Origin of the sequence: Specibacter sp. NPDC078709, assembly GCF_040686795.1 — a bacterium.
Taxonomy (GTDB): Bacteria; Actinomycetota; Actinomycetes; order Actinomycetales; family Micrococcaceae; genus Specibacter.
This window is the reverse complement of the sequence record NZ_JBFBLU010000002.1, coordinates 230,686-344,342: the sequence shown is the minus strand read 5'-3', so window position 1 is coordinate 344,342 and position 113,657 is coordinate 230,686. Positions and strand designations below refer to the sequence as shown.

108 protein-coding genes, 1 tRNA gene and 2 pseudogenes (2 of these 111 only partly in view) are annotated in these 113,657 nt (G+C 61.3%); 40 read left to right on the top strand and 71 right to left on the bottom strand.

Annotation, left to right across the window (positions count from 1 at the left end; translation table 11 throughout):
* On the bottom strand, positions 1–264 hold the 5' portion of the coding sequence (locus AB0P14_RS05645; RefSeq protein ID WP_363838857.1) for a MerR family transcriptional regulator. The gene continues 129 nt to the left of window position 1, outside the view; the window shows 264 of its 393 coding nt (coding positions 1–264); its start codon is at positions 262–264; its stop codon lies beyond the left edge, outside the window.
* A 190-nt stretch (positions 265–454) separates the two neighbouring features.
* On the opposite strand from AB0P14_RS05645, the gene AB0P14_RS05640 reads away from it, so the two are divergent.
* Positions 455–1,978 (top strand): SulP family inorganic anion transporter, encoded by a 1,524-nt coding sequence (locus tag AB0P14_RS05640; protein WP_363838855.1) that lies wholly within the window; start codon positions 455–457, stop codon positions 1,976–1,978.
* Between the two features lie 88 nt (positions 1,979–2,066).
* Positions 2,067–3,461, top strand: coding sequence for a Na+/H+ antiporter NhaA (gene nhaA / locus AB0P14_RS05635; RefSeq protein WP_363838852.1), 1,395 nt, complete (start codon positions 2,067–2,069; stop codon positions 3,459–3,461).
* A gap of 402 nt (positions 3,462–3,863) precedes the next feature.
* Here nhaA and AB0P14_RS05630 read toward each other — a convergent pair whose 3' ends face one another.
* The gene (locus AB0P14_RS05630; protein WP_363838849.1) at positions 3,864–5,216 is read right to left on the bottom strand and encodes a DUF222 domain-containing protein; all 1,353 of its coding nucleotides are present in this window, start codon (positions 5,214–5,216) and stop codon (positions 3,864–3,866) included.
* A gap of 441 nt (positions 5,217–5,657) precedes the next feature.
* Between AB0P14_RS05630 and AB0P14_RS05625 the strand changes: the two genes are divergently transcribed.
* Together AB0P14_RS05625 and AB0P14_RS05620 are read left to right on the top strand one after the other, a co-directional pair.
* Positions 5,658–6,218, top strand: coding sequence for a DUF6318 family protein (locus tag AB0P14_RS05625; RefSeq protein ID WP_363838847.1), 561 nt, complete (start codon positions 5,658–5,660; stop codon positions 6,216–6,218).
* A gap of 44 nt (positions 6,219–6,262) precedes the next feature.
* A complete protein-coding gene (locus AB0P14_RS05620) occupies positions 6,263–7,129 on the top strand; it encodes a hypothetical protein (RefSeq protein WP_363838844.1) in 867 nt (288 codons plus the stop codon).
* Here AB0P14_RS05620 and AB0P14_RS05615 read toward each other — a convergent pair.
* Positions 7,126–8,625, bottom strand: a complete 1,500-nt coding sequence (locus AB0P14_RS05615) for a M20/M25/M40 family metallo-hydrolase (protein WP_363838842.1) — start codon at positions 8,623–8,625, stop codon at positions 7,126–7,128. The two genes, AB0P14_RS05620 and AB0P14_RS05615, sit on opposite strands and share 4 nt — an antisense overlap.
* Before the next feature lie 191 nt (positions 8,626–8,816).
* Between AB0P14_RS05615 and AB0P14_RS05610 the strand changes: the two genes are divergently transcribed.
* The 9 genes from AB0P14_RS05610 to AB0P14_RS05570 all read left to right on the top strand — a co-directional run bounded on the left by AB0P14_RS05610 (position 8,817) and on the right by AB0P14_RS05570 (position 16,554).
* Complete coding sequence (locus AB0P14_RS05610) at positions 8,817–9,581, top strand: hydrolase (RefSeq protein ID WP_363838840.1); 765 nt, start codon at positions 8,817–8,819, stop codon at positions 9,579–9,581.
* Entirely contained in the window at positions 9,578–10,603 is a 1,026-nt protein-coding gene (gene phnD / locus AB0P14_RS05605) for a phosphate/phosphite/phosphonate ABC transporter substrate-binding protein (protein ID WP_363838837.1), read from the top strand. The genes AB0P14_RS05610 and phnD overlap by 4 nt, the downstream gene beginning before the upstream one ends.
* A gap of 111 nt (positions 10,604–10,714) precedes the next feature.
* Positions 10,715–11,524, top strand: a complete 810-nt coding sequence (gene phnC, locus AB0P14_RS05600) for a phosphonate ABC transporter ATP-binding protein (RefSeq protein ID WP_363838834.1) — start codon at positions 10,715–10,717, stop codon at positions 11,522–11,524.
* Positions 11,521–12,327, top strand: a complete 807-nt coding sequence (phnE, locus tag AB0P14_RS05595; protein WP_363838831.1) for a phosphonate ABC transporter, permease protein PhnE — start codon at positions 11,521–11,523, stop codon at positions 12,325–12,327. Before phnC ends, phnE (AB0P14_RS05595) begins: the two co-directional genes overlap by 4 nt.
* Positions 12,328–12,340: 13 nt before the next feature.
* Positions 12,341–13,180, top strand: coding sequence for a phosphonate ABC transporter, permease protein PhnE (gene phnE / locus AB0P14_RS05590; protein ID WP_363838829.1), 840 nt, complete (start codon positions 12,341–12,343; stop codon positions 13,178–13,180).
* The gene (locus AB0P14_RS05585; RefSeq protein WP_363838826.1) at positions 13,177–14,187 is read left to right on the top strand and encodes a metallophosphoesterase; all 1,011 of its coding nucleotides are present in this window, start codon (positions 13,177–13,179) and stop codon (positions 14,185–14,187) included. Before phnE (AB0P14_RS05590) ends, AB0P14_RS05585 begins: the two co-directional genes overlap by 4 nt.
* A 3-nt stretch (positions 14,188–14,190) precedes the next feature.
* Positions 14,191–15,045 (top strand): MurR/RpiR family transcriptional regulator, encoded by an 855-nt coding sequence (locus AB0P14_RS05580; RefSeq protein ID WP_363838823.1) that lies wholly within the window; start codon positions 14,191–14,193, stop codon positions 15,043–15,045.
* A gap of 64 nt (positions 15,046–15,109) precedes the next feature.
* A complete protein-coding gene (locus tag AB0P14_RS05575; protein ID WP_363838821.1) occupies positions 15,110–15,943 on the top strand; it encodes a fumarylacetoacetate hydrolase family protein in 834 nt (277 codons plus the stop codon).
* Positions 15,944–16,038: 95 nt separating this feature from the next.
* Positions 16,039–16,554: a GtrA family protein gene (locus AB0P14_RS05570; RefSeq protein ID WP_363838818.1), complete on the top strand. Its 516-nt coding sequence runs from the start codon at positions 16,039–16,041 to the stop codon at positions 16,552–16,554.
* A 135-nt stretch (positions 16,555–16,689) separates the two neighbouring features.
* On the opposite strand, the gene AB0P14_RS05565 is transcribed toward AB0P14_RS05570, so the two are convergent.
* Positions 16,690–16,983, bottom strand: coding sequence for a DUF1540 domain-containing protein (locus AB0P14_RS05565; protein ID WP_363838816.1), 294 nt, complete (start codon positions 16,981–16,983; stop codon positions 16,690–16,692).
* A gap of 187 nt (positions 16,984–17,170) precedes the next feature.
* Here AB0P14_RS05565 and AB0P14_RS05560 point away from each other — a divergent pair, with 187 nt between their 5' ends.
* From AB0P14_RS05560 to AB0P14_RS05540, 5 genes are all read left to right on the top strand, one after another.
* Complete coding sequence (locus AB0P14_RS05560) at positions 17,171–17,545, top strand: hypothetical protein (protein ID WP_363838813.1); 375 nt, start codon at positions 17,171–17,173, stop codon at positions 17,543–17,545.
* On the top strand, positions 17,538–19,043 hold the full coding sequence (locus AB0P14_RS05555) for an ATP-binding protein (RefSeq protein ID WP_363838810.1): 1,506 nt from the start codon (positions 17,538–17,540) through the stop codon (positions 19,041–19,043). Before AB0P14_RS05560 ends, AB0P14_RS05555 begins: the two co-directional genes overlap by 8 nt.
* The gene (locus AB0P14_RS05550; protein ID WP_363838807.1) at positions 19,040–19,702 is read left to right on the top strand and encodes a response regulator transcription factor; all 663 of its coding nucleotides are present in this window, start codon (positions 19,040–19,042) and stop codon (positions 19,700–19,702) included. The genes AB0P14_RS05555 and AB0P14_RS05550 overlap by 4 nt, the downstream gene beginning before the upstream one ends.
* 176 nt (positions 19,703–19,878) lie before the next feature.
* A complete protein-coding gene (locus AB0P14_RS05545; protein ID WP_363838805.1) occupies positions 19,879–20,595 on the top strand; it encodes a DUF4956 domain-containing protein in 717 nt (238 codons plus the stop codon).
* Positions 20,592–21,407 carry a polyphosphate polymerase domain-containing protein gene (locus tag AB0P14_RS05540; protein WP_363838803.1) on the top strand — a complete coding sequence of 272 codons (816 nt, stop codon included), beginning with the start codon at positions 20,592–20,594 and terminating at the stop codon, positions 21,405–21,407. Before AB0P14_RS05545 ends, AB0P14_RS05540 begins: the two co-directional genes overlap by 4 nt.
* Before the next feature lie 175 nt (positions 21,408–21,582).
* Here the strand turns inward: AB0P14_RS05540 and AB0P14_RS05535 are convergent, their stop codons facing one another.
* The 5 genes from AB0P14_RS05535 to AB0P14_RS05515 all read right to left on the bottom strand — a co-directional run bounded on the left by AB0P14_RS05535 (position 21,583) and on the right by AB0P14_RS05515 (position 27,872).
* Positions 21,583–22,821, bottom strand: coding sequence for a cysteine desulfurase family protein (locus AB0P14_RS05535; RefSeq protein ID WP_363838800.1), 1,239 nt, complete (start codon positions 22,819–22,821; stop codon positions 21,583–21,585).
* On the bottom strand, positions 22,818–23,717 hold the full coding sequence (gene nadC, locus AB0P14_RS05530) for a carboxylating nicotinate-nucleotide diphosphorylase (protein ID WP_363839360.1): 900 nt from the start codon (positions 23,715–23,717) through the stop codon (positions 22,818–22,820). Before nadC ends, AB0P14_RS05535 begins: the two co-directional genes overlap by 4 nt.
* 71 nt (positions 23,718–23,788) lie before the next feature.
* Positions 23,789–25,630 carry an L-aspartate oxidase gene (gene nadB, locus AB0P14_RS05525; RefSeq protein ID WP_363838797.1) on the bottom strand — a complete coding sequence of 614 codons (1,842 nt, stop codon included), beginning with the start codon at positions 25,628–25,630 and terminating at the stop codon, positions 23,789–23,791.
* Positions 25,627–27,039 (bottom strand): quinolinate synthase NadA, encoded by a 1,413-nt coding sequence (gene nadA / locus AB0P14_RS05520; RefSeq protein ID WP_363838794.1) that lies wholly within the window; start codon positions 27,037–27,039, stop codon positions 25,627–25,629. Before nadA ends, nadB begins: the two co-directional genes overlap by 4 nt.
* A gap of 80 nt (positions 27,040–27,119) precedes the next feature.
* Positions 27,120–27,872, bottom strand: a complete 753-nt coding sequence (locus tag AB0P14_RS05515) for an NUDIX domain-containing protein (RefSeq protein WP_363838791.1) — start codon at positions 27,870–27,872, stop codon at positions 27,120–27,122.
* A gap of 328 nt (positions 27,873–28,200) precedes the next feature.
* Here AB0P14_RS05515 and AB0P14_RS05510 point away from each other — a divergent pair, with 328 nt between their 5' ends.
* Together AB0P14_RS05510 and AB0P14_RS05505 are read left to right on the top strand one after the other, a co-directional pair.
* A complete protein-coding gene (locus tag AB0P14_RS05510) occupies positions 28,201–29,598 on the top strand; it encodes an amino acid permease (protein ID WP_363838789.1) in 1,398 nt (465 codons plus the stop codon).
* 99 nt (positions 29,599–29,697) lie between these two features.
* The gene (locus AB0P14_RS05505) at positions 29,698–30,516 is read left to right on the top strand and encodes an alpha/beta fold hydrolase (protein ID WP_363838786.1); all 819 of its coding nucleotides are present in this window, start codon (positions 29,698–29,700) and stop codon (positions 30,514–30,516) included.
* 33 nt (positions 30,517–30,549) lie between these two features.
* Here AB0P14_RS05505 and AB0P14_RS05500 read toward each other — a convergent pair whose 3' ends face one another.
* The 7 genes from AB0P14_RS05500 to AB0P14_RS05470 all read right to left on the bottom strand — a co-directional run bounded on the left by AB0P14_RS05500 (position 30,550) and on the right by AB0P14_RS05470 (position 38,674).
* A complete protein-coding gene (locus AB0P14_RS05500; protein WP_363838783.1) occupies positions 30,550–31,860 on the bottom strand; it encodes an MFS transporter in 1,311 nt (436 codons plus the stop codon).
* 75 nt (positions 31,861–31,935) lie between these two features.
* A complete protein-coding gene (locus tag AB0P14_RS05495; RefSeq protein ID WP_363838779.1) occupies positions 31,936–35,097 on the bottom strand; it encodes an SMC family ATPase in 3,162 nt (1,053 codons plus the stop codon).
* The gene (locus tag AB0P14_RS05490) at positions 35,094–36,260 is read right to left on the bottom strand and encodes an exonuclease SbcCD subunit D C-terminal domain-containing protein (RefSeq protein ID WP_363838777.1); all 1,167 of its coding nucleotides are present in this window, start codon (positions 36,258–36,260) and stop codon (positions 35,094–35,096) included. The genes AB0P14_RS05495 and AB0P14_RS05490 overlap by 4 nt, the downstream gene beginning before the upstream one ends.
* Before the next feature lie 115 nt (positions 36,261–36,375).
* The gene (locus tag AB0P14_RS05485; RefSeq protein ID WP_363838775.1) at positions 36,376–36,738 is read right to left on the bottom strand and encodes an SdpI family protein; all 363 of its coding nucleotides are present in this window, start codon (positions 36,736–36,738) and stop codon (positions 36,376–36,378) included.
* 128 nt (positions 36,739–36,866) lie between these two features.
* On the bottom strand, positions 36,867–37,793 hold the full coding sequence (locus AB0P14_RS05480) for an aquaporin (protein WP_363838772.1): 927 nt from the start codon (positions 37,791–37,793) through the stop codon (positions 36,867–36,869).
* 130 nt (positions 37,794–37,923) lie between these two features.
* Positions 37,924–38,316, bottom strand: coding sequence for a DUF202 domain-containing protein (locus tag AB0P14_RS05475; RefSeq protein ID WP_363838769.1), 393 nt, complete (start codon positions 38,314–38,316; stop codon positions 37,924–37,926).
* Position 38,317: 1 nt separating this feature from the next.
* Positions 38,318–38,674, bottom strand: coding sequence for a DUF202 domain-containing protein (locus tag AB0P14_RS05470; protein ID WP_363838766.1), 357 nt, complete (start codon positions 38,672–38,674; stop codon positions 38,318–38,320).
* Positions 38,675–38,877: 203 nt separating this feature from the next.
* Here AB0P14_RS05470 and AB0P14_RS05465 point away from each other — a divergent pair, with 203 nt between their 5' ends.
* The gene (locus tag AB0P14_RS05465; RefSeq protein WP_363838763.1) at positions 38,878–39,987 is read left to right on the top strand and encodes an ADP-ribosylglycohydrolase family protein; all 1,110 of its coding nucleotides are present in this window, start codon (positions 38,878–38,880) and stop codon (positions 39,985–39,987) included.
* A gap of 14 nt (positions 39,988–40,001) precedes the next feature.
* Here AB0P14_RS05465 and AB0P14_RS05460 read toward each other — a convergent pair whose 3' ends face one another.
* The 6 genes from AB0P14_RS05460 to AB0P14_RS05435 form a co-directional block, all read right to left on the bottom strand.
* The gene (locus tag AB0P14_RS05460; protein WP_363838759.1) at positions 40,002–40,574 is read right to left on the bottom strand and encodes a DUF4395 domain-containing protein; all 573 of its coding nucleotides are present in this window, start codon (positions 40,572–40,574) and stop codon (positions 40,002–40,004) included.
* A gap of 96 nt (positions 40,575–40,670) precedes the next feature.
* Entirely contained in the window at positions 40,671–41,078 is a 408-nt protein-coding gene (locus AB0P14_RS05455) for an MmcQ/YjbR family DNA-binding protein (RefSeq protein WP_363838756.1), read from the bottom strand.
* Positions 41,079–41,112: 34 nt separating this feature from the next.
* Positions 41,113–42,111, bottom strand: coding sequence for an exonuclease domain-containing protein (locus AB0P14_RS05450; RefSeq protein WP_363838753.1), 999 nt, complete (start codon positions 42,109–42,111; stop codon positions 41,113–41,115).
* Positions 42,112–42,273: 162 nt separating this feature from the next.
* A complete protein-coding gene (locus AB0P14_RS05445) occupies positions 42,274–42,999 on the bottom strand; it encodes a hypothetical protein (RefSeq protein WP_363838751.1) in 726 nt (241 codons plus the stop codon).
* An 8-nt stretch (positions 43,000–43,007) separates the two neighbouring features.
* Complete coding sequence (locus AB0P14_RS05440; RefSeq protein ID WP_363838748.1) at positions 43,008–43,961, bottom strand: ABC transporter ATP-binding protein; 954 nt, start codon at positions 43,959–43,961, stop codon at positions 43,008–43,010.
* Positions 43,958–44,332, bottom strand: a complete 375-nt coding sequence (locus AB0P14_RS05435) for a GntR family transcriptional regulator (RefSeq protein WP_363838745.1) — start codon at positions 44,330–44,332, stop codon at positions 43,958–43,960. The genes AB0P14_RS05440 and AB0P14_RS05435 overlap by 4 nt, the downstream gene beginning before the upstream one ends.
* A gap of 194 nt (positions 44,333–44,526) precedes the next feature.
* Between AB0P14_RS05435 and AB0P14_RS05430 the strand changes: the two genes are divergently transcribed.
* Positions 44,527–45,231 (top strand): VTT domain-containing protein, encoded by a 705-nt coding sequence (locus AB0P14_RS05430; protein WP_363838742.1) that lies wholly within the window; start codon positions 44,527–44,529, stop codon positions 45,229–45,231.
* 215 nt (positions 45,232–45,446) lie between these two features.
* On the opposite strand, the gene rdgB is transcribed toward AB0P14_RS05430, so the two are convergent.
* The 7 genes from rdgB to clpS form a co-directional block, all read right to left on the bottom strand.
* Complete coding sequence (gene rdgB / locus AB0P14_RS05425) at positions 45,447–46,067, bottom strand: RdgB/HAM1 family non-canonical purine NTP pyrophosphatase (RefSeq protein WP_363838739.1); 621 nt, start codon at positions 46,065–46,067, stop codon at positions 45,447–45,449.
* Complete coding sequence (rph, locus tag AB0P14_RS05420) at positions 46,067–46,807, bottom strand: ribonuclease PH (protein ID WP_363838737.1); 741 nt, start codon at positions 46,805–46,807, stop codon at positions 46,067–46,069. The genes rdgB and rph overlap by 1 nt, the downstream gene beginning before the upstream one ends.
* A gap of 65 nt (positions 46,808–46,872) precedes the next feature.
* Complete coding sequence (locus AB0P14_RS05415; protein ID WP_363838734.1) at positions 46,873–47,442, bottom strand: hypothetical protein; 570 nt, start codon at positions 47,440–47,442, stop codon at positions 46,873–46,875.
* Positions 47,443–47,496: 54 nt separating this feature from the next.
* On the bottom strand, positions 47,497–48,294 hold the full coding sequence (locus AB0P14_RS05410) for an MBL fold metallo-hydrolase (RefSeq protein WP_363838732.1): 798 nt from the start codon (positions 48,292–48,294) through the stop codon (positions 47,497–47,499).
* Positions 48,291–49,325, bottom strand: a complete 1,035-nt coding sequence (gene murI, locus AB0P14_RS05405) for a glutamate racemase (protein ID WP_363838729.1) — start codon at positions 49,323–49,325, stop codon at positions 48,291–48,293. Before murI ends, AB0P14_RS05410 begins: the two co-directional genes overlap by 4 nt.
* An 84-nt stretch (positions 49,326–49,409) precedes the next feature.
* Positions 49,410–49,976, bottom strand: a complete 567-nt coding sequence (locus tag AB0P14_RS05400; RefSeq protein WP_363838726.1) for a DUF2017 domain-containing protein — start codon at positions 49,974–49,976, stop codon at positions 49,410–49,412.
* A complete protein-coding gene (clpS, locus tag AB0P14_RS05395; RefSeq protein ID WP_363838724.1) occupies positions 49,969–50,274 on the bottom strand; it encodes an ATP-dependent Clp protease adapter ClpS in 306 nt (101 codons plus the stop codon). Before clpS ends, AB0P14_RS05400 begins: the two co-directional genes overlap by 8 nt.
* Positions 50,275–50,311: 37 nt before the next feature.
* On the opposite strand from clpS, the gene AB0P14_RS05390 reads away from it, so the two are divergent.
* Both AB0P14_RS05390 and AB0P14_RS05385 read left to right on the top strand, forming a co-directional pair.
* Positions 50,312–51,655 carry a nicotinate phosphoribosyltransferase gene (locus tag AB0P14_RS05390; protein ID WP_363838721.1) on the top strand — a complete coding sequence of 448 codons (1,344 nt, stop codon included), beginning with the start codon at positions 50,312–50,314 and terminating at the stop codon, positions 51,653–51,655.
* A gap of 10 nt (positions 51,656–51,665) precedes the next feature.
* Positions 51,666–52,283 carry an isochorismatase family protein gene (locus tag AB0P14_RS05385; protein WP_363838718.1) on the top strand — a complete coding sequence of 206 codons (618 nt, stop codon included), beginning with the start codon at positions 51,666–51,668 and terminating at the stop codon, positions 52,281–52,283.
* 114 nt (positions 52,284–52,397) lie between these two features.
* Here the strand turns inward: AB0P14_RS05385 and AB0P14_RS05380 are convergent, their stop codons facing one another.
* From AB0P14_RS05380 to AB0P14_RS05350, 7 genes are all read right to left on the bottom strand, one after another.
* Entirely contained in the window at positions 52,398–54,167 is a 1,770-nt protein-coding gene (locus AB0P14_RS05380; protein WP_363838716.1) for a DEAD/DEAH box helicase, read from the bottom strand.
* A gap of 110 nt (positions 54,168–54,277) precedes the next feature.
* The gene (locus AB0P14_RS05375; RefSeq protein ID WP_363838713.1) at positions 54,278–54,601 is read right to left on the bottom strand and encodes a DUF3039 domain-containing protein; all 324 of its coding nucleotides are present in this window, start codon (positions 54,599–54,601) and stop codon (positions 54,278–54,280) included.
* A 190-nt stretch (positions 54,602–54,791) separates the two neighbouring features.
* Positions 54,792–55,571 carry a glucosamine-6-phosphate deaminase gene (gene nagB / locus AB0P14_RS05370; RefSeq protein ID WP_363838710.1) on the bottom strand — a complete coding sequence of 260 codons (780 nt, stop codon included), beginning with the start codon at positions 55,569–55,571 and terminating at the stop codon, positions 54,792–54,794.
* A 156-nt stretch (positions 55,572–55,727) separates the two neighbouring features.
* The gene (locus tag AB0P14_RS05365; RefSeq protein WP_363838707.1) at positions 55,728–57,314 is read right to left on the bottom strand and encodes a transporter; all 1,587 of its coding nucleotides are present in this window, start codon (positions 57,312–57,314) and stop codon (positions 55,728–55,730) included.
* Entirely contained in the window at positions 57,296–58,087 is a 792-nt protein-coding gene (locus AB0P14_RS05360) for an ABC transporter ATP-binding protein (protein ID WP_363838704.1), read from the bottom strand. Before AB0P14_RS05360 ends, AB0P14_RS05365 begins: the two co-directional genes overlap by 19 nt.
* 85 nt (positions 58,088–58,172) lie before the next feature.
* A complete protein-coding gene (locus AB0P14_RS05355; protein WP_363838701.1) occupies positions 58,173–59,117 on the bottom strand; it encodes a tetratricopeptide repeat protein in 945 nt (314 codons plus the stop codon).
* Positions 59,118–59,264: 147 nt separating this feature from the next.
* Positions 59,265–61,652: a hypothetical protein gene (locus AB0P14_RS05350; RefSeq protein ID WP_363838698.1), complete on the bottom strand. Its 2,388-nt coding sequence runs from the start codon at positions 61,650–61,652 to the stop codon at positions 59,265–59,267.
* 412 nt (positions 61,653–62,064) lie between these two features.
* On the opposite strand from AB0P14_RS05350, the gene AB0P14_RS05345 reads away from it, so the two are divergent.
* Entirely contained in the window at positions 62,065–63,222 is a 1,158-nt protein-coding gene (locus AB0P14_RS05345; RefSeq protein WP_363839357.1) for an AI-2E family transporter, read from the top strand.
* A 40-nt stretch (positions 63,223–63,262) separates the two neighbouring features.
* Here AB0P14_RS05345 and AB0P14_RS05340 read toward each other — a convergent pair whose 3' ends face one another.
* Both AB0P14_RS05340 and AB0P14_RS05335 read right to left on the bottom strand, forming a co-directional pair.
* A complete protein-coding gene (locus AB0P14_RS05340) occupies positions 63,263–64,054 on the bottom strand; it encodes an alpha/beta hydrolase (RefSeq protein WP_363838696.1) in 792 nt (263 codons plus the stop codon).
* Between the two features lie 9 nt (positions 64,055–64,063).
* Complete coding sequence (locus AB0P14_RS05335) at positions 64,064–64,432, bottom strand: ATP/GTP-binding protein (RefSeq protein ID WP_363838693.1); 369 nt, start codon at positions 64,430–64,432, stop codon at positions 64,064–64,066.
* A gap of 105 nt (positions 64,433–64,537) precedes the next feature.
* Here AB0P14_RS05335 and nucS point away from each other — a divergent pair, with 105 nt between their 5' ends.
* The 3 genes from nucS (at position 64,538) to AB0P14_RS05320 (ending at position 66,885) form a co-directional block, all read left to right on the top strand.
* Entirely contained in the window at positions 64,538–65,233 is a 696-nt protein-coding gene (nucS, locus tag AB0P14_RS05330; RefSeq protein WP_363838691.1) for an endonuclease NucS, read from the top strand.
* 59 nt (positions 65,234–65,292) lie between these two features.
* On the top strand, positions 65,293–66,537 hold the full coding sequence (locus AB0P14_RS05325) for an N-acetylglucosamine-6-phosphate deacetylase (RefSeq protein ID WP_363838688.1): 1,245 nt from the start codon (positions 65,293–65,295) through the stop codon (positions 66,535–66,537).
* Between the two features lie 144 nt (positions 66,538–66,681).
* Positions 66,682–66,885 (top strand): cold-shock protein, encoded by a 204-nt coding sequence (locus tag AB0P14_RS05320; protein ID WP_363838685.1) that lies wholly within the window; start codon positions 66,682–66,684, stop codon positions 66,883–66,885.
* Between the two features lie 98 nt (positions 66,886–66,983).
* Here the strand turns inward: AB0P14_RS05320 and AB0P14_RS05315 are convergent, their stop codons facing one another.
* From AB0P14_RS05315 to AB0P14_RS05240, 16 genes are all read right to left on the bottom strand, one after another.
* On the bottom strand, positions 66,984–69,512 hold the full coding sequence (locus tag AB0P14_RS05315) for a DUF2156 domain-containing protein (RefSeq protein WP_363838682.1): 2,529 nt from the start codon (positions 69,510–69,512) through the stop codon (positions 66,984–66,986).
* Between the two features lie 44 nt (positions 69,513–69,556).
* The gene (locus tag AB0P14_RS05310; protein ID WP_363838681.1) at positions 69,557–70,393 is read right to left on the bottom strand and encodes an alpha/beta hydrolase-fold protein; all 837 of its coding nucleotides are present in this window, start codon (positions 70,391–70,393) and stop codon (positions 69,557–69,559) included.
* Positions 70,394–70,496: 103 nt separating this feature from the next.
* On the bottom strand, positions 70,497–70,964 hold the full coding sequence (locus AB0P14_RS05305; protein ID WP_363838678.1) for a hypothetical protein: 468 nt from the start codon (positions 70,962–70,964) through the stop codon (positions 70,497–70,499).
* 173 nt (positions 70,965–71,137) lie between these two features.
* The gene (locus AB0P14_RS05300) at positions 71,138–71,569 is read right to left on the bottom strand and encodes a DUF2550 domain-containing protein (RefSeq protein WP_363838675.1); all 432 of its coding nucleotides are present in this window, start codon (positions 71,567–71,569) and stop codon (positions 71,138–71,140) included.
* A 10-nt stretch (positions 71,570–71,579) separates the two neighbouring features.
* Complete coding sequence (locus tag AB0P14_RS05295) at positions 71,580–71,870, bottom strand: F0F1 ATP synthase subunit epsilon (RefSeq protein WP_110106640.1); 291 nt, start codon at positions 71,868–71,870, stop codon at positions 71,580–71,582.
* A gap of 2 nt (positions 71,871–71,872) precedes the next feature.
* Positions 71,873–73,330 carry a F0F1 ATP synthase subunit beta gene (gene atpD, locus AB0P14_RS05290; protein ID WP_363839354.1) on the bottom strand — a complete coding sequence of 486 codons (1,458 nt, stop codon included), beginning with the start codon at positions 73,328–73,330 and terminating at the stop codon, positions 71,873–71,875.
* A 51-nt stretch (positions 73,331–73,381) separates the two neighbouring features.
* The gene (locus AB0P14_RS05285; protein ID WP_363838673.1) at positions 73,382–74,275 is read right to left on the bottom strand and encodes a F0F1 ATP synthase subunit gamma; all 894 of its coding nucleotides are present in this window, start codon (positions 74,273–74,275) and stop codon (positions 73,382–73,384) included.
* Between the two features lie 70 nt (positions 74,276–74,345).
* On the bottom strand, positions 74,346–75,983 hold the full coding sequence (atpA, locus tag AB0P14_RS05280) for a F0F1 ATP synthase subunit alpha (RefSeq protein WP_363838670.1): 1,638 nt from the start codon (positions 75,981–75,983) through the stop codon (positions 74,346–74,348).
* Between the two features lie 119 nt (positions 75,984–76,102).
* Complete coding sequence (locus tag AB0P14_RS05275; protein ID WP_363838667.1) at positions 76,103–76,918, bottom strand: F0F1 ATP synthase subunit delta; 816 nt, start codon at positions 76,916–76,918, stop codon at positions 76,103–76,105.
* Positions 76,918–77,472 carry a F0F1 ATP synthase subunit B gene (locus AB0P14_RS05270; RefSeq protein WP_363838665.1) on the bottom strand — a complete coding sequence of 185 codons (555 nt, stop codon included), beginning with the start codon at positions 77,470–77,472 and terminating at the stop codon, positions 76,918–76,920. Before AB0P14_RS05270 ends, AB0P14_RS05275 begins: the two co-directional genes overlap by 1 nt.
* 75 nt (positions 77,473–77,547) lie before the next feature.
* The gene (locus tag AB0P14_RS05265) at positions 77,548–77,763 is read right to left on the bottom strand and encodes a F0F1 ATP synthase subunit C (RefSeq protein ID WP_363838662.1); all 216 of its coding nucleotides are present in this window, start codon (positions 77,761–77,763) and stop codon (positions 77,548–77,550) included.
* A gap of 89 nt (positions 77,764–77,852) precedes the next feature.
* On the bottom strand, positions 77,853–78,665 hold the full coding sequence (gene atpB, locus AB0P14_RS05260) for a F0F1 ATP synthase subunit A (protein WP_363838660.1): 813 nt from the start codon (positions 78,663–78,665) through the stop codon (positions 77,853–77,855).
* A gap of 91 nt (positions 78,666–78,756) precedes the next feature.
* Positions 78,757–79,011, bottom strand: a complete 255-nt coding sequence (locus AB0P14_RS05255) for a hypothetical protein (RefSeq protein ID WP_363838658.1) — start codon at positions 79,009–79,011, stop codon at positions 78,757–78,759.
* Positions 79,008–79,526: a hypothetical protein gene (locus AB0P14_RS05250; RefSeq protein ID WP_363838655.1), complete on the bottom strand. Its 519-nt coding sequence runs from the start codon at positions 79,524–79,526 to the stop codon at positions 79,008–79,010. Before AB0P14_RS05250 ends, AB0P14_RS05255 begins: the two co-directional genes overlap by 4 nt.
* A gap of 177 nt (positions 79,527–79,703) precedes the next feature.
* Entirely contained in the window at positions 79,704–80,738 is a 1,035-nt protein-coding gene (locus AB0P14_RS05245; RefSeq protein WP_363838653.1) for a glycosyltransferase family 4 protein, read from the bottom strand.
* Complete coding sequence (locus AB0P14_RS05240) at positions 80,738–82,525, bottom strand: nucleoside-diphosphate sugar epimerase/dehydratase (RefSeq protein ID WP_363838651.1); 1,788 nt, start codon at positions 82,523–82,525, stop codon at positions 80,738–80,740. The genes AB0P14_RS05245 and AB0P14_RS05240 overlap by 1 nt, the downstream gene beginning before the upstream one ends.
* Positions 82,526–82,819: 294 nt before the next feature.
* Between AB0P14_RS05240 and AB0P14_RS05235 the strand changes: the two genes are divergently transcribed.
* Genes AB0P14_RS05235 through AB0P14_RS05225 form a run of 3 tightly spaced genes read left to right on the top strand, consistent with a single transcriptional unit; the run spans position 82,820 to position 85,670 of the window.
* On the top strand, positions 82,820–83,719 hold the full coding sequence (locus AB0P14_RS05235; protein WP_363838648.1) for a glycosyltransferase family 2 protein: 900 nt from the start codon (positions 82,820–82,822) through the stop codon (positions 83,717–83,719).
* Positions 83,716–84,687 carry a glycosyltransferase gene (locus tag AB0P14_RS05230; protein WP_363838646.1) on the top strand — a complete coding sequence of 324 codons (972 nt, stop codon included), beginning with the start codon at positions 83,716–83,718 and terminating at the stop codon, positions 84,685–84,687. The genes AB0P14_RS05235 and AB0P14_RS05230 overlap by 4 nt, the downstream gene beginning before the upstream one ends.
* Positions 84,688–84,689: 2 nt before the next feature.
* Complete coding sequence (locus AB0P14_RS05225) at positions 84,690–85,670, top strand: NAD-dependent epimerase/dehydratase family protein (RefSeq protein WP_363838643.1); 981 nt, start codon at positions 84,690–84,692, stop codon at positions 85,668–85,670.
* A 47-nt stretch (positions 85,671–85,717) separates the two neighbouring features.
* Here the strand turns inward: AB0P14_RS05225 and AB0P14_RS05220 are convergent, their stop codons facing one another.
* The 10 genes from AB0P14_RS05220 to AB0P14_RS05175 form a co-directional block, all read right to left on the bottom strand.
* The gene (locus AB0P14_RS05220) at positions 85,718–86,587 is read right to left on the bottom strand and encodes an L-threonylcarbamoyladenylate synthase (RefSeq protein ID WP_363838640.1); all 870 of its coding nucleotides are present in this window, start codon (positions 86,585–86,587) and stop codon (positions 85,718–85,720) included.
* 74 nt (positions 86,588–86,661) lie between these two features.
* The gene (gene prmC, locus AB0P14_RS05215; protein WP_363838638.1) at positions 86,662–87,561 is read right to left on the bottom strand and encodes a peptide chain release factor N(5)-glutamine methyltransferase; all 900 of its coding nucleotides are present in this window, start codon (positions 87,559–87,561) and stop codon (positions 86,662–86,664) included.
* Positions 87,551–88,624, bottom strand: a complete 1,074-nt coding sequence (gene prfA, locus AB0P14_RS05210; RefSeq protein ID WP_363838635.1) for a peptide chain release factor 1 — start codon at positions 88,622–88,624, stop codon at positions 87,551–87,553. The genes prmC and prfA overlap by 11 nt, the downstream gene beginning before the upstream one ends.
* Positions 88,625–88,744: 120 nt before the next feature.
* Positions 88,745–91,051, bottom strand: a complete 2,307-nt coding sequence (gene rho / locus AB0P14_RS05205; protein ID WP_363838632.1) for a transcription termination factor Rho — start codon at positions 91,049–91,051, stop codon at positions 88,745–88,747.
* Positions 91,052–91,390: 339 nt separating this feature from the next.
* Positions 91,391–92,374, bottom strand: a complete 984-nt coding sequence (gene thrB, locus AB0P14_RS05200; protein WP_363838630.1) for a homoserine kinase — start codon at positions 92,372–92,374, stop codon at positions 91,391–91,393.
* Between the two features lie 42 nt (positions 92,375–92,416).
* Positions 92,417–93,520, bottom strand: coding sequence for a threonine synthase (thrC, locus tag AB0P14_RS05195; RefSeq protein ID WP_363838627.1), 1,104 nt, complete (start codon positions 93,518–93,520; stop codon positions 92,417–92,419).
* Positions 93,520–94,866, bottom strand: coding sequence for a homoserine dehydrogenase (locus AB0P14_RS05190; protein WP_363839351.1), 1,347 nt, complete (start codon positions 94,864–94,866; stop codon positions 93,520–93,522). The genes thrC and AB0P14_RS05190 overlap by 1 nt, the downstream gene beginning before the upstream one ends.
* A 48-nt stretch (positions 94,867–94,914) precedes the next feature.
* The gene (gene lysA / locus AB0P14_RS05185; RefSeq protein WP_363838624.1) at positions 94,915–96,366 is read right to left on the bottom strand and encodes a diaminopimelate decarboxylase; all 1,452 of its coding nucleotides are present in this window, start codon (positions 96,364–96,366) and stop codon (positions 94,915–94,917) included.
* 4 nt (positions 96,367–96,370) lie between these two features.
* Complete coding sequence (argS, locus tag AB0P14_RS05180) at positions 96,371–98,023, bottom strand: arginine--tRNA ligase (protein ID WP_363838622.1); 1,653 nt, start codon at positions 98,021–98,023, stop codon at positions 96,371–96,373.
* A 229-nt stretch (positions 98,024–98,252) separates the two neighbouring features.
* A complete protein-coding gene (locus AB0P14_RS05175; RefSeq protein ID WP_363838619.1) occupies positions 98,253–99,518 on the bottom strand; it encodes an MFS transporter in 1,266 nt (421 codons plus the stop codon).
* A gap of 119 nt (positions 99,519–99,637) precedes the next feature.
* Between AB0P14_RS05175 and AB0P14_RS05170 the strand changes: the two genes are divergently transcribed.
* Positions 99,638–99,710: transfer RNA gene (locus AB0P14_RS05170), tRNA-Arg, on the top strand.
* A 621-nt stretch (positions 99,711–100,331) separates the two neighbouring features.
* On the opposite strand, the pseudogene AB0P14_RS05165 reads toward AB0P14_RS05170, so the two are convergent.
* The 6 genes and pseudogenes from AB0P14_RS05165 to AB0P14_RS05140 form a co-directional block, all read right to left on the bottom strand.
* Positions 100,332–101,411 (bottom strand): annotated as a pseudogene (locus AB0P14_RS05165) (recombinase family protein); the annotation flags it as partial.
* A gap of 415 nt (positions 101,412–101,826) precedes the next feature.
* On the bottom strand, positions 101,827–102,477 hold the full coding sequence (locus AB0P14_RS05160; protein WP_363838616.1) for a hypothetical protein: 651 nt from the start codon (positions 102,475–102,477) through the stop codon (positions 101,827–101,829).
* Positions 102,478–102,587: 110 nt separating this feature from the next.
* Positions 102,588–103,079: a single-stranded DNA-binding protein gene (locus AB0P14_RS05155; RefSeq protein WP_183664354.1), complete on the bottom strand. Its 492-nt coding sequence runs from the start codon at positions 103,077–103,079 to the stop codon at positions 102,588–102,590.
* Positions 103,080–103,152: 73 nt separating this feature from the next.
* Positions 103,153–104,919 carry a TraM recognition domain-containing protein gene (locus AB0P14_RS05150; RefSeq protein WP_313276974.1) on the bottom strand — a complete coding sequence of 589 codons (1,767 nt, stop codon included), beginning with the start codon at positions 104,917–104,919 and terminating at the stop codon, positions 103,153–103,155.
* A 72-nt stretch (positions 104,920–104,991) separates the two neighbouring features.
* On the bottom strand, positions 104,992–105,552 hold the full coding sequence (locus tag AB0P14_RS05145) for a hypothetical protein (protein ID WP_313276972.1): 561 nt from the start codon (positions 105,550–105,552) through the stop codon (positions 104,992–104,994).
* A gap of 58 nt (positions 105,553–105,610) precedes the next feature.
* A complete protein-coding gene (locus AB0P14_RS05140; RefSeq protein ID WP_363838612.1) occupies positions 105,611–105,913 on the bottom strand; it encodes a hypothetical protein in 303 nt (100 codons plus the stop codon).
* A 27-nt stretch (positions 105,914–105,940) separates the two neighbouring features.
* Here AB0P14_RS05140 and AB0P14_RS05135 point away from each other — a divergent pair, with 27 nt between their 5' ends.
* From AB0P14_RS05135 to AB0P14_RS05100, 8 genes and pseudogenes are all read left to right on the top strand, one after another.
* Positions 105,941–106,177, top strand: coding sequence for a hypothetical protein (locus tag AB0P14_RS05135; RefSeq protein WP_363838610.1), 237 nt, complete (start codon positions 105,941–105,943; stop codon positions 106,175–106,177).
* A gap of 175 nt (positions 106,178–106,352) precedes the next feature.
* Positions 106,353–107,432 (top strand): tyrosine-type recombinase/integrase, encoded by a 1,080-nt coding sequence (locus AB0P14_RS05130; protein ID WP_026937607.1) that lies wholly within the window; start codon positions 106,353–106,355, stop codon positions 107,430–107,432.
* Positions 107,433–107,435: 3 nt separating this feature from the next.
* On the top strand, positions 107,436–107,765 hold the full coding sequence (locus AB0P14_RS05125) for a helix-turn-helix transcriptional regulator (protein WP_054683702.1): 330 nt from the start codon (positions 107,436–107,438) through the stop codon (positions 107,763–107,765).
* A 215-nt stretch (positions 107,766–107,980) separates the two neighbouring features.
* Positions 107,981–109,525: a hypothetical protein gene (locus tag AB0P14_RS05120; RefSeq protein WP_363838606.1), complete on the top strand. Its 1,545-nt coding sequence runs from the start codon at positions 107,981–107,983 to the stop codon at positions 109,523–109,525.
* A gap of 73 nt (positions 109,526–109,598) precedes the next feature.
* Positions 109,599–110,522: pseudogene (trxB, locus tag AB0P14_RS05115) on the top strand (thioredoxin-disulfide reductase); the annotation flags it as partial.
* Positions 110,523–110,567: 45 nt separating this feature from the next.
* Positions 110,568–110,894 carry a thioredoxin gene (trxA, locus tag AB0P14_RS05110; RefSeq protein WP_054683694.1) on the top strand — a complete coding sequence of 109 codons (327 nt, stop codon included), beginning with the start codon at positions 110,568–110,570 and terminating at the stop codon, positions 110,892–110,894.
* Positions 110,891–111,994 carry an ACR3 family arsenite efflux transporter gene (arsB, locus tag AB0P14_RS05105; protein WP_363838603.1) on the top strand — a complete coding sequence of 368 codons (1,104 nt, stop codon included), beginning with the start codon at positions 110,891–110,893 and terminating at the stop codon, positions 111,992–111,994. The genes trxA and arsB overlap by 4 nt, the downstream gene beginning before the upstream one ends.
* Positions 111,991–112,995, top strand: coding sequence for a metalloregulator ArsR/SmtB family transcription factor (locus tag AB0P14_RS05100; RefSeq protein ID WP_054683691.1), 1,005 nt, complete (start codon positions 111,991–111,993; stop codon positions 112,993–112,995). The genes arsB and AB0P14_RS05100 overlap by 4 nt, the downstream gene beginning before the upstream one ends.
* Before the next feature lie 107 nt (positions 112,996–113,102).
* Here AB0P14_RS05100 and AB0P14_RS05095 read toward each other — a convergent pair.
* The gene (locus AB0P14_RS05095; protein WP_363838600.1) for an IS3 family transposase occupies positions 113,103–113,657 on the bottom strand; it runs 620 nt beyond the window's last position. Within the gene, positions 113,103–113,657 belong to an annotated coding region that runs on past the window's edge; the region does not span the whole gene.

Here is a 113,657-nt window from a genome sequence, read left to right as displayed (position 1 = left end):
GGCCGTCAGGACGTCTACGGTATCCAGGAGTTCGCCCATTTCTTCGAGTGTGAAGCCCAATGGTTTCATGGACCGGATGACCAGCATGCGTTGCAAGTCTGATCCGGTGTAGATCCGAAAGCCCCCGTCACTGCGTGTTGTTGCGGGCAGTAACCCCACTTCGTCGTAGTGGCGGATAGTGCGTTGGGAGAGTCCTGTGGCGTCGGCCAAGTCCCCGATGTGCATAGTCTGCTCGGTGGCAGCGGGTGGTGGCGTATCGATCATAAACTTCTCCCTAAGTCCCTAAAATTCCAACTCTACCCTTACGTTAGGTTAGAGTTGGAATTGTTCGGTGTATCGCTCGGCCATTCCTAGCCGAGGTAGTTCATTGCCCAGCGCAAGGACGCGCCGACCCCCACGATTCTACGTAACTGAGCGCATGCGCGCTCTCATTCTTTTTTTGAACGGAGCCTTTATGGCCACGAAAACAACAGCAGGACACCCTGTTCTGACTCCTGAGGAACGGCAATCCGTCCTTCGCACTCTCAAATCTCCCCGCCTGCTCAAGACCGAGGTTCTTGCTGGGTTGGTGGTGGCTTTGGCTCTGATCCCGGAAGCCATTGCTTTTTCCATCATTGCCGGTGTTGATCCGCGCATTGGGCTATTTGCCTCGTTCACGATGGCCGTATCCATTGCATTCCTGGGCGGTCGGCCTGCCATGATTTCCGCAGCCACTGGCGCTATTGCCCTGGTTATTGCTCCCTTGGTCAAGAGCCACGGGGTGGACTACTTCATTGCCGCGGTCATCCTGGCCGGTGTTTTCCAGATACTTCTAGCCCTACTTGGTGTGGCTAAGCTGATGCGGTTCATTCCGCGTCAGGTCATGGTTGGCTTCGTCAACGCGCTGGCAATCCTGATCTTCATGTCCCAAGTCCCGGAACTGCTCGGTGTCCCGTGGCTGGTGTATCCGTTGACGGCCCTTGGCCTGTTGATTGTGTTTGGTCTGCCGAAGATCACCACCGTGGTTCCCGCGCCCCTGGTCGCCATCGTGGTCCTGACTCTCATCGCTGTCTTGGCGTCCCTGGCGGTCCCCACCGTGGGCGACAAGGGCGAGATGCCCGAGAGTCTTCCTTCCCTGTTCGTTCCCAACGTTCCGCTCAGCTTTGAAACCCTGCAGGTTCTTTTCCCCTACGCGCTGGCCATGGCCTTCGTCGGGTTGCTCGAATCGTTGATGACAGCCAAACTCGTCGATGACGTCACCGACACCCATTCCCACAAAACCCGCGAGAGCTGGGGCCAAGGAGTCGCCAACATCATCACGGGCTTCTTTGGCGGCATGGGCGGCTGCGCCATGATTGGCCAAACCATGATCAACGTCAAGGCCTCCGGGGCCCGTACCCGCATCTCCACGTTCCTAGCAGGAGTATTCCTGCTGATCCTGGTCGTAGCGCTGGGCGATATTGTTGCACTGATCCCCATGGCAGCCCTAGTAGCTGTGATGATCTTCGTCTCCGTCGCCACCTTCGACTGGCACAGCATCAAACCCGCAACCTTGCGCATGATGCCCAAGAGCGAAACAACCGTCATGCTCGCCACCGTAATCTTCACCGTGTGGACCCATAATTTGGCCATTGGTGTTGGTGTCGGCGTGCTGACAGCCATGGTCCTCTTCGCGAACCGCGTTGCTCGCCTGGTTACGGTGGAACGTCGCATCGAGGAACACTTTGGGGAGACAATTGCCAAGTACGAGGTCAACGGAGAACTCTTCTTCGCCTCATCTAACGACCTCTATACCCAATTCGAGTATGCCGAAGACCCCGAAAGGATCGTCATCGACCTCTACAACTCCCACCTGTGGGACGCCTCGACCATCGCCGCGGTGGATGCCATCACCGCCAAATACGCCAAATACGGCAAGACCGTCGAGATAGAAGGCTTGAATGCTGCCAGCCTCAAAATGCGCGAACGCATGGGCGGAAAACTCGGAGCCGGACACTAGCTACATGCCATAGAGTTGAAGACAGGTGCGCCGGGAAGTCTGGTCGGCAATGTAAAAGTTAACCCCAGATTAAAGGACCGTGCCCTCTATGAACACTCAAGAACTTCCCCGACGCCCTCTTCTGGGGCGCGGCAGCTATTTGGAAGCCCTGCGGATCGGTGAGATCCTGCGCAAGGAGACCATTGGTGGCATCCTTCTAGTAGTTGCCGCCGTCATTGCTCTGGTCTGGGCCAACTCACCGGCTTCCGACAGCTACTTCGCGCTCCGCGACTTCAAAATTGGTTATGAACCCTGGCATCTTGAATTGAGTTTGGGGGCGTGGGCGGCTGATGGGCTATTGGCCGTGTTCTTCTTCCTTGTAGGTCTGGAGCTGAAGAGGGAAATGGTTGCCGGGGACCTGCGCCAGATCAGTAAAGCTGTCGTTCCTGTGGCGGCTGCTGTGGGTGGGGTTGTTGTCCCGGCGTTGATCTACGCTGCGATCAACTGGGGAAACCCTGAAACTATCTCAGGTTGGGCGATTCCCACCGCTACTGACATTGCCTTCGCCGTCGCGGTCCTTGCCGTCATTGGCTCACACCTGCCCACACCACTGCGCATATTCCTGCTCACCCTCGCGGTGGTCGATGACCTCATGGCGATCACCATCATCGCGCTGTTTTACACCAGCGAAATCAACACCACAGCTCTGCTGTTGACCCTGATTCCGCTAGGACTCTATGCGTTTCTTGCGCAAAAGTACCGGCGCTTCTTTGGGTTGAACCCTTCCGCAGCGTGGTTCATTTTGCTGCCTCTTGGCTTCGCCGCTTGGGCCCTGCTTCACGCGTCAGGTATCCACGCGACTGTCGCCGGGGTAGCTCTCGCCTTCACCATCCCCGTCTTACACAGCAAGAAACACGGAAAACACAGCGAAGGACCAGGGCTGGCCGAAACCTTCGAGCACCGCTTCCGCCCCATCTCAGCGGGCTTTGCTGTACCCGTTTTCGCGTTCTTCTCCGCCGGTGTCTTCGTGGGCGGCATTGAGGGACTGCGTTCAGCCCTGACCGACCCCGTCGCCATTGGCATCATTGTCGCCTTGGTTCTTGGAAAACCAATCGGCATCCTGACAGCAACCTTCCTCACCTCCAAATTCACCAAGGCGACCCTGGACCCGGAGCTCAAATGGGTGGACCTGCTAGGTGTAAGTCTCTTAGCGGGCATCGGTTTCACCGTTTCGCTGCTCGTTGGTGAACTCAGCTTCGGACTCGGTAGCCCCGCCAACGACCACGCGAAAGTCGCCATTTTGACCGCTTCAATCCTGGCAGCAGTTTTGGCGTCGATTTTGCTCGGCAGCAGGAACAGGCAATACCGAAAAATTAATGCCCAAGAGAACGTCGATGACGACAATGACGGAATCCCCGATATCTACCAGCAGAAGCAGTATCACCTACGTCCACTGATCCTATTTGCAAACGAGAATGTAACACGGGGTGTCCCACTTCCTTAGAAGTGGAATGTACCGCGACGAACGAGGTGGGATGTACTGAAATGAGACCGCCACTATGGCAGCGCGCTACCGCTGCGGGCCGGACATGGAGCGCTTAAGAAGTTGCTCGGGATCTTGTGCAACTTTTTGTGTGTGCCTCTAGGCTGCGGTGGTTTCTATGGGGAGATATTTGGTGGACAGAGCGCGGGGCCGGGGTGACTTGGTGGTGTCAGGCGGTCAGGGAACCGTGCGCCGGGGTTACCTGGTTGTGGTCAAGGACTGAGACGGATCAGCTGATTGTCAGAGTGTCCTTGTAGTGTTTAGAACGAAGTGGCCAGCCGTCCCCCAATAGGCTGGCCACTTCATTTTTTATGCCCTTGAGCAGTAGCCGGCTACCGAGTTGGTTCCCTATGGCATGCCCGGTCAGCCCTTGACAGTTATAGAAGCATCCAAGACCCGCTGCCATGGAATGCCTAACTTTTCTTTTGTTCTCTGCCATTCCGGTCCCGGCTGTGCTGTTGGATCGTGCCCATTGGGTCCTTGAACTTGCTGCTCTGAAGGTTCGGCAGACTCTACCGGTTGTATCGGCTCTTCCGGCTGTAGCGGTTCTACCGCCTCCGCAGCGTTGAAGACGCCAATAATTCCGTTCAACTGCTCAAACAAGGTTCCCTGTGACTCGCAACCGGGGACTGGGTATCCCTCGCGACCGTCGCTAGCCTTCTCTTCTTGGTTCGATTGGTTCGCTTGGTTCGATTGACTTGTCTGGTTCGCCTGATTCGATTGGGTGTGGTCACTGCCGCATGACTCTGAATCTGCAGAGGAGTGCTGAGCATCAGCGCCTTGATCGTTGTTGATGCCGTTGATGTCTTTGTGCTTGTTGGGATTCGTGGCGGTGCCGATAGCGACCATGAGAGTCTCATACTGCTCAATGGTCATGTGCCCATCGAAGTGAATCAATCCACGGCGGGGCTTACGGAAAAACACACCCTGCTTCGCCAACAAGTCGCCGGGAGTCGGCTTGTGGCCATCAGGATCCAGCAACGACATAATCCGGTTTCCTGCATGTCTCAGAAAATCAGGGCCTTGCTCTTGCCCTGTCTTCACCAACGATTCCTCTACCTCATTACAAGTTTCTGCACTGATTCGATCTGCCTTGGACAGTCCACTGGCTTCTGCCACAAATTTGCCGATCATAGACGCTTGCTCAACTGATAGTTGACCCTTGAAGAATGCCTCGCCCAGTACCGGTTGAGTCGCATCAGGAACGATCTCGCCAGTGATCAGATCACGAGTGGGCAATAAAGTCTGGGACAACACAATCCTGCGTCTGGCATCGGCGGCACTTATTCGTACGGACTGAATGAGGAGGTCAACAGTACCGTGTACGCCCATGGCCGCATATCGGCCAGCGTCAACGCGTTGGGCAAGTTCACCAGTAACTTGCACAGACATGGCTTGCTGGAAACGACCCAGTTGCTCGAGGTCCTGCGCCCAACGTACACACTCAGCGTCCGTAAGCGACCCCAGATCTAAACCGAACGGCGTCTGCTCAGGGACCGAGACATCGCTGGCACCAGCGGATGAAGATGCAGAGAGGCCAGCGCTAAGATCCTCTACCACCACAGTCTCTGCGACATGACGATCATCTGTAGTAGCGACGGTAGCTGCTCGAACAAGGGCCGCAGCAAGATTGAGGAGTTGGTGAACATGATCGCCAACCCTTAAATCTCCTGAATCGGATACCGGTTTTACCGGCATCCTTGCCGCTGTGTCCATGTATCTATTCTAGAAGAAGGGACTGACATTTCGGCTGGGATAGTGCTGCATGTGAATCCACCGGTCGCGGAACCGACTGTGGGGGAATGGATGACCTAGCCGTGCTCCAAACACTGCATCGGAGGGCCCGCCGGCCCAGGATTATGCGTAGTTGTGGATAACTTCTGGCAGGTAACCTCTCCCGCGTGTACCTTGGTAGGAAGCCACAGAGCAGCCACCTCAATGACGAGGGCGCTGTCCACTCAGCACCACGGGTAGGGGCCGGGCATGCAAGATAGTCGCAGCAAAGATCCGCATCGGGATGCCGTGACAATGACAGCTAACTGCCATCGTCGCCGTTCAAGATTGCACACTTATGCCGTAGCTTTGTGTCTGGCCGCGATGCTGCCTCTCGTTGGCTGTACGTCGACGCCAACGGACCCAAGCACCAGCGCATCAGCTATGGAAACCAGCAGTCCCGCAACCACCACAGCCACATCTACGTCCACGGCCGAACAGCAAACTCCGCCGCCGACTAGTGCTGCCGTCTACAAACCAGCTACTGCGGATGGCCCGGCTCAAAACGTACCGATCCCAGTTCTCCCTGAAACTGCAAAGGAATTCAGCAAGGAAGGCCTCCTCGCTTTCGCTGAGCATTGGTACAGCACTCTGGGGTACGCCTTCGAAACAGGCGACTCGGGGCCCATGATGCAAATCAGTGAGCCTAGCTGTAAAACTTGCCTTTTCATCAAGGAACCAGTCGAGAATTGGTACAAAGAGGGCGGATGGGCAGTTGGCGGTCAGATGAACATTCTTCAAACGACTAGTCCATTCAGCGAAACCACAGACGGGGCCTATCAGGCAATGTTGCTGGTTCGCCAGACCAAAGTTAGCTACTACTCCGCTGATGGGAAACTCACCAAAGACCACCCTCAAGCCATTGCCAGAACCAATCTCGTCGAAGCCGTCTATACCAATGGCGGCTGGATCGCCATGACGGCAGAGATTCTAAAAAAGAGTTAGCTATGTCGGTGTATCGTCTACTTCTTTCAGCATCCTGCACGGCAGTGCTAATTACCACATTCTTAGTTCCGGCGCGGGCCTTGGCCGCTGTCGATACGCCCGATTGGGATGGCACCGGAATTATCGTGGATGGCCGTGATCAGACCGATGCAGGAAACTTCGAGCCGCTGGCGCCGTCTACTGAACCTGGAGAAACAACCCAGTACGAGTATCGGTTCGCTTGTACAGACGGTGACAGCCTTGTGTTTAGCGCCTGTACCGAACTAATGCTGGAATGCTCATCCGGTGCAAGTAGCCCTGAAGGTACGCCTGGAACGGCCATCTACTGGTACTACGCCGACACAGCTTTTGATCCACTTATCTGGACATTTCATTCAGGCCCGGTCTGTGTCTACGCTCAGCAACCCAGGGACCTCCTCGCTGAGATCGCAGGCCAAATCGCCCACGAATTCCAACGCACCCCCATCGCCGCCGCAGACTACGGCAGCCAACCCGGCCCTCACACCCTCCGCGGCAAAGAAACCAACGTCTGGGCCACAGCCACCACCCAAACCTTCAACCTCACCATGCTTGGCCAAAACGTCACCATCACCGCCACCCCAGTCGCCTACACCTGGAACTACGGCGACGGCACCATCTGGGGACCAACACCCATTCACGGCGCACCCCTGCACCAAGACCGGATCGGCGAACAAACCCAAACCAGCCACATCTACACCGAAACCGGCCGCCTCACCATCAGCGTCACCACCCACTTCGACGGCACCTACACCGTCAACGGCGGCCCCGAATTACCCATCCCCGGCCAAGGCAACATCCCCTCACCAGCCCAACCACTGACCGTCTGGCGCGCCGAAACCCACCTCTACGCCGACGACTGCATCGTCAACCCCAACGGCATCGGCTGCTAACCCAGGCCTTGGAGCAGTTCTCGGTAAAACACCACACCGGCCCCTAGGGAACTGATCCGCACTCGTTCGTTAACGGCATGCAGAGAGCCACGGTCCGATACGTCCATCAGCAACGGTGAAAATCTATAGACGGCTGAAGATATGGCGGTGAAGTATCGCGAATCGGTGGCCCCGGTTTGAATATAGGGCGTCACCACCGCATCGGGATAGGACACCGAAACCGCTCGGCTCAACAGTGCAAATTGTTCGTTGGAGAATGAAGAAATCGGCGAGGGATCGTGCCCAGAAACCACTGTCAACTCCACCTCTGGATCGTCAATGATGGCCTGAACCCGTTCAACCACCGATTCAACGCTCTCCCCGACAGCAATACGGATATTGGCATTCGCACGAGCGGTAGACGCGAGGACATTGGACGCCTTGCTCCCTTCAAGCATGGTCACGGCCACAGTGGTTCGGGTCAGGGCGCGAGTTTCATCGCCCACAACACCAAAGGCTTGAGTGAGCAGTCCTTTGAAGGCCCACAGATTTTCCGTCACCAAGCGCAGAACAAACCCGCTATTCGATCCAATGCGTCTCATCATCTCAGCAATGGGATCCGGCATAGAAGCAGGAAAAGGTGACTCTTCCAAGGCCACAATGGCCTGCGCCAAGCGCGCGGTAGCACCCATCCGAGGCGGTGTTGATGCATGCCCGCCAGCACCCCTAGTCAGGAGTTGCAAATCCAGGATGCCCTTTTCAGCCACACCGATAACGGCCGCCGGAGCCTTCAGCCCCGGAAACGCGTCAACCGCTACAGCACCACCTTCATCCAGCACCAACCAGGGCTTGATCCCCCGAGCGGCCAGCAGCTCAACGGCTGCTTGGGCGCTGTCACCAGCAGTCTCTTCATTGTTACCGAAAGACAGATAAACATCGTGCGCGGGCGAAAATCCCTCCGCCAGCAGAGACTCAATCGCATTCATAATCACTACCAGGGCACCCTTGTCATCAAGGGCGCCTCGACCCCAGACATACCCGTCTTGCTGGTGTCCTGAGAACCCCGGGTACGTCCAGTTGTCTCGGCTGTCCACAGGAACCACGTCATAGTGGGCCATCAACACGGTGGGCTGTGCCACCGCATTCGGACCGTTTCCCGCCCACCTGAACAACAGCGCATGGCCGTTGACAAATTCTCGGCTCAAGCGGGCATGAACCATCGGGTATAGCTTGACCAAAGCATCGATGAATCCGGTGAACTGCTCCAGTTCTATCTGGTCTCGCGCGCTGGAGAAAACTGTGCGGTAGGTGATCAGTTCACTGAGCTGATCCGCTGCGGACTGCGCGTACTCCACACCAATTTCGGCTGAGTTCAAGGTGGCACCAAAGCCGCCAGCAGGAGTAGCAACCCCAGCCCGGAAAGCACGGGCACCCATTACGGTCACGGCCCCAGCCAACCCCACGGACACGGCTGCTGTGACGGCACGACTGAGCGATTTCCCGGTTCCTCTAGGCATGCACGGAGTCTATGCCATAAGCCTGCGTGCGACCCGGGCACGCAGAATCTGTTCCGCTACCGTGACGGCGAGCGCCCAAATCCATCTGATCTGCACCGAAAATAAACCCTTGTGTAAACACTGCGTGAACAGTTGTTCCATAGAACCTATTTTCGTGGACATGGTGTTCATGGTCACGTACGCTAATTTTTGTGATCCTAACGACGCCAGCCCAACAGGCTGCAGAACAACCTCTTCCGCTACTGATTCTTGATTTTGACGGCACCGTCTGTCTAGGCGATGGCCCGGTTCTTGCGTATGCAGACGCCGTCGCTGAACAGATTCCAGAAGCATCCCGCCCAGCACTTCTGGAAGGACTGGATGCCTTTCTCGCCGAAGACCCCAACGCCCCCGCCTACAAGGACGGGTACGCAGCGGTGGCTGCCCTCGCTGAGGAAATGATCGATTCGGACGGGCTCAGCCGGGCCTACGCCGAAAGCCGAGAACGGCTGGCAGCAGGGACGGTGGCGATCACCGCACCAGAAGGGTTGGCCGAGTTTTTGGACAGCCTGGCTGGTGTTGCCTTCCGGGTTCTGCTGACCAACGCTCCACTGATTGGCGTAGCAGAATCACTGGCCACCCTGGGCCTGGCTGGCTCCATTGACTTGATCATGCCCGACGCCGGCAAACCAGCCGGGTTCTCTGGCCTTCTTCCCGTCCTGCTTGAAAACAAGGCCCCACACGAGTTGCTCAGTGTTGGCGATGTCTGGAGCAATGACATTGATCTGCCATCGCGCCATGGCTGTGTAACTGCCTTCATTGACCGCTTCAACCACCGTACGGGCGCGGCAACGCTGAGTGCCCCTCGGTTTGAACTGCTGTATGACGCAATCTTCGGCTGGGCCAGCGATCCAGCCGTTTTCAGCTCCACTCATCAAGGCACTTCCACCCCCTCTTCAGAAAAGGCACCTCTGTGATCAAGAACCGTTCCAAACTCGCAGCATTGGGAACATTGGCTCTGGCCAGCGTTCTGGCACTTTCCTCCTGTGGCGTCAGCCAAGACAGCGCTGACTCAGCGGCCAACGGTACAAACGGGGCAACAAGTTGTGTCGGCACCAGCGACGCTTCCGCCATCGCCCCTAAAGAATTGACACTTGCGCTGGTTCCCTCCGGTGACGCCAAGAAGCTCGTTGACACTGTCAAGCCGCTGGAGGAAGCCCTGAGCAGCCGCTTGGGAATCCCCGTCAAGGGTGTCATCACCGCAGATTACCAGGCGGCCGTCGAAGCCATCGGCTCCAACCAGGCACAGATCGGCATGCTCCCTTCCCTGCAGATGAGTCAGGCCTGCGACAAGTATGGCGCCGTTCCCGCCCTGCAGACGGTCCGCAAGGATAAGTCCAGCTACGCTGCGCAGATGTTCACTAACAATCCTGACAAGTACTGCACCGACGCCCCCGCCGCAGGACCCAACGGCATGCTTTACTGCAACGGAACCGCATCAGGCAACGGCCCCGCCGGACTCGATTCAGTCGCCAAGGTCAAGGGCGCTACCGTGTCCATGCTCTCCCCCGCCTCGCCTGCCGGCTACATCTTCCCCGTTGCCGCCATGAAGAACGCCGGGATTGCCATTGAGGATGTCTCCCCCATCAAGGTCACTGCCAACGACGCCTCCGTGCTTGCCGTGTACAAGGGCGATGCTGAGGTTGGCTTCAGCTACTGGGATGCCCGTGAAGTGGTGGCCAAGGACAACCCCGATGTTGGCGAAAAGGTAGTGGTCTTCGCCCTAACGGATGAAGTCCCCAACGACGGCATGTCCATCTCCAGCAAGCTCAGCTCCGACTGGCAGACCAAGATCGATGAGGCCATGCTCGATTTCGCGGGTACCCCTGAGGGCGTCAAAGCACTGACGGCGATTTACCAGATCACCGGCATGGCCAAGGCTGATCCGGATAGCCTGCGCAAGACTCAGGAAGCAGCACGCTCCATCGGTCTGGGCTGACAACCCGGCCCACCGGCGCCAACGAGCTCAACTCCACACAGTGCCACCCATGTCCCGCCCTCACCTCGAGGTGCGGGACATTGGACGGCACAGCAATAGAAAGCAGATCCCATGGAGCACACCGCGGCGGATATCCGTTTCAGCGATGTATCGGTAACCTACCCCAATGGCTACACCGGCCTGAAGAACATCAACTTGAACATTCCAGCCGGTGAAATGGTAGGAATCGTGGGCCTCTCCGGCGCCGGCAAGTCAACGCTGATCCGCACCATCAACGGTCTGGTCCCCATCACCAGAGGCAGCATCAACGTCGGCGCCCACCAGCTCAACGGCCGCGGCGGGACTCAGCTTCGTGGCAAGGATCTGCGCGAACTGCGCTCCAACGTGGGCATGGTCTTCCAGAGCTTCAACCTGGCCAAGCGCACCACCGTGCTCAACAATGTGCTCATGGGCAGGCTCTACCACTCCCCTGCGTGGCGCACCCTTTTGGGCGCTTGGAAGAACGACGACGTCGAACTCGCCATGTCTGCCTTGGAACGAGTCGAGATTGTGCCCAAGGCTTACGAAAAGGCCTCAAGCCTCTCCGGCGGCCAGCAACAGAGAGTGGCCATTGCCCGAACCTTGGCGCAACGGCCCCAGGTGATCTTGGCTGATGAGCCTGTGGCATCCCTTGACCCACCCACCTCCCACGTGGTGATGCGCGATCTCCAACGCATCAACGCCGAGCTGGGCATCACCGTTGTGGTGAACCTGCATTTCTTGGACCTTGCCCGTCGCTACAGCGACCGCTTGATCGGCTTGCGCTCCGGGGAGCTGGTCTTCGATGGCGCCGGAGCCGACGCCGATGAGTCCGTCTTTGAAAACATCTACGGCCGCTCCCTGACTGCTGAAGACGTCCTAGGCACCAAGGCTGAACTTTGAGCGCCTCCGTCTCACCCGCCCCGCAGACCCAGCGCCCCACGAAGCCGCGCCACGGCGCAAGGACGGTAGCCGCCGTCGTACTTCTGTTGGCAATCACCATCTGGGCCGGGATCGGCGTGGAAGTTGATCTGCCAGCCATCGCGGCCAACTGGCGCAACGCCACCACCAACATTATTGCGCTGCTCCAGCCTGATTACGGGTTCTTCCCCAAGACCATTCCGGCCCTGCTGGAAACCCTGCAGATGGCAGTCATTGCTACGGTGATCGGCTCGGCATTGTCGCTGCCTCTGGCGTTTTTGGCATCGCGGGCCACGAATCCGCGGCCCAAACTGCTGGTGGGCGTGCGGTTCGTGATGAACATGATTCGCAGCGTGCCGGACATCTTGTTTGCCTCGATCCTGGTGGCCGTGGTGGGTGTTGGCGCGCTTTCGGGCATCATGGCGCTGGTGTTGTTCAACATTGGCATCATCGTGAAACTGGTGTCGGAATCGCTCGATGGTGAGGACGCTGGCGCGCAAGAAGCCGCGCTGGCGGCCGGTGCCAGCTGGCCCAAGGCCAACAGGGCGGCCATGTTGCCCCAGATCCTGCCCAGCTTTGCCTCTCAGGTTCTGTACACCTTTGAGTTGAACATCCGAGCCTCCACGGTGATTGGTCTGGTGGGCGCAGGCGGCTTGGGCATCTTGATTGACAACGTCCGCAGTTTCTTCCGGTACCACGAACTGTCACTGATCATTGTGGAAATCCTGGTGCTGGTCTTGGTGCTGGAATCACTGTCCGCCTGGCTACGAAAGAAGTTGGTGTAGCGTGGCGACACTCATGACCCAGCAACCCAATCCCCAACCCCAAAGCGCAGCACGGCCCGTCAAACCAACCTCTAGACTGCGCACCACGCTCTGGCTGCTGGTTAGCATGGTTGTGGTTGCCGCGTTTTGGTCGGTGGATATCAAATGGTCTGCCCTGGCTGACTTCCCCGCCCAGCTGATCAAATATGTGGACCTGATGTTGTTCCCGCCGGACTGGAGCAAGTTTGGCGAGGCCTTCATGGCCACCATTCTGTCCGTCCAAATGGCGTGGATCGGCACCGTTTTAGGCATCATTATTTCCTTCCCGCTGAGCTTCTTGGCATCCAAAGGGCTGGCTCCGCGCGCCGTGAACGCGCCCCTTCGTTTCATCTTCGCCGTGATCCGCGCCGTGCCTGAAGTGGTCATCGCCATTTTGATTCTCTCGGTCACCGGGCTGACACCATTCACCGGCGCCCTGGCCTTGGCCGTGGGCTCCATCGGCACCTTGGGCAAATGGGGTTACGAGGCTTTCGAAGGCGTGGATCCGGGCCCCAAGGAAGCCGTCCGCTCCACCGGCGGCGGCACCTTGTCCCTGATCCGATGGGGTGTGTGGCCCACCGCCGCCCCGGAAATACTCTCCTTCTGGCTGTACCGCTTTGAAATCAACGTGCGCGCCTCGGCCATTCTGGGACTCATCGGCGCCGGCGGTATCGGCAAAATGCTCCAAGACAACGTCCAATTCCGCAATTGGGACGCGGTGGGCATGCTGCTGATCGTGGTTGTGGTTGTCACCATGGTGATCGACCAAATCTCCGGCGCCGTCCGCAACAAACTCATCCACGGCACGTGGCGCGCCCCTAAGCTGGCATCATGACCACCCTGCGCATCCTCCATCTCAGCGACACCCACCTCATGGACGCAGGCGCGCTCCACCAGGGCACTGTGGATACCGTAGCCGCTTACAGGTTTACCCTCGAGTCCTTTGCGAACGCCGGTCCTCTGGACCTCGTGGTGCTTTCCGGCGACATGTCCGACGACGGGTCCCCGGCCTCCTACCGCACCTTGCGTTCGCTGACCGGAGACTTTGCTGCCCGGCACGGTGCTGTGGCCATCTATGCCATGGGAAACCACGATCAGCGCACCGGCTTCCGTGAAGTTCTCGGTAATGGACACCCTGACTCCGGCAGCGGCTCAAACAACAGCGGCTCAAACAACAGTGGCGCCCTGTCCGGCGTCGAACTTGCCGCGGAAGCACCCATCGTGGGCATCAGCCATGTGGCCGGGTACCGGATCATTACCGTAGATAGTTCAGTGCCTGGCCGCACCCACGGCTTTGTTGACGGTGAGCAGTTGGCGTGGCTGCGCGCGGAGCTGGCTACAAGCTATGGGCACGGCACCGTGGTGGTCATCCACCATCCTCCCGTGGAGCCGGTGACCGCCCTTCATCACGGGATCGAGTTGATGAATGCCGACCAGCTGGCCGAGGCTCTGGCCGGGACGGACACGGTTGTCATTCTCAGTGGTCACTACCATCATCACCTCAGCGATGTGCTGGCGGCAGGGTCTTCACGTATTCCGGTGGTGGTGACGTCGGGGATCGTCAATTCCAATGACGTCATGGCTGCGCCGGGCCACGAGCGGGCGGTTGCTGGCAGCGGCGGTACCCTTATAACCATTAGAGCGTCCCCCGGAACATCAGCTGAACGCCAGGGTCAAGTAGCCTTTGCGGGACCGCTGGCCCGAGTGCGAACTTTGCCGCTACGTTTCGTGCTGCCTGTGAGCATTAGCCCGGAGGTAGTTTTTGATCTGGATGGCTCAGAAGTTGAGCGTATTTCGCAGCTGATTTCCGCTACTGGCGCCGAGCGCTCACAGAAAGGCTAGCTAGTGATTGAGCATGCTCCCGGCCAGGTTGTGGCCCATATCCGTTCTGCCCGTCCTTCGCTATTGCCAGCCGAGCAGGCCGTGGCTGCCGTGTTCTTGGCGCACACCCAGAAGATCGTGGAGCTCTCCTCCCAACAGGTAGCCGATTTGGCTGGGGCGTCCCGGGCCACCGTGGTCCGTACCTGCCAGAGTTTGGGCTTTTCCGGGTACCAACAACTGCGTGTGCTGTTGGCCCGCGACGCCGGGTATGCCAGTACCGATCAGCGGCCCAAGGTAGTAGGTGCTGCGGGCATGGTGGCTGACACGTTTGTCCAGGTGGGCCAGGCCGTGGCCACCATGGCTGCGCTGCTTGACCCCGACGCCGTGACTGGCTCCGTGAAAGCGATGGCTCAAGCCGGACGAATGCTGGTGGTGGGCAATGGACTTTCTGCCCCGCTGGCTACCGACATGGCTTCGCGTTTGAGTGCCATTGGCCGGCCCGCGGAATCCTCATTGGATGTGATTGGTCAGCAGATCTCGGCGAGGCTCCTTGCGCCGTCGGACCTCTTGCTCATCATCAGCGGAAGCGGCGCCAATAGCTCCAGCCTGCGGGTAGCCCAGGCAGCCAAGGACGCCGGGGCAACCTTGGTAGCCATCACGGCGTTTGCGCGCTCTCCCTTGGCTGCCAAGGCGAACTTCTCGCTCGTGGTGGGCATGGGGGATCTGAGTTTTCGTGAAGAAGTGACGGTGACCAGCAGAATCCCGCAGACCATTCTGATGGAGGGTCTCATCGCGGCTCTATCGGAAGAGTTGGGCGAAAAAGCTAAGGCGGCCAAGGCCTTGGCGTTGGAAGTCATCAGCGGAAACCTGGATGAATGAGTCCGACCAGGGCCGAACAGCACGTCACAGTCAACACTCTCCCAGCAAGAGGTAGGATGTCCTCATGACTACTGTGCCGTACCGCCTTGCCCGTGTCCGTCCACTCGACGCCGTGGAGGCGCCCCTGGCCGAGCAGTTCTTTGTCCGCAATGATGCCGCCGACTTTGACAGCCCCGAAGGCCGCATCTGGCAGCTCGTGGAGACGCCCTTCCCCGCCTCCGCTGCGAACCAGAACAGCGCCTCCCGCGATGGCTGGACACCGGGCGCCACCGTCTCCGAAGACCAGTTCATCTTCCTGGCCCCGTGCGCCCCCGTCAATGTCTTCGGCATGGCCCACAACACCGGCGCACCCGGCCGCGCCCTGCCCCCGCAGGCTTTTCACAAGGCCGCCAGTTCCGTGGTTGGCCCCGGCGATGCCATTGAACTGAGTCCCACCGTTGGCTATGTAGACCCGGAGGCTGAGCTGACAATCGTGATCGGCCGCACTGCAAAGAACCTGACACTGGAAACTGCACGCAGCGCCATCCTCGGCTTCACCATTGGCAACGACGTCTCAGCCCGCGACGCTCAGAAGTCAGATGAACTCTGGATCAGCGCCAAGAGTCCTGACACCTTCACCCCGCTGGGCCCGTGGATTGTTGTGGGCCTGAAGGACGACGGCGTGGCCATCAGCATTGTGCACAACGGCACCGAGCTTGCCCCCGCCTCCAGCGACGATCTGGGCTGGGGTGTGGATGAAATTCTGGTGTACTTGAGCAGCTTCATGACCCTACAGCCCGGTGATGTCATCATGACCGGCTTCCCCGCAGAGTGCCGCCAGATCAACCCCGGCGATGAAGTTATCTGCCGTGTTGGCGGCATTGGCGAGCTGCGCAACCCAGTGGTTGCCGGGCCGTAATCTCGGTGATTCCACCGATCCGAAAACAACTCACTGGCAATACACGCGCCATTAATTGGGTGTTAGTACGCGCAGCTGACAAGATTCAGTAAGTCATGGCAACTACATCACCCCGGGATACAGTCCCCGCCGAGCCCGTATCTACGGACCGCGGGGCTTTTGCTGTACTCCGAAACTGGTCGCGGGGCAATCCGATTTTGGCCTCACAATTGCGTGGCTTCGCTTTAGTTGCCATCATTTGCACCGTCATCTCCATGACTATTTTTGCCAACCTGCGCCCCTACACCGGCACCCAGTGGGCCAACGTCATTTCCTTGATGCTGTGTTCTGTCCTCAACACTGAACTTAACCGGCGCATGAGCTTTGGTATCAACGACCGGCATTTGTGGTGGCGGGACCAGCGTCGCGGGCTGTGGGTCATGCTGCTGGCCTTGGCCATGACCAGTGGAAGTTTGTTGGTACTCCACCAGATCGCGCCGAACGCCTCAATTTGGGTAGAGCTGGCGGTGATTGTGCTCGGCAACGTGGCCTCCGCTGTGACCCGCTTCCTGCTGCTGCGCTACTGGATTTTCCGCCGGGTCAGCCACGGCAGCGGCGCCGGCGCGAAGTAGTCTCCCGGCCCCTGTTCGCAAACCGGGGTTGCGCCCGTTCGCAAGCCGGGGTTGCGCCTGTTCGCAAGCCGGGGTTGCGCCTGTTCGCAAGCAAGGGGTTGCGCCCGTTCGCAAGCCGGGGGTTGCCCCTGTAAGTCAGCCCTGGTGTTCGTAAGTCAGGCAGTCGGCGTTGTCTGCACCCGGACCCACCCTGACCGAATCGGCGGAACACATCAAGTGCTCGTTGTGGGCGCATTCGCTACGCTGGCAGGCCCCCACCGAGGCCAGCACCTTGGGCAGTCCGCCGTGGACACCGGTGTCAATGAAGGTGGCGCACTGGGCGTGGTCGGTGTTTCCGCCGATCGTGATGCCGGCAGCCCCGCAGTGGGTGTGGTCGTTGAACGAGCAGTTGGACACGGCGCATTCGGTGACGGGAACGGTGGCAGTCATGATGCTCTCCTTTGCTACGAAACCGGGCCGCGGCGACCTGATTACTTCCACCGTACGCCCAAAATACACCAACTAATTAGTGCCAATTTTGTGCCGTAATTCGCCCGCTGCCCGTGGACATGTTTGGATGAGAGAACTCTCATCCGGGCCTCATCCGCCCGTCACCTTCATGCGAAAGGATTGAACCATGCACATCCCCCGGTTCATTCTCATCGCGTTCCTCATCCTGGTGGTGGCGGGAACAGCGCTGGCCACAAGCCAGCTTGTTTCCAATTCGGAGCCCCGGCTGGGCGACCCCGTTGTGGTCACCCCTGTAGGCACCCCGCCACCCACAACACCACCCACTACGCCCGCAACAACTCCGGCACCAACAGCCTCCCCGTCCCCCAGCCCCTCCACAGCCCCACCAACCGCCACGAGCCCAACTCCGCCTCCGCCGTCGTCCGCCCCTCCGGGCTCGGGAGCCGTGGAGGTCCCCGGCTGCGCGCCACTGGCCGGCGATGACGACGCTGACGATTGTGATGACTGGGACGACGACTGGGACGATTTTGATGATGACTGATTCCCCGCGCCGGACACTCAGCGCCCGGGCCCGCATCATCGGCGCCATGGTGCTGTTGATCGCCGTGGCGTTTGCGGCATCGATAGTGCTCTCGGCCCAGATCCTGAACGCCCGCGCAAACGCCCTGGTGGATGACCGGCTCACGCATGCCGCCACGAGCTTCCGCACCTTCGCCATGTCGCCGTCGGGCAGCTCCCAATTTACCGCCGATGCCCTCCTGACCCGCTATTTGCAAGACACCGTCTCCAACCGGGCCGAGACCGCCTTCAGCTTGCTCAATGACGTCCCGCACCGGCGCATGGCCGGCGATCCGCCCCTCCGGCTCGACCAGGACCCGGCCTTCCTGGCACTGCTCACGGGCCACACTGCGCCGATCCACGGCCGGTACAGCTCGAGCGCCGGTGAGGTGGCCTACGCGCTCATCCCTGTGTCCGTTGCCGGCGATCCGGCGCACGGGGCCCTGGTCAGCGTCCAGTTCCACCGTGAAGTTGCCGCGCCGCTGTTCAGCTCGCTGGGCATCTTCGCCCTGGCCGGCACACTCGCGGTCATCGGCGCCGGCATCGCCAGCTGGCTGATTGCCGGGCGTGTGCTGGCACCGGTGCGTTTGGTCCGGGAAACGGCCGAGACCATCACTGAAACCGACTTCCACGGCCGGATCGAGGTGGCAGGCCATGACGATGTCGCCGCCCTCGCCACCACTTTCAACCGCATGCTGGACCGTCTGGAAACCGCCTTCGCCACGCAGCAGCAATTTGTTGACGACGCCGGACATGAGCTCCGCACACCCATCACCGTGATCCGGGGCCACCTTGAGATGATGAGCGAAGACCCGGCCGAGCGTGCCGAAACCGTAGCCCTGGTCACCGACGAGCTCGACCGCATGGCCCGGATTGTCAACGACCTGCTGCTGCTCGCCAAGTCCCAACAGCCGGACTTTGTGGTGCCACAGGAGGTGGATCTGATGGACCTGATGGTGGATGCGTTGAGCAAGGCCAGCATGCTCGGCCCACAAAACTGGACCCTGGACGAGCTCGCCGAGGGGCACGTCACCGCCGACGGCCAGCGCCTGACACAGGCCCTCATGCAGCTCGCCGCCAACGCCGTGGCACACACCCCAACCGAGGGCACCATAGCCTTTGGTTCGCGGCTGATTTCAGGCCCCAAACACAACGGCGGCACGCTCCTTGTGTGGGTTCGAGACACCGGCGCGGGGATCGCGGAAGATGACCAGGAGAGAATTTTCTCCCGCTTCCGCCGTGGCACCAACCCGAAGCAGTCCTCCGGCGCCGGCCTGGGCTTATCCATTGTAAAATCCATTGCCGAGGCCCACGGAGGCACAGTTTCGGTGTCCAGCACGCTGGGCAACGGGGCAACTTTTGACTTGATGATCCCGGTGGCCCACTCCCTTGATGATGAAACGGACGCTGTTGCCGCTGACATTGTTGGTGCGGAAGCTGTTGGCGCGGACGCCGGCAGCCCTTTGAAAGGAAGTGCATGAAAAGGATTCTGATCGCCGAGGACGAGGACCGGATTGCCACCTTTGTGCAAAAGGGTTTGAACGCGGAGGGCTTTGTCACGCAGGTTGTGACGGACGGGCAGTCTGCCTACGACGAGGCCCGGTCCTACGTCCATGACCTGCTGATCCTGGACATCGGCCTGCCCGTCATGGACGGCTTGACAGTGCTGCACCGGCTGCGTCAGGACAAGGTGGACATCCCCGTGGTGATCCTCTCGGCCCGCAGCAGCGTGGAGGACAAGGTGGCCGGGCTGGTCGGCGGCGCCGACGACTACCTGCCCAAGCCCTTCGCCTTCGAGGAACTGCTGGCCCGCGTCCGGCTGCGGCTGCGCGGGCACATCCTAGAGGAGGCCACGATACTAACAGCCGGCCCGCTCAGCCTTGACCTGCGCACCCGCCGAGCCCAGGTGGACGGCGTGTCCAAGGACCTCAGCGCCCGCGAATTTGCACTGGCCGAGGCCCTGTTCCGGCACCGGGACCAGGTGCTCTCCCGCGAGCAGCTGCTCTCCCAGGTGTGGGGCTTCGACTTTGACCCGGGATCCAACATTGTGGATGTCTACATCCGCTACCTGCGCAAGAAGTTCGGCGCCGAACGGATCGAAACGGTCCGCGGCATGGGCTACCGGCTCAAGCTGGACTGATCCGCGCCCCCGCTGGACTGATCCGCGCCCCCGCCGCGTTGGGCTCCGGCAGGGCAACCGGGTGCAGGCGGCCGCCGTCGGGCTTCATGAGAGGGCTCTCATCTTGGTCTCCTTTTACTCTCATGCGGGTGCACAACAGTAGTAGTTAGAAAACAACTACTCGTTGAGGAGCCAACATGTTCAACCTCTGGATTGCACTCGCAGCCAACATGGTCGCCATTAGTATCCTGGTGTACGCCGTGTACTTCCCCCGCTACCAGCGCCGCGACCTGGCCATTGCCTATGTGTGCCTGAACGTGGGCATCATGCTCGTCACCATGCTGCTCTCCGGCAGCGGCGCCGGCATGGGCCTGGGGCTGGGACTGTTCGGGGTGCTGTCCATCATCAGGCTGCGGTCGGACACGCTCACGCAGGGCGAGATCGGCTACTACTTCGCAGCCCTGGTGCTGGGCCTGATGAACGGCCTGCACCCGGACCCGGCCTGGCTCTCACCGGTGCTCTCCGCCGCCCTGGTCACGGTCCTGTTTGTGGCCGACCACCCGCGGATCGCACCCCGCACCCGCCGCCAGACCATCACCTTGGACCGCGCCTACGCCAATGAGGGCGAGCTGCGGACCGCGCTGGAGGACCTGCTGGGCGGAAACGTCACGCGCATTGAAGTCATGGAACTGGATATTGTCCGGGACCTGACCATCGCCGACGTCCGGTACCAGGCGGCCACCACGGCCAAGGTTTCGCCGTGCAGCCACGAGCTGGTCGAAGCGGCACCTGCCATGGCCGACTTCCCGGCATACCCCTCGATCCAGCCAACATGGACGCATCCGGCACCGGTCCAGCCCACGTTCGGCCAGCCTGCACAGGGCCAGCCCAGCCACGTTGGAGCACGCTCATGACCTGCGCGGATGTGCTGGATGCCGCCCTTGCGCTGCGAGCCCCCATCAGCCTGGAAGCAGTCAACGAGGAGGCTGCCCTGCAGCGCCGCGTGGACAAGAAGTTCCTGCTTTCACGTGGCCAGCTGGCCTCCCTGCTGGCGCGTCTGGACAGCGACTTTGCCGTCATGGAGATTGCCGGCCGCCGCGTCTTCGGCTACAGCTCAACTTACTTTGACACCCCAGGGCTCGACCAGTTCCGGGCCCACCGCCAGGGCCGCCGGCGCCGCTTCAAGGTCCGCACCCGCACCTACCTGGATTCCGGGCTCTGCATGTTTGAGGCGAAGCTGAAGGGCGTCCGGGGCGAAACCGACAAGCACCGCATCCCCTACAGCCTCGAGAACAGCGGCATCATGAACGGCGAGGCGCAGGAATTCCTGACCGGCCTGCTGGATAGCGAATACGGCATGCCGCTGCCGGAACTCCGTTCGGTCATGACCGTAGACTACCGCCGCGGCACCCTGGTGAATCCGCACAGCAGGGAGCGGCTCACCCTGGATGTGGGGCTGCTGTGCCGCGACGGCGGCTCGGGCGGCCGGGAGGTTGCCGGCCCGGACCTGGTGGTGGTGGAAACCAAGTCGGAGGATGGCCGGGGCGTGGCTGACAGGGTTCTGGCCGAGATGGGCATCCGCGACCTGAGCATGAGCAAGTACTGTGTGGGTATCGCCCTGCTGCATCCGCACCTGCCGGCCAATCGCTGGAACCGGGTGCTGCGCAACCGCTTCGACTGGGACCGGGCGCCCGCCGAGGCTGGCGGCGTAGAGCTGGTGGCCTGACTCCTCACCCCAGCTGGCCAGTCGCGCAAGACACGCGACCTCCCCCAACAAATGCCACCGTTTGACGCTAATGCCGCAGTTCAAACTATGGCAATTGCGTCAAACGGCAGCATTTTCGGCAACAGAGCTCCGGCCTGTAACCGGCCTAGCCCAACCTGCCTAACCCAACACCTGCCTAGCCCAGGCGCAGCATCCGCGCGACGGCGGCCGCCAGTTCGGTGGCCGCCGTCTCCAATGCCTCGGCCGTGACATCCGTGCCGAAACTAAAACGCAGCGCCGTCTGGGCCACCGTGCGCTCGATGCCCATGGCGCTCAGCACGGCCGATGGTTCATCAGACCCCGCCGCACAAGCCGATCCTGAGGAACACACGATCCCCCGTCGTTCCAGCTCCAGCAGCACCGATTCGCCGCTGGTGCCCGGGAAGCAAAATGAGGCCACATTGGGCAGCCGCCGCGTGCCGTGCCCGGTCAGCTGCGCGGCGGGAATGTCCGCTAGGATGCGCCGGATGAAGTTTTCCCGCAATTCCGTGACACGTTCGACGGCGGAGGGCCGTGCCGCTTCAGCCGCCACCAACGCCGTGGCCAGGGCAACGGCAAACGCCACATTCTCGGTGCCCGAGCGGTTGCCGCGCTCCTGCCCGCCGCCGTGGATCAACGGTTCATAGAGAGATCCACCCTTGACATAGAGCAGGCCCACACCCTTGGGTGCGCCGATTTTGTGCCCGGAAAGGCTCAGCGCCGTGACGCCCAGCTCCCGGATATCTAGGGGCAGCCAGCCGGCAGCCTGGACGGCATCGCTGTGCAGCGGCACGCCCGCGGCTGCGGCCGCGGCGGACAGCGCAGTCAGGTCCTGGACCGTGCCCACCTCGTTGTTGGCGTACATGATGGAAGCCACCGCAACATCACTGCCGGCAACGTCACGGCCAGCCACAGCGCTGCCGGCCACGTCACTGCCAGCCAGGTTACTGGCTGGAGTGCCGGAGCCCGCAGTGCCTGTCAGCATCGCGGCAAACACGTCAGGGTCGACCAGCCCGTCGCCGTCCACCGGAACCAGTTCCACCTCAAAGCCGTGGATGCGTCGCAGGTAGTCGGCAGATTCCGCCACTGCCGGGTGTTCCACGGCGCTGATGAGCACCCGGTTCAGCCGAGGATCCCCAGCGCGGCGGGCGAGCGCAATGCCCTTTAGGGCGAGGTTATCGGCCTCGGTCCCACCGGAGGTAAATGTGAGCTCTTCGGCACCGCAGCCCAACGCCGTCGCACATTTTTCCCGGGCACCTGTCAGTGCGGCAGCGGCAATTTCTCCCAGCTCGTGGTGACTGGAAGGGTTGCCGAATTGGTTGGTCAGGAAGGGGAACATGGCCTCGATGACCTCCCGGCGGACTGGTGTGGTGGCGGCGGCGTCGAGAAAAATCACGGCAGATCCACAGGGCCTTGCTGCACAGGTCCGGACAGGTCCACCGCGATGTCCAGGCCCAGATCCAGAGCCCGGACACTGTGGGTCAGGGCCCCGACGGAAATGATGTCCACTCCGGTGCGCGCGATCCCGGCGATGGTGGACAGATTCACGTTGCCGCTCGCCTCAACCAGCGCCCGGCCGTTGACCAGCGCCACGCCTTGGACGAGTTCGTCGTTGCTGAAATTGTCCAGCATGATGGTGTCCACGCCGGCCGCCAGCACGGGTTCAATCTGCGCGATCGAGTCCACCTCAACCTCAAAGTGCACGGTGTGCGGGAGCTGGGCACGCACGCCGGCGAGCGCCGCGGTCAGCTTGCCAAGATCCCCGCCGGTCAGCACAGCCAGGTGATTGTCCTTGGCCAGCACGGCGTCAGAGAGCGAGAATCGGTGATTGTGCCCGCCCCCGCAGCGTACGGCATAGCGTTCGAGGATACGCAGGCCGGGGGTGGTCTTTCGCGTATCGGTGACCCGAGCCTTGGTGCCAGCGATCAGGGCCGCATATTCGGCGGTCTGGGTGGCGATGGCACTCATCCGCTGCGTCAGGTTCAGCGCGATCCGTTCCCCCGTCAGCACGGCCCGGGCCAGCCCGGTGACGGACATGAGTCGGTCCCCCGCCTCAAAGCGGGCACCGTCGGCCACCAACTGCTCAACCCGGGCGTCCGGATCCTGCATGGTCATAGCGGCACGGAAAACGTCCCCACCGGAGAAGATGCCGCGCTCCCGAGCCACGAGCCAGGCGGTGGCTTGCGCATCAGCTGGCAGCAGCGTCGCGGAGGTGATGTCCCCGTACGGCGCATCCTCGGCAAAGGCCCGCTGCAGAATCTCGGCCACGGCCGTGTGTGGCAGCTGAGGCAGGGCTGGGATTGCGGTTGCGTTCACGGCAGTTTCGTTGAGGACGGTTTCTTTCAAGACAGGCACGACGGCGTTCATACTGTTTCGCTTTCACGCTGGGGTTCGATGGTGGTCAATCGGGCGTCGGGGTTCACCCAATGGTTGGAGTCCCGGGTAGCTGAGCCCAGCGGAGTATCTGCTCCCTGCGGGAAATCCGCGCGGTAATGCGCACCGACAGAGTTCTCCCGGGCCAAGGATGCACGCACCAGGAGTCCGGCCACGAGTTCCAAGTTCTGGTCCTCAAGCTCTTGGCGCAGGGAGCGCGTTTCGGACCCAGAGTGCCCAACACTTTGCACCGCTGGTTCATTGTGCAGTGCAGTTTCCTTGTGCAGTGCAGTCTCTACCAGTTGCAATCCCTTGGTGTCGCGCACTACCGCGGCGTGCTGCCCCATCACGTGCCGCAGAGTTTCCCGGCCCAACCCAGCCGGGTGGTTCCGGATCCCCTCAAGGGCTGTGGCGGCGTCGTGCGTCGCGGCGTCGTGCGTTGCGGCGTCGTGCGTGGCGGCGTTGAACTTCATGGACCAGGCATGCTGGTCCGTGGAAGCTTGTTGGTCCGGCGAGGTGAAGGCAGCGACGGCGCGGCGGCTGAAGACGAGGCCTTCGAGCAATGAGTTGGAGGCGAGGCGGTTAGCGCCGTGGACACCGGTGCAGGCCACTTCCCCGGCGGCGTAAAGACCCGGGACGGTGGTTCGTCCGTGCAGATCAGTGGTCACTCCGCCCATCCAGTAGTGAGCTGCGGGAGCCACGGGCAACCAGTCGCGGCGCCAGTCGAAGCCGAGCTTGGCTGTTGCTGCGTCGATCGTGGGGAAACGTCGGGCCAGATATCCGGCGCCGTTGGCTTCCTCGATTCCGCTGGCATCAAGGAAGACATGGGCAGGGCCTTCCGGCTCACCTGCGATCCGAGCGTTCTCCGCAAGGGTTCCAAGATGAGCGGCAATGCTGCGGGAGACCACATCACGCGGGGCAAGATCGCCTTCCGGGTGGTAGCGGGCCATGAACGCCTCACCCTTAGAGTCACGCAGCACGGCCCCGGCCCCGCGCACGGCCTCGGAAATGAGGAAGTTCTGCCCCACCGCGAGCGCCGTTGGGTGGAACTGGAAGTATTCAAGATCGGCCAGCACTGCGCCCGCGCGCCAGGCGAGAGCTACGCCGTCGCCCGTGGCAACGTGCGGGTTGGTGGTGAATTCAAAAAGCTGCCCGGCACCCCCGGTAGCCAGCAGCACCGCGTCGGCGGCCAAGGTCTGGCGTTCGTCTGCTGAGTCTAGGTAGGCGATGCCGGCGATTGGCGCACGGGGAAAGGTACCGCCGTCGTCCACTTCAGTCTCAGGCGCTTCAGTCTCAGGCGCTTCAGGGTTAGCCGCATCAGGGTTAGCGGCCAGAAGCTCCGTGGCGAAGCTATTCTCCAGGAGCGTGATGAGGCCCAGTGCCGCCTGCTCGCGGATCGCGGCGATCAATCCATTGGCGATGGCGGCTCCCGTGGCGTCCCCGCCGGCATGCAGGATCCGAGCGGCCGAATGGGCTCCCTCCAATCCCAAGGAACGGCGCCCGCTAGCGTCGCGGTCAAAGCGCACGCCGAAACGCTCGAGAGCTGCGATATCGGTGGCTGCCTCGGTGCACAGGACGCGCACGGCCTCTGGATCGCACTGACCTGCGCCGGCCTTGAGGGTGTCGGCGATGTGCGCCCACACGGAATCGCCCGGGGCAGCTTCCCCCTCGGCGAGCACCGCGCAGATTCCGCCTTGGGCGTGATGGGTGTTGCTTTGCGCCAACGTGCCCTTGGTCAACAGTGTCACCCGCGACCCTGCCTCGGCGGCCAGCAACGCCCCGTAGAGCCCGGCAATCCCACTGCCCACAACTACCAGATGCGAGTTAGTCATGCGCGTACGGATTTCTTGGGCTGCGCAGTCTTTGGCTGCACGGTCTTGGGCTGCACAGTCTTGGGCTGTGGCTTGGCGGCAAGCATCCGTTCCAGCGCGATGCGCGCATTGACGGCGGTGGCCTCCGGAACGGTGATCTGGTTGCGCACCTCGCCGGCCACCAGGCCCTCAAGCACCCAGGCGAGGTAGCCGGGGTGGATGCGGTACATGGTGGAGCACGGGCAGATGACCGGATCAAGGCAGAAGATGGTGTGCTGCGGGTACTGCGCCGCGAGCCGGTTGACCATGTTGATCTCGGTGCCGATGGCGAAGGTGGTTCCGTCAGGTGCGGCCTGGATGGCCTTGAGAATGTAGTCGGTAGAACCAGCTTCATCGGCCGCGTCCACCACCTCCATGGGGCATTCCGGGTGGACGATCACACGAACGCCCGGGAAGTCCACGCGGGCCTGCTCGATCTGCCCCACCGTGAAGCGCTTGTGCACTGAGCAGAAACCTTGCCACAGCACCACCTTGGCGTTGTCCATGACCTCGGCGCTGTTCCCACCCAGCGGCAGGCGCGGATTCCACAATGGCATTTCCACCAGCGGCACACCCATGGCCTTGGCCGTGTTGCGCCCCAGGTGCTGATCCGGGAAGAACAGTACCCGCTGGCCGCGCTCGAAGGCCCACTCCAGCACGGTCGACGCATTCGAGGACGTGCAGACAATGCCACCGCGCTCTCCACAGAACGCCTTCAGCGCGGCTGAGGAGTTCATGTAGGTCACCGGGATCACGGGTACACGGCCATCGGCGTCGGGCTCGGTGCCGTAGAGCTCTTCCAGTTCCGCCCAGCAGGCCTCAACGGAGGGCAGATCAGCCATATCGGCCATGGAGCAGCCGGCGGCCAGGTTCGGCAGGATCACGCTCTGCTGCGGACCGGAGAGCATGTCAGCGGTCTCGGCCATGAAGTGCACGCCGCAGAAGACGATGGCTTCGGCTTCCGTACGTGTTTTGGCTGCGTTGGCGAGCTGGAAGGAGTCGCCCACGAAGTCGGCAAATTGCACCACCTCGTCGCGCTGATAAAAATGCCCAAGCACGACGACGCGTTCCCCAAGTTCCGCTTTGGCGGCAAGAATCCGGGACTCAAGTTCGGCATCGGAGGCGTCCTTGTACTCCTGCGGCAGCTGGCCCTGCACCGGTGTGGCGGCCGGGGCGATGTCCTCGTTGGAGGCGCCCGGGCCGTAGCCGGGGGTGCCGGCGAGAGCCTCAGCCAGGTCAAATTCCCAGGGACCCTTGGCCAGATCGTCATCGCAGCTTTCCTGCGCGCGGCCCGGCATTCCAGGCTGGGGGGCGGGATTTTGAACGTTGTGTTGGGTCGCTTCGGCTTGTTCGCGGGTAATGAGCTGGATGGTGGTGTTCACGGATGTCATGGCTTGCTCCAAGAGTGTGAGGCAAAAAAAGAATGGGGGTTTTTGGTGGGCTGGGGCGGTTACAGGTGAGGCGAGGTTTGCTAGCCGGGCGATGAGAGACGAGACGGAGGATGTCCTGAAGGGCCGGCGTCGTTAGTGCCACTATCCATTCCGGTGTACCGGTAGAGGCGCGGCGGTCGGTGCTTGCCGCCCTGTTGAAATTCATCGGTGGGTTCGATGAGAGCAGTCTGCTTGAGCTGACGGCGGAAGTTGGCGGGGTCCATGGTGCGGTTCAGGACGGCTTCGTAGACCTCGCGGACCTGGGCCAGGGTGAATTTTTCGCCGAGCAGGTGGTAGGCGATGGAACCGTATTCCATCTTGTTCCGCAGCCGCCACAGGGCGTAATCAACGATCTCGTTGTGGTCGAAGGCCAGCTCCTGCAGTCCGTCGGCGCGGAACCAACCCACGTTTTCGGACTCCTGAGCTAGCTCGGCCTCGGTGGGCTGCACCAGCGCCCAGTACACGATGGAGACCACGCGCTGGCTGGGGGAACGGTGCAGACCCCCGAAGGCGTAGAGCTGTTCAAGGTAGCTCGGCGCCAATCCCGTGGTGTCCTGCAGGTCGCGAGCGGCGGCATCCTGGAGGGAATCAGCCTGAGTCAGGGGCCCTCCCGGAAGCGCCCACAGGCCCTTGAACGGTTCTCGAATACGACGAACCAGTGGAAGCCACAAGGTGGGCCGGCCACTCTTTTCACTGGGACGCAGGGCAAAAATAACCGTGGATATTGCTAGAGCAGGCGGCTGAGCCAAGCGTTCACTGACGTTTGCAGCTGCCACAAATGGGGTCCGCTCCATGCCCTGCACCCCACTTTCTATTGATCAACTTTAGTTAGAGTCATTATGACTAAAACTGATTCTACGACGCTTTGCCACCTTGAAACAAATTTCCGCAGCGCAGAGACGACGCAGCGCAGAGACGATCTAGGCGGATTGCACTGCACAATACAGATTCCTTCCAGACCTACCACTACTTCCCCACTACTTCCGACTTTGGCCAGCTGCTCACATGGTGGATAATGCTTGACGGGATCACACTTTCCCCCGCACTCTTTCGAACGCGCAGCGCGCATTTCCAACGCACGGCACACAGCCGCCGGTTCCACTAACGAAGGCCAACCCTTTCATGACCCAACAATCCGCCCCCACCGAGGCCACAGTGGCCAAGTCCGGCCTGGGCACCTCGCTCAAGCAGCGCCAGCTCACCATGATGGGCTTGGGCTCGGCCATTGGTGCTGGACTGTTCCTGGGCTCGGGCGAAGGGATCATGCTGGCCGGCCCGGCCGTGCTGGTTTCCTACCTGGTTGCCGGCACGCTGATCATCCTTGTCATGTGGGCGCTGGGCGAAATGGCCGCCGCCAATCCGAACTCGGGCGCCTTCTCCGTATACGCCGAAAAGGCCATGGGCAAAGTTGCCGGGGCCACCGTTGGCTGGCTCTGGTGGCTGCAATTGGTGGTAGTGATTGCGGCAGAGGCCTTAGGTGCTGCACAACTGCTCGTCACCGTGTGGCCGGTGATTCCTGCATGGGCCCTGACACTGATCTTTATGGTGGTCTTCACCGCAATCAACCTGAGCAGTGTAAAAAATTACGGAGAATTTGAATTCTGGTTCTCCCTGCTAAAGGTCGCAGCCATCGTGCTATTCCTGGCGTTTGGCGCGGCCCTGCTGCTCGGCTTCATTCCCGGCGCAAGCTCTCCTGGACTGGGCAATCTGGTCAACAACGGCGGCTTCGCCCCCACCGGCATGGCAGGCATCGCCTCAGCCCTGTTCATTGTGGCCTTCGCCTTTGGCGGCACCGAAATCGTCGCCGTTGCCGCCGCCGAAACCACCAATCCCTCCCGCAGCGTTGCTGTCGCCGTCCGCACAGTGGTTTGGCGAATCCTCGTGTTCTACGTAGGCTCCATTTTCATCATCGCCGCCGTGCTCCCTTGGACATCCGAGGCGCTGCTCTCACCCTTCGCCGGCGTCCTGAACACCGCGGGCCTGGAATGGGCCGGAACCGTCATCACTTTGGTGGCCGTGGCCGCGCTGCTCTCGGCCCTGAACGCCAACCTCTATGGCGCCTCACGCATGATCTACTCGCTGTCCGAACGCCGTGAGGCCCCCCGGATTTTCAAGGGCATCAGCAAGCGGCAGGTGCCGGTTCCCGCCGTCGTCATTTCCGTGGCCTTTGGCTTCCTGACGGTGCTTTGGGAATTCTTCTACCCCGACACCGTCCTGCGCATCCTGCTCAACCTGGTGGGCTCCACGTGCCTCGTGGTCTGGGGTTCAGCACTGCTGTCACAGTTCATCCTGCGCCGCCGAGCCGACAAGGACGGCACGCCCCTTCCGCTGCGCATGCGCGGATTCCCCGTCCTGACCCTGGCCGGGCTGGTGTTGCTGCTGGCCATCTTCGTAGTGGGCTTCAGCGATGCTGTCAGCCGTAACCAGCTGCTCAGCACCTTCGGTTTGGTGGCCGTGATTGCCCTCCTGAGCTGGCTCGCTCCCCTCTACCGGAAGCAGCGGGACGCAGCGCGCCAGTAACACTGCCGCTGCAGGCCAGTTTGGCACGGCAGTGCACCTTTGTTTTCGCTATGGTTGACGTACGACGGCGGCACAGCCCGCCGCGGGAAAGGTTCCCCCATGTCTTCCCTAGGTAAGCACACTGCTACGGTGTCCCCGCACAGCATTGAAGGCTCCCAAGCCGGGCTCAACGTGGTGGTTTTCGACGCCGAAAACCTTGTTCCATTGCCCCCCGTCTTCTTGATTCACGGCTTTGCCTCCTCCGTGGCACTGAATTGGGTCAAGACCGGCTGGATCAAGGCACTGACTGGGGCTGGGCGAAAAGTCATCAGCGTTGATTTACCCGGCCACGGCCAAAGTTCAGCACCCTACGATCTTGACTCCTACACACCCGGGAAGATCCGTGCCGACCTCCTGCAGATTCTCATTGATACGGGCATCCGCCCGCTCAAGGAGGGCGACCCCAGCAGTGGTGTGGACCTGATCGGCTATTCACTCGGGGCCCGTCTGGCCTGGGAATTTGGCGCAACCCAGCCCGAGCTGGTGCGAAAAATGGTGCTGGGCGGACCCAACCCGGAAGATCCGCTGGCAGATTTTGATCTGAATGCCGCCCAAGACTTCCTCAACGATGGAACCCCCATTGCTGACCCCTCCACGGCATGGCTGCTAAACATGGCCCAGGTCATCCCCTCCAACGACATCTTCGCCCTGCTGGCACTGATTCAGGCCGTGAAAATGGAGCCCTTCGACCCAACGGATGCTGTTCCTCGGATGCCGCTGCTGCTCGTTGCTGGCAGCTTGGATGAGCGAGCCCGCACCATGAATCAGCTCGCAGAGCTCAGCGGCAACGCACAGCAAATGGTCATCGAAGGCCGCACCCACAACAACACGGTGACCTCACGTGAGTTCAAGGATGCAGCACTCAGCTTCCTGGCGTAGCCACCGCCAGCAATGTGGCAGCCCGCAGGCCGGTTACGACTTGCGGGGGCGCAGCACCACTACTGAGACCATGCCCAGCACAAACAGGGCTGTCGCGGCGGCAATGGGGACCACGAACGCTGCCGAGTAGCCGATGCTCTGTGCGAGCGAGCCGGACACTGCCGAGCCGAGCGCGGTTCCTGCCACAATGCCGCTGGACAGCGCGGTCATGACGGTGCCCATCCACTGCTGGGGGGCCACCACGCTGCCCACGCTGAAAATCGAAACCATCACGGGGCCCACCGGCAGGCCCATCAACAGCAACACCCACGCCATCTGTCCCAATGATGTCGGAACCAAGAACATGACCGTCGCTGCGGCCATCAGCCCCGCAATCGCCACCCAGCGCCACGGGTAGCTGAATTTCTTGGGCCAGTAGGCCACGGACAATGCAGTGAATGCGGAGCTCAACCCCATGATTGCGTACATCAGCCCGGCCTGGTCCACTGAACCGTGAACACCGGTGAAGGCAGTCAGCGCCGTTTGGGAAGACCCAAAGAAGGTGCCCATGGCCAGCATGCCGGCCACGGGGACGGCAACTAGGAACCAATTGGGCTTCTCCTTGGCAACATAGCCGGCGTTGCCCACCATGCTGCTGGCCGCGACCCTGGGGCCCACCACCTCAACGGTGCGGTGCACCGCAAATAGGCTCACCAGGACGGCCGTCATGACGGCGGCAATGGCCAGCGGCAGCCACGGTGCCACGAGCGAGGCCAGCAGCCCCACCAGCGCCGGGCCCAGGACAAACGTCACCTCGTCGGCTGTGCCTTCGAGGGAGAGTGCCGTGTCCACGGCCGGGCCCTGCTCCTTGGCGGGCAGGCGCTTGCTCAATGCCATCCACCGCACCCGAGACAAAGGCCCCACCTGCGGGGAGGTGGTCCCCACCAAAAGGGCGGCGACCATCACGGCCAAGGTACCGCCGTCGCCCATTCCGGCACCATTGGTGGACAGGACCGTGTAGCTGAGCAACACCACGGCCGCAAGCAGTAGCGCATTGACCACGGCCAGCACCAGCAGCACCCGCTTCTGGCCCAGACGGTCTGCGAGGAAGCCGATGACCGGCGCCCCGATTGCGGCTCCCACGCCCACAGCGCCCGCGGCGAAGCCGCCGACGGCGTAGGACGTGCTGACGGCGGTGACCATGGTGAGTACACCGATTGTCTGCATCGCCAGCGGCACCCGGGCAAAGAGGCCCAAGGGGATGTAGCTGGCACCGGCGAGCCGGGGCAGCACCGAATAGCGCCCACCCTTGACGGCGGGGGCTGTGGGGGTATTTGTGGAGGGTGTGATGACTACTGCTTTCACATGTGTCGCGGGCCGTTGCCTGTGCCGGTCCCAATCACCGGTTTCGTCAAGCAACGACCCGGCAAGTCTACCTGCTCACGGCGCGGCGGCCCCCGCCATTCTCAGCTCCACGGTTGACCCGTTGCGGCCCTTGTGCACGTGCAGGTGCAGGGGTATGCGCTGTTTCATCTCAGCAACGTGGCTGACCAGGCCAACCATCCGGCCGCCGTCGCGCAATCCCTCCAGCGCATCCATGACCTGTTCCAGCGACTGCTCATCGAGACTGCCGAAGCCTTCGTCGACAAACAGGGTTTCAATGTTCAGTCCGCCGGATTCATGCTGCACCACATCCGAGAGTCCCAAGGCCAGCGACAGTGAGGCCATAAACGATTCCCCGCCCGAGAGCGTGGCCGTGTCGCGGCTGATTCCGGTCCATTCATCGACCACTTCAAGGCCCAGCCCTGCCTTCTGGTTCCCCTTCTTCGCATCGCTGTGGCGCAGGGTGTACCGGGCGTCGCTCATGGTGGCCAGGCGCAGCGAGGCGGCCAACGCCACCTGCTCCAGCCGCGCGGCGAGGACGTAGCTGCTCAGTGTCATCTTGTACCGGTTGTCTCCACCGCCGCGCACGGCATCGGCGAGTCCCGTCAGCAACTGGGCCCGCTCCCGCAACGGCGCAACCTCGTCCTCCAACGTGATGAACTGCACCTCGGTGCCCTGCAGCTGCGTGGCGGCGCGGCGTGCCATGCCCCAGTCCAGCGATGCGGCTTCAGCCTCGGCCTGTGCCGCAGCTGCGTCGTGAACCAGCTGTTCAACCATGGCACCATCGGGGGCGGTGATGCCCTCCGCCGCTTCCGCCGCGGCCTGCACCACCTCGGGGGCTTCCAACCGGTCCGCATTGACGGCAGTTGCCTTGGCATGGTCCTTGAGCTGCCGGTCCACGGCTGCAGCATCGGCCGGGGATAGCAACGCCGCGCGCACCTCCTCCGCATTGGCGAAGGCCGATTCCGCCAGCGCCTGCTCCATAGCGTCTGCGGCTTCCTTGGCCGCCTCCGCTGCGGTCGCCTTCCGCCGCAGGGCAAGAAGCAGCGCGGCGCCTGGCTCCTGCGCCTGAAGGAGTGCCTCGCGCCGCTGTTTCAGTGAGCCGTAGCCGTTGCGGGCCTGGGTCAGGTGTTCGGTGAGTACGGCAATTTCCTGTGCCAGGGCGGTCCTGCCCGCCGTCAGTGATGCGGCTTGTTCCGCTGCTGCGGCACCATCCGTCCGGGCCTGTTCCATGCGCGTGTTCAGCGTTGCTGCTTCCGTGTCCAGCGCAGCCAGCTCGGCCACGGACTCCGTGGCAATCTTGAGTTCTTGTTTTTTGAGCTCGACGGCGTCCCGCGCCTTCTCGAGATCCCCGGCACCTCCGCGTTCGGCCAGCACGGCGAGGGTGTTCCGCGCCTCCGAGAGGCTGGTGCGGGCCTCGTTCACTGCCGCATCAGCTGAGTCGGAAGCCTTCTTGGCGGACTTTTCCGCCTTCACCAAGTCCGCACCGGTGCCGGCCAGTGGCGACGGATCAGGGTGGATGGTGCTGCCGCAGACCATGCAGGGCTGCCCATCTTCCAGCGTTTCCGCCAGTTGTCCGGCCGCCTGGCTGAGGCGTTGATCCATGGCTGCCAACCATTTTTCCTTGGCCGTCACTGCGTACTCGCGGGCGCTGGTCTCGGCCAGGCACAGCCGCTCCACCACGCCGCTGTGCAAAAGGTATTCCTCAATGGTTGCGACAAGCGCGGCGGCGTCTTTGGCTGACTGGGCGCTTTGGTCAACATTGTGTCCGCCGTCCCGCAACTCGTCTTGGTGTGCCAGCACCTCACCCAGCCTGACTTTGGCCGCTTCCACGGCGGTTGTCTGTTGCTCCTGCTGCTCGCGGGCCAGCGCCAGGGCCTTCTCATTCCGGGCCAGCTGCGCGGTCTTTTCCCGGTGGCGTTCCTCGTCAGGAACTGCCGCTTCAACCGTGGTCAGCTGCTTGGTCAGTTCGCGGTCGAGAGTTTCAAGGTCCGCTGTGGTGGCCGTTGCTGCGTCTTGTCCGAGCAGTTCCGAGGCCACTGGATTCGCATCGACGCCAACTGCAGCAGCGTCGGCTGTGGAACGGGCATGGGTGTTCTCGGCGGCAGTCTTGGCTGCCGCACCCACCACGCCGGACAGCACTTGGGCCTGGTGGTGCCGGTCCTGCCGTTCCCGCCACCGGGACTCCTCCTGTGCGAGTCCCAGCAACCTTGCTCGTTCGGCGACAGCTGCGGCCAGCGCCTGGTGCCGGCGGCTCCGTTCCTTTGCTGAACTGACGGTTTCCCCCAGCGCCACTGCGCGCAACCGGGTCGCTTCGGCATGGGATTCCGTGCGTCCCACCGCTTGTGCGAGTCGCTGCTTCAGGGCAGCAAAGAGCTCGCGCCCCTGAAGTTCGCTGAGGGACAGCTCTGCGTCGCCGGGCTCCCCCGCCTGCTCTGCTTGGTCCGATGGGTCCGTCTGCTCCGCCTCTCCCGTCTGGTCAGCTGGGTCCGCCTGGTCAGGTGTCACAGCTTCACCGGCCAGATGTTCGGCTTCGCGGGCCAACACGGGCGAACTGTTGCTGCGGGCCACCTGTTCTGTGGTTTCCAGTGCGCCCAGTCCCGCGTTGACAGCGGCGTTGGCTTCCTTGGCGTCCACAGCCAGACGGGCTTCCACACCCTGATAAATATCGGTCCCAAACAGCTTTTGCAGCAGCGCCTGCCGTTCGGTTGCAGTGGCGCGCAGGAACGCGGCAAAGTCGCCCTGTGCCAGCAGGACCACCTTGGTGAACTGGGCCATGGACATACCCAGCAACTGGTGGATCTCGCTGGCTGCCTCGTCATTGCGGGTCGACTTCACTTCCCAGCCGTCAGCGGTTTTCTCCCGCAGTTGGGTACTGGCCTGCTCGCGCGTTGTCCCTGTCCCGCGCTTGACCGGCCGCATCCACTCGGGGCTGCGCACCACTTCAAGGCGCCGGCCGCCCGCAGTGAATTCGCACAGCACCTCCGGGGCCACACCTTCTGCTGCGTGGTGACTGCGCAGCGCGCTGGTGCTGCCGGAGCGTGAACCGGGCACTTGCCCGTACAGGGCATAGGCAATGGCATCGAGAATACTGGTTTTCCCGGCACCGGTGGAGCCGTTGAGCAGGAAAAGGCCCTGCGCACCCAGCTGGTCAAAGTCAATGATCTCCCGGCCCGCAAACGGACCAAAGGCCTGGATTTCCAAACGGTGGATTCTCATTGCGCTGCCTCCCCTTCCCGCACGGAAGCCAAGGCTGCGCGCAGGAGTTTCTGTTCGTCGTCGTTCGCGGCGCGGTGGCGCACATGGTCAAGGAATCCGCAGCACAGCTCCAGTTCATCCGTGGCCTGGGCAATACGAGATCCGTAGCTCTGCTTGTCAGCCTCACGGGCAACCTCGGGCGCAAACATGAGCACCAGGGTGTGCGGGAATCGGGTGCGCAGCCGCTCCATGGCCAGTTCCGGGCGGTCATTGTCCGTGAGGGTGATTTGGCAGAAGTGGTCCTCGGCGTGGGCCCATTTTTCTTCGACCAGCAAGTCCTCAAGCTTTCCTGCCAAGATACTCAAAGCCCGTTCCGGGGCCCAGTCGACCTTGGTGACAGCGCCCAGGCCCGCTTCAGTGATCTCCAGCAGCCAGGCCCCCTTATTGTGGGCCGCCTCGGAAAAGGAATACGGTAGCGGTGAGCCCGAATAACGCACCGTGTTGCTGAGCCGCTGCGGGCCGTGCAGGTGCCCCAGCGCCGTGTAACTAAAGGGGTCAAACAGGTCTAGCGGGACCGCACCCACTCCCCCGACGGACAGCTCCCGCTCACTGGCCGAGGTGATGCCGCCACTGGCGAAAGTATGGGCAAGGACCACCGAGGGGGTGCCGGCGGCCCGGGTGGCGAGGTCGGCCTCAATAAGTTTCAGGGCGGCTTCGGTGACGCTGAAATGCGTGCCGTTTTCCACACCCAGTTCCTCTGCAACTAGCCTGGGTTCCAGGTAGGGGATGCCGTAAATGGCCACCACCGGCCCACCGCTACTTCCGTTCAGTGGCAACAGGATGGGCGTGGCCAGATCAGCAATGCGGGTGCGCAGGTGGACGCCGGCGCTCTCGAGCAGCCGGCCGCCGAAACCGAGCCTGGTGGCGGAGTCGTGGTTGCCGCTGGTGACAATCACCTGCACACCTGCTGAATTGAGCCGGGCCAGGATGTCATCAAAGAGGTTCACGACGTCGACACTGGGCAGTGCGCGGTCGTAAACATCACCGGCGACCAAGACGACGTCGACCTTTTCCGCCGTGACAGTGTCAAGGAGCTGGTCGGCAAAGCGCCGTTGTGCCGCCAGGGTTCCAACGCCGTGGAACGACCTGCCCAAATGCCAGTCTGAGGTGTGCAGAAGCTTCATGCTTCCAAGGTATCGGAGGGCACCGACATTCAAAGACCAGGCGTCGCCGTGGGCGGCGTGCAACAGTGCGGCCTCCGGCCATTCCGGCTGGTTCCGATGGGGGTCGCAGCCCGGATCAGCGGCGGGTTTTCTCCACTGTCAGGGCTTCGACGGCGGCGACGTTGGCCAGTTTGGCCCCGTAGACCACTGCCACGAACAGCAGGGCGCAGGCCAGCAACACCATGATCATCTGGGTGCCGGGCGCGTCTAGGAACAACAGCCCGGCCAACGAAATGGCGGCCGCGGCAATTCCGCTGACCCACATGGGCTGGACAGCCGCGGCATGCCCCGCCTGCCAGGTTTCCTCGCTGACCATGGTCTTGGCGGTGCGGATTCCCACCAGCGGATTCTTCCTGATTTTTCCGGCGGCACACGCATGGTTGAGCGCGGGAACGCCCAGTGAGCAGGCGGCAAGAAAGAGCAGAGAGAAGATCAGCATGCTTCAACCTTAGCCGTACACAAAACGCTCCCCCAACCAAAGGTTGAGAGAGCGTCTAGTAGAAACCATCCATTGCTGCGAGAGCGTTTAGAGAAAACCAGCCATTGCTGCGAGAGCGTTGGGTCAAGCTATTTCTTGGGGGCGTCGAAGAAGGCTTGGGCGTCGTCGACGGGCTTCGTCAACGTTACAGCCGGTGCCGGGGCGGCAACTGCTGCCTCAACATCACTGGCGGAAGCGTCCGTCACCGCAGCCGCGGAAGAAACAACGGCGGCGGAGTTGGCGGAGGGGGCACCGGCGTCGTCCATCAGGGGCGCGGCGGCCACCTGAGCGGGGGCGAAGGACCGGTAGATGGCGGCGGCCAGGGCGGCACCAAACAGCGGGGCGGCCCAGAACAGCCAGAGCTGGCCGGCAACCCAGGAGTCGGCCAGGAACACCACGGACGTGGCGCGGGCCGGGTTCAGCGAGCCATTGCTCACGGGCATGGTGATGGCGACCGCGACGGCAAAGGCCAAGCCAATCGCAACCGGGCCCAGGGTGGTCTTGTTGCGGGCGGAGCTGGCACCCAGGAGGAGCCCGGTCAGCACGGCTACGGCAACGATCTCCACGATGAGGACGCCAACCATGGGCACCTGCGAGGGAGAGTGAGAGTCAAAGCCGTTGGCCAGGGCACCGAAGAGTTCAGGCGTGGCAGGGGTGGCACCGGCGGGCATGACGTTCATCAAGGCGAGCCACACGGCCGAGGCCAGGACAGCGGCGACGGTCTGCGCCACAATGTACAGTCCGGCTGCGGTGAATTTCAGCCGGCCGGCCACAGCCATGCCAAGGGTGAACGCCGGGTTGAAGTAGCCGTTGGTGACGTGCCCAAAGGAAATGATGGCAGCCACCATGGCCAAGCCGTACGCGAACCCCACCGTGGAGCCGGAACCGCCTGAGCTGAAAAGTGCCGTGCCGAGGCCGGCAAACACGATGAAAAAGCTGCCCAGCCCCTCAATGGCCACTCGGGTGCTGAGCGGGTAGGCGTGTACCGGGGCCGTGGCCGTTCCGGATGAAGTCATGGTGTGTAAATCCTTCGACTGGGAAACAAAACTGGCAAACAAAATGGGGCTGCTGCGCTGTGCTGCGGGGGTCCGGGACGCTGGGAAGCGGGGCCCTGGGACGCTGGGGCCGGCTGTCAGGCCAGCGGGCTTACATCCCAAGCGCCAGCGCACACACGGTGGCGGCAGCCAGAGCAACTATAGCGGCCAAAGCTGTGCGTAAGATAAGAGCCGGAACCGCTATGTGAGACTCCGTCTCCAGGGCGCCGACCCCGGCGTGGAGCAGACGGATCCGCATTACGGCGCAGAACACCAAAATGATGGTGGTCACGCAGGCGATGGCTGCGCAGATCCCTAAACCCACTACCTGAGCGGCGTGGCCATCGGCCAACGCACCGGCCCCGCTGCCGGTCAGTGCTTGAAGCCAGCCCCGCCAAATGAGGATGTCGGCCACCACTGCGCTCATGATGGTCCGGCGCCACGACAATGCAGTGCGTTCGGGCTGCAAGCCGGGGTCCCGGACAGGGGCAACGGAGGGAGTCATGCTACGGCTTGACCAGAATCAGCACGGCGAAAATGATGGCGGCGAGCGAGACAACAACTGTCATGCCCAGCATCAGCCACGAGTGCGGCAATTCCTGGTCGTTGCGCATGGCCTGTTCCTGGTGGGCCCAACGGCGGTAGCTGACAATAGCCAGCACCGCACCAATCACCGCCAGCACCATGCACAAGATGATACGAATCATAGGCGGCGCAATTTCAGGGGCCAGCTGGTCGATCGCCACGGCACCTGCCAACAGTGCCAGCGCGGTGCGCACCCAGGCTAGAAACGTGCGTTCATTGGCCAATGAAAAGCGGTAGTCGGGTGTTTTTCCGGTCCGTCGCCAGGCGGGCTCGCGCATGGGTCTCCTTATTCTTGGGCGGGGCTGTGGTTCTGGGTGGCGCTGCGTGTGGTGTTCGCTGGGTGGCGACCCTTTGCAGAGCGGCCAAATGCTGGTGGGCGCTAGAACTCGCCGCACCCTAGAGTCTACTGGGCACCAACTCACCCAACGGCGCCCCATTCCCATGGCCCGCGGCTGCCCCGGAACAACGCTAAATTAGAGACATGACAACTCGCTTTCACTCCCCTGTCCCCGCCGACTTTGCCAGCCGTGTTCAGGGCACCCTCATGGGCGGCGCGCTGGGCGACGCGTTCGGCTACCTGGTCGAGTTTGATTCGCTCACCGAGATCCGGGCAAAGTTCGGCTCGGCCTTGCTGGTGGATTTGTCTCAGGCACCGGGAATTGCGCACTTCTCAGACGACACCCAGATGACCCTGTACACGCTCGACGGCCTCCTGGACGTACTGGAATGGGCCAACAACGGCATCAGCGCCGACATCAACGCCTGCCAGTGGCTCGCCTACCTGCGCTGGCTCAAAACCCAGGGCATTGAGGCCGCCGGTCATGCCCCCGCGCAGGCACCTCGTTGGATCGATTCCCAGAGTGTCCTCCACCATCAGCGCCACCCCGGCAACGCCTGCGTTACGGGTCTGGCCACCGGCGAGATGGGCACCGTTTTCCGCCCGGTCAACCCCGATTCCAAGGGCTGTGGGACCGTCATGCGCTCGGCCCCCTATGGCCTCTTACCCAATGTTGATGCGGAAACCATCTACAAGATCAGCTCCGACGCCGCATCCCTGACTCACGGCCACCCCTCCGCCCGCCAGTCCTCCGGAGCCTTCAGCTGGCTCATCCACCAGCTCGTCGTTGTTGGGCTCCCGTTGCGTGCGGCCGCCGAATCCACCCAGGCCCGCGCCATCTCGGAGCCTTCCGCAGATCCGGAGCTGCTGGCCCGGCTCGAGTCATCCTTGAGCCTTTCCGGCGCTATGTCCACGACTCGTTCCACGCACGACGGCGGACTCTTGTCCGGCGATTCGCTCACCGATGCACTGGGGCTGGGTTGGGTAGCCGAAGAAGCTTTGGCTGTTGCGCTCTACTCCGTCTTGGCCACTGAGGCGACGGCAGGCTCCCCGGTGGATCATTTCTTGGCCGCCATCCGCCTCGCCACCAACCACAGTGGGGACAGCGACTCCACTGCCTCTATTGCCGGGAACATCCTCGGTGCGTACTACGGAGAAGCTGCGCTGCCGGCGTCGTGGTTGACGCTGTGCGAGGCCCCTGCGTTGATCCGCCGCCTCGGAGCGGACTTTATCAAGCTGACCACCGGGGAATAGAGCTGGCGCCGTCCTCAACGGCTCCGGAAGCTGACGTTGGCGCACTCGTCGCAGATTCCGGCGGGGATGAGTCCGCGGCGCACCAAGGCGCCGAAAAGGATGCAGCCCAGGCACAGACCAATGAATGATTCCAGCGAGGCCGCCACCAACAGCAGGGCCATCAGAGCCCATCCGGCCAGCGGCACGTCGGCCAGCAGCAGAATAAAGGCAGCGACGGACATAAACACCCCGATGCCCTGAGCAAATCGCTTGGGTGGGCCCGGCACCAATTTGGGCTGACCCAAGCGAGGCGCCAAGACCTTCACTGATAGCAGTGCGGCCGGGGAGATTCGCGGGCCAAAGGCCAGGCGCAGGATGAACCCTGCGGCAATGACTGCCACCAACCATTCCCACTGAGTCAGGATTGCCACCAGCGCCATGACCACTACAAGGCCCGCCGTGCAGCGCGCAGCGTATTCGTTGACGGGGTTGGGAAAAGCAAAGATGCGCTTGAGCAGACCGGCCTGGGCCGGCGGAACGGATTCCTGGCCCGTGAATTCGAGTTGGATGAATTCAGTGGCTGCGGGAACGTCTGCGAGTTGACTCATAGCTCAGAGTAGAACTGCACACCGCGCGTTTCCTACGTTTGTTGCGCCGCATGACGAACGGGCGCATCGGCAGGCACAGACAGGCACAGCCATCAGTCAAAGGTGCCGGTCCGCCGGGGAACCGTCCCGGTCCAGCAGTGCCAAACACCGGGCAGGGGCAATCCGCCGGTAGGAGCTATCGAGCAGTTCGGCAATTTCTTGCCAGTCAAGGCGCCCGATGCGCAGGTCCAGTCCCACCCAGCCGTACGGCCCAATATAGGAGGGGATGTAGAACCGCTTATCCGCCAAGAGCGCCTCGCGTTCATCAGCCTCGGGCAGAATTTGGACTGAGGCTTCCCGTGGCTGGCCCTTCTGTCCTTGGCCAAAGTAGGCAAAGATCTTCCCGCAGCGGAACGTGGGCCGGCCAAAGGTTTCCTTTTCCACGGCTTCCGGGAAAGCCAGACAGAGAGAGCGCAGGCGTATCAGGAGCGGGTCGGCATCGTCATACATGCGCAGGTGGGCCATGGCAGAAAGCCTAGTCCTGCGCAGCCCGGCGAAACTAGCCCACCATCTGCATGAACTCGCCCTCGGAGAGCACCTCGATGCCCTGCCCGCGGCGTTGTAAATCCAGCACCCGCTTGGCCTTGGACGTCAGCCGGCCGCTGCGTAGATCGGCGGAGGTAAAACCACTGCCCACCACCAGAACTGTCGTCTTCAAGGTCACGTTGCTGGCGCATTGAGCTCCATGGACGGCGGCTTTTAGCTTGGCCTCGGGCCGGCCCAGGCTCAGGTCACCGGTGAACACCACGGTTTGGCCAAACAGCGGATGGGCCACATCTGCGTGGACATTCGGCTCCGGGTTAGGGCCTTCGGTGGACCAGCTGGAGCGGCCGCCGCGGGCTGTGCCGTTGGCCATCCCGTCCTTCATCTCTGCGATGCGCTCCAAAGCTGAACGAGTGGCCTTGGAGACCTCGTCGGTGGCTGGGTTGTAAGCACCGGCGTGCGGCATGGACAACCTCATTGACTCAAACACACCGCGGACCGAGTCAACGCTGTGTTTGCCAGCAATGTCCACCATGATCCCGGCACAGGCACGGGCATCCTCCGTGGCGTCGTGGTGGTTGCGCAGCGGAACACCGGCAGCCTCGGCCACAAACGGCAGCGAGTACGAGGGCAGTGAATAGTTCTTCCGCGAGAGCACCACGGTGCAGGCGTAATCGAACGCAGGTGCTCTCATGCCGGAGACCTCGGCGGCCGATCGGATCACGCCAAGATCGAAGGCCGCATTGTGTGCCACGAGCGCGTCGCCACCAATGAACGCGTTGACCTCGCCAAAGACATCGGCAAAGCGCGGGGCCGCGGCGACGTCGTCGGGGGTGATGCCGTGAATGGTGATGTTGCGCGAATCAAAGTGGTCATGCCCCTCCGGTGGGCGCATGAGCCAATACCCCTCCTCAACAATCACCCCACCGCGGACCCTTGTAAGACCAACGGAGCAGGGCGATCCCCTAAATCCGTTGGCAGTTTCAAAATCAATCGCAGTAAAGTCCAAAGCCACCCTTCAAGGCTACCCCGGGCGCCCACAGCCACCGCACTCCGAGCCGTTTCTCACATGGTTTTCCGCCCGAGCTCCCCCAAGGAAAAGCTGAGGCACGACGCCGGACGGTTGGGTCCGACGTCGTGCCTCACCCTATCGATGGGGTTGGGGTGCGGGAGATCGCTAGGGTGTAGCCCGGCGCAAGGTCAGGTACGCGGCCACGCCCAGCACAATCACCAGGACAAAGGCCAAGGCGCCGATTGTGAGCGGGGTCAGCGCAACAATCCAGGCGCCAACCGCCGGCCACCAGCCCTGCAGGGTAATAAGGGCAACGGCACCCACCAGCAGCACGGCCGCCGAGAGCGTCATGACAAGCACTCCGGTGGCCTGCCAGCGCTTGTAGACCGTGGCCGCCCAGAAGCCCAGCAGGAACAAGAACATCATGAGCACAAAGTAGAAGAACCATTGAACGAACCAGGACCTTTCGGCGACCCATTCAATGGCGAACATCTGGCCCTGCAAACCCCATCCCTTGGTGGCCTTCTCGATGATCCCAAGGACCACGTAGAGGGCGGAGATGGCGGCCGCGAGCACCGTGAACAGTCCCACCGTGCCGAGGAAGAAGCTGCGCCGGCTCACACTTAGCCCCTGGGAGAACGGGAAACTCAACGTCAGCGACTGGATGCCCAGACCAAAGAAATACCACATGACCGCCTGGCCGGCGCCGGAGTACTTCACATCCACGGTATTCGGAATCAGCGCCCAAATGACGGTACTAAGCAGGAATGCGCTGGCTATGATGACAGCCGGTATGCCCAGAAATGTCCATTTGCTGATGAGTTGCATCCTGGCAACCGCCAGGGCACGGTGTCCGGCATTGCGGTTCACCGTGGTGTTTGTGGCGTTCATGGTGGCACTCATCGTCTTGCTCCCGTCCGGGTTGGGGTGCCGGCGGACTTGACCGGTTGTGCTCCTGTGGCCGCGCGCTCAAGGGGAGCTCCGGCGTCGAGCGTCTTTCTAATGACATATTGCTGCAGCGAGACCGGGCCCACTTCCAGCCCTAGCTCCTGCGCCTCGCGGCGTTCGGCGGTACTTAGCGTTCCCTCGATGGTCAGCGAAAGCAGTGCGCCGACGTTTTCGCGGTGCAGGATGGTCCGCCCGGCGGCAAAGGACTCCACACGCGCACTGGCCCCTGCCACATTGACCGCCGAACCTCGGATGTTCTCCGCGTCGTCGTCGATCAGGATGCGGCCCTTGTCGATGATGATGACGTGCTCGAGCAGGTTCGCTACCTCGTCGATCAGGTGCGAGGACAGCACAATGGTGCGCGGGAACTGCGCATAATCGGCGAGTAACCGGTCGTAGAATAGCTGGCGGGCCACCGCGTCAAGCCCCAGATACGGCTCGTCAAAGAACGTCAGCTCGGCACGGGAAGCCAAACCGATGATGACCCCCACCGCCGAAAGCTGACCGCGGGAGAGCTTCTTGATCCGCCGTTTCATGGGCAGCTGGAATTCCTCCGCAAGACTCAACGCCATGGCGTGGTCCCAGTTCTTGTAGAACAGGGCAGCCGCCTTGAACGCGTGCACCGGTTTGAAGTCATCCGGGTACTTTTGAGACTCTCGGATGAAGCAGATGCGGCTGAGCACCTTTTCATTTTCGTAAGGGTGTTCACCGAAGACCTGAACCTCGCCCGAGCTGGCAAAGCCCTGTGCGGTCAGGATGGACATGAGCGTGGTTTTGCCAGCACCATTGCGGCCCAGCAATCCGTAGATCTTGTCCCGTTCCAAGGTGAGGTTGACGCCGTCGAGCGCCGTGACGTCCCGGTACCTCCGGGAGAGGTTCTGCACTTGAACGATGGGACTGCTCATAGCGCGCCTTCTTTCTCGGTAACTATTGCGTTTTCCACGTCCGCGGTCGATTCACGGGCCATCATGGTCAGCAGCTGCTCGGAGTCGATGCCCAGTTTTCGAGCTTCCCGGGCCAGCGGGCGGACGAATTGTTCATAAAAATCCTCCCGGCGTCGCCCCACCAGGACGGCCCGGGAACCAGTGGCAACAAACATGCCAATTCCCCGTTTCTTATAAAGGATTCCGTCATCTACCAGCCGGTTCACGCCCTTGGCTGCCGTGGCCGGATTGATCCTATGGAAGGCGGCAAATTCATTCGTGGAGGGAACCTGCGCCTCTTCTAGCAAGATGCCGTCCACAATGTCGTTTTCGATCATCTGGGCGATCTGCATAAAGATCGGCCTACTGTCATCGATCACCTGCAACCACCTCCCCTGTTGCCGGCAGTCGTGCTAGCCTCGTCGGTTCATTACTCATGTAACTAACCATATAACCTTAGTAGTCCATGTCAACCCTCAATATCCTCCTGTGGGTGGAGAGAACTCACAGAGAAGTGCCGTAATCTTGGAGTGTGATACTAACTGCTTTGAATGACTCTGCCCTGCCCGCTCTCGTGGGCCACGGGGCCGTTCCTTCTTTGGGACTGCTGCCCGACTGGCTCGATCCCATGAACCTCTTGAACCACCCAGCCATGGGCTTTTGGGTAGTCATCATTGCCTGCGGCATCATCTTCGCCGAGACCGGCTTGCTGGTGGGTTTCTTCCTGCCGGGCGATTCCTTGCTCTTCACCGCTGGCCTGTTGGTGAGCACCGGCGCCATGCCCGTGAACATTTGGGTACTGATAGCCATGCTGGTGGTCTCGGGGTTTGTTGGTAATCAACTCGGTTACTACATCGGGTACAAGGCTGGCCCGGCCATCTTCAACAAGCCTGACTCACGGCTCTTTAAGAAGCAGCACGTGGACAGCGCTCACGCATTCTTTGAAAGGCACGGAGGCAAGGCTCTGATCTTGGCCCGCTTCGTGCCCATTGTGCGCACCTTTGTCCCGGTCATTGTCGGGGTCGCCAAGATGGACATGCGCAAGTTCCTTCTCTTCAACGCCATCGGAGCTATTGCCTGGGCAGGAGGGGTAACCTACCTCGGCTACGTTCTGGGTAACAACTTCCCCTGGGTTCAGAACAACCTCGACATCATCTTCTTGGCAATCGTGGCTGTCTCCGTCATCCCCATTGGCATCGAGTTCCTGAAGGCCATAAGCAAGCGACGCAAGAAGAACGCAGCGCAAGCCTAAGCACCGCTAGCAGCTTCGGCGGCATCGGAACTGCCGCGAATCCGCTGTCCGCCACGTCTTCTCACCTCGCTTCACCCCTCATCACCTCGAAAGGGGAGTAGTCAGCAACGTTCTTCATGAACATTGCTCACTACTCCCCCTTTCGGCTTCCGCGGGCGTTCGATTTCCAAGAAGTTCGATTTCCCAAGGAACAGTGCAAGAACTGCTTCGGTCGCTTAGGAAAGTGCCTTCACGATGTGTGGCAGCAGCGCCCGGAAAGCGTTACCGCGATGGCTGATGGCGTTCTTCTCCGAGCTGCTCAGCTCGGCACAGGAAACCTCCATACCCATCGGCTGCAGGATCGGGTCATAGCCGAAGCCGCCTTCGCCCCGAGGCTCAGCAAACAAGGTTCCCTCAAGGGTCCCCTCCTCCACTATGTCCAAGGACCCATCCGGGCTAGCCAGAGCTGCTGCGCACACAAAACGCGCGCCACGGTGCTCGGGTGCAATGTCAGCCAGCTGCGCCAGCAACAGATTCAGATTGGCTTGATCGTCCCCGTGTGCGCCAGCCCAGCGCGCCGAGAAGATGCCAGGTGCTCCTCCCAGCACGTCCACGGCCAAGCCTGAATCGTCGGCAATAGCCAAAGCGCCGCTGAACTGGGCCACAGCGTGAGCCTTCAGCCGGGCATTCGCCGCGAAGGTGACACCTGTTTCGGCAACATCCGGGGCATCGATAGCTCCGGCGTCGAGCACGTCAGTATCCACATCCAGACCAGGAATCTGGCCACGGAGCAGCTCGCGCAGCTCCCTTAGCTTGCCCTGGTTGTGGGTGGCGAGGACCAGTTTGGGCGCGCTCATTAGCTGCCGAGGGTCTCGCGCTGGATCTGCGCCAGCTGCGTGGTGCCGATCAGGGCCAGGTCCAGCAGCTGGTTGAGCTCGTCGCGATCGAATGGTGCGCCTTCAGCCGTACCTTGGACTTCAACGAACTTGCCGGATCCGGTGACAACGACGTTCATGTCGGTCTCGGCGCGCACGTCTTCAACGTAGGGCAGATCCAGCATGGGGACGCCGTCGATGATGCCGACGGAGATGGCCGAGACGGTGTCGATCAGCGGCTGGGCGTTCTTGGCGATCAGCTTGTTTTCCTTGGCGAACGCAATGGCGTCGGCCAGTGCCACGTAGGCGCCGGTGATGGCCGCGGTGCGGGTGCCACCGTCGGCCTGAAGCACGTCACAGTCCAGCACAATGGTGTTTTCGCCGAGGGCCTTGGTATCGATGATGGAGCGCAGTGAGCGACCGATCAGGCGAGAGATCTCATGGGTGCGGCCGCCGATCTTGCCCTTGACGGATTCACGAGAGTTGCGGGTATTCGTGGCGCGCGGGAGCATGGCGTATTCGGCCGTGACCCAGCCGGTGCCTTCGCCCTTGAGCCAGCGCGGGACGCCGGGGGTCAGAGAGGCGGTGCAGAGTACGCGGGTGTTGCCGAATTCGATCAGGGCCGAACCTTCGGCCTGTTTGGACCAGCCGCGGGTGATGGTGATGTCGCGAAGCTGGTCGTTGGTGCGCCCGTCGGCGCGGAGTGTTTCAGATGCAGTCATGGGGACAAGCCTACCGGGCGAGGGGCCACAGCCGAGCGCAGCGAGGTTGGGGAGGCCGGGAGGCGCTACCGGCCGAGGCGGGCGTTCTTTCTGCGAGCCAGCTTGTATTTCTTCTTCTCATTGAAGAAATCGGCTGCTGGGCCCATGAAGCACAGGACCATGGCAGCGACGCCGAGGATGATCTGCAGCAGCGTCGCCAGGTCTCCGGGAGTGCTGACGCCCATGTAGCGCGAGAATGAAATTAGCGCTAGTCCGGTTCCGGCAAGGCGCGCCCAACCCATTCCTTTCTTCAGGAACAGAGCAATCAGCACGTACAAGATGACTGCTGCCACGGCTACGACAATGGTGGTTCCCACGGTCGCTACAGACATCATCTCCAGCATGTCGGTGGTAACGTCCTTGACGCCTGTCGCCTCTAGCTTCGTGATCGTTTCCGCACGATAGGCATCGGAGCCGGCATGGCGAACCCCGAGGATGGCCGCGATGATTTGAGCAACGGCAGCACCTATCAGCATCAGGAAGATGGTGTTCATGACGGGCGGCGCAACGGGCGCGATGGGAGCCTGCGGGGCTCGCGCATCTTGACCGGCTCTGCCGTTGTTAGGCGGCCGGTTCCAACGTTGCTTCTCACTCATGGCTGCATTCTTGATCGAAGGTGAAGAGGATATTCATTGATGAACCGAACACCACTAGATCGAGTAGTGTACGCCCGCTACGGCCGCCGCCACATCTCCTGTGTACACTTCCCGAGCTTCGGCCACCACCGTATTGCTGTCGGTCCAGACCGGGATGTGGGTGAGGAGCAGGCGCTTCACGTTCGCCCGTGCTGCAGCTTCTCCGGCACGCTTTCCGGTGAGGTGGACGTCCTTGATGTGGTCGTCACGACCCTCTTCGAAAGCCGCCTCGCACAAGAAGAAGTCAGCGTTAAGGGCGGCATCTTCCAACCCCTGGCAGCTGTCGGTGTCCCCCGAATACGTCAGGACGGCGGTGCGGTCCATGCCGGTGCCGTCGTACTCGGTGACTTCCACGCGCAGCGCATAGGCCTCGGGAACGGGGTGGTTCACCGAGTAGGGCGTGACTTTGAAGGGGCCCACAGTGACGGCTTCGCGTTCCTGCCAGTTGATGAAGTCAAATTCTTCGCGCATGCCCGGATCTAGTTCCAGACCGTAGGCTGTGGCCAACCTATCGGCTGTCGCTGCCGGGCCCCACACTGGAATCCGTCCGCGGTGCCAGCCGTTCGGGCTCCACCGGACAGCCACGTGCAGGCCACACAGGTCCATGCAGTGGTCGGGGTGTAGATGGCTGAGGAAGATCGCGTCGATGTCCTCAAGATCCATGTACTTTTGAGCGGCCCCCAAGGCGCCGCTACCCAAATCAATGAGCACCCGCCACGGCCGAACGCCGTCGTGCGCTGTGAGCAGGTAACAAGACGCGGGCGACGCCGGACCGGGAAAGGACCCGCTGCATCCAACAATCGTCAACTTCATGTTCGCTCCCCCGTAACGTTTCCCGGAACAGCCAGTCTGCCCATGGAATCTTCCAAAACAAAATTTGAGTGCTGTGTGACCCCCGCACCGGACACATTTTGCCGGGCGGCGGCAATCATGTCGGGGGTGATTCGTGCCAGTGAAGCTGTGGGGTAATGCGCTGAAACATGGCTGACCTGTTCCACGCCGCGCACCTCCGGGCCGAGGAAGCGCCGGGCGAGGACACCAAAACTGTTCGCGTCCCCGGTGGAGAGAAATTGGTGGGTCGGCGCAGTCTCTGAAACACGTTCCAGATCGTGGTTCACCAGGGCCTTATAGACGTCCTTGGCCGTTTCTTCGGCGCTGGAAACCAGTGTCACCGAATCACCCATGACAAAGGAAATGACACCTGTCAGCAGCGGATAGTGGGTGCAACCCAGCACCAAGGTATCCACGCCGGCGTCCTTGAGAGGAGCCAAATACTCCTGCGCCGTGGTCAACAACTCTGGACCCGTAGTGATGCCAGATTCCACGAACCGAACAAAGTCGGGACACGCCACGGAGGTAATGGTGAGATCCGGTGCTGCAGCAAAAGTGTCGTTGTAAGCGCGCGAGCCCACCGTGGCGACGGTGCCAATGACTCCGACGTTCCCGGTCCTGGTGGCCGCAACAGCGCGGCGGACGGCAGGCTGAATGACCTCGATGACAGGAATGCCATAACGGGCGGTGTAGCGCTCCCGGGCATCGCGCAGCACGGCCGCGGAGGCCGAGTTGCACGCGATCACGAGGAGCTTGACGCCAGAATCGACCAGCTCATCCATGACCCCGAGCGCATTGGCCCGAACCTCGGCGATCGGTAGCGGACCATAAGGGCCCTTGGCCGTGTCCCCCACATACAGGATGGACTCGTTGGGCAGCTGATCAATGACCGCACGCGCCACAGTCAATCCGCCAACCCCGGAATCAAAAATTCCAATGGGCCGATCCGTCACGTCGCTGGCCCGGGGCCTCGCCACAGGTGTGTTCTGGGGATTGAGTGAATGTGTGCTCATAATCGATTCAACAATAGTTCGTTTGCCGGCTAGGGCGTATCAATTGCGCCCAACAACACAATTTTCTATTGCAGCCACAGGAGGCTACTTGCTCCGCGCCATCGCCGCCAGCATGGCTTGCACCAGGCTTTCCTGGAGCCACGAGACAAAGTTGTAGACCAGTGAAAGGTAACTTTCGACGTCGTCCGCGTCGCCCCAGTCTTGCACCTCGTGGATCCGGTCGGCATCCTCTTCGTCTCGGATTTCCAACCTTTCGGCCAGTACCAAGCGGACGTCGTTTAAGGCCATGGCCCAGAGCTTGGCTGCTTCCTCGTTCAGGACCAACTTCTCGCTTTCCAGGCCCAAGGAGGCCGCACGGAGGGCGCCAATCTTGGTTTCCCGCAGCGAGCGTTCGGTGAGCTGACGGAACTCAAGGGCGGAGTCGGCGTCGTCCTTGACAGCGTCTGGAAGCAGCCGAAGGAGGGCGGGATCCACCGGCACGGAAACGTCCATGTCCAAGCCAATCAGGGCAGCCAAGGGGTCCTCATGCGCCGGGGTTTCCGGTTCGAGCATGGTGATGATGTCGGTGAAAAGTTTGCGAAGGAGGTCGCGTTCGGCAGGTTCTAAGAAACCGGTGATGCCGCGGCGGCCGGCGGAGAAGGCCTTAGCCACGGGGGCCGCCCTTCTGAACTGTCGCCCAGAGCCCAAAACCGTGCATGGCAACGGCGTGAGCTTCCATCTTTTCCTTGGCACCATGGGCCACGGCGGACTTGCCCTCGGTGTGGACCTCAAGCATTAATTTCGCCGCCTTTGCCTCTGAATAGCCAAAATAACTTTGGAAGACGTAACTGACGTAGCTCATCAAATTAACCGGGTCGTTCCACACGATTAATTCCCAGGGGATGTCCGGGGAGATGAGTTCGCGCGTTGATACTTCCCGGTCTGTTTCCGGGGCTGTGCTGACACTCATATGTCCATTCTAGTGTTGCCCCACTAAAGTGAATTCCGTGACTACTCCATCAAGCTGGGGCCAGCCCCGCACATCACTGTTTACAGATCACTACGAGCTGACCATGCTTCAAGCTGCTCTGCACTCCGGTGCCGCGCATCGCCGTAGCGTGTTCGAGGCGTTCGCCCGGCGCCTGCCCGACGGCCGCCGCTATGGCGTGGTGGGCGGAACAGGGCGCATCCTGGAGGGCTTGGAGCAGTTCCGCTTCGGCCCCGACGAGCTGAATTTCCTAGCCCAAAACAACGTTGTCAATGACGAAACTCTGTCTTGGCTGGCCGATTTCAAGTTCTCCGGCAGCATCTACGGTTATGCAGAGGGCGAACTTTATTTCCCGAATTCACCCATTTTGAGCATTGAATCCACGTTTGCCGAAGCCTGCATCCTGGAAACGTATGTGCTTTCCATCTTGAATCACGATTCCGCCATTGCCTCAGCAGCGTCGCGGATGATTGGTGCCGCCGGAGCCCGTCCGTGCATTGAAATGGGTTCGCGGCGCACGCATGAAGAATCCGCTGTGGCTGCCTCGCGCGCCGCCGTGATTGCTGGCTTCCACAGCACCTCCAACCTTGAAGCCGGGTTGCGGTACGGCGTCCTCACCCAGGGCACCGCCGCGCACTCCTTCACCCTCCTGCACGACTCCGAGGAAGCGGCCTTCCGCGCCCAGATCGGTTCCATGGGCGCCGGCACCACGCTGCTGGTTGACACGTACGACGTCGGAACCGCCGTCCGCAAGGCCGTCGAGATTGCGGGCCCCGCCTTGGGCGGCGTGCGGTTGGACTCCGGCGATTTGCTCGCCCAGGCGCGGGACGTTCGCGCCTTGCTGGATTCGCTCGGCAACACGAACACGCGCATCACCGTCACCTCGGATTTGGATGAGTTTGCCATCGCAGCACTGGCCGCCGCACCTGTGGATTCATACGGCGTGGGTACCTCCCTGGTCACCGGATCTGGCGCCCCGACAGCGTCGATGGTCTACAAGCTGGTCTCCCGCGAGGGTGATGACGGCGAATTCGTCTCGGTTGCCAAGGCCGCCAAGGGCAAGGCCAGCGTGGGTGGACGCAAGTACGCCACCCGCCGCCTGAACAAGTCCGGCACCGCGACTGCTGAAGTGGTGGGCATTGGCCACCACCCAGAGGCGGACGCCAATGACCGCCCCCTGCTGGTCCGATTCATGAGCGACGGCGTGCTGGCGCCAGGTTGGACCGGGGCCGAAGGTGTGGAGCGAGCCACTGCGCGCCATGCCGCATCCATGGCAGAAATGCCCGGAGCAGCGCGACGGCTGCAGCGCGGGGAGCCTGTCATCCCCACCGAATACGAACAAGCAATTGCAGTAGCGAAGTAAAGGAAACTCCATGGCCAAGGCTCTCATCATTGTTGACGTGCAGAACGATTTCTGCGAAGGCGGTTCACTGGCCGTCACCGGCGGGGCCGATCTCGCCACCGAGATCAGCGAACTGCTCTCCGAGGCAACGGACTTCGATTTCATCGTGGCGACTCAGGACTGGCATATCGATCCGGGCACGCATTTCTCCGAGACCCCGGACTATGTCAAGAGCTGGCCGGTGCACTGTGTGGCAGGTTCAAAGGGCGCAGCTTTGCACCGTAATCTGGACACCGAGGACATTGACGCTTACTTCCGCAAGGGCAAGTACGACGCCGCCTACTCGGGCTTCGACGGACTTCTCGCACCCGAAGACGAGGTCGCCGTGGGCGAACGCGAGGCCCACGAATCGGTGGATGAGGACGGCGACGCCCCAATCAGTTTGGATGACTGGTTGCGCGAGAACGACGTCGACGATGTCGTCATCGTCGGCATCGCCACCGACCACTGCGTGCGCGCAACCGCCTTGGACGCCATCAATGCCGGTTACAACACCACCGTGCTGCGTGACTACGTCGCAGGCGTTGACGAAGACGCCAGCGAAGAAGCCCTCGAAGAACTCGAAGACGCGGGCGTAGAGGTTAAATAGGCTCATGCAACGACTGATCGGTAGTTAGCCACCAAAAAGGCGTTCTAACTACCGATCTCGGGGCTAACCCCAGCCCAAGTGAGAATCCAGGCCCCCAACTGAGAGGACAGGGGACTATTTGCGCCCGATGAACCAGTCTTGGAGTTTCTTCAACCGCGTCTGCAGCTGTTCTTCATTGGCCTGGGCCACGGCGGGACCGCCGCACATGCGGCGCAGTTCGCTGTGCACCATGCCGTGGGGCATGCCGGAACGGGCGCTCCACGCGGACACGTTCTTGGCCAGTTCTCCACGCAGGTCCATCAACATGCGGTGGTCAATCAGCGGCGGGGCTTCGGGCTCTGCTGCCGGGGCCTTCTTGCGCTTGCGCGTTTGCTGATCGGCCTGGCGCTGGCGCAGCAACAGTCCCATCTGATCGGCGTCGAGCAGCCCGGGAATACCCAGGAAATCCAGCTCGTCTTCACTGCCAATGGCACCGCCCGTGCCAAATTCACCGCCGTCGAACAACACGCGGTCAAAGGACGCCTGAGACTCCAGGGCTTCGAACTTGAATTTCTCCAGTGTGTCAGAGGCCTTTTCCTCGCGGTTGGCCTCCTCCATCTCATCGTCTTCCTCCATGAATCCGTCGGGATCCTTGTCGGGACGGTCAAGTGCATGGTCGCGCTCAAGCTCTAGCTGGTTAGCGAGCTCCATCAGGTTCGGTACCGACGGCAGGAAGATCGACGCCGTCTCTCCCCTTTTGCGGGCACGCACAAAACGGCCCACGGCCTGAGCAAAGAACAACGGTGTCGCCGTCGATGTCGCATACACGCCAACAGCCAGACGCGGCACGTCAACACCTTCAGAGACCATGCGCACCGCCACCATCCAGCGGTTATCGCCAGCCGAGTAGGCATCGATCTTGTCTGAGGCTTTGGCATCGTCAGAGAGGATTACCGTGGGAGACTCGCCCGTGATCTTCTTGATCTCGGCGGCGTAGGCACGCGCATCCTCGTGATCCGTGGCGATCACCATCGCGCCAGCATCTGGAACAGCCCGGCGTACTTCGGTGAGCCGCTTGTCGGCAGCGGCCAGAACGGCCGGGATCCACTGTCCCTCAGGGTTCAGCGCGGTCCGCCAGGCATGAGCGGTAACGTCCTTGGTCACGGCTTCGCCCAACGTGGCGGCCATTTCCTCGCCAGCACTGGTGCGCCACCGCATCTGACCCGAATACGCCATAAACATGACGGGCCGGACCACATGGTCCTTGAGCGCCTCGCCGTAACCGTAGGTGTAATCGGCTTTTGAGCGGCGGATGCCGTCTTTGTCCTCAGCGTATTCAACGAACGGAATAGCGGCCGTGTCGGATCGGAACGGGGTACCTGTCAGGGCAAGCCGGCGAGCCGCAGGATCGAAGGCCTCACGGATACCATCACCCCAAGACAACGCGTCACCACCGTGGTGAATTTCGTCCATGATGACAAGAGTTTTGGCGGCCTCGGTCTTGGCCCGGTGCAACAGCGGCTTACTGGCCACCTGTGCGTACGTCACGGCCACCCCAATGAAACCCTTGCCGTGGCGGCCGTCGGCATTCTTGAAGTTGGGGTCAATGGCGATCCCCACCTTCGCCGCGGCATCAGCCCACTGACGCTTAAGGTGGTCAGTGGGGGTGACAATGGTGACCCGGTTGATCATCCCGCGGGCAATCAGCTGGGTCGCGATATGCAGGGCAAAAGTCGTTTTACCTGCACCCGGTGTTGCCACTGCCAAGAAGTCCTTCGGGTTATCACTGAAGTACTTCTCCATGGCTTCGGACTGCCAGGCACGCAGCTTTTGGGCCGTGCCCCACGCCGCGCGCTCAGGATAAGCCGGAGGCAGCGACGGGCCACCAAACAATGTCTCCGTCACGAAATCTCCGCCATCCTTGTCACAGTCACACTTTCACGCTTCCGCACCCAATTCCGGGCACGGCCAATCAACGGCTTTTCGCCGGTAACATCAAAAATTACGAACCCCAGTTACTTCTTGGGTTTCTTCGGGCCCTTGCCCTTGCCGCCCTCAGGCCGCAGTCCGTCATAGACTTCTTTGCATTCGGGGCAGACAGGGAACTTCTGCGGATCCCGTCCAGGCGTCCACACCTTGCCGCAGAGTGCGATCACTGGCTCGCCCGTCATGGCCGATTCCATGATCTTTTCCTTGCGCACATAGTGTGCGAACCGTTCGCTGTCGCCCGGTTCTACTTCTTGGCGCAATTCCTCGCGCTCAATAACGGCCGTTGAGCCACCAGTCTGACCGGGGCTGTGCAGGGGATCATTTTCGAAAGGATCTGGAGGCAAACTCATGAGCCCAGTCTACCGTGTTCGCGTCCGCGACTCACCGAGGCACCAACTTTCCTGAAGGTGATTTCACTCCCCGGCAGGTGAGATAGCGTTGCCAAAAGCGCTGCATAAGGTGCGCTAGCGTCCTTGAAAACGGACGACGGCGGGAGCCCACCTTTGATTCTCAGGTGGGCTCCCGCCGTCGAAAGTCTTTTTAGACGCCTTGCCAAGCAGGCTTGTTCTCGTAAGCGTGGCGGTAGCTGGCTGCACCGGCAAGCTTGGACGCCGCTGCCTCGTCGATGATGACGGTGGCACGCGGGTGGAACTGCAGGATCGAGGCGGGGCACGATGCCGAGAGCGGACCCTCGACAAAATCGCGCACCGCGTCTGCCTTGCCAGCGCCGAAGGCAACCAAAACCAGGTGGCGGGCGTCCATGATGGTGCCCAGACCCTGGGTCACCACGTGGTGGGGCACTTGGTCGATGTTGTCGAAGAAGCGTGCGTTGTCCTGGCGCGTCTGCTCGGCCAGGGTCTTGATGCGCGTGCGCGAAGCCAGCGAGGAACCCGGTTCGTTGAAACCGATGTGGCCGTTGGTGCCAACACCCAGGATCTGCAGGTCAATGCCGCCGGCTGCGGCAATCGCATCCTCGTAGGACTGGCAGGCAGCTGCAACATCGTCGCTGGCTCCGTCCGGGCCGTGGACGTTTTCGCCGGAAACGTCTACACGGTTGGTGAATTCGCGGCGGATGACTTCGCGGTAGGACTCGTAGTGACCAACAGGCAGACCCACATACTCATCCAGCGCAAAACCGCTGACGCCTTCAAAGCTCAAGCCTGCCTCGTGGCGGCGGGCCAACTCGTCATAGATGGGCAGCGGGGAGGACCCTGTGGCCAGACCAATAACGGCGTTGGGCTTGTTGCGCACCAAAGCCTCGATCGAGTCGGCGGCAAGCGCCCCAATTTCCTTGCTGCTCGGGAGGATGATGACCTCCATGAAACACGCTTCCTTTCGCTGCCGCCCGGTAGGCGGCCCATGGCTTAATGCAGGGGCAAACACGTACAGCAGCGCCCCGTCGATACCGGCCGCACGCGGCGGTGGACAGGGCGCTATTGCCATGCATCTGCTGTGTAGCTCTAACCTTATCCAGAGTCAGCGGTGGACAGAAACGGTCTGCAATAACTCTGGCCCGCGATTGTTATATTGCTTCGCCCCGAAACGGATGCCAAGGAACACGTACAGTGCGCCCAGGCCAACACCGGCAGCCAATGCCAACCAGGCAAAGAGTGCCAGCTGAGTCACCGCACCAATGATGATCAGCACGATAACAGGGACCGCAAGAAGACCCGCTCCGCCAAATCCTGCAAGCTGGATGATTAGCGTGGAGAAGTTATTGCCCGGTTTGGATTTCATGGGGCTCTCCCCCGGCAATGGCACCACCATGGTGAACCTCGAGGAGAACACACTGGCCAGCCCCAGACCTGCACCTGCGGCACCCATTAACATGCCAAGCGCCGCCGGCAAGATCTGCCAGTCTCCAGCAACCACCGACCCGGCCACGGCAAAGAGCAGTCCCAGCGGCAGTGCCAATACGGCCGCCGCCATGACGCGTCCAGTTCTATCTGCCTTGCCGGAAACCCCTGTGGCCAGGTGCAGCGCAAAGGCGGTGTTGTCGTAGGAGATATCAGCCGAGATACTCCAAGCCACCATGAACGCCGCAAACGCTCCACCGTAACTAAGGATCGGCCCTACAGCTTCAAGTCCAGCAGTCTGTGTGCCACCAAACACCATGACCAGCGGAATCAACGGCGCAATGAGAAGCCCGGCGCTGTAGCGCGGATCCCGGAACCAATACGTGAGGCAACGCGCGGCAACGGCCCCTGTGGGGGTCTGCGGGAAAAGGGCAAAGAAGCCCAGCTTGCCAGCAGCCCTGCGGCCGCCACCGGAGAAGGCAGGAGTCACCAGAGCTTTAGCCAGGCAGGCCTGCCAGATCCAGGTCAGAACAGCAACGGTGCCCAGCGCGATCAGCAATTTCAGCCCCGCCGGCCCCCATGCGCCGATGGCGATGTCTGCGGGAACTGCCCACACGGCACCCAGCGGCGTCCAGGACAAGGTGTTGGCCAGCTGAGGCAAATACACCGAAAAATCACTGATGCCTGTGGAAACACCGGCAATGATGGGTCCCATGAGCATGAGCGGAACCAGCACCACAATGCCGCTAACATCCTTGAAGCGGCGCGACGAGGCCAGGCTGGTGCTGGCTGCGGTGATGGCGCGTGAGGCAATGATGCACGTCAGTGCACCGAGGGCGCCACAGATCAATGCGGCCACGGCCGCCGCCGGATAACGCCACCATCCAACTGCGGTGCCCATAGCGGCAACAAGCGTGACTGCGCCAGGGACACCGATGAAGCTCGAGAGTGCCAGACCTGCCAGCAGTTGTTTCATAGGAATCGAATAGGTGACAAAGCGAGCCGGGTCAAGTGTCATATCTAGGCCGGAGGCCAACACAGGTATGACCAGCCAGCCCACCAACAGTGCAGAACCGGCCAGTATGATCACCATGCCCACCAACTCTGCATCGCCCGTGCTGCCGGCAAAGCCCAGCCCCACCAGGAGCATGCCCAGCACACCCAGACCGTACAGGGCGGCGAAGATCAGTCCCACCAGTTGCCAGGGACTGCGTTTGAGGGAGTTGCGCAGCAGCGCAACTTTCAGCCTTAGGAGGTGCGCAACCATTGCAACCCCGCAGTCTGGTTCCGGCCGCCAACAAGCTCTACGAACCTATCTTCCAAGCTCTTCTCGCCACGCACCTCATCCACGGTGCCTGCCGCAAGAACTCGTCCAGCAGAAATGACGGCGACGTGATCGCACATCCGCTGGACCAAATCCATGACATGACTGGAGACAATCACAGTACCGCCGGAATTCACGTAGTCGTGCAGAATGTCTCGGATGTTGGCCGCAGATACTGGATCCACTGACTCGAAGGGCTCATCCAAGACCAGCAGGCTCGGAGCGTGGATCAGTGCCGAGGCCAATGCAATCTTCTTCGTCATACCCGCGGAGTAGTCCACTACCAAAGTCCCGGCATCCTTGGCCAGGTCCAGGGCCGCCAGTAGGTCCTTGACGCGCGCGGCCACAGTGTCTTTGTCCATGCCGCGCAACAAACCCGCATACGTGACCAGCTGCTCACCTGTGAGCCGATCGAACAGCCGGACGCCGTCGGGTAGCAAACCCATGAGGCGCTTGGACTCCAGCGGACTCTGCCAGACGTCTACACCGTGGACCCACACTTGCCCGGCATCCGGGCGCAAGAGTCCGGTGGCCATAGACAGCGAGGTGGTTTTACCTGCACCGTTGGGTCCCACCAAGCCGTAGAACGAGCCTGCGGGAACATCCAAGTCAATGTTGTTAACGGCGATCTTCTCGCCGAAATGCTTGGATAATCCGCGAATCGATAAGGCTGGTGGGCGCCCGCCGGTTGAAATACTCCCCAGAGAATTGTTCATGCCTAAAACCCTAGCAATCCACCAGGGAACTGTGACTTATCCCAAAGGATGACATTGCTGGCCAAACGGTGCTGGCTAGAGCTGGCTAGAAGAGTGCGCGGGCCAGAGCCTGGCGTGACGCCGAGACGCGCGGATCACTGACACCAACCACGTCGTACAGCTCCAGCAGGCGAACTCGTGCAGATTCTCGTTCTGGCCCGAAATGCAGGGCGATATATTTCACCAGACGTGCCAGGGCGTCCTCGACATGACCGCCGGAGACATCCAGATCGGCCACGGTGAGGGCTGCGTCGAGGTCATCCGGGTCACCGGCAGCTCGGGTTCGGAACTCCTCAACTTGGACCACATTGATTTCGGCAGTGCGGCGCATCAGCTTAACCTGGGCCAAGCCGATCTTGGCGTCAGTGTCATTGGGCTTTTCTGCCAAAGCCTTCTCATAGCTTGTCTGCGCCGCTGCCAGATCCCCGGCGTCAATGGCGTCGCGGGCTGCTTGGTGCAGCGGTGGAAGCGGCGGTTCCGGTGCCGCTGCAGGGGCCTGGGCGCCGCCCAAGTTTCCTGTGACACCGTTGCTGGCTGCCACCTTGAGAAGTTCAGTGAAGAATTCCTTGACTTGTTCTTCCGGCAGTTCGCCCTCAAACATAGGCACGGGCTGACCCTTGATGAGCGCCACCACGGTGGGTACGGCAGTGATGCCGAAGGCTTGGGCGATCTGGGGGCTGGAATCAATATCAACACGGCCCAGTGCCAGCTGCCCGCCGTACTCATTGATGACCTTTTCTAGCAGAGCCGTCACCGTGGCTGACTGCTGTGAGCGGCCTGAGCCCATGGCAACCACCACGGGGACCTGCTGCGAGAGCTGGACAAATTCTTGGAAGCTCTGCTCGTTGACGTCCACAGCATACGGTGAACCACCGGATGGCGCGCCGGAGGCAGCGGCCGTTGCGCGGTTCTTCAGGGCTGAAAGATCGACGGCGCCGCGCAGGTTAATTCCAGACGGGCTTCTCTGTGGCATAGGGCTTTTTTGACTCATGAACTCACTCTAACTGGGCTGGGTGGCGGTCTTGGGTGAATCTCGCCGCGGGTGAAATTGACAAGTGAAACGCATTGATGAACTGACAGTGGAAACTGACAGAGGCGGGCTCAAGCACTCCGTGCCTGGCCCGCCTCGGCGGCGTAACTACTGAGTGAAGCTGCCGCCCACGAGGTTGCGGGTTGCGGACAAGATGGTAATCTTACCGTCCCCGTCGGCAGGGGGAATGTACATGACTACGGGCTCGGCGTAGTTGAGCGTGTAGCCCTTGGTGGTTTCCTTGCCGCCTGTGAACACTGCAGCATCATCGCCAACGGTCAGCGTTGCGTTTTCTTTACTCGTGCCGTTGATGGCAAAGGTATAGCCCACCACTACCATGACGCCACCATCAGCGGTACGCAAGCTGACGGCCGCATCACTGCTGGCCTTGTGACTGAATACATGGGTGGCATCTTTGGCATTCTCGACGATCGTGGACTGGGTGTCCAGGACGCTTTGGATGTAGACGCTGTCGTTGAAGGAATCCTTGAACTTACTGTCGCTCTTGGTGAGACGGTCGCTGAGTGCGGCAATGGCGTCAGCAGGGCTCATCTTCAATCCCTCGGCAAAATCCAGTGCAACTTCCTCGGTGCCTTCCTTATCTACTTTGGGGAAAGTCTGGCCGGGCAGTAAGGGGGTGGCCTGGATCATTTTGTAGTTCTCACGCGGGCTGGCCTGAACCAGCGTTAGCAATTGCGGTAGGGCATTGTTCTCACCCTTGGTGACCATCATGGCTGAACGGGGCCATGTATTCGTGGTGGTGACCACCTTGGCCAGCAGAGGTGCGGCGTTCACCGGCTCCATGGCAGCCTGCGCAGAAACTTTGGCACGGATCTTGTAGTTGGCCGCCCTTGCTTCCAGAGCCATACCACCCACGCGAGATTCGAGTTCCTTGGAATCCTTGGCGTTGTCACCAGCAGTGACAACCGCTGCAACAGCCGTGGCAATGCGCTGCACCTGAGCGTCAAGCAGCCCCGGGAATCCTGGGGTGGACGGCGTAGCGGTGGCCTCTGGAGTGACACTCGTGCTCGGTTCCGGCGCTGTCGGGTCGGCTGCAACTGCGGGACTGAGACTGCCAGCCACCAGCACAGCAGCCAAGGCAGCACCCCATCGAGTAGCCTTCATAGTCTTCTTCACCGGCCCTCTCAGACTTTCACTGGCACTGAACTCGGACTTGTCCTGGCCAGTTGTGTCGCCGCTAGATTTGCCTCCGCCGGCTTTCTCTCCGAAGAGGCCACCCTTCACGCCTCTCTTGTTCCGGGTCCGAGGCTTCCTTGGACCCTGCTTCTTATCTGAGCCGCCGCTGTTTAAATCTTCGTCATGATCCTTACCGGCGGTTCCGCCCGCATCAGAGCCTGAATCAGAACCCGACTCTGAGTTCGAATCTGAATCAGCGGCTGAATCCTCATCAGCAGGTAGAGCAGCTGCTGCGGTGCTGACGTCGTTATTTTCCTGCTTCTCTTGCGGGTCCTGCTTATTGTTCTTCTCGCCCTGATCGTCTTGCTCCTGATCACGAGCCACATTCGCGGCAGCAGAGTCCACGCCAGGCTCGGAGGTCGTGCTGGGCTTGTTAAGCAGGACAGCCGGAAGCGCCGATGTGGCATCGCTAGGCATAGCCGGACGTGCAGATCCGGCACCACCACTCGTAGACTCACTGCCAGACTTAGCGTCGCTGCCTGAATCGTCCGCGGCATCTTGCCCAGCACCCTCGCTTGCCTTCGCATCTGATGACGCGGCCTTCCGGGCCTCGGCAATTGTGGCGGGAGCTGAGTCGGCTGCCGACTTCTTAGCAGCTTCACGGGCAGCCACAATCTTGTCTACTTCCAATGCACCGGTGGCTGGATCTGTAGGAACACGACCCGCTGCGCGTCGGCCGACAGCAGCAGTTTGAGCACCCTTGGGCTTGTTCGGGGACAGCAGGAACAACAGTGCGGCCAAGGCCAGAAGTGCGGAACCGATAATCATTAAGGGCACTGCCCAAGGCGTTCCGGCCTCGTTGTCCACGGTGACGGAAATATCGGTGGGAGCAGCTGCCTTGCCGTCAACCGAGAGCAGCAGCGCCCAGTCTCCGTGTCCCGGCGCCTGCCAGGTGTAGCTGAGTTCGCCGGTAGCCTTTTCTTCGCTGACCCACATATCTGAGCCGGCGGGGTTGGGCACGGTGGCCTCACCTGCGGTGCTGGTGGCAGTCAGCTGGGAGAAGTCCTCAGCTGCTGCACCAATCCGGGTGTAGGCGGCGTCGCCGATCCAACCGATGATGTCGTCCTCGCGGGCCACTGCCAGCTGCATAGGACCATCGCTCTTAATCGTCATGGTGAACTTTCCATCACGGGTCTTGAGAAGATCAGGACCAATAACCGTCAGCGGTGCAGCGGCCAGCTCCGCGGGTGCGGCGGCCGTGACAGTGGCTGGCGGGAGCCAGATGGTGCGCTGGCCAATGCCAGTTCCTAACACCAAAAGACCCAAGACGGCCAGAATAATTGCAATTTTTGAACGCAAGAACTTACCTAACATCGGCGGAACACTGCTGTGAACGTTAATTCAAGGGTAACCGAACCGTTATCTGATGAGCATGCCTCTTTGACTTTTCTCACGTTATATCCCCGTGGCTTGCGGATCGAAGTGCGATGCGCTGGTAACCTCTATTCACTATTGGGAGTGGAACAATTTGCCACCACACCACCATTTATGAAGGCAGCTACAAGTGAACTCTTCCCCCGATCCAAGCTCACCCAATCCCCCCTCGGATGTGACCCCTTCCTCAGCTGTTCCTGCTGCTCCGGTTCGCTCTGATCCGGAAACAGTAGAAGAAACGGTCACCACCGAGTCCACACTGGCCGCTCCCGTTGCCGCATCCGCCACTTCTAACGCCACGGCCACGCCGGACCGCGGCAAGGGTTGGCGTGGCTGGTTGGTGGAAAAAATCCGCCAGCCGGTTCCCGGCGCCCAGCCGCGCGTGCGTTTTGATCTTCCGGTGGCGCCCAGCGGCCCTGGTGAGACCGCCGCAATTATCGAGGCCTCCTCTGGGAGCAGCTTGTTCCGTCATCCCATCTATTTTGGATTCATGGGAACAGTGGGTGTTGGCATTGCCTTATTCCTGAGCTACATGCTGGCGAACACCGAATCGCTGCTTCTGTGGATTGTGACCGCGCTATTCATTTCGTTGGGTCTGGATCCGGTGGTTCGATGGCTGGAACGGCGCAAGGTGCCCCGCCCCTTGGGGATCGTCATAGTCTTGGTGGGCCTGCTCAGCGTGGTGGCATTGTTCTTCGCCACGCTCATCCCCACCATCGTGGAACAGACGTCCCAGCTGATTAACAAGGCCCCCATCTGGATCAGGGACTTTCTGAATTCAGAGTTTTTCAAGCAGCTCGATGTCCAATACCACGTCCTTGACACCATCAATGAGCAGGTAGCCAAGTTCTTCCAGGATGCCCAGGCTGTGGGCGGTATCTTTGGTGGCGTCGTGGGCGTGGGCACCAACATTGCTAACGGGCTCTTCGGTACTTTGATCGTGCTGGTACTGAGCCTGTACTTCCTGGCGTCTTTGCCGGCCATCAAGAAATGGGGATACCGCCTTGCCCCACGATCACGCCGTCCCCGGGTCGAAGAGTTGAGCGAAGAAATCACCCGAGGTGTGGGCAACTACGTGATTGGTCAGGTCTGCGTGGCAGTCCTGAACGCTACCTTCGCTTTTATTGTCATGACCATTCTTGGCGTACCATTCAGCGTCTTGCTGGCCTTTGTTGTGGCGCTCCTTGCCTTTATCCCACTCGTGGGCGGAATGATCGCCGCAATTGTGGTCATTGCGGTCAGCCTGACAGCTGGCTGGCAGACCGCCCTGATCTACGCCATTGCCTACTTCGCCTACCTGCAATTCGAGGCCTACTTCATCTCACCGCGCATCATGCAAAAGGCAGTTGCCGTACCGGGAGCAGTTGCTGTCATCTCAGTCATTGCCGGTGGCAGTCTGCTCGGTGTCCTCGGGGCCCTGATCGCCATCCCGACCGCAGCAGCTGTGATGCTGCTGGTCAAGGAAGTCTTCATTGCTCGGCAGGATAAAAACTAAAGCATCAAGCCAGCGGCAAGGTGTAGAAACTAGGAACCCGTCAGGCGGGCTGAGCGGCCACGGGTCCGCTCCATTCTGCGGGCAGCTCTACGGCTGCACCGAGAACGGTGGAAGCGATCTCGTTCAGGGCCCGGGACGCGTACTTCTCACCCACCCACAAGTGCTTGGCCCCGTCTACGGCCACTAGCTTGGCCTGCGGTACCAGCGAGAACCGAGCCGTAGCGGCTTCCGGCTGCAGATAGTCATCAAACTCCGGGACCAGCACCGTCAGCGGCTTCCCGTAGGAAGCCCAAGTCTCCAAATCAGCGTCAACGGCTCGGTGCAGTGGAGGTGATAGCAACACCGCTCCTTGGACGTGCTGGGCAACGGGGTCAGCCGCGCCATATTTCAACACTAGTTCGGTGCCAAATGACCAGCCAAGGAGCCAGCGGTTGGGCAGTCCGCGGTCCACAGCAAACTGAACCGCGGCGGCAATATCGTGCCGTTCCCCAATGCCTTCTTCAAAACCGCCCTCGCTGGTGCCTCGGGGTGAGGACGTGCCGCGGGTATTAAAGCGCAGCACGGCAATTCCAGACAGAGCCGGAAGTCGATACGAGGCCTTCTTGTAGACGTGCGAATCCATGAAGCCGCCATGTGTGGGCAGCGGATGCAGGGTAATCAGCGTGGCCCGGACTACGCCGTCGGCCGGTAGTGCCAATTCACCGACCAGGGTGAGGCCATCTGCGGTCCTCAGCTCAATATTCTCGCGCACCGCGGGCAAGATCGTGGAGGCTCGGACAGGCACAGGGGTGCCAGCATCAACAAAAGCAAGGGAACTCGGATCAAAAACCATGCGCCCAGCCTACCTGTACCGGTAGCTTCGTCCTCGCCAGCAGTTGCTGTGCCAATGCCTGCGGTCGCGCAGACCGGCCTCAGCACCAAACAAGGCGTCTTCCTGCCAGACCACTAAATGAGCCAAACCTGGGGGAACCAAACGGTGGCAGCCGGGGCAGGTGTATGACTTTTGGGCGTTTCCAGCGCTGATGCTCCGCACCGCCCAGACTCCGTCGGGCGCTGATTCGGTGGCCGGGACCCCCAGCCGGACACGGTTCAGATCAAATCCATCGTCGTCCGGATCGGAAGTCCCTGCACCGGGCTGCCCTCGACCACGGGAGTTGCTAGAACCCCTGGCATTGGAGGTGCGGCGGCGTGGATGGTTCGAACGGGGCATTCCTCCATTGTGCCGCACAGTTCAATCCCGTGCAGTCGCACCTTGCAGGACCACCGCAGGATCGTCTCGACGCACTTGCTGCTCCAAACCGCTACAGTGGAAGGCGTGCGTTTAGTGATTGCCAAGTGCTCCGTCGATTACGTCGGACGCCTCAAAGCCCATCTTCCCCTCGCCGTTCGGCTCCTAGTAGTCAAGGCTGACGGCTCCGTTCTGGTCCATTCCGACGGCGGCTCCTACAAGCCACTGAACTGGATGAGCCCTCCGGCGACCCTGCGCACGGTGGGCCCGGAGGATACAGAGCTGGAAGAAGGCGTGATCTCACAGTGGATTGTGAAATCAACCAAAGCCGATGACCAACTCATCATCAACATCTATGAAGAACTACACGAGTCCAGCCATGACTTGGGGACCGATCCTGGACTGATTAAGGACGGCGTTGAAGCCGATCTGCAGCGTCTCCTGGCCGAACAGATTCATCTGCTCGGCACCGGCTTCACCTTGATTCGCCGTGAATACTTCACGGCGATCGGCCCGGTCGATATCTTGGCCAGGGATGCAGCAGGTGCCACCGTGGCCATTGAACTCAAACGCCGCGGCGACATTGACGGGGTGGAGCAACTCACCCGCTACCTTGAACTCCTCAACCGTGACCCGCTACTGGCTCCGGTTCGCGGCATCTTCGCAGCACAGCAAATCAAGCCGCAGGCCAAGACCCTCGCTCTGGACCGCGGTATTGAGTGCAAGACTCTGGACTACGACGCCATGCGCGGAGTGGACGACAGCGCCTCACGCCTCTTTTAGATCTTTGAAGCCACCCGTCTTTTAGAGCACAGGGGCCCCTTCCTGACTAGACTTGGGCCATGACTGTTCCTTCGCCTGCGCCCGTGTCCACCAAATACCTGATCCAGGGTGCCGTTGTCACCGATCACGGCATTATTGAGGGCGGGCTGCTCGCCATTGAGGGCGACAGAATCGTGTACGCCGGGCGGGCAGATCACTTTGACGAGCCAGGTTTTGATCAGGCCGATATGGACGCCGTGAACGTCATTTCACTGCCTGCCGATCAGCGTCTGATCCCCGGCCTGATTGACGTGCATAACCACGGCGGAAATGGTGGCGACTTTCCCAGCGGCGACGAGGCCTCAGCCCGTATTGCCGTGGATTTCCTCCATCGCGCCGGCACCACCACGCTTCTGGCCAGCATGGTCACCGCCTCCCCCGAGGACCTCATCAAGGGCATCGGCATTTACGCTGGCATGACCGCTGAAGGGCTGCTGGCTGGCATCCACCTTGAGGGCCCCTTCCTCTCCCATGCGCGCTGCGGTGCCCAGAATCCGGCTTTCTTGCTGGACCCGGATCTGGAGCTCATGTCCTCGCTCATTGAAGCTGGTCAAGGCGCCATCGCAACCATGACCTATGCGCCCGAGCTTCCCGGCGCGGCAGACCTCGTGGACCTGCTCACCACCCACGGCATCACCCCTTCGGTGGGCCACACAAACTCTGACACCGTGACAGCGGCGGAGTCGCTTGAGCAGGCCCGTGAGGGCCTGGAATCTGCTGGGTACGACGGCGTCTCCGGACGGCCCACTGTGACTCACCTTTTCAACGGCATGCCACCGATGCATCACCGCTCCCCCGGCCCTGTTGCCGCCTGCCTGCGGGTAGCCAGTGCCGGGAACGCCGCCGTCGAGCTTGTTGCCGATGGCACCCACCTAGATCCAGAAACGGTCAAGACCGTGTTCGATATTGTGGGTGCGGCCAATATTGTGCTGGTCACCGACTCCATGGCAGCGGCAGGGCTTGCTGATGGCAGCTACATGCTGGGCCCCTCACCGGTGACTGTCGCCAATGGAGTTGCCACCTTGGACGCCACCGGTTCCATTGCCGGGGGCACCGCAACCTTGTTGGAGGTGCTGCGCCGAACCACAGCCGCAGGGGTCCCTTTCAGGGACGCCTTGCAGTCGGCCACTTCGGTGCCCGCTGCAGTTCTGGGGCTCACGGACGAGGTTGGCGCGTTGCGTCGCGGGCTCCGGGCAGATGTGCTGATTGTCGACGCGCAGCTGGAGCTGCAGCGTGTCATGCGTGCCGGCACCTGGTTGGAGTAGTTAATATAGGCGACTCTTTGGCGTCACTCGTTGACCTTGAATGTGACTCATGTCATGCTGAATGAGGCTTGGCACGCAATTGTTGCCCGGCTCAGGCAGTACAGATAGCAGTACAGCATGGACGTTCATCACAAGGAGAAAAGTATGGCACAGGGAACCGTCAAGTGGTTCAACGCTGAAAAGGGCTTCGGCTTCATCACCCCGGACAACGCCGACGGCGATGTGTTTGTCCACTACTCAGAAATCCAAAGCGGCGGCTTCAAAACCTTGGATGAAAACGCCCGGGTTGAATTTGAGATTGGTCAGGGCAGCAAGGGCCCTCAAGCAACCGGCGTAACAACGCTCTAAGCTGGCTGCCCCAACCACGGTGGCACCAAAAGAAAAATCAATAACCCCCGGTCTTATGGCCGGGGGCTATTTGTTTGCCCAGCGCAGCGGGTGTCCAGCTATTTCTTCTCTTGTTTGCGCAGGATCCGGGCCAGTGACTGCACGGACACGTTGGGCATATACGCTTCCCCCACAGCCCGGCCAATGGCAGGCAGGGAGAGTGGATCTTGATACATCAAATACAGGGATCTATGGCGTGGTTTGAAACGTTGTTTGAAATTGGCCAACGACGAAAACCCATACACCGGTTCCAAGGTGCGTGCCAGCAGCGCCAGAATCCGCCCCAGCGTATTCTCCTCCAACGACTTCTGCTTCACCGTGATCTCCGGCAAGGCCCCCTCCTGGCCACGGCCCTTCGGCTCCTGCCGCGCTGTTGCTGTTCCCGCTGTTGTTGCTGCTGTTGCTGTTGTTTTCGCAGTTTCGGTTTCACTGGTTACTGCCAAGGGCGATCCAGAAAGTGAAATGTACTCAACGGTGGCCGCGAAATACTGCACAGCTTGAGCAATGAGATACTCCATGACCCCGCTGAAGGCCCCTGCATTGCGGCGCATGAAGTCCAACGTCCAGCTGACAACCTGACCTTCGGCATACACCGGAAGCCAGCTGGTCACGGCATGGATCCGTCCCGTGTCGTCGATGGCTAGGCATAGCTGGACATTGTCATCCTTCAGTTCTTCTAGGCCACCCAGCGTGAAGCCGAGCTCGGGAAGCGCCTGAGAGGAAACCCAGTCCTCGGAAATCTCATGTACTTGGGTGCGCTGTCCCGGGCTCAGTTCCCCGTAGCTTGACCAAAGAGCCGTGACACCGAGTTTGTTTGCCTTGTTCAGGGCCGTGCGAACGTTCTGCCAGTCCTTGCCCTTGAACTCCATGTTGTGCACGTCAAGGAGCGTTTCGGAGGCCACCTGAATCCTTCGGAAACCGCGCTGTTCCAACAAGGTTGCCGGCGTATCCGTCACAGAATAGAAGCACGGGGTGAGTGAAACATCGGCGCAAAAATTCAGGAACTTATCGACGGCGCCATCGTACTGCAAGGGATCACCAATGGGACCGCCCACCGTGACGGCAACACCATTGTGGGGTTGGTAAGCCACAGCAACGGTCCCGGCTGCATTGAACCAATATTGGTTGTTGGGCCACTGCGTCATCCATGACAGGGAATCCCCGCCCTCGCGGACCAGTTCCCGTGCCTTCGCAGCCTGGTCCGTGCCACTGTGAAGGTGCCGGCTCAAGAACAACGCCAGCACCGTCCCCGCACTCACCAGCCACAGCACTGGACCGCCAAAACTGAAGATGAATTCGGAGAAAAACCCATGCGGATAAACGTTCGCAGCATAAGTGAACGGGAACGGGTAGGGCAGCACGATCCGCGGAAGACCGGCAATCAGGGCCACCAGCCCCAGATGGTTGTTCAGATTTCCTTCAACCAGCCAGGCGAGCGTGTACAGCCCCACCAGCACGAGCAGCAGCAGCGGCAAAAATGACAGGGCACGCCGGCGCAGCACCGGGACCGGGTCAACCCGAAAGTGTCGTCGAAAAACGAACAAAGCTATCGCTATGAGCACAGGAACCAGCACCACCGGCAGCAGTTCCCACACTGATTCGTTGATGGTTAGGCTACGATGGCCGCGCCGCAGAGAGAGCCCCAGCCCGGAAAAAACTTGGAAATAGGCGGCCGATACCAGCCCAATCACCACATGCAGATACAGCGCCACCCACAACGCCAGACGGCTCCCACGCCGCAGCCCTTCCGCACACACCAGCAGTAACACCATGGGCATGAGCGCCAGCAGATGACCTCCGGAGCCCAGCAAGCCCAGATTATGAACCATCCCCTGACATGCGGCGTCGGCCGCATGACAGCTGCCATGCCACTGCGACAGCGTGGGCTCCTGATTGGTGATCCACGTGCGCATCACGGCAAGGGGTCCCACTGCAATATGTGCCACGGCAGCAGCTAACGGCCCCACGGCAAAGACCGCAACCGCCATTGCCAAAATGGTGCGCACTTCACGGCTGGTCGAGCGCCCCGGGATCCGGCGCCCCAATGCCCTCACAAACACCAGCCCCAGAGCCAGTCCGGCCAGCGCCGCGAGCACAATGAACACGTGCTGCGCGTGGCCCACGTACACGCTGAGCATCAATGCCAACGCCAGAATCAGGACCCGTACACGGCGCCGCCACAGCAGACTAATACCTTGGCTGGCCGCCATCAAGGTTCCGGCTGAGGCGGCAAAGGGCCCCAACAACGTTGCCTGATCCATCCCCGCGGGCCAGTCAATTTCGCTCAGATTCCCTACGCTCAGAAGAACACCAAAGAGGACGACGGCGGTCACTTGCGTTCCGCAAAAAAGTGCGGCTGTGCGCCAGCTACCAACTGTGACTTCGGCTATCCCTACGGCAACTCCCACGACGCCCACAGCTAACAGCATGGAGGCTGTGTTGGAGCTGAGAAAGAGTGTCGTGATCAGGTTCCACCACTGCGCGCTGAGCAAATCAGTGGACTGATAGCCCCACGTCCCCGCCACGGCGCTGGGCAGCTTGCCAAGGAAAGCTCCGGATACTCCATGAACCACAACTAGGGCAATCATCAGAGCCGAACTAAAGGGGGTGCGCCGTAGCCAACTCCATACCCTCATCGCAAGCCCAATCTGGCAAAAACAAAAGTCAATCCCTGAGGCAGAGCAGCATTGGCCACAGCCCAAGAATGCCCTCCGGGAAAGGCTGCACGTTCGGTGCTCATGCCGGCTTTGTCGACTGCTTCTTGAAGGACTCTCACATTGGCAGAATACGCCGCATCTTGGCTCCCCACGGCAAACCAGCCAGAAGTTTCTGGATACTTATTCTTCGCCAGCAGAGTCAGCGGCAGCTGTGCATTGAAAGCCGCGGTGTCTCCGTGGAAAGCCCTGTGGACGGTAACGGACCTGTTCACGGCCAGTGCGGGCTCGCGTTCCGGGGAAATCGCCATGAACGTCTTGTAGATTTCTGGGTGGCGGGTCACCATCTGCAAAGCGCACGTACCGCCATAGGAGAAGCCACCCACAGCCCAATGTGCGGGGTTGGTGTCAGCCTCAAGATGTGTCTTGATCCAGTGAGGCACGTCGACGGACATATAGGTATCGGCCGGGGCCAGAGCGGAGTCCATGCACATCGTGTTGGCTTGATCGCTACCATTGGGATCCGGCATGACCACCACGGGCGCCAGACCGCCGTGCGCGGCAGCAAAGGAGTCTAGCTGAGTGACGAGGCTGGTAGAGCGCAGCCACGACTCTGGCGAACCCGGTTGTCCGCTAACTAAGAGCAGCACCGGCAAGACCGGCCGATTTGCGGCTGAATAGGCCGGGGGCAGGTACACCACAGCGTTGCGGGCTTTGAAACCCGAGACCGTGCCTGCAATATCGACGGAGCGCACAGTTCCTGTTGCGGGTAAACCAGCAGGTGCCTTCCAACCGGCCGAGACGCCAGCTGTCATGAATCGCGAGCCAAGCTGATGTGTCACAACTGGGACGGCTGCCGTGGAGAGATTTGTTGTTGGCGAGCTAAACAGGCTGCCCACAATGGGAAATTCACCAAAGTCAGAATTGAGCGAGAGGCCCACGCTGGTCGGTACGCCGGAGAGGTGAGGTGCGGCGGCGGGGCCGGGTATTGGGGTGCGGTGAGCTCGGCTGTGAAGTCCTGGCAGCGTCGCAAACTTCAGCGTCCCTAACCTCCACATCGCTAACCCCCGCAACAATACCTCGACGTTGACGGCGTAAACCGGCCAACGCCGTCGTGCTTCCCAGCGTCAGGAGCCACAGCACCAGGGCCACGCTAATGACAACAGGGGTTGGGAGATCTTCGGGCCAAACATATAACACGTGGATGACTGCCCAGCAGGCGGCGCTACTGACGGCGAACGCCAGCAGGGCACTGACAATCACAAAGATCCACCAGCGCAGGGAACGGCGAAACAACAGGAAGAGCAGCGAGGCTACACCTAAGCACAGGACCATGAGAGGAAGCGGACCGTCGATAAGACTGAGATTTTCAAGCTCTTGAATCATTGCCACAGTGTTACCGCACTCTATGAGAATTATCTGCCCTGAAAGGCAGCTGCACAGCGATAGCAGTGGCTGCGACCGAACGTTTACTCGGCGCTGGCTGGGAGGACACTGACAACACACTGGCCGTAAGCACTGTGTTTGTGAGTGAGTTAGCCGCAGTGTTCGCGGCCGTGTTAGCGCCGGGTAGAGACACCAGGCTGCGGACCGGCTTCCAGCCATGAGGAGAGGCCGGCATAGGCGCCGAACTTCATGGCGAGCAGGATTTGTGTGCCCTCGTAATCAAGAATCACAATCACGGTGGCGGGTGGAACTCGGGTCAGCTCAGTCTCGTTAGGTTCGCGACGGCCTACCAACACAATCTTGTTGCGTTGCATGGTCTTCGCCGGAATCGGGCTGAGGGACAGGGCCCGGAGCCATTGCAGATTTGACTCCTGATAACGACAAACCCCCATGGCCCAGCGATTTCCGCTTAGGCACATGGAGGAGTCGACCGTGCCAAGGGCGCGCCGCAAATGCATGCGGCGCACCCCGTACAGGCACAGTGTTAGAACAACTAGCAGGAGTAATCCTGCCAGTACGATGAACGGAATACCGAGTTCGTTCATCAATTGATTGCTAGCGAATCCCTGCGCCAGACGTTGCGCTGTCTTTCAACTGCGCATTGTCGGCAACGATGACAACCCGGTTGCTGTCAACCGAGAAGAAACCGCCGTCCACTTCAACAAGGAAGCGGGATCCGTCTACAGGAGCGATCTCCAACAAGCCCGGCGCCAAAACCGCGAGCATCGGGGTGTGACCGGGCAAAATGCCGATCTCGCCCTCGCTGGTGAACCCCTTGACAAGGGTCGCTGCACCGGACCACACGAAGTGGTCCGCCGCTACGATTTCAACTTCGAGGTTAGCCATGCTTACTTGGTCGATTCCTGGATCGCAGCCCACTGACGCTCTACATCATCCATACCACCGATGTTGAAGAACGCCTGCTCGGCAATGTGGTCCACGTCGCCGTCGCAGATAGCGGTGAAGCCTTCAATGGTGTCCGCAATGGAGACCGTGGAGCCTTCGACGCCGGTGAACTGCTTCGCCGTGTAGGTGTTCTGTGAAAGGAACTGCTGGATACGACGGGCGCGTGCCACGACGATCTTGTCCTCTTCACCGAGCTCGTCGATACCGAGGATCGCGATGATGTCCTGCAGTTCCTTGTTCTTCTGAAGGATCTGCTTGACACGAACAGCGGTGTCGTAGTGGGCCTGGCCAACGTACTGCGGGTCAAGGATACGTGAGGTTGAAGTCAACGGATCGATGGCCGGGTACAGACCACGTGAAGCGATTTCACGGGAAAGTTCCGTGGTCGCATCCAAGTGGGCGAAGGTCGCGGCCGGGGCCGGGTCGGTGTAGTCATCAGCAGGCACGTAAACGGCCTGCATGGACGTGATCGAGTGACCCTTGGTCGAGGTGATGCGCTCCTGGAGGATACCCATCTCATCGGCCAGGTTGGGCTGGTAACCCACAGCTGAAGGCATACGGCCCAACAGTGTGGAAACTTCGGAACCGGCCTGTGTGAAACGGAAGATGTTGTCAATGAAGAGCAACACGTCCTGGTTCTGTACATCGCGGAAGTACTCAGCCATGGTCAAACCTGACAGAGCAACGCGAAGACGCGTTCCCGGCGGCTCATCCATCTGGCCGAAGACTAGCGCGGTGTCCTTGAGAACGCCGGCTTCTTCCATTTCAACCCAGAGGTCGTTACCTTCTCGTGTTCGCTCGCCAACACCGGCGAATACCGAAGTACCACCAAAGTTACGGGCCACACGGGTGATCATTTCCTGGATCAGAACGGTCTTACCGACACCGGCACCACCGAACAGACCAATCTTTCCACCCTTGATGTAGGGGGTCAGCAAGTCAATGGACTTGATACCGGTCTCGAGCATCTCCGTGGAGCCTTCGAGGCTTGCGAAAGCCGGGGGCTTGCGGTGGATGGGCCAACGCTCGGTGATGTTCAGTTCCGATTCCTTCACGTCGAGGGGCTCGCCCAGGACGTTGAAGATGTGGCCCTTGACGACGTCGCCGACTGGTACGGAAATGGGCGCGCCCAAGTCCTTGACAGCGGTTCCGCGGACAAGTCCGTCGGTAGCCTGCAAGGAGATGGCGCGAATAACGCCGTCGCCCAGGTGCTGGCTAGTTTCGAAGGTGATGGTTTTGGTCTCACCGTTGAGAGTGATCTCGGTGGTGAGTGCGTTGTAAATGGCGGGAAGGCCGTCAGCCGGGAATTCGACGTCGACAACCGGGCCGATAACGCGCGCAATGCGGCCAGTGGCACCAGCCTTCACGGCGGTTCCCTGCTCGTTGAGTTGGGCAGTCATCTCTCTCACTTCACTTGTGTAGATGGCATTGAATAAGTATGAATTGGGCTGCTAAGAGGCGTTGAGCGCGTCAGCGCCCGCAACAATCTCGGAGAGCTCCTGCGTAACTTCAGCCTGCCGGGCGTTGTTACGAAGACGCGTGTACTTCTTGATCAGATCATTGGCGTTGTCACCTGCGGACTTCATAGCCCGCTGGCGAGCTGCGAGCTCGGAAGCTGCCGCCTGCAAGAGTGCAGAGAAGATGCGTGACTCAATGTACCGCGGCAGCAGGGCGTCAAGGACGTCCTCGGGCTGCGGCTCGAACTCGTACAGCGGCAGCAGGTCGTTTGAGGATTCGACTTCTTCCTCAACAACTTCCAACGGCAGCAGACGAATTACTGTCGGCTCCTGAACAACCATTGACTTGAACTGGGTGTAAACGACATGGATTTCATCCACGCCACCCTCTTCGAAGTCGGTTGCGAAGTCCAACAGCAGGGCCTCGCGGAGTTGACGTGCAGTTTCAAATTCCGGTGCATCGGTGCCACCGGTCCACACCTTGGCGTAATCGCGTCCGCGGAAGTCAAAGTACGCCTGAGCCTTGCGGCCGACCAAATAGGTCGTGACGTCTTTGCCTTCTCCGTGCAGCAATTCGATAAGGTGCTCTGCCTGCTTCAAAACGCTGGCGGAGTAGGAACCGGCAAGACCACGATCGGAAGTCATGACCAACACTGCAGCCCGACGGATAGAATCCGGTTCGGTTGTCAGCGGGTGGTCGACCTCGGACTGGGACGCAACGGCAGAAACGGCACGGGTGATCGCATTGGAATACGGCAATGACGCCGAAACACGCATGCGTGCCTTTCCAATGCGGGACGTAGCGATCAGTTCCATCGCCTTGAAGATCTTTTGCATCGACGTGGTCGAGGCGATCTTCTGGCGGTAGACCCGGATCTGGGCTCCCATGTTTGTCCTTTCCTTATCCTTGTTTAGCTTGCCGGCCCCGTGGGACCGGCAAGCTATTCAAAGGATGGTGTCAGCGTTTCTGCTTAACGATCTTTTCCTGGTCGACGTCTTCAGCGGCAAGCGCATCGAACTCTTCATGGCCGGCGCCAACAAGCTTGCTGTCGCCCTCCCCGAAGAAGCCCTTCTTGAAGTCAACAATGTTGGACTTGAGTGCCTCAACCGTCGAGTCCTCGAGCAAGTTGGTTTCAGCCAACGTGGTCAGGACCGATGTGCGCATGCGCAGGTGGTCAAGGAACTCGGTCTCAAAGCGGCGAACGTCTTCTACCGGGACATCGTCCAGGTAACCGTTGGTGCCTGCCCAGATTGAGACAACCTGGTTTTCGACCGGGAACGGTGCGTACTGACCCTGCTTGAGCAGTTCCATCAGGCGCGCTCCGCGAGTCAGCTGCTGCTTGGAAGCGGCATCCAAATCGGAGGCGAACATGGCGAATGCCTGCATGTCGCGGTACTGAGCCAGTTCCAGCTTCAAAGTACCGGAAACCTTCTTCATGGCCTTGACCTGTGCTGAACCACCAACACGGGAAACAGAGACACCCACGTCAACAGCGGGACGCTGGTTGGCGTTGAAGAGGTCCGACTGAAGGAAGATCTGACCATCGGTGATGGAAATAACGTTGGTCGGGATGTACGCCGAGACGTCATTTGCCTTGGTTTCGATGATCGGCAAGCCGGTCATGGAACCTGCGCCGAGCTCGTCAGAGAGCTTTGCACAACGCTCCAGCAAACGGGAGTGTAGGTAGAACACGTCACCGGGGTATGCCTCGCGGCCCGGCGGGCGACGCAGCAAAAGTGAAACGGCGCGGTAAGCCTCGGCCTGCTTGGAGAGATCATCAAAGACGACCAGAACGTGCTTGCCACCGTACATCCAGTGCTGACCAATGGCCGAACCGGTGTAAGGAGCCAGGTACTTGAAACCAGCCGGGTCAGATGCCGGTGAGGCAATGATGGTGGTGTATTCCAAAGCATCGTTATCTGCCAGAGTCTGGCGGACTGCTGCAATGGTCGATGCCTTCTGGCCGATTGCTACGTAAATGCAGCGAACCTGCTTCTTGACATCCTTCGAAGCCCAGTTGGCCTTCTGGTTGATGATGGTGTCAACGGCAAGAGCCGTCTTACCCGTCTGACGGTCACCAATGATCAGCTGACGCTGGCCACGGCCGATCGGGATCATGGCGTCGATGGCCTTCATACCGGTCTGCAGCGGTTCGTGAACCGACTTGCGCTCGGTAACGCCAGGAGCCTGAAGCTCCAGGGCGCGGCGGCCTTCGGGTTCAATCTCGCCCAGGTCATCCATAGGCTGACCCAAGGGGTCAACTACGCGGCCCAAGAAGTTATCGCCCACCGGTACGGAGAGGATCTCTCCGGTGCGGTGAACTTGCTGGCCCTCAGCGATACCAGCGAAGTCGCCAAGGACAACCACACCGATCTCGCGAGTGTCCAAGTTCTGGGCCAAGCCCAGTGTGCCGTCTTCGAATCGAAGAAGCTCGTTGGCCATGACAGAGGGAAGACCCTCTACCTTGGCAATGCCGTCACTTGCGGTGGTGACGCGGCCAACCTCGACGCGCTCTGCGTTGCCCGGTTCATAGGACGCTGCGAACTCATTCAAGGCATTGCGGACGTCGTCGGCATTGATGGTCAAGTCGGCCATCTGCAGTCCCTGCTCTCCTAAGTTGTGGTGGCCACCCGAAGAAAAGGTGTGGGTGGCGACCTAAATGTTTGATTCAGTCAGTTGTGGACTGGCTGTTGCGGGAAACCTGAAGTGGTTTCCTAAACTGCCAACCGGCGGCGAAGATCGGAAAGTCGCGTTGCTGCAGTTGCGTCAACAACTTCAGCCCCCACAACAACCTTGATCCCGCCGACTAATGTCGGGTCGATATTGACGTTGATCTTCAAGTTACGACCATAGAGATTGTTCAAGCCGGCCTGCAGACGTGCGATCTGCTCTGCGCTCAGGTCACGGGTGACGCTGACGTAGGCAATCCAACGTTGCTGGCGTTTGGCAACCAATTCCACGAACCGTTGCACCAGAGCCGTGGGCTTGAGCCCGCGGGGGGCGGTTACGGCCTGGCGGATCAACAGCGCGGCGACGTCACCGGACTGCGGAACAACCTTGTGCGCCAAGGCGCTCTTGGCTGATGCCGAAGCCTGTGCATCGTCAAATGCGCGCTGCAGATCATGACTGGACCCAACAACTCGGATAAACGTGAAGAGTTCCTCTTCCAGCGCATCCAGGTTGGCAGAGCCGTCACCTTGACCTTCAGCAACCGCGATCGCCGATGTTGCTGCCAAGACTTCCAGTGCATCGCCCAGGTCACGAGCCGAGCCCCAGCGAGCGGAAACCAACTCCAAAAACACGTTCTGTGCTTCTGCGCTGACCTTCCCGGCAATGAGCTTGGTGGCCAGTGCCGACTTCTCCGCACCCTGACGGGTGGGATCGGTCAAGGCGCGGCGCAGGCCGGCGTTGCTGTCCAGAAGCCCCACAATTGCGAAGAGATCCTGAGCCAATGCGATAGACGCAGTGGCAAGCTTGGGTTCCAGCGACTCAAGAGCCGCTGCCAATGACTTGCTCGATACACCTGCCATTACTTCGTTACACCCGCGTTCGACTGGTTTTCCAGATCTGCCAGGAAGCGCTCAACAACCCGGTTGGAACGCGCATCATCATCGAGGGCTTCGCCAACGATTTTGCCTGCCAGCTGTGTAGCCAAAGTGCCAACCTCACTGCGGAGGGAGTTCACTGCAGCAACACGCTCAGCTTCGATCTGGACCTGTGCCTGGGCGGTGATGCGTGCAGATTCCTCTGCAGCCTTCGCCTTCAGGTCTGCCAAGATCTGGGCGCCTTCTTCACGAGCGGTTTCACGGATGCCATTGGCTTCCGTGCGGGCCTCCATGAGCTGGGCCTTGTACTGCTCCAAAAGGGCGTTGGCTTCGGCCTGAGCCTCTTCTGCCTTCTCGATCCCACCCTCGATGGCCTCTACACGGTCGGTGTAGGACTTCTCGAAGGTCGGTGCGATGAACTTCTTCACCACGAAGAGCAGGACAGCGAAGGATACAGCAGTTACTAGTATTTCCCATACGTTGGGAACCAGAGGGTTTGCACCCTCACTAGCAGCGAGGATTACTTCTGCGGTAATCATTTCTCACTAATCCTTAATCTGATATTTGTCCAGGAAATTTCGTGCCCCGGAAGACCGGGACGAGAAGTCTTTGGACTAGACGCCAACGACGAAGGCGAAGACCAGGCCAAGAATAGCCAGTGCTTCTGCAAGGGCGAAGCCCAGCAGAGCGATAGGCTGCAGGATGCGCTGAGCTTCCGGCTGACGAGCTACACCGTTGATGTAAGCGGCGAAGATCAAGCCCACACCAATTGCCGAGCCGATAGTGGCCAGGCCGTAGCCAATCATGTTGAGCGAGCCGTGGAGTTCCATTTGGTTCCTTTCAAGATACCGGCGTTGTGCCGGCAGGTTGTGAGGTGATACTTATTTTTGAGGAAAACTTTTTGGTGTTGCGGGGGAAGCTAGTGAGCGTCCGCTTCGAGGCTGCCCTGGATGTAGATGGCGGTCAGCAAGGCGAAAACAAATGCCTGCAGCACCATGATCAGCAGTTCCAGGAAGTACATGGCCACGGATCCGGCAATAACTGCCACACCCGTCGCGTTGAGCAGGATGCTGTCCTGAACAATGATCAGGTACTGTGCACCGCTACCTGCCAGAGCCACGATCAAGTGACCGGCGAGCATGGTTGCCATCAAACGCAAGGAGTGCGTCAGCGGGCGAACAACGAAGTTGGAGAGAATTTCCAACGGCACCAGCAGCGGCAGGATCCAACCGGGAACACCGGAGGGAACAACTGCCAGCTTGAAGTAACGGATGCCGTGCTTCTGCACGCCAACAGCAATCCACGTGAAGTAGATGATCAAGGCAATTGCATAGGCGCTGCCTGCGTGTGAGAACGAAGGCAACTGCAGCAGCGGAATGGCACCGAAGATGTTGTTCAGCAGCACAAAGAGGAACACTGAGAAAATCAGCGGGACCCACGGGCGGAAGTTCTTCTCACCCATGATGTCGCGGCTAATAGTGTTACGCGCGAAGCTGTAGAAGCCTTCGGCGAAGAACTGGGTTCGGCCCGGAACCAATTTCGGGTTTCGGATCGCTAGTTTGAAGAAGACAGTGATCAGCACAACCGACAAGATGACCATGATCATCTGCTTGCCCAGTCCGGTGCCGTACTCGGCCATCCAGGGCAAAACGTCGGGGAGGTGGGTGTCACTAATTGTCGGTGGAACGAAGCCACCGTCATTCGAGGCCATCGGAAGCGCAAACGCGGTCAACGCGCTGTCCTCTCTGCAGTTTCGGTCATAGGGCAAGTGCGGTGGCCCATCAAAAGATGGTCAGCACCAAAGGAAAGTCTGATGGTGGGATTCATTGCTTGTGGTCATTGTCAGGGCGGCCATGCCGTTGATAATGCCGAGCTAGGTAGTACCCACAGGCGGCTCCAATAGGAACCGCAGCAAACACAATCCAAGCTTGGTGCAATAAAAAGTCCAGTCCCCACCCTATCAAACCCCAGAGCAGGATTCCGCCAATAATGTAGGTGTAGTCCAGCTTTCCGGCATTCGACTTCGGTGGGATTACCACGTGGTCGCCTTGGCCGGGATCGGGTGTCTTCTTAGTCATGACTGGGCTCCTTCGCCATCGCGGTCAGCATCAGCGTTCTCCTGCGCCTTCAGGGCTGGAGCCGAATCATCAAACAGTAAAAAGCGCTGTTTACTGAATATGACGACTTCCGTTGCCTGCCACACCAGCACCGAAGCCACGGCTGCCCCTGCAAACCAGGGTTTATTCAGCCACGATGGTGCCGCCAAAGCGAAAAGTATGGCGGAGAAGCCGAAGACTTTGACGATGTAGCTCATGAAGAAAATACTCATGACGGCCTTCGGCCGGTTTCGGCCGAATACATGGGCAGCGAAAAGGCTCAAAGCGAAGAAGAGCATGACCACCACAGCGCCGCACAACACACTGATGACGCCTGGCATATCCGTGAAAATGAACGCGGCTAGTGCCATGACGACCGTAGCGATCCCGCCAGTCTGAAGACATTTCTTCAGGATGTTCCAGCTGGGGCTCGCAGTGGGACCCGAGGCCGTTAATGGCCTTGGTGCAGCGCTATTGTTCGCGCTTGCGTCCTTCATGTGAACTCCATCTGGGGAAAATCCCCTCGTTGCTCAGCCCTGCCACGGCACAGCTGCAAGCAGCGTGAACGCGTGGGGGCATGGAAAGAGGGCGGTGAGTTTCACCACGAATTATTCTACACGAGATAGAACTGGGTGTGGACGGGCCGCCGCGGGCTTGGGCCCTCCCCCAAGCCTCTAAGCCTTTTCGGCCCTGCGTCGGAAGTAGCTCTGAAAAAGTGTTGGGGTCCGCAGATACGCCAGCACCACGGCAAAGCCAACAGCGGTGGCCACCACCTGGGTGACACTGCCGCCCTCGGCGGCCACAATCCCCAAAACACTGACCACGATCGTGGCGCCACACACCACAGCCGTGGCTTGGACGTGGCTCAAGCCCACAATGGTCAAGCGCTGGTACACGTGCTGCCGGTGCGCCGCATACCACCGTTCACCGGCCAGCAGCCTCCGCAAAAATGTCACAAACGTGTCCACTAAATAGATCAGCACCGGCGAGAAAATATATTCCGGCGGCACTCCGGCAAGAAATGCACACATGGCTGTGACGGCGATCGAAGCACCGAGCAAATAGCTGCCCACATCACCGAGAAACACCTTGTTGCGGCTCAGGTTCCAGGGCAGGAATCCGCCAAATGCCATGGCAATCGCGATTCCCACATAGACCATCCAGCCGTGCCCCGCCACGTACCCGGCGTAGGCGTAAAAGCCGCCCACAAGCAGGCCATGCGTCCCGGAGATGCCATTGATGCCGTCCATAAAATTGGCCACGTTGACATACGCCGCCACCGCGATGGCTCCGATCGGAATCAGCCACAGTTGCTGCTCCCCCGGGTCCAGAATGGCCACGGCTGCGGTCGCCAATCCACCCACGGCCAGTTGCATCCCGGCCCGAATTTTTACTGACAGGCCGCGAATATCTTCGATCCAGCCAATGGCGCTGGCGGCCAGTACGACGCCGAGAATCACTACCAGCGTCAGCGCACCCTGACGCGTGTTCCCCGACTGGGGCAAAAACACGGCCACCAGGACAGCGGCAGGCAAGGCCACCGCCGTCGTAATTCCCATGCCGCGGATGGTGGGTGCAGTGTGGGAGGAACGTGCGTTCGGCACATCCAGCACGCCGGCCTTTGCCAGCAGCGGCCGGACAAAGATCGGCAAGAGCAGTGCCAGCGCCAGCGCTACGGCGCCTACGGTGATTGCTGCCCAGGTTTCCATCATGCTCCTGCCGCGACGTCGCCGTCGGACTCATCAATGCTGGCACCGTTGGGGCCTGCCTCGTCGATGCAGCGCTGGAGCCACAAGGACAGATCAAGCTCGTCCGGGGACAGCGGTTTGGCGTGCGTGTGGGAGATCTTGGGGTGGCCGTCAGGATCCTTGATCTCGTCATCTCCGGTGAGCTGCTCGTGCAGTTTTTCGGAGGGGCGCAGGCCGGTGATCTTGATTTCAATTTTTCGTCCGGACATGGCGATCATGCGTTCGGCCACTTCCATAATGCGGACCGGCTCGCCCATATCCAGGATCAGCACGTCGCCGCCGTGGCCAATGGCACCGGCTTGGATGACCAGCTGGCAGGCCTCCGGGATGGTCATGAAGAAGCGGGTGATATCGGGGTGCGTGACGGTGACGGGGCCGCCCTTGTTGATTTGATCAGTGAACAACGGCAGCATGGATCCCCGGCTGCCCAAGACGTTGCCGAAGCGGACGGAAACGTAGCGCTGACCCGTCTCCCGCGCCATCCACGAGGTGAGCTTTTCCGCCGCTCGTTTGGAGTGTCCTAGAGCCGTGGTGGGGCTAGCGGCTTTGTCTGTTGAGACATTGACGTAGGTTTCCACCCCAACGCTGCGGGCGGCCTGGAGCACGTTCAGGGACCCCAGAACGTTGGTCTTCCAGCCTTCTTCCGGGTACATCTGCAGCAGGGGCGCGTGCTTGAGCGCGGCGGCGTGGAACACCACCTCGGGACGGCGTGCGGCAAAGATCTGGTTCAAGGAGTCGGCGTCGCGGATGTCTGCCAACACAATATTTTTATTATCGAGCAGCCCGTGGCCCTCAATGGAGAGTTGCGTGTGTTGGAGTCCGGATTCGTCACGGTCCAACATGATCAGCGCAGCGGGATCAAAGCTGTAGAGCTGGCGGCACAGCTCAGACCCAATGGATCCGCCAGCACCGGTGACGAGGACGCGCTTGCCCTTGATGTAGCCGGCAATCTGCGAGACCTCGGTTTCAACGGGGCTGCGGCCAATGAGGTCGGCAACATCAATTTCGCGGAAGTCCGTGAGCCCGCCCTGGTGGTCCTTGTTGGTGTCGGGGCTGAGCATCTCCTGCAGCGGAGGCAGAATCAGAACCTTCACGCCCAGGCCGGACACGCTTTCGGAGATCTCCCGTATCCGCTTGGAACTCAAATGTGCCATGGCCAAAACCACCACGGTGGACTTGGTGCGCTTGATCAACTCGGGCAGTTCATGCCCGCCACCAATCACGCTTACCGAGCTCAACCTCAGGTGCTTTTTAGTGGAATCGTCATCCACCAAACCCACGGGAACGTAGGGCGATTCCGGGTCCTGCACCATGCGGGTCACCAGCGAGTTGCCGAGGAATCCAGCACCGTAAATGAGGGTCTTTTGTGCTTCCTCACCGAAAATCGGCTTGCCCTCAACGTAGAGCCGCTTGGCGTAGCGGATCGCGGCCATGGCCAGCGCTGCGAAGGGGAAGGCAATGACGGCCACGGAACGGGCCACGTGAAGTTCGCTGATAAAGATCGAGAGCACAATGCTGGTCACGACACACACAATCAATGTCACGGCCACCAGCACGCGGGCCTCGTGGATGCTCCCAAAGCTGTACCGGCCGCGGTAGAGCGCCATGTACCAGCCGGCGATCAGCTGCGTTGCAACGGCAACGGCGATCAGGATGCTAAGACCGGTGAAATTGATGAGGCGAATATCGAGCTCGTAGCGCAGCAACACAGCCAGGAAGATGGCACCAGTCCACGCGAGGGAATCCAAGATTGCTTGCGACCATAACCACAGGCGTGGTTTGCGATCACTGTCCACGGAGATGGGCGCCACTTCTTGGCCTGACTGTCTGCTGGTGGTATTCAACGTGATTCGTAATTCCGATTTCTGCCAAAGGTCTTTTTCGGCCGGGCACTGTTGTCCACGGCGTAATGAGGTCGATGATGGCGACTGTACTAAAGTGGAAGGTACACAAGAATAGTAATCCCTTGCCGATGATTACATGCTCTTTAGCCATGCCGGATGCCGCGCACCGCCGCGGGCACCACCCGAGAGGACCCCCCCTTGAGCGATACCATAGCCGTTGCTGCCGTCACCTTTGACCGGCCAGACGACGTGCGAATCCTGCTGGGTGCCCTTGCACAGCAAACCCACGCTCCCCATGCCATTGCCTTGGTGGATTCCGGGACCTCCGATGTGCGTGAGATCGCGGCCGCTGCCCCTGCCGAGGTCACGTACGTGCGCTCCCTGGCAAATCTAGGCGGGGCCGGCGGCTTTTCACTGGCTATCCTGAATGCCATAGCCTCGGGTGCGGAGTGGGTGTGGATTATGGACGACGACGCCCACCCGGAAGATCCTGCCTGCCTGGCCACACTGCTGGCGGCGGCCAAGGCTCGCAATCTCGATGTTGTGGTGCCCTTGATAGTGGCCCCCGGCGAACCCAGCAAGCTCTCCTTCCCGTTCCGTATCGATGGCCACCTGACCCATGACCGTTCCGTGGTTGAACCCCTTGGCTTCATCGACAACGTGGGCCAGTTCTTCAACGGCGCGCTGATCCGCACCGACGTCTTTTTCAAGGTTGGCCTGCCGGATCTGCGCTTGTTCATCCGCGGTGACGAGACCGATTTCATGCTCCGTCTGCGCGAAGCCAAGGTGAAGTTTGGCACCGTCACCTCCGTGGCACTGACCCACCCCGCCGGTTGGGGTGAGGTTCAGGAAGTTCTCGGCGACCGCCTGCACGTACTGGTTCCCGAGACTCCGTTCAAGCGTTTTTACTACTACCGCAACCGCGGCTTCCTGACCCGCAAGCACCGCCGAGTCCGGTCATTGGTGGCCGACGCCGTGGGTTACCCGCTGTTCTTCCTCAAAAAGGGTGATTTCAAGGGCCTCGCCATGTGGGCCAGCACCTATTCGGCAGGCCTGCGCGGCGCCAAGTTCGGCCCCATGAAGGACCAAAAGTTTTGAGTCTGGGCCGTCACGAACAGTTCTTCATCGTCATCACCACTTTCAACCGTGCTGACTATCTTGAGGGGCTTTTGGACTCGGTTGCGGCGCTTGCCCCGGCCCCCGATGGGGTGATCGTGGTCAATAATGCCAGTACCGACACCACGGCCGCGGTCATCGAGGCTGCCACGGCTCGCTTCGCCGCGCTCCCTGCGCCGATTCCCGTCATTCACCACGAGTTGGCAGAAAACTCCGGCGGGGCTGGTGGTTTTTCGGCCGGTGTTGAGCGGGCTTTGGCCGAGGGTGCGCAGTGGATGTGGCTGATGGACGACGACGTCACGTGCGTTCCCGATGCGATCGGTGCCTTTGCGCCGTGGATGGGGAAATACGACGCCATGATTGGCCGCCGCTACGACGCCGAAGGCGAGCCCTTCTTCTGGCAAAACAACTTCAACACTTTTCTGGGCTTCCCGATGCCTGTCCGCGGCAACGTCTTTTCCTCGACCAACGAATTTGCCACCAATGTTGGCTGTTTCGAAGGCATGTTGCTCCACGCTGACGCGGCGCGCGGTGTGGGCCTGCCAGACCCGCGGTTTTTTCTCAACTGGGATGACACCGTCTACGGGTGGCTGATTTCGCTGCAGCGCCCGGTCAGGTACGTCAATGAATTCGTGCTGCACAAGGCCCGTTCCCAGCGCAGCATTGATCTGCGCATCAGGCACTTGAACGATTCTTCCGATCTCAGCCGCTTCTATGTCATGCGCAACCGTGGCTTGGTGGGCCAATACCTACGTGTTCATGGTCGCTTCAACCCGGTGGGCTTTGCCCTCGGCACGGCGCTGACGGCGTCCAAGGAACTATTGCGGCTGGTGGGTGTTGAGAAGACCCTGCGTGGCAGTGGCCGGCTACTGGCTGGTTGGCGTGAATCACGGCGAATTCTTGCAGCCTCCGACTTTACCCCGATGCCTCCTATGGAAGGTCCACGCTAACCATGGCCGTTGATTCACATGAACTGCGCTGGTTGGTGATCGGTGCCTCGGGTTTTGTTGGCAGCGCCATTGTCGACGACCTCCGGCAACGCGGGGCCACGGTTGTCGCCATGGCCGCTCCCCGGCTGCGAAGTACTGCTGTCTCTTCCCATGAGATTGTGGCAGAGGCGGGATCCCCCACACCGGGCTCCCCGATCTCTTCCTCCCGGGAAGAACTCAGCGCCGCGTTTTCTGGAATTGACGTTGTCATCAATGCCGCGGGCTTGGCTACACCAGGCGACGCCGAATCACCCGAGCTCACCGGCGCCAATGCCTTGTTGCCAGCTGTGGTTGCCTTGGCGGCCAAGGAGGCCGGAGTGAGTAGATTTGTGCATCTCAGCAGTGCTTCCGTGCAGGGACACCGCCGCGTGATCGACGAAAGTGGCAACAGAGCACCATTTTCGGCCTACTCACGGTCAAAGGCCTTAGGTGAAGAAGCACTGGAGTTGGTGGCGGCTCAGAGCACACCGCTATCCTTAGTCACCATCCGGGCCACCTCGGTTCAGGGTGCCAGCCGCCCCACCACCCAGTCGTTGGTCAAGGTAGCCCGCTCCCCCATCGCCTCCGTTGCCACACCCGGCGACTTCCCCACACCAGTCAGCTCCATCGATGCCCTCGCATGGTTCGTTGTTGAGACAGGCCAGTTCGCGGGCGATGTTCCGTCCGTGGTCTTGCAACCGTGGGAAGGATTGTCGGTCAGCGAGGTCCTAGCTGCTGCAGGTGGCCGCCCTCCTCGCCGTTTACCCCGATTCCTGTGCAAGGCGGTCCTGTCCGCCGGATATTTCGTCTCGGGCTTGCTGGGCGAAAGGCTGCACGGCTCTCTTCGCCGGGTGGAGTTGATGTGGTTTGGTCAAGAACAAACTCCCGGCTGGGCCGAGTCCGTAGGCCTCACTCCTGCTCCCTCAGTAGCCACGGTGCTGGAGAACGCCCGCTTGGGGAAATAGCACCCGCACTTCCGCTAGCGCTACCCTGATCCTGCGTAAATGAGGTCCTAGGAAGCAGCCTCTTCTGGCTTCTCGAGATTGATCGACTCTGAGTCAATTTTCTGAAGGTCAATTTTCTCTGGGTCAATAGCTAGTTCTTCAGCTGCCGCATCACTCATCGACTCGCCGGCGGTTTCCGCGGATTCCATGGAATCCTCGTCCAGGACCTCGTCCTGATCCTTGCCCAGATTCGATGGCTCCCACATTTTAGGTTCCACGTCAGGACCCAAGGCGCTAGGGATCATCTGCTGAATCTCGGCCAGGCTGATAGCACCTTCGCGGACCACACGCAGCCGCAGACCTGTTGCATCAACGATGGTGGATGGGGTGGCATCCTTGCCGTCGAGTGGGCGGTAGCCACCCTCCAAATACACTTCGACGGAATCCGCGAGTTGGCTCCTGGCCTCGGAACCTGTCTGCGCAGCCGCCTGTCCGGTTCGGTTTGCACTTGAGACGGCCAAGGGACCCGTAATGGTGAGCAGGTCAAGTGCCAGTTGCTCATCCGGAACGCGAAGGGCAACGGTTCCCTTGGTTTCGCCCAGGTCCCAGGTCAAGGTGGGCTGCGCATGGAAGATCAAGGTGAGCGGGCCAGGCCAGTATTTCTCGGCAAGTTTGCGGGCATCATCGGGGATGTCGGTTGCCAGACCCTCCATGGTGCCAATGCGCGGAATCAGCACGGGCGGCGGCATATTGCGGCCACGGCCCTTGGCAGCCAGCAGTGTGGCCACCGCCTGAGGAGAAAACGCGTCCGCGGCTACCCCGTAGACAGTGTCCGTAGGCATAACGATAATCTGCTTGGCAGCAATGGCCTTTTGCGCATGGGCTAAGCCCTCGGCGCGCTGTTGCTCATTGGTGCAGTTATAGGAAGTGGTACTCACAAGACCATTCTTTCATCACGGCGCCCACTTACGTGGAACGCGTCCCTTCAATCACGAGGTTTCGGCGCAACATACTAGCGTCGCAAGCCGCTGGTGGCCCTGTCCCGTCCGGTCAGGTCCGGGTGTGTGCGAACGTTAGCCCAGTGGCCGCTGTTATTGAAAAGTTCTGCCATTTGCGGAGCCTGAACTTCAGCGTGCTCCATGACGAAGAACCCTCCTGGCCGCAATAGCCGGGCAGCCGTGGCCTCTGCGGCGGTGGGCATTTCCATGCCGTCCGCTCCCCCGCCGTACAGTGCCATGTGGGGATCGTGCAGCCGTACTTCCAGATCTCGCGGGATGGCGTCGGCAGGAATGTACGGCGGATTCGAGACCACTACATCTACTTTTCCGTTAAGCTCGGCAAAGGAATCGCGCATATCTCCGTGCACCAAGTTAACGCCTGTACCGGCTAGATTCTTTTCCGCCCAAGGGAAGGCGTCATCACTGAGTTCCACGGCATAGACAGTACTGCCTGAAACCTCGGTGGCCATGGCACCGGCAATGGCGCCCGAGCCTGTGCCCAGGTCCACGGCAACTAGCTCCGCGGTATCCCCACGTTCCTGGTGCAACTGAGTTAATACATCGATCCCCAGCTGGACCACCGATTCCGTTTCGGGTCGCGGAACAAAAACGCCCGGGCCCACCGCTAATTCCAGGTGCCGAAAATAGGCCACGCCCGTGATGTGCTGCAACGGTTCCCGTGTGGCTCGCCTAGCTACCAGCTCATCATAACCAGATGGTGCTACAGCTGTGCCAAATAACATGGCTGCCACCTCGCCCCGGCTCACACCGAGGAGATGGGCGGCCAAAAGCTGGGCATCCACCGCCGGGGTGGGCACCCCAGCGGCCGCAAGAACCGCCGTCGCACTGCGAACAGCGTCAGCCAAAGTTACGGCTGTTACTGAGGCGCAGGAGCTGGTGGCATCAGTCGCCAATGGCGTCCAATCGTGCCTGCTCGTCCATTTCAATGGCCGACTGCACCACAGGTTCCAAATCACCATTCATGACGGCATCAAGGTTGTAGGCCTTGTAGCCGGTGCGGTGATCGGCGATCCGGTTTTCCGGGTAGTTATAGGTGCGGATTCGTTCCGAGCGGTCCATGGTACGGATCTGCGACTTACGCACCGCGGAGTTTTCGGCGTCGATGATGGCTTGCTGGTGCGCCAGAATACGGGCACGGAGCACGCGCATGCCTGCTTCACGGTTCTGCAGCTGCGACTTCTCGTTCTGCATCGCCACCACAATTCCGGTGGGAAGGTGAGTAATGCGGACTGCGGAGTCCGTGGTGTTCACGGACTGGCCACCCGGGCCGGAGGAACGGTAGACATCAATCTTGAGATCGTTTTGGCTGATGTCCACTTCTTCGGGCTCATCCACTTCGGGGAGCACCAGAACACCGGCGGCCGAGGTGTGGATTCGTCCCTGAGATTCCGTAGCCGGAACGCGCTGCACACGGTGCACGCCGCCTTCAAACTTCAGGCGAGCAAATACGCCCTCGGCGGGATCATTGGAGCGGCCCTTGACGGCAATGGAAATATCCTTGTAGCCACCCAGATCAGATTCCGTTGCGGAGATGATTTCCGTCTTCCACCCACGCTGGTCGGCGTAACGGGTGTACATGCGCACCAGATCGGCGGCGAACAAGGCTGCCTCGTCTCCACCTTCACCCGCCTTGACTTCCAAGATGACATCGCGGGCATCATCGGGATCGCGCGGGATCAACAGACGGCGCAACTTCTCCTGCGCAGCAGCCAATTGTTCTTCTAACACGGGAACCTCGGCGGCAAACTCTGCGTCCTCGGCGGCCATCTCGCGGGCAGCTTCCAGATCGTCACCGATAGATTCCACCTGGTGATGACCCTCCACCACGTTGCTCAATTCGGCATACCGGCGGCCCAGTTTGCGCGCCAAGGCCTGATCGGCGTGCACTTCAGGCTCGCTCAGACGCATCTGCAGCTCGGCATGCTCATCAAGCAAACCGTGGATGGATTCAAACATTTCAAAAACCTCTCTCGACGTAAGTCAAGTCTAATAACTAAATTCGTTCCAGCGGGAAGGAGCAATAACGCCAAGAGGCGGGCCCGCACAGTGATGTACGGTCCCGCCTCTTACGCTTAGCTACTTGTCTTGTTCGGCCTTGGAGCCCAGAGTTGTCTTCTGGATCTGCATGAGGAACTCGACGTTGGACTGGGTTTCACGCAGCTTGGAAGTCAACAGTTCAAGCGACTGCTGCATTTCCAAACCGGAGAGCACGCGGCGCAGGCGCCACATGATCTTGACTTCCTCAGGGGACAGCAGGTTCTCTTCACGGCGTGTACCGGAGCCATTGACGTCAACAGCAGGGAAGATGCGCTTGTCAGCCAGCTGGCGTGAGAGGCGGAGTTCCATGTTGCCGGTGCCCTTGAACTCTTCAAAGATGACCTCATCAGCCTTGGAACCGGTTTCCACCAGTGCCGTGGCCAAAATGGTCAGCGAGCCGCCGTTTTCAATGTTGCGGGCTGCTCCGAAGAAGCGCTTGGGCGGGTACAGGGCTGCAGAGTCCACACCACCGGAGAGGATACGGCCCGAGGACGGAGCCGAGTTGTTGTAGGCACGGCCCAAGCGGGTCATGGAATCCAACAGCACCACTACGTCCATACCCATTTCCACGAGGCGCTTGGCGCGCTCGATGGAAAGTTCGGCTACCTGTGTGTGGTCATCGGCGGGGCGGTCAAAGGTTGAAGCAATAACTTCGCCCTTGACCGTGCGCTGCATGTCGGTGACTTCTTCAGGACGCTCATCAACCAACACCATCATTAGGTGAACTTCAGGGTTGTTGATGGTGATCGCATTGGCGATCGACTGCAGGATCAGAGTCTTACCGGCCTTGGGCGGGGACACGATCAGGCCACGCTGGCCCTTACCGATCGGTGCCACCAGGTCAATAACGCGGGGACCGATCTTCTTTGAGTCGGTCTCCAAACGCAGACGCTCCGACGGGTACAGCGGTACCAGCTTGGCGAACTCAACGCGGTTCTTGAGTTCATCCGGGTTCTTGCCGTTGACACTGGTGACGCGCACCAAGGCGTTGAACTTCTGGCGGGCACTCTGAGCATTGCTGCGGTCTTCGCCTTCACGAGGTGCACGGATGGCACCTACGACGGCGTCGCCCTTACGCAGGTTGTACTTCTTGACCTGTGACAAGGAGACATAGACATCGTTGGAACCGGGCAGGTAGCCGGAGGTACGCACAAATGCGTAGTTTTCCAAGATGTCCAGGATGCCGGCTACGGGCAGCAGAACGTCGTCCTCGGTCAGCTCGGTGTCATCGAAGTCCGGGCCCTGGGTACGGCCGCGGCGGCGTTCGTTGCGGTCGCGGAAACGGTCGTTCCGGTCATTGCGGTTGTTGTTGCTATTGCTGTTGTTTCCGCTGCGATCGTTGCGGTCGTTGGAATCGTTAGAGTTCCGGTCCCGGCGGTTACGACGGTTGCGGTTGTTACGCGATCCATCTTCGTCGTCGCCTGCACTGTTGTTGCCGTTATTGCTGTTGGCGTTATTCGCGCTGTTATTGCTATTGGCGCTGTTCCGGTCGTTGCTGTTCCGCTGGTTGCGCTGGTTATTGTTGCGCTGGTTGCGGACGTTGCGCTCACCGTTCTCGGCATTATCGCCCTGAGCGGATTCACTGTCGGTGGCCTCGGGCGTCTCGGCAGCTACGTTGTCAGCAGAGGTAGCACCGTCGCTGTGTGCATCCTGCTGGCGTGAACCACCCTGTGAACGGCGGTTGCGGGTACGGGACTGGCGGCGGTTTTCGCCGTCGTTCTCGTTGCTCTCCTGAGCAGGTGCACCGGAAGTTTCGGTGGAAGTGGACTCAACGGCGGTAGCTTGCGCAGAAACCACACCGGAGTGCGAGGCCGAATCCGTGGTGATGATGCCGTCGCTGCTGGCAGCACGGCGGGTGCGGCCGCGGCCGCGGACCGGACGCTCGGGAGCCTCGGTGGCAGCTGCGTTTTCACCGGTGTTGTTGCTGGTGCCTGCCTCGACGGCAGCGTCAGGAGCGGCAGACCCTACGGCAGCCTCATTGTTGCTCTCGGCAGCAGCCTTGGTTGCGGAGCCGCGCCGGGTTGAACGTGTTGCCGTCCCGGTCTTTGCCGCCCCGGTCTTTTCGGCTGCATTCTTGCCAGCAGCTGCCGTGTCGGCGCCTGCGCCAGCGTTGGAACTGGAGCGAACCGGCCGATCAGCAACGGAAGAACCGCGCTGATGAGCTGAGATGGCTTCAACAAGGTCGCCCTTGCGCATCCTAGAACCACCGGTGATGCCCAGCTGTCCAGCCAAGACCTGCAGCTGGGCGAGCTTCAACCCAGCTAGACCTGCGGACTTTGCAGGTGCGCCAGTGGTGTTTGATTCAGCAGCCTTGGGAGCAGCGGCTGAAGTTGCGGTTTCGGTCACGAAGGATCCTTCCCCCTCGATGGCGGGCCCAATTCTTGGGGCCGCGATGATTAGTGTCGAGCTCCCCTATTGCTGCCGCACTGGCTAACAACGGGACATACCCGAGGTTCCATTCCCGTAGCCGAAAAAACGGTTTGTGTTCCGGAAATGGTGTGATTCACCTTTTGAATCGAGTCTCAAATGGAGCGATCCCAGAACCAAACCGGCGGCTGCCATGCGTTGATCCAGCGGTCACTGCGCACGAATGGCGCAGGCTGCAAAGGCGGCATCATGGGTCAAATAAACACTGTTCGTTTCCGCGCTGGTCAACTAGCAACCAAAAGGGAGAGTGTCTATGAACTACGGATGCATCTCCACTTTAGCACCTTCGAGGTCAACTTCGAGCCGGAAAACCCGCCAAGACACGCCGTTTGAAGCGGAATTTTCATTGTCGTTGCGCAAATTTGTGATTCGTCCCACGATTATTTCCGCTTCGGCACCACCATTGGCAAGCACCATGACCGTGGGGCCGGCACCAGAAATGAAGGCTGCGTGCCCGTTTCCGCGCAAAAGCTCCACCAACGCGGCGCTGGCAGGCATGGCCTCGGCACGGTAATCCTGGTGCAGATAATCGCGGGTTCCGGCCAATAGCAGTGACGGATCATTGGTGAGCGCGTGCATGAGCAAGGCTGCTCGGCCAGAGTTGGCGGCAGCGTCAGCGTGCGGCACGGTGGCCGGCAGCATGCCACGGGCCCGTTCGGTTTTGAGTTCCACATCGGGGATGGCTACTACGGGAACCACCACGTTCGACGGCGTGAGCTTGGCGCTGGCGAATTCCGCACCTTCCTGCCACGAAACGGCCACGGCACCAAAGATGGCGGGCGCGACGTTATCCGGGTGGCCTTCGAGTTCGGAGGCCAGCTGCAAAACCCAAGCCTTATCCTGCTGATCCTCGGGCGCCACCAGCGCGTTCGCTGCCATGATCGCGGCCACAATCGCCGAGGCCGAGGACCCCAGGCCACGGCCGTGCGGAAGCACATTGTTCGCGGTTACCCGCACTCCCACACGGCTGTAGCCCAGACGTGCCCAAGCGATATCCAGCGTCTTCACCACAAGGTGGCTGGCGTCCCGAGGGAGCTCCGCCACACCTTCCCCGCTCAGCTCAAATTCCAGTTCCGGACCAGCCAAGGTGGTGATGGTCAAGGTGTCATAGAGCGAAACCGCCAAGCCCAGCGAATCAAAGCCGGGGCCAAGATTGGCGCTGGTACCGGGAACCCGCACGGTGGCGGCGGTTCCTGAAAGCGGAGTTTTCAGAAGCGGTTGATGAGGCAGCGGGGAAGTCATGCTTGAACCTGTCATGGTGGACCCTGTCATGATGGTGTGCTGCTAGTCCGTCAGGCCAAGTGCATCGGCAACTGTGACCACGTCAAAAGCCACAGACTTGGGCTGTGCGGCGCTGCCGTCGGCGTTCTTCAGGGCCCAATCGGGGTCCTTCAGGCCATGGCCGGTCACGGTGATGACAAAGGTCTTGCCGGAGGGCACTTCGCCGGCCGCATGCTTCTTGATCAGACCAGCAACGCCGGCTGCGGAGCCGGGCTCCACAAAGACGCCTTCCTTGGCCGAGAGCCAGCGGTGTGCTGCGAGGATTTCATCATCCGTGACAGCTTCAATGAGTCCGCCGGACTCATCCCGTGCAGCTATGGCCATGTCCCACGATGCCGGGTTACCGATACGGATGGCCGTGGCAATCGTGTCGGGTTCCAGAATGGGGTGACCGGCAACGAACGGTGCGGCGCCGGCTGCTTGGAAGCCCCACATGATGGGCGTGTGTGTGGAGACAGCAGGCAAGGTACCGGCCGTGGCAGATTCGTACGGGGCCGCGTATTCGCGGTAGCCGCGCCAGTAGGCGCTGATGTTGCCAGCGTTACCTACGGGAAGCACATGGTAATCCGGGGCATCGCCCAGGGCATCCACCACTTCGAAGGCACCGGTCTTCTGCCCTTCAATGCGGGCGGGGTTGACCGAGTTGACCAAGAAGACCGGGTAGGACTCGGCCAGCTTGCGGGCCACATCCAAGCAGTTATCGAAGTTACCGTCTACCTGCAAGATGGTGGCGCCGTGCGCCACCGCCTGGCTGAGCTTGCCCATGGAGATCTTGCCTTCAGGCACCAACACTGCACAGGTCAATCCGGCAGCCTTGGCGTAAGCTGCTGCCGACGCCGAGGTGTTACCAGTTGAGGCGCACACAACAGCCTTGGCCCCGGCTGCGACAGCCGCCGTCATGGCCATGGTCATGCCGCGGTCCTTGAAGGAACCGGTGGGGTTCATGCCCTCCACCTTCAGGTACACATTGGAACCCGTCAAGGCTGAGAGATGCTGCGCGTACACCAACGGTGTGCCGCCTTCACCCAGGGTAATGATTTTGGTGTCTGCCGTTACCGGAAGACGCTCTGCATATTCGCGGACAACTCCACGCCACTGATGAGCCATTAGACTCCCTCCACCCTCAAGACACTCGTCACTGAATTAATGATGTCAAGACCCTTGATGGCCTCAACAGTTGCCGCCAAAGCGGCCTCGCTTGCGCGGTGAGTAACAATGCGCAGCTCAGCAGTTGCCGGGCCGCCATTCTCAGACTCGTCGCGGTCGCGGTGCACCGTCTGCCGCATGGTCTCAATGGAGACCCCGTTCTCGGCAAACAACGCAGAGATCTTGGACAGGACACCGGGCTGGTCCGCGGCGTCCATGCCAATGTAGTAACGGGTTCTCACTGCATCGATAGGCAGCACCGGCAGCACCTCAATGGTGGAATCCGTGCGGCCCGGGCCACCCAGAACCAAACGACGTCCAGCTGAGACAACGTCACCCATGACAGCTGATGCCGTGGGGGAACCGCCTGCTCCTGCCCCATAGAACATGAGCTCACCGGCATTTTCCGCTTCGACAAACACGGCGTTGAACGCGCCACGCACCGCACCCAGAGGGTGTTCGCGCGGAATCAAGGTGGGGTGCACACGCACACTCACGCCCGAGGTGGGGTGGGCGCCGTCGTGAGTGCCGGCGTCGTGCTTGGCATCAATCTTTTCAGCGATCGCCAGCAACTTGATGACATAGCCGGCATCCTTGGCGGCGGCAATGTCTCCCGCCGTGACCCCGGTGATGCCCTGGCAGTGCACATCTTCCAACGCAAAGCGCGTGTGGAAGGCCAGGGAAGCCAAGATGGCACCCTTGGCTGCGGCGTCGTGGCCCTCAATATCGGCGGTGGGATCAGCTTCGGCGTAGCCCAGGCGCGTGGCCTCGGCCAGTGCGTCAGCAAATTCAGCACCGGTGGAATCCATGGCGTCGAGGATGAAGTTCGTGGTGCCGTTGACAATGCCCATGACGCGGGTGATCTTGTCCCCGGCCAGCGAATCCGTGATGGGACGCAGGATGGGGATGGCACCGGCCACGGCGGCCTCGTAGGAGAGCTGGACACCGGCGGCGTCGGCCTTCTCGTACAGGGTGGGACCGTCCACGGCCAGCAGCGCCTTATTGCCGGTGACCACGGTTGCCCCGTGCTCAATGGCTTCCAGAATCAGCGCGCGGGCCGGCTCAATGCCACCCATCAGCTCAATGACAATGTCGGCATTGCGGACCAGGGCGGAGGCGTCGGTGGTGTAGAGCTCGCGGGGCGCCTGAACGTCGCGCGGAGCGTCAACGTTCCGCACCGCAATGCCTACCAGCTCGAGCCGGGCCCCTGTTCGGGCTGCCAGCGCATCTGCGTCTTCCAGCAAAATGCGGGCAACTTGCGAGCCCACATTTCCGGCGCCAAGGAGCGCCACTTTCAGGGTCTTGATATTGGCGGACACATTGGTGTCCACGGTATTGCGCTCTGTCAAAGGTCTCTAGGCCCCTAAATCGCGTGCCAGCAAATCGTCTTCGGTTTCTCCCCGCACAATCAAACGTGCGGTGCCGTTCTTAATAGCCACAACGGGCGGACGGGGCACATAGTTGTAGTTGCTGGCTAGTGCCCAGCAGTACGCGCCCGTTCCGGGAACTGCAAGCAAATCCCCGGCCGCCACGTCATTGGGCAGATATACATCTCTAACAACAATGTCACCACTCTCGCAATGTTTGCCCACTACTCGGGACAACGCGGGAGCCTGCGCCGAGCTACGGCTGGCCAAAACTGCCGAATAATCAGCCTCATAAAGCACCGGACGGGCGTTATCGCTCATTCCGCCATCCACCGACACATAACGGCGCGGAGCCGTCACATCCGCCTGCCCATCCACCTCAACTTGCACGGTTTTCAGCGTGCCAGTCTCATAGAGGGTGAACGTGGTGCTGCCAACAATGGCACGGCCTGGCTCAATGGAGATCCGTGGGGCGCTCATGCCCAGTTCCGCGCACGTATCACGTACGACGGCGGCCATCGCCTGAGCCACTTCGGCAGCCGGGCGCGGGGTATCCACCGCGGTGTAGGCAATGCCGTAGCCGCCACCAAGGTCCAGTTCCGGCAAGGTGACGCCGTAGCTTTGCTGGATTTTGTGCGTGAACGCCAGCAGCTTGCGGGCGGCAATTTCAAAGCCTTCGGCTTCGAATATCTGCGAACCAATGTGCGCGTGGAACCCTAAGAAGTTAATGCTTTCGGCTTCTACGGCCAGCTTCGCGGCAGCCTCGGCAGCGCTCATACCGGGAGCTTCGGGATCCTCAGCAATGAAACTGAGGCCGAATTTCTGGTCCTCATGTGCCGTGGCAATGGACTCGTGAGTGTGAGCGTGTACGCCGGGGGTCAGGCGCAACATGACGTTGGCTTTTTCCCCGCGGGCCGCAGCAATCTCGGCCACGCGCGCCAGTTCGTGGAGGCTGTCCACCACAATCCGGCCCAAGCCCATGTCCAGAGCCCGGTTGATTTCCGCAGCCGACTTATTGTTGCCGTGCAGGCCCAGGTTTTCACCTTTGAGCCCGGCACGCTTAGCCACAGCCAACTCTCCGCCGGAGCAGGTATCCAGACGCAGTCCTTCGGAATCAACCCAGCGGGCTACCTCGGTGGACAAGAAGGCCTTGCCTGCGTAGTAGACGTCCACGCCGCCACAAATGTCTTTGAACGCCGCATCGAAGGCGTCTTTAAACGTCCGGGCACGGGCGCGGAAGTCGTCCTCGCTCATGACGAACAGCGGGGTGCCAAACTGCTCTTTGAGTTCGCTCACGGGAATCCCGCTGATGGTGACTTCACCACTGTGGCCGCGTTCGACGTCGTGCGCCCACATGGCAGGCACCAACTCATTGACGTCCCCTGCGGCAGGCAACCACTCAGGTGCCAGCTGGGCGCCAGCGATCTGCGTTTGGGTCATTTTCTTACATCCGTTCCGGAGCGGAGACACCCAGCATGGCCAGACCGTTGGCGAGAACCTGCCCCACGGCGTCGTTGAGCCAGAGACGGGTACGGTTCACATCGGTGACAGCTTCCTCGCCCATGGGGGTGACGCGGCAGGCGTCGTACCAGCGGTGGTACGCACCGGCGATAACTTCCAGATGGCGAGCCACGCGGTGCGGTTCGCGGAAGCCTGCGGCCTGGGACAACATGCCTGGGTACTGGCCCAGCACGGCCAGCAGCTCCGACTCGGTGACGTGGCTGAGCGCAGCGGCCTCAAAAGCTGTGCGCTCAACGTTGGCTGCGGCGGCGTTGCGAGCCACGGCGCAGGTGCGGGCGTGGGCGTACTGGACGTAGAACACCGGGTTCTCGTTGGACTTCTTGGTCAGCACGTCCAAGTCAATGTCAATGTTGGAATCGCTGGAGAAGCGGGCCAGAGAATAGCGGGCGGCGTCGGTGCCCACGGCCTCCACGAGGTCTTCCATGGTGACCACGGTGCCGGCACGCTTGGACATGCGCACGGGCTTGCCGTCCTGAACCAGATTCACCATCTGGCCGATGAGAACCTCAACGCGGTTGGCGTCATCGCCCATGGCTGCCGCGGCGGCCTTGAGGCGGGCAACGTAGCCGTGGTGGTCGGCACCGAGCATGTAGATGCACAGATCGAAGCCGCGGTCACGCTTGTTCTTGAAGTAGGCGATATCACCGGCGATGTAGGCTGCGTTGCCATCGGACTTGATGACCACACGGTCCTTGTCGTCACCGTAATCGGTGGAGTTCAGCCACCAGGCGCCGTCCTTGAGGTACATGTTGCCAGAACCCTTGAGCTGCTCCAGGAGCTTCTCAACGGCACCGTCTTCAAAGAGTGAATTCTCGTGGAAGTAGACGTCAAAGTCGACGCCGAACTCGTGCAGGGATTTGCGGATCGCAGCAAACATGAGCTCCACACCCTGGGCGCGGAATTCTTCCTGCGGGTCTGTGCTCTCCAAGATGCCGGGGTTGTTCGCCATGACCTCGGTGGCGATGTCAACGATGTAATCTCCACCGTAGCCATCTTCAGGTGCGGGCTCACCCTTGGCGCTAGCCAGCAATGAGCGGGCAAACTTATCGATCTGGTTGCCGTGGTCATTGAAGTAGTACTCACGGGTTACGTCGGCACCCTGAGACAAGAAGATACGGGCCAGAGAATCGCCCACGGCAGCCCAGCGGGTACCGCCCAAGTGGATAGGGCCAGTGGGGTTGGCGGAGACAAACTCCAAGTTGATCTTGGTGCCAGCCATGGCAACATTGGTGCCGAAGCTTTCGCCGGCTTCGACGATCGCTTTGGCCAGTTCTCCGGCAGCAGCGGCGTCTACGGTGATGTTCAAGAAACCCGGGCCAGCGATATCGACCTTGGAAACACCAGGGATTTCACTCAGGCGGGTCTGCAGAATCTCGGCGATTTTGCGCGGCGGAACACCGGCCGGCTTAGCCAGCTGGAGCGCGATGCTGGTAGCCCAGTCGCCGTGGTCGCGGCTCTTGGGCCGCTCCACCCGGACTTCCGAGGGCAGCGCTTCGACGGGAACAGTGAGTTCACCGGCGTCGAGCGCATCTTTTAGGCAAGTGGTAATGGCGGCAGAAAGTTCTTCAGGAGTCACGCCTCTAAGTGTACGGTTCCGGCCGGGCCCTCCCCCAATCCGTGGCCATCACGCCCAGAATGTGGCAGATCCGGTGCGTTGCTGTCCGCCAAGCCGCGGCCGGGCGCCGGAGCCCCTCCATTTCGACTCCATAGATCATCGGTCCGTGAGCTTAGGTCGTTTAGAAGCACCAGAACGACCAGAGCTCACGGATCAATGCATGGCGGCCGCGGATTACGACCACGCTCCTCTAGGCACCGACGGGCACCGGAGCGAAATCGTCCTCGAGCATCTTGGGGCGGCAAATGATCCAGGCGCCGACACCCAGCAGCACCAAGGACCCAAACAAGAACATGAATGGAACAGTCCAAGAACCCGTCCACTGGTGCAGCAGCCCAAAGAACAGCGGCCCCGTGCACGCCAACGCGTATCCCATACCCTGGCTGAACCCGGACAGAACCCCCGCACCGAGTTGAGTGCGCGTGCGGTGATTGATCAGCAGCAGCGACAGCGGGAACGTGCCGGGGCCGAGTCCGGCCAGGGCCACCCAGATCCAGGTCCCCTCAGCCGGTGATAGCAGCAGGCCCATGTATCCCACCACGAAACAGGCCAGCATGACTACGACTGCAGGGAACGGGTTGCGCATCTTGGCAGCAATGATCGGAATACCTAGGCTCAGGGGCAAGCCGAGGGCGGCAAAGAGAGCCAGCATGGACCCAGCCTGTCCCCTATCCAGCCCCGCCCCCGTCAGGATTTCAGGAAGCCACGCAAACATGGCGTACGTGTTCAGCGATGTGCACCCAAACATGAACGTCAGCCCCCACGCGGTGGGCGAACGCCACAAATTCATTTTGGGCACTGGTGCCGTGGCCACCGCCGAATGAATCACCGGCGTCTGAACCACGACGGCGTGAGGTGTCTTGGAAGGGTTGGCGGAGGCCGGCGTCGTGCTTGGGGAAATGAGCGCTACCAGCCAAGGGATCAAGGCGATGGTGCTGATTCCTGCCCAAGAGGCGAGGGAGAACTGCCAACTTGTGGCGTCGGCCACGGGGACCGAAAGCTGTGCCGGCAGTGCCGTACCCACTGAAATGGAAGTGACGTACAGTGCCGTCATGAGCCCAATCCTGGTGGGGAAATACTTCTTAACCAAGGGCGGCAACAGCACATTGCCAGCGCCGAGACCACCGAATGCCACCACGGAAAAGAGCAGGAAAAGTGGAGTATTGGGGACCAAAACTCGCGCGATCTGGCCAACGATTCCGACAAAGATGGCCAGCACGATGAGCTTTTCCAGCGGTGCCCGGCGAATCACATACGGCGTCAGGAAGCCGAATAGTCCAAAGGCGGCGGTCGGCAGCATGCCCAGGATCCCGATGGTCGAGGCGCTGAGCGGGAGGTCTTCGTTGATGGTTGAGATCAAGGGTGGAACGACTGTCACGGCCGCCCGCAGCGTCAGGGCTGTCAGGATGATGGCGGCCGCGAAGAGCCACGCCCTATGCTGTTTTTTTACGCTCATGAGTTCCCCATTGGCCCAACAATACCCGCCATATGTTGGTCTTTAGCCTGCGCGTTTTTCTTCCGAGCCCCTGCACCTGCTAAGCTCTTCTCGTTCCCATTGGCAGCCACGGTTGCCACGCCTTCGTAGCTCAGGGGATAGAGCGTCGGTTTCCGGTACCGTAGGTCGGGGGTTCGAATCCCTCCGAGGGCACCCAATGTTCGACGTTCGAAACTGCGACACGTTAGTGCGTGTCGCAGTTCGGCCGTCGGTCTCCGCTCCGTCGCCCTGCTCGCTCCACGCAGCCGCTCCGCGCTGCACTTCCGGGTCGAGGATTACGTTGAATGGCTTCGCCAGTTCACCTTTTATCTCTTTGTGCTCGCCAATGCGGATGCGAGTAAAGAACGCCTGGTTCGCTAGGCGTCGATTCTGGTCGTCACACCCGGCGTAAATCCGCCCAATGTCGGCCGCAAGGTCAAGACAGTCATCGATGTGGTGCCGTGCTTCGGCGTAGTCGTTGTGGTGCTCTGCAAGACGGTCATCGATCGCGGCGACCTCAGCACGGAGTCGATCTTGGAACTTCGCGAACTGCTCCAAGCTCAAGGCATCTTTCAGGTGCGCTTCGAGGAGCCGGTCTTGCTCTGTGATGTTCTTTGCACGCCTGCGAGTGAGGTCGGCGACCTCGGTTGACGAGGACTTAGTGAGGCGGTCAAGTTCGTGGTGGAGCATGCCGCGCAGCGCATCCCGAGTAGCCGGCGTGATCTGCACACGCTGGTAGTAATCAACGATGAGCGCTTCGACGTCGGTCGTCAGGATCGCTGCTTGCGTGCAGTCGGTGCGCTTTCGATGACGACCGAGGCAGACGAAGTACGGGTAGATATCACCGTTGCGAGCTTTGGTCTTGTTTACCATCAGTCGCGCCCCGCACTGCTGGCAGAACACGCTGCCTTTGAGGTAGTGGTCGTGCTTCTGCGTGCGATCACCGGACGCGTTGTGCGAGGCGAGCACGGACTGCACTTGGTACCAGACTTCAGGCTCGACGATCCGTTCGTGGGCACCGTCGTAACGGACCCCGCGGTAGACGACGTCCCCTTTGTAGTAGGGATTCTGCAGCATCCGATGCACTGAAGATAGCGGGATCGACCTCGAAGGTCGTCGCGGGCTTGGCACGGAGATGAGCCCTCTGCCCAAGAGCTCAGCGGTCAGTTTCGCCAGTGAGTAGTTTCCGGCTGCGTATGCTTCGAAGGCCCACTTCACGAGCGGAGCACGTTCCGGGTCGAGTGCGACGGAGCGGACCTCACGGCCGAGTTCGTCGCGTTCGAGCGTGTTTAGGTATCCGAGTGGAGCCTTCGACGGGGTGCCACCGGTCATGGCTTTCTGGGTCATCCCTTTGACGACTTCGGTGGCGAGGTTTCGCGAGTAGAACTCCGCGATCGTGGACATGATGCCGTGGAGCAGCATCCCCGAAGGGGTTTCGTCGATGTTCTCCGTCGCTGAGACCAGCATCACTCCGGCTTCTTGGAGGGCGAAGTGGATGGCGACGTCATCGGCACGGTTTCGTGCGAGGCGGTCGACTTTGTGCACTATGCAGTACGCGACCCGGTGGGTTTTCACGTACTGGATCATGCGCTGCAAGGCAGGCCGGTCAGCCTTCTTCGCGGACTCACCCGCATCAACGAACTCTTCAATGACGACCGCCCCAAGCTGGGAGGCTTTGTGCAGATTCGCGTCCCGTTGCGCAGGGATTGAGAAACCTTCGTCCTGGCCTCCTTTCTCAGCCTGCTCTTTGGTAGAGACGCGCAGATAGGAGACGGCGAAGGCTTCGCCGGAGAGGGCAACTCCGAGCGGTCTTGTCGCTGTTCCGAGAGGAGATTGTTGACTCTGGGCTGGAGCCTGGAGGGTGCGAGCGCGCATGGCGGGCCACCTTTCACTCGACAGAAACAGAAATGGAAATGCCCTGCCAGCAGGTGCGTGCGTCGAGTGTGGTGGCTGCCGGCGATGAGCCTGGCGTCTGCGTTCCGGTTCGGTGAGGAGCGGTTCGCGTGTGGTTAGTGCGCGCCCCGACCGTTCAGGTTGGAAGGGCGTGTAGTTGTTCGATGGTACCTTGCGGTGCCAGTGAGTTACAGGTGCTGAGGAGATTTGAAAGATGACGGCGGCTTTGCGCCCTCACGCTGCTCGCGGGCTTCAGCGACACGTTCGAGCGTAAGACGGATAAACAGTTCCGTGAGGACCCCAAGGTCGGGCTCAGGCCTGTGAACTGCGTCGACGAAAAAGCGTCGCTCCGCGTACGGCACGTATCCAGTTCGGCGCTCATACCGCTTCGTACGGCTCATTGCCCGCGCCTCTCATCCTCTGCTACTTTCCGAATGACCGCGTCCAGCTCTGCCAGCCGACCCGCAACCTGCTCGGCGACGAAGGAAGCGAAATCGTCCGTACGATCGGCCACTGGTCGTTCAGCCGTGTCGGGTTCGACCCAATCTTCAGCTTCCCCGCCGGGCCATGGCGTGACCCTGGTGGGTCGGTCGCGGTCAAGCCGAGTACCGGATATCGTGACCCAGTCGCGGAGGCGTTCCCGGGCGACAGCGAAGTCGTGATGCCAGGCAAGGGCCTGGTTCCCTTTGGCTTGCGGGTCGAAACAGAACAACCAGTGTTGCCTGAGTGCCGAGAGTTCCCACAAGAGTTCGGGGTGACGGTGCCACATCGGCGGCACGACCTGGGCGGGCAGGCCGTAGGTGTGACGGAGCCAGTCAACCCAGGCATTCAGGGCGAGGAGTTCGTGTTCGACATCATCAGGTGGCAGGGTGAGCCAGTTAATCGGACGAGGCACAGCGGCAAGCGTCGCGGCGAGGTCGTTCACGTAGGCCTGTTTCGCGAGCTGCCGGGTCTTCGCTTCGATCTCCGGAGGCAAGTCAGACAGGTCCACCCCATCGAAGTCAGGCTTTGGCTGGGGTAAATGAGGCGAGGTGTTATCGGGGTTCATGAGAAACTCCATCGGCGAAGAAGTCGTACGCACCGGGACAGTGCGCCAAGTAAGAAGTCGAGTGCGGCGACCAGATGGAGGTGTACGGGGTACTGGTCGCCGCACCCGGGTCATCGGGCCACGGCCTCGCGAGGAGGGGTGTTGTCGCGGGCAGCTGTGGCAGGTTCAGGGTCCAGCTGCGCTTCTCGCTCCGCGAGTGCCTGTTGCACTTGTTCCTGTACCGGGGCCTCCCGCTTTGCAGCGTCGCGTTCCGGGCCGGTGCGGTCAACCGTGTAGCGGGTGATGTTGTTGTCATGTCCGATTCGGGACGCGACAAACTGTTCTCGGTCGGCCCCTTCGTTGCCGGTGTATGTGCGGGTTTCACCCTCGGCGATGAAGTTGTCGCCTTTACGGAACTGCGCATGCGCGAGTTCAGCGGATTTACGGAACATCACGAGGTCAGTGAATGCCGGATCCAGGTTTGTGAAAGTACCGTCTTCTTCGAAGCGGGCCTGCGGTTGCCCGACACGCATATACAAACGCGCATCCCCTTTGCTGGTGAACGTCAGTTCCGGGTCGGATGCGATGAAACCCGAGAGGGATTCCTTCGTGCGAATAGTCATCAGCTTCACTCCTATCGATCATCGCCCCCGCGGAATCGCTGGGACTACCCGACAGGTACGATCCCGATCCGGACTATCTGGCACGGCCCTGAAGTGTCTGCTCGATCTCGGCCCGGTCGGTGCGGAGTTGCTTCGAGTCGGCGCGGTTCGGCCAAGGCCGCAAGTTCGTGATGATGGGGCGTGCGGTGCGGAGCATCACCACCCCGGTTCCGAACGGGAGCGTGCGCAGCACATCGGGTGGCAGGATCGGCACGCGTCGGATCGATCGCTGGCTCGAGTGCGCTCCGTACGCGTCGGTGGTAATGGAGTCGGTGGTTTCGTCGCGGTCCCCGATGAGGGTGGCGAGGTCTTGCAGGTCTCTGCTGTTGGATGCGCCTCCGAGGATGATCTTCACGATGGAGGCGTCCCAGATCGCGTTGGCCTGGTTCTCGCCCCACTTTTCCCGCGCTTGGGCCAGCGACTGCAGCACCGGCAGCGGGGTGATGCCGGTGCCGCCGCCTTCCGCCATCAGCGTCGGCAGACTGGGTAACGGTGCGAGGTTCCCGATCTCGTCGAGCGCGAGCAGGAGAGGTGGGTCCATGCGGGCTCCCGGTGAGTGTGCGGCGATCTTCCTCGCGGTCTCGACGAGGTCTTCGATGAACGCCGCCACCAGCGCAGATGCCGCCCCAGCACCGGCCCCCGTCGCCAGTAGGTACAAAGTTCCGTTACCCAACAGGAATGATTCCGGGTCGAACTCTTCGCCCGGGGCTGGGCTCACCGCGTCAAGGACGCGAGGATCGGCCAGGGCGGAGAACGCGAGGGAGACGCCTTGCCAGATGGAGTCCCTGGTGCGTGGGTCGGCTTGCACCATCGCATCCAATGAGTCTGCCCATCCTTCCGCTGCTCCCGGGTGTGAGGAGAGGATCCGGACAGCATCGGCGGCGAGAGTCGGGTTTAGTGCCCACTTGTAGAGCGTTCTCGCGCCGCGCCCATCCAGTGCTGCCGCGTGCAGGAGTCCTTGGATTGCGGCAGTGGTCTTTCCTTCCCAGAATCCGGCATCTTGGACACCACCGAACCCGGTGGCCGTGGCAAGGCCTTTCGCGCGGATCATCGCCGTCAACGGGTCCTGGCAGCCCCTCACCGGTGACCAGCGCATCCCCGCGGGCAGTCCCGGGGCCAGCTGCTGCGGGTCGAAGACGGCAACCTTTCCCTTCCGTGCCCGCGCTTTCAACGTCGCGGTGAGATTGTCAGGGCGGGTGGAGGTTGTGATGACAGCACCGGGCGCGTCGAGAATTGCGTTGATGACCACATGCAAACCTTTCCCGGAACGGGGCGGACCGATCAACAGGATGCTGTCTTCAACGGTCGCCCACACCTGCCCGCCTTTGCCGGTGCCGAGGAGATATCCAACATCGGCAGGGACCGGCTTTCCGGTCAGTGACGGCCGCAGCGTTGCAGCCTTCTTTACCAGGGCCTTTGCCGAGGCAACCCGGGCGACCTCGGCTGCTGTTGCGGTGCCGGCCAACCGGTGCGGGTCGGTTTTTGAGTGGGCCTGGTGGATTGCCCGCCAGACGAAGAAGCCCGCCGTTCCGAGGATCCCGAGGAACAGGGCGACGATGACCCAGTAGAGGATCGGGTTGAGGCCGTCAGCACCGAGTGCTTTCCCTGGATCGGTGGGGGTGGCGAGAACGCTGACGCCGGAGGTGAACCCTTCGGTGGGTTCCGGCAGGCCACTGAGGAACGCTGCCACGCTGCCTGCGATTCTTATGAGTCCGGTGAAGCCGGCAGCGGCAATGAGGGTGCCGAGGGCGAGGTTGATGAAGAGATCGTTGGCGGGTTTCGCCTGCACAGGGCCAGACATGACGGGCCACCTTCCTGACCCCGAGACAGGGCGTGCGGGGTCAGGAGAACAGGTGCGGGGCGCTGTGCCGGGTCAGTCGATGCGCTGCACCGATGTGGTGCCGGAGATCCGGCCGAACAGAATCACCTCACCTGTCACGACTGGTTTCTCTCCACGATCCAAAAGCGCCCGGGCGGTGCCCGTCGGTCCTGCGGAGGAATGGCGGAGAATCAGGGCGAGGGCAACATCCTCGCCGGGTACGAATCCATCGGCGGCGAACTCCAACAAGCTCGGTAGCACCACCGCTGCGGGTACGTCGGCGGGCGGGGCAAACGGTGACCGAGGCTGCGGTGCGGGCGCGGTGAGGATATCGGCGTGGACGCTGCCATCCAGCTCCCGCACCTCCACCCGTGTCGGTGATCCGAGCCGGGCGATGAGCTCGGTGAGGGTCTGCGTGATATCGCTTCGCCGGATCGGGGTGGCCGAGAGCTTATCTCCGTTGACGGTGGCGATGAGTGTGTCGGCATTGATGGCCTCGAGGAGGATCTGCGGAAGCACCGGTGGCACCACGACCATCTCTGCGCGCTGGTCTGACGGTGGGACGGGTGGGACGGGTGGGTTCTGTGGGGTTCGGCGGGCACGGCGCAGACTCATACGATCACGTCCGCACGAACGAAAACGAGCGAAGACATTGGAGGGTGATTTCTTGGGTTCATGACAACAAGGTGCGCGGCCCGCCCGCCCGGTCGACGGCCGTCGTCGTGATGGGATCAGCGGTGAGGGCCTGTTCCCGTTCTGCATGATCGTGAGAAGTCTTCGCCCATTCCTTGGCGAGGTCCAGTAGCTGCTGATAGTCGCCGGCCTTGACTTCGCCATGCGCGAGAGACCTCCAGGGATAGCTGCCATCAGCTTGCCGAACTCGTGCCTGTGAATCCCATGTCCACGAGGTTGCCACCCGATCGTCGTCGGACCAATCGGTGCCCGTGTATTGCTCCTCGACCGCGAACCGGGTCATCGAGCCTGCTTCTGGATACAGGACGAAATGGCCGCTCCCGAAGGTGACGGGGTCCTCCCACGCGAGAATGACGTGCTCTGGGTATCTCTGCGCGATCTCTTCCAACCCGTCCACCAACGCGGTCGAGTGTTGGGCGAGTTCCTCCTCGGACAAGCCGCTCATCGCGCCGCCGCCCCTACAGGCGACACCGTTCGCGGTGACGAGATGGGTGCGCCCTGCATGCTCATGACAGGCCCGCAGTGCTACCGGGAGCTGTGGGGTTAGGCGGATTTGTCTCTATTCCCGCGTCTTCGTGAGTTGCTTCCATGTGGTTCAGGTGCGTCCTGCCCGCTGTAGCAACGAAGCCACGCCGGATCAAGATTCCTGACAAACCATCACGATTCCTGACGATTCGGGCGTATTCTTGATGCATGGTCAGGATTGCTGAAGTAGCGGGCTGATGAACCTCGCTGTCGTTCGGAGTATCGGGACCGCTCGCGGGTGGCGGTCCGAGGAAGATGCTGCGGACTTCGAGCAGGAGATCATCGACCAGTACGCGCTCGCGATGGCCGCAGCTGGGCTCAGCGACGCTTACATCTCGCACTCACGAACAGCGATCTTCGAGCTCCGTTCGCACGTGAATATCCCGCTGTGGCAGGTCAAGCCCGCCGACGCGGACGCGTTTCTTGCCGGGCTTCGCCGAGCGGGTCTTGCGGCTTCGACGCGTGCGGGCAAAGCGGGCGTGATCGCCCAGTTCTTCGACTTTGCGATCAGTCGGTATCAGGCCGACATCAACGCGCTTACCGGGTGGGTGATCGAGCAGCCCATCGATGAGTACAACCGGCAATCGGGTTCGTCGCTCGGCAAAGTCCGCGTCCCGCCCTCGGACGCGGAGGTCGACCGACTCTTCGGCGGCTGGGCGGCTTCGTTGCAGGATGAGCGGCGATTTCTCCCGGCGGCGCGGAACTACTTCGCGGCGTCGTTGTGGCGGCGAGTCGGGCTGCGGATCACGGAGAGCACGAAACTCGATCTTCGCGACTGGCGGCCCGATCTCGGCACGCTCGGGAAACTGCATGTCCGATTTGGGAAAGGCTCGCGCGGGCGCGGCTCGAAGCAGCGCCTGGTTCCCGCGATCAACGGTGCCGACAAGCTCATGGATTGGTGGCTCGGCGACGTGCGGCACAGGTTCGGCCCGGATTGGGATGACCCGGATGCGCCGCTGATCCCGTCGGAACGGTTCGATCATGAGCTCGGCCGCACGGGGAGGGCCAGCGACGATGTGCTCCGGCGCGGGCTGGTGCGTGCGACCGAGCGGTTTCTGCCTGCGTGGTCGGGTGATCTGACTCCGCACGTGCTGCGGCACTATTGCGCGTCGTCGCTGTATCTGGCGGGTATGGACTTGAAAGCCCTCCAAGAACTGCTCGGGCATCAGTGGCTGTCGACGACGACGCAGTACATCCACGTCTCGAGCCAGCACATCGAGGATGCGTGGGCGCACGCGAACAAGAGCGTTGAGGAACGATTCGAAGGGATGGCGTGACTGATGAAGTGGAACCTGAGAGTCCAGGCCGCTGAGCGCGGCATCTGGAAGTCTGCGGAGTTGCGGCGCATGCTCGCCGCCGCTGGGTTGGAGATGAGCCAGGGCAAGATGTCGGGGCTGTGGACGGGCACTCCGACGACGATCCGCCTTGATGATCTCGACGTGATCTGCCACGTCCTGGACTGCCAGCCGACAGACCTCCTCGTGCCCGAACCGGAAAAGGTCAGCGCGCGCACGCGAAGGCTCGAGCAGCACAGCGAGGCCAACGGTTCGACACCGCGAGTGACGCCACGGTTGGGCGCGAAGGATGACCGGCCCGCCCCGCCACTATGAGTCCGGCACGCGGTCCGAACGGGCCGCTGAGCCCGCCGCTGCCCTGCACGGGGTGCGGCGTGAAACCGGCCGCGTGGCTCCAGCCTCGCGTCGACTACTGCTACGACTGCATCCCCGGCGGCCCCTTCGCTCCGCCGCTATGCCGCAGATGCGGATCGAGCGAGTACTACAGCCAAGGATTGTGCGCGCATTGCCATCCGGGAAGTCCCGGCTTCATGGGGTCCTGCCGTGATTGCCTGGCCTGGGGCGTCTACCGGAATCGCAACTGGCGGTGCCCGAAGTGCCGCTGGTGGTTCAAGCACTACCCGCAAGGCGAATGCGTCTCGTGCCATCGCGACGTCACCATCGGTGAGCAGGGCTACTGCCGCCTCTGCCTGGAGACCGCCCGGATGCTGCAAGTACTCGGCGAACCGCTCGACCTCGACGCACCGCGAAAGTTCGGGGCGCAACTGTTCTTCGCCGTGATGAACGATCCCCGCAGGCCTGCCGAGAAGCACCGGCCGATGGCGATGAGCCTGCGCCAAGCGATCCGGCTCGTCGCCGCGCCGCCGCCGGTCGCCGAGAGCACCCAGCCGGTGCTGTTCGATCTGGATCCCGACCCGGAACGGGTGCGGCAGCGCTCGAACGAGATCCGGCTGCGCGACATCACCTCCCGCACCGATCACTTCCTGTACGCCCGCGCCGCCGAGTATGCGTGGAGCAAACGGCAGACGAACCAGGTGCGGCGCACGTTGAAGATTCTCCAGCTCGTGTTCCCCGGCGCGAATCTGCACTTCCGTGCTTCCGACATTCTCGCGATGCGCCGCTACGACGATGACGGCAACATCCGCTCCACGATCGAAGTCCTGGGCGACGCCGACCTCCTCATCGACGACCGAGTGCCGACGTTCGAGCAGCTCTTCGCCCGTAAGACCAGGCATCTGCCCGAGCCGATGCGCTCCCAGCTCGAACTCTGGCGCGACATCATGGCCGACGGATCGAAGACCACGCCGCGCCGTCAACCCCGCGACACGATGACCGTGAAAGGGCAGATGTACGGCATCCTCCCCGCGATCACCCGCTGGGTCGAGGAAGGCCGCACCAGCCTGACCGGGATCAGCACTGAAGACATCCTCGACGCGCTCCCGGATGATCCGAGCCGCCAGCACACGATGATGCTCGGCTTCCGCACCCTGTTCACGATCCTGCGCGGCCGCAAGATCGTCTTCGCCGACCCGACGAAACCGATTCCGCTGCGCGGCCCCAAACGCACGATCCCGCTCCCGATGGAGAAGTCCGCGATCCGTGACGCGCTCACCAGCCCTGACCCCGCAATCGCTCTGGCCGTCGCCCTCGTCGCTTTCCACGCCCTCACCACGCAACAGGTGCAGCACGTCCAGCTCACCGATATCATTGACGGCAGACTCCGCATGCCCGACGGCCGTACGATCCCGCTCGCCGAACCCGTGCGGGTGCGCCTGGCCGCCTGGCTCGACCATCGCGCCACGCGTTGGCCCGAGACGAAGAACCCGTACCTGCTCGTCACGATCCAGACCGCGCCGCGCCTGTCGCCACCGGGCCGGAACTTCCCCTGGAAGAAGGCCGGAGTCACCGCGCAGGCGCTGCGCACTGACCGCATCCTCTACGAGGTCGAACAGACCGGCGGCGATGTGCGACGCATCTGCGACCTGTTCGGCATCGGCATCGACACCGCCCTCCGCTATGCGCATCCCGCCCGAGTCGACCGTCCTGTAGATGACGGCGGCGACTCCGCCGGGTGAACACTCGGCGAACAACCTCCCGAACGCACCTACCCGACTTGCCGCTTGGTTCGATGAATGTCAATATAGAGACATGTCGATGCAACAGGTGGTGATCGTCGGGTCTGGTCCGGCGGGGTATACGGCCGCGGTCTACGCGGCCAGGGCGGGGCTTTCTCCCGTCGTGGTCGCTGGCTCGGTGACCGCCGGCGGTTCGCTCATGACGACCACCGAGGTCGAGAACTTCCCGGGCTTCACCGACGGGGTGCAGGGCCCGGACCTGATGGACGCGATGCGTGCGCAGGCCGAGCGCTTCGGGGCGCGTATCGTCTACGACGACGCGACCCGGCTCGACCTCGCAGGCGAGGTCAAGACGATCGAGACCGGCTCGGGCGAAACGTTCGAGGCGCGTAGCGTGATCCTCACCACCGGTTCCGCTTACCGCAAGCTCGGCCTCGCCGAGGAAGCTCGGCTCTCCGGTCACGGCCTGTCATGGTGCGCGACCTGCGACGGCTTCTTCTTCCGCGAGAAGGAGATCGCCGTCGTCGGCGGCGGGGACTCCGCGATGGAAGAGGCACTGTTCCTCACGCGCTTCGCGTCGAAGGTCACGATCGTGCACCGGCGTGATGACTTCCGGGCGTCGAAGATCATGGCCGAGCGGGTGCGCGCCGATCCGAAGATCGAGGTCGCCTGGAACAGTGAAGTCGCCGAGCTCGTCGGTGAGAACGCCGTCGAAGCGCTCCGCCTGCGCGACACCGTCACCGGTGACGAGCGTGCCCTTCCGATCTCTGGCGTGTTCGTTGCGATCGGGCACGACCCGCGCTCGGAGCTGCTGACCGGGCAGGTCGATCTCGACGACGACGGCTACGTGCTCGTCGACCATCCGTCGACCGCGACGAACCTGCCTGGCGTGTTCGCCGCGGGTGATCTCGTCGACCGCCGTTACCGGCAGGCGATCACGGCATCGGGCACGGGCTGTGCCGCGGCCCTTGACGCGCAGCATTTCCTCGCCGGCCTGCCTGCCTGCCGACGAGACCGAGACCGAACTTCTGGAGGTGTCCGCATGAGCGCGACCATCACCGTCACCGACGCCACGTTCGAGGCCGAGGTGCTGCAGTCCGACATCCCCGTCGTGGTCGACATCTGGGCGACCTGGTGCGGGCCGTGCAAGGCGATCGCACCGATCCTCGACGATCTCGCCGGCGAGTACGACGGCCGCGTGAAGATCGTGAAGCTCGACGCGGACGCCAACCCGCAGACCGCGATGGCTGCTGATGTCACGTCGATCCCGACTCTCGGGTTCTACCGGGGCGGTGAGCGCGTCGACGTGCTCATCGGCGCACACCCGAAGCCGATCATCGCGGGCAAGATTGACGAGCTGATCGTATGAGCACCGCAACCCAGACCCGCGCGATGCCGGCGAAGCTGTCCACCCTTGACCGGTGGCTGCCGCTGTGGATCGGGCTCGCCATGGTCGCGGGCCTCCTCCTCGGCCGCTTCATCCCCGCACTGTCCGACCTGCTCGCGCATATGGAGGTCGGTGGTATCTCGGTGCCGATCGGTCTCGGACTGCTGGTGATGATGTATCCGGTGCTGGCGAAGGTCCGCTACGACAAGGTCGCCGCTGTCACGGGAGACAAAAAGCTCCTCGTCTCATCGCTGATCCTGAACTGGATCGCAGGGCCTGCCGTGATGTTCGCCCTCGCGTGGCTCTTCCTGCCCGATCTGCCCGAGTACCGCACCGGTCTCATCATCGTGGGGCTCGCGCGTTGCATCGCGATGGTGGTGATCTGGAACGACCTCGCTTGCGGCGAACGTGAAGCGACCGCGGTGCTGGTGTTCATCAACTCCGTGTTCCAGGTCGTCGCGTTCTCGCTGCTCGGCTGGTTCTACCTCACCGTGCTGCCGGGCTGGCTCGGCCTCGACTCCCAAGGCCTGGATGTCTCGATCGGGCAGATCGCGATCAACGTGCTCGTATTCCTTGGCGTCCCGCTCGCGGCTGGGTTCCTCACTCGCTTCTTCGGTGAGAAGGCGAAGGGCCGCGACTGGTACGAGGCGAAGTTCATCCCCTTTATCGGCCCGTTCGCGCTCTACGGCCTCCTGTTCACGATCGTGCTGCTATTCGCGCTGCAGGGTGAGGCGATCACGTCGCAGCCGTGGGACGTCGCCCGGATCGCGCTGCCGCTGTTGGCGTACTTCGCGATCATGTGGTTCGCAGGCCTCCTGCTCGGGAAGGGCATCGGCCTCAACTACGCCCGCTCGACGACCCTCGCGTTCACGGCGGCAGGCAACAACTTCGAGCTCGCCATCGCCGTCGCGATCGGCACCTTCGGCGCGACCAGCGGCCAGGCCCTCGCAGGCGTCGTCGGCCCGCTCATCGAGGTGCCCGTGCTCGTGGGTCTGGTCTATGTCTCGCTCTGGGCCGCCCGCACGTGGTTCCACACCGACCCGTATGCGGTTCCCGCCGTCACCAAATCGAGGGCATCATGACCACCACCGAGCTCTGCACACCGACCCCGACGCACGTCATCGGCGAAGACGCCGCCGATGCTGTCGCTTCAACGCTCAAGGCGCTGGCCGATCCGTTCCGGCTGCGGATGCTGTCGGCGATCGCGACGGACCCGCGCGGCGAGGCCTGCGTGTGCGACCTCGCCGAGCTCGCCGACGTCTCCCAGCCCACCGTCTCGCATCACTTGAAGAAGCTCAAGGACACCGGGCTGCTGGCCTCCGAGCGGCGCGGCACCTGGGTGTACTACAGCATCCTGCCGGCGCGGAAGCAGGCCGTGACCGCGCTGCTGGACGCGTTCGCGCCCGCCGCGATCGCCGACGCGCAGGCCGAGCAGGAAGACCGCGCGACGGCACTGGCCGCCCTCGACGCGAAGGTCGAGCACCTCGCCGCCGAGCTCGCCGACGAGATGACGCACCTGAACCGCAACCTCGTCGTCACGATCGTGCGCGAGTCGTTCGCGGGTCTCGTCCGCTCGGCGAAGCTCACCCAGCATATGATCCCGCTCACCGAACGTTTCGCCCGTCAGCGTCTCGCCGACCTCACGCGGGATCGCGAAACGGGGATGCCGCAGGTGCTGTTCGTGTGCGTCGCAAACGCGGGCCGTTCTCAGCTCGCCGCCGCCCTCGTCAATCAGCTCTCCGGCGGTGCGGTTGTTGCCCGGTCGGCCGGGTCGACGCCAGCGGCCGAGGTGCACCCGCACGTGCGCTCGATCCTCGCCGACATCGAAGGCGAGCAGGACGCCGCGGCCGCGTTCCCGAAGCCGCTCACCGACGACGCCGTCCGCGCCGCGGACGTCGTGGTCACGATGGGCTGCGGGGACGTGTGCCCGATCATCCCCGGCGTCCGCTACGAAGATTGGGCTGTCGGTGACCCCGCCCTCGCCTCCGAAGACGGCGTTGCGGCGATCGCCGCTGACATCGAGGCCCGCGTCCGTGGCCTGCTCGCCGAGCTGTGCGTTCCCGTCGACGGTGACGGCGCATGACAAGCGAGACGCGACGTGCGCCGGTGCGCGGGTCGGCGTGGGAAGTGTTCCGGGTGTTCCTGCGCCTCGGGGGGGTCTGCTGAAGCTTTGCTTGAGTCGGAGTGTTTTTATGCTGCCAACTCGACAGCATCCACCATTATCGCCTCAAACTCGACCGGCGTCAGCTTCCCGAGCCCACGCTGCCTGCGTTTGCGGTGATACTTCCCCTCAATCCACGACACGATCGCTAACCTGAGCTCTCTCCGAGTCGCCCACACCTTTCGGTCGAGCACGTTCTTCTGCAACAGCGAGAAGAACGATTCCATCGCCGCGTTGTCCCCGGCAGCACCAACCCTTCCCATTGACCCCAACAGCTGGTGACGCTGTAGCGCGCGACAAAATTTCTTCGACCCAAATTGAGATCCCCGGTCGGAATGGACCACCACATTCGTCGGATTCCCCCGCTGCATGACCGCGTTCTCCAACGCTCTCACTGCAAGGGATGCTTTCATTCGGTCATCGATCGCGTAGCCGACGATCCGGTTCGACCACACGTCTTTCACCGCGCAGAGATACAATTTGCCCTCATGCGCAGTCTGATGTTCAGTGATGTCGGTGAGCCAGCGCTTATTCGGAGTGCTTGCCGTGAAATCACGTTGTACGAGATCGTCGTGCACCGGCGG

Excerpts from the sequence above, each read along its gene's own strand:
- AB0P14_RS05470 (WP_363838766.1), bottom strand. The coding sequence starts at position 38,674 with ATGCGCGAGCCCGCCTGGCGACGGACCGGAAAAACACCCGACTACCGC.
- AB0P14_RS05295 (WP_110106640.1), bottom strand. The coding sequence starts at position 71,870 with ATGGCTAACCTCGAAGTTGAAATCGTAGCGGCGGACCACTTCGTGTGG.
- AB0P14_RS05145 (WP_313276972.1), bottom strand. The coding sequence starts at position 105,552 with ATGAGTCTGCGCCGTGCCCGCCGAACCCCACAGAACCCACCCGTCCCA.
- AB0P14_RS05575 (WP_363838821.1), top strand. The coding sequence starts at position 15,110 with ATGACTACTGTGCCGTACCGCCTTGCCCGTGTCCGTCCACTCGACGCC.
- AB0P14_RS05120 (WP_363838606.1), top strand. The coding sequence starts at position 107,981 with ATGGGGTCCTGCCGTGATTGCCTGGCCTGGGGCGTCTACCGGAATCGC.
- AB0P14_RS05565 (WP_363838816.1), bottom strand. The coding sequence starts at position 16,983 with ATGACTGCCACCGTTCCCGTCACCGAATGCGCCGTGTCCAACTGCTCG.
- AB0P14_RS05585 (WP_363838826.1), top strand. The coding sequence starts at position 13,177 with ATGACCACCCTGCGCATCCTCCATCTCAGCGACACCCACCTCATGGAC.
- AB0P14_RS05485 (WP_363838775.1), bottom strand. The coding sequence starts at position 36,738 with ATGCTGATCTTCTCTCTGCTCTTTCTTGCCGCCTGCTCACTGGGCGTT.
- AB0P14_RS05490 (WP_363838777.1), bottom strand. The coding sequence starts at position 36,260 with ATGAAGCTTCTGCACACCTCAGACTGGCATTTGGGCAGGTCGTTCCAC.
- clpS (WP_363838724.1), bottom strand. The coding sequence starts at position 50,274 with ATGAGTGTCAGCACAGCCCCGGAAACAGACCGGGAAGTATCAACGCGC.
- AB0P14_RS05325 (WP_363838688.1), top strand. The coding sequence starts at position 65,293 with ATGACTGTTCCTTCGCCTGCGCCCGTGTCCACCAAATACCTGATCCAG.
- atpA (WP_363838670.1), bottom strand. The coding sequence starts at position 75,983 with ATGGCCGACTTGACCATCAATGCCGACGACGTCCGCAATGCCTTGAAT.
- AB0P14_RS05640 (WP_363838855.1), top strand. The coding sequence starts at position 455 with ATGGCCACGAAAACAACAGCAGGACACCCTGTTCTGACTCCTGAGGAA.
- thrB (WP_363838630.1), bottom strand. The coding sequence starts at position 92,374 with ATGACTTCCCCGCTGCCTCATCAACCGCTTCTGAAAACTCCGCTTTCA.
- AB0P14_RS05285 (WP_363838673.1), bottom strand. The coding sequence starts at position 74,275 with ATGGGAGCCCAGATCCGGGTCTACCGCCAGAAGATCGCCTCGACCACG.
- AB0P14_RS05300 (WP_363838675.1), bottom strand. The coding sequence starts at position 71,569 with ATGAACGAACTCGGTATTCCGTTCATCGTACTGGCAGGATTACTCCTG.
- AB0P14_RS05155 (WP_183664354.1), bottom strand. The coding sequence starts at position 103,079 with ATGACTATTCGCACGAAGGAATCCCTCTCGGGTTTCATCGCATCCGAC.
- nagB (WP_363838710.1), bottom strand. The coding sequence starts at position 55,571 with ATGGAGGTCATCATCCTCCCGAGCAGCAAGGAAATTGGGGCGCTTGCC.
- AB0P14_RS05160 (WP_363838616.1), bottom strand. The coding sequence starts at position 102,477 with ATGAACCCCGATAACACCTCGCCTCATTTACCCCAGCCAAAGCCTGAC.
- rdgB (WP_363838739.1), bottom strand. The coding sequence starts at position 46,067 with ATGAGCGCGCCCAAACTGGTCCTCGCCACCCACAACCAGGGCAAGCTA.
- AB0P14_RS05410 (WP_363838732.1), bottom strand. The coding sequence starts at position 48,294 with ATGAAGTTGACGATTGTTGGATGCAGCGGGTCCTTTCCCGGTCCGGCG.
- AB0P14_RS05540 (WP_363838803.1), top strand. The coding sequence starts at position 20,592 with ATGACCTGCGCGGATGTGCTGGATGCCGCCCTTGCGCTGCGAGCCCCC.
- AB0P14_RS05435 (WP_363838745.1), bottom strand. The coding sequence starts at position 44,332 with ATGCAGATCGCCCAGATGATCGAAAACGACATTGTGGACGGCATCTTG.
- phnE (WP_363838829.1), top strand. The coding sequence starts at position 12,341 with ATGACCCAGCAACCCAATCCCCAACCCCAAAGCGCAGCACGGCCCGTC.
- AB0P14_RS05255 (WP_363838658.1), bottom strand. The coding sequence starts at position 79,011 with ATGACTAAGAAGACACCCGATCCCGGCCAAGGCGACCACGTGGTAATC.
- rph (WP_363838737.1), bottom strand. The coding sequence starts at position 46,807 with ATGACTGCATCTGAAACACTCCGCGCCGACGGGCGCACCAACGACCAG.
- AB0P14_RS05245 (WP_363838653.1), bottom strand. The coding sequence starts at position 80,738 with ATGGAAACCTGGGCAGCAATCACCGTAGGCGCCGTAGCGCTGGCGCTG.
- AB0P14_RS05265 (WP_363838662.1), bottom strand. The coding sequence starts at position 77,763 with ATGGAACTCCACGGCTCGCTCAACATGATTGGCTACGGCCTGGCCACT.
- prfA (WP_363838635.1), bottom strand. The coding sequence starts at position 88,624 with ATGTTTGAATCCATCCACGGTTTGCTTGATGAGCATGCCGAGCTGCAG.
- nadB (WP_363838797.1), bottom strand. The coding sequence starts at position 25,630 with ATGACTAACTCGCATCTGGTAGTTGTGGGCAGTGGGATTGCCGGGCTC.
- AB0P14_RS05505 (WP_363838786.1), top strand. The coding sequence starts at position 29,698 with ATGTCTTCCCTAGGTAAGCACACTGCTACGGTGTCCCCGCACAGCATT.
- AB0P14_RS05455 (WP_363838756.1), bottom strand. The coding sequence starts at position 41,078 with ATGGCCCACCTGCGCATGTATGACGATGCCGACCCGCTCCTGATACGC.
- arsB (WP_363838603.1), top strand. The coding sequence starts at position 110,891 with ATGAGCACCGCAACCCAGACCCGCGCGATGCCGGCGAAGCTGTCCACC.
- AB0P14_RS05480 (WP_363838772.1), bottom strand. The coding sequence starts at position 37,793 with ATGACTTCATCCGGAACGGCCACGGCCCCGGTACACGCCTACCCGCTC.
- AB0P14_RS05335 (WP_363838693.1), bottom strand. The coding sequence starts at position 64,432 with ATGCCCCGTTCGAACCATCCACGCCGCCGCACCTCCAATGCCAGGGGT.
- AB0P14_RS05515 (WP_363838791.1), bottom strand. The coding sequence starts at position 27,872 with ATGGAGCGGACCCCATTTGTGGCAGCTGCAAACGTCAGTGAACGCTTG.
- AB0P14_RS05340 (WP_363838696.1), bottom strand. The coding sequence starts at position 64,054 with ATGGTTTTTGATCCGAGTTCCCTTGCTTTTGTTGATGCTGGCACCCCT.
- AB0P14_RS05475 (WP_363838769.1), bottom strand. The coding sequence starts at position 38,316 with ATGACTCCCTCCGTTGCCCCTGTCCGGGACCCCGGCTTGCAGCCCGAA.
- nhaA (WP_363838852.1), top strand. The coding sequence starts at position 2,067 with ATGAACACTCAAGAACTTCCCCGACGCCCTCTTCTGGGGCGCGGCAGC.
- atpD (WP_363839354.1), bottom strand. The coding sequence starts at position 73,330 with ATGACTGCCCAACTCAACGAGCAGGGAACCGCCGTGAAGGCTGGTGCC.
- AB0P14_RS05445 (WP_363838751.1), bottom strand. The coding sequence starts at position 42,999 with ATGAACGCCACAAACACCACGGTGAACCGCAATGCCGGACACCGTGCC.
- AB0P14_RS05305 (WP_363838678.1), bottom strand. The coding sequence starts at position 70,964 with ATGATTCAAGAGCTTGAAAATCTCAGTCTTATCGACGGTCCGCTTCCT.
- AB0P14_RS05125 (WP_054683702.1), top strand. The coding sequence starts at position 107,436 with ATGAAGTGGAACCTGAGAGTCCAGGCCGCTGAGCGCGGCATCTGGAAG.
- AB0P14_RS05275 (WP_363838667.1), bottom strand. The coding sequence starts at position 76,918 with ATGGCAGGTGTATCGAGCAAGTCATTGGCAGCGGCTCTTGAGTCGCTG.
- AB0P14_RS05365 (WP_363838707.1), bottom strand. The coding sequence starts at position 57,314 with ATGGTTGCGCACCTCCTAAGGCTGAAAGTTGCGCTGCTGCGCAACTCC.
- AB0P14_RS05355 (WP_363838701.1), bottom strand. The coding sequence starts at position 59,117 with ATGAGTCAAAAAAGCCCTATGCCACAGAGAAGCCCGTCTGGAATTAAC.
- AB0P14_RS05555 (WP_363838810.1), top strand. The coding sequence starts at position 17,538 with ATGACTGATTCCCCGCGCCGGACACTCAGCGCCCGGGCCCGCATCATC.
- AB0P14_RS05510 (WP_363838789.1), top strand. The coding sequence starts at position 28,201 with ATGACCCAACAATCCGCCCCCACCGAGGCCACAGTGGCCAAGTCCGGC.
- AB0P14_RS05570 (WP_363838818.1), top strand. The coding sequence starts at position 16,039 with ATGGCAACTACATCACCCCGGGATACAGTCCCCGCCGAGCCCGTATCT.
- AB0P14_RS05225 (WP_363838643.1), top strand. The coding sequence starts at position 84,690 with ATGGCCGTTGATTCACATGAACTGCGCTGGTTGGTGATCGGTGCCTCG.
- lysA (WP_363838624.1), bottom strand. The coding sequence starts at position 96,366 with ATGACCCAAACGCAGATCGCTGGCGCCCAGCTGGCACCTGAGTGGTTG.
- AB0P14_RS05270 (WP_363838665.1), bottom strand. The coding sequence starts at position 77,472 with ATGATTACCGCAGAAGTAATCCTCGCTGCTAGTGAGGGTGCAAACCCT.
- AB0P14_RS05130 (WP_026937607.1), top strand. The coding sequence starts at position 106,353 with ATGAACCTCGCTGTCGTTCGGAGTATCGGGACCGCTCGCGGGTGGCGG.
- AB0P14_RS05615 (WP_363838842.1), bottom strand. The coding sequence starts at position 8,625 with ATGCCTAGAGGAACCGGGAAATCGCTCAGTCGTGCCGTCACAGCAGCC.
- AB0P14_RS05465 (WP_363838763.1), top strand. The coding sequence starts at position 38,878 with ATGACAACTCGCTTTCACTCCCCTGTCCCCGCCGACTTTGCCAGCCGT.
- AB0P14_RS05415 (WP_363838734.1), bottom strand. The coding sequence starts at position 47,442 with ATGAGTGAGAAGCAACGTTGGAACCGGCCGCCTAACAACGGCAGAGCC.
- AB0P14_RS05550 (WP_363838807.1), top strand. The coding sequence starts at position 19,040 with ATGAAAAGGATTCTGATCGCCGAGGACGAGGACCGGATTGCCACCTTT.
- AB0P14_RS05315 (WP_363838682.1), bottom strand. The coding sequence starts at position 69,512 with ATGATTGCCCTAGTTGTGGTTCATGGAGTATCCGGAGCTTTCCTTGGC.
- murI (WP_363838729.1), bottom strand. The coding sequence starts at position 49,325 with ATGAGCACACATTCACTCAATCCCCAGAACACACCTGTGGCGAGGCCC.
- phnC (WP_363838834.1), top strand. The coding sequence starts at position 10,715 with ATGGAGCACACCGCGGCGGATATCCGTTTCAGCGATGTATCGGTAACC.
- AB0P14_RS05545 (WP_363838805.1), top strand. The coding sequence starts at position 19,879 with ATGTTCAACCTCTGGATTGCACTCGCAGCCAACATGGTCGCCATTAGT.
- AB0P14_RS05310 (WP_363838681.1), bottom strand. The coding sequence starts at position 70,393 with ATGACAGCTGGCGTCTCGGCCGGTTGGAAGGCACCTGCTGGTTTACCC.
- trxA (WP_054683694.1), top strand. The coding sequence starts at position 110,568 with ATGAGCGCGACCATCACCGTCACCGACGCCACGTTCGAGGCCGAGGTG.
- AB0P14_RS05440 (WP_363838748.1), bottom strand. The coding sequence starts at position 43,961 with ATGAGCAGTCCCATCGTTCAAGTGCAGAACCTCTCCCGGAGGTACCGG.
- AB0P14_RS05625 (WP_363838847.1), top strand. The coding sequence starts at position 5,658 with ATGGAAACCAGCAGTCCCGCAACCACCACAGCCACATCTACGTCCACG.
- AB0P14_RS05495 (WP_363838779.1), bottom strand. The coding sequence starts at position 35,097 with ATGAGAATCCACCGTTTGGAAATCCAGGCCTTTGGTCCGTTTGCGGGC.
- AB0P14_RS05150 (WP_313276974.1), bottom strand. The coding sequence starts at position 104,919 with ATGTCTGGCCCTGTGCAGGCGAAACCCGCCAACGATCTCTTCATCAAC.
- AB0P14_RS05385 (WP_363838718.1), top strand. The coding sequence starts at position 51,666 with ATGGCCAAGGCTCTCATCATTGTTGACGTGCAGAACGATTTCTGCGAA.
- AB0P14_RS05375 (WP_363838713.1), bottom strand. The coding sequence starts at position 54,601 with ATGAGTTTGCCTCCAGATCCTTTCGAAAATGATCCCCTGCACAGCCCC.
- nadA (WP_363838794.1), bottom strand. The coding sequence starts at position 27,039 with ATGACATCCGTGAACACCACCATCCAGCTCATTACCCGCGAACAAGCC.
- AB0P14_RS05560 (WP_363838813.1), top strand. The coding sequence starts at position 17,171 with ATGCACATCCCCCGGTTCATTCTCATCGCGTTCCTCATCCTGGTGGTG.
- AB0P14_RS05320 (WP_363838685.1), top strand. The coding sequence starts at position 66,682 with ATGGCACAGGGAACCGTCAAGTGGTTCAACGCTGAAAAGGGCTTCGGC.
- AB0P14_RS05140 (WP_363838612.1), bottom strand. The coding sequence starts at position 105,913 with ATGACCCGGTTCGCGGTCGAGGAGCAATACACGGGCACCGATTGGTCC.
- AB0P14_RS05360 (WP_363838704.1), bottom strand. The coding sequence starts at position 58,087 with ATGAACAATTCTCTGGGGAGTATTTCAACCGGCGGGCGCCCACCAGCC.
- AB0P14_RS05250 (WP_363838655.1), bottom strand. The coding sequence starts at position 79,526 with ATGAAGGACGCAAGCGCGAACAATAGCGCTGCACCAAGGCCATTAACG.
- AB0P14_RS05460 (WP_363838759.1), bottom strand. The coding sequence starts at position 40,574 with ATGAGTCAACTCGCAGACGTTCCCGCAGCCACTGAATTCATCCAACTC.
- AB0P14_RS05100 (WP_054683691.1), top strand. The coding sequence starts at position 111,991 with ATGACCACCACCGAGCTCTGCACACCGACCCCGACGCACGTCATCGGC.
- AB0P14_RS05135 (WP_363838610.1), top strand. The coding sequence starts at position 105,941 with ATGGCCGCTCCCGAAGGTGACGGGGTCCTCCCACGCGAGAATGACGTG.
- AB0P14_RS05630 (WP_363838849.1), bottom strand. The coding sequence starts at position 5,216 with ATGGACACAGCGGCAAGGATGCCGGTAAAACCGGTATCCGATTCAGGA.
- thrC (WP_363838627.1), bottom strand. The coding sequence starts at position 93,520 with ATGGCTCATCAGTGGCGTGGAGTTGTCCGCGAATATGCAGAGCGTCTT.
- AB0P14_RS05175 (WP_363838619.1), bottom strand. The coding sequence starts at position 99,518 with ATGAGCGTAAAAAAACAGCATAGGGCGTGGCTCTTCGCGGCCGCCATC.